This window comes from Kineococcus gypseus, assembly GCF_050871305.1.
Lineage (GTDB): Bacteria > Actinomycetota > Actinomycetes > Actinomycetales > Kineococcaceae > Kineococcus > Kineococcus gypseus.
The window spans coordinates 1-113,982 of record NZ_JBJLRD010000001.1 but is presented as its reverse complement, the minus strand read 5'-3'; the positions used below and the strand labels follow the sequence as shown (position 1 = coordinate 113,982).

Sequence of the window (113,982 nt, the reverse complement as noted above, 5' to 3'; positions counted from 1 at the left end):
GGTCGGCGGGGGCGAGGGCGGCGCTGGCGGCGGTCACCGCTGCACCGTACGTGGACGCCGCCGCGCGCGCACGGACGCGGGTGGGCGCGGCGCACGCCCACCCGCTCAGACCAGCGAGCCCGCCCGGCCGCCGGCCGCGGCGACGGCCTCGTCGAGCTCGGCGCCCAGCGACAGCTCCTCGCCGTCGGCCAGGCGCTGCTCCAGCTCGCGCACCCGCGGCACGACGAGCTCGCCGAAGGCCTCGACCTCCTCCTTCACGTGCAGGAAGCCCAGCAGCAGCAGGTCCACGCCCACCAGCGAGTACGCCAGCACCCGGCGGGCCACCTCGTCGGGGGTGCCCACCAGGCCGGTGCGGAACCCGTCGTTGTACTGCACGAGGTCGCGGAACTCGCTGTCCGCCCACATGCCCTTGCGGTCCTTCGTGGCGTTGCCCGCCTCCTGCACGGCGGCGCCGAAGCCCTCGACCTTGGCGACGTCGGCCTTGGCGACGATCTCCTCCAGGACCGCCTCGGCCTCCTCGCGGCTCTCGCGCACGACGGCGAAGCCGTTGAGCCCGAAGCGCACCGAGCGCCCGGCGGCGGCGGCGAGGGCGCTGACCTCGCGCACCTGCTCGGCGGCGCCGGCGATCGGCTTGCCGTTCATGAAGTACCAGTCGCTCACGCGGGCGGCCATCCCCTGCGCGGCGGTGGAGTTGCCGCCCTGGAACAGCTCCGGCTGCAGCGTCGGCTGCGGGCGGAAGGTGATGTCGCGGGCGGAGAAGAAGTCGCCGTCCTGGGAGTAGCCGTCCTGCGACCACACCCCGCGCAGGTAGCTGATGAACTCCTCGGACTGGCGGTAGCGCTCGTCGTGCTCGTGCCAGGTCACGCCGAGCTGGGTGGCCTCGTCCTTGAACCAGCCGGAGACGACGTTCAGCGCCAGGCGGTTGCCGGTCAGCTCCTGGGCGGTGGCGGCGAACTTCGCCAGCACGCCGGGGTGCCAGAAGAACGGGTGCACCGCGGCGATCACCTTCAGCCGCTCGGTGGCCAGCAGCAGCGCCAGCGAGAACGAGGTGGACTCGTGCTGGGCGTCGGCGCCGTAGGAGGCCAGGTAGCGCACCTGGGTGAGGGCGTAGTCGAAGCCGGCGCGCTCGGCCGCGCGCGCCACCTCGACGTTGTAGGCGGGGTCGTGGCTCGTGCGCTGCTCGATCGTGGAGACGACGAGGCCGCCGGAGACGTTGGGGACCCAGTAGGCGAACTTCACGGGCATGCGGTGGCTCTCCTCCATCGGTCCTGGCGGTAGCACCGGCGCGCGGGCGCGGTTGCTGCGGCGTCGTGGAGCCAGGTCTCTCGGCCGCTCTGGATGGTCGCCGCGAGCCTAACCCGCTGCCGGCGGCGGGCGCCACGAGGGCGGCGGGGGCAGCGGCGGCGTCCGGGCAGGGCCCCTCAGCCCCAGCCGGTCAGCGCCCGCACGCCCGCCGTCGAGGCCGCCGCCAGGAGCACCACCACCAGGAACGGCGCGCGCAGCGCCAGCGCGAGCGCGGCGACGCCCACGCCCACCAGGCGCGCGTCGGCCACGAGGCGGTCGCCGTCGGAGGCGGCCTGCACGACGACGAGGGCGGCCAGCAGCGCGGTGGGCAGCAGCGCCGATCCGCGGCGCACGCGGGGGTGCTCCAGCCACCGCGGCGGCACGAGGTGCCCGGCCAGCTTCAGGGCGTAGGCCAGCGCCGCGGCGGCCAGCACGGCCGTCCAGGTGCTCACCGCTGCCCCGCCGCCCGAGCCCCGCGCGAGCCGCGCCTCCCGCGCAGGCCGGCCAGCAGGGCGACCGCCGCCGCGGCGACCACGGGCAGGCCCACCGGCACCACGGGCACCAGGGCGGCGGCGACGAGCGCGGCCACCACCGCCACCGCGACCGGCTCGCGCCGGCGCAGGCGCGGCCACAGCAGCGCCAGGAACGCGGCCGCGGCCGCGGAGTCCAGGCCGTAGCGGCGCGGGTCGCCCAGCGCGTCGCCGAGCAGCGCGCCGGCCAGGGTGGTGAGGTTCCAGCCGGCGAACACCGTCGCGCCGGTGACCCAGAACCCCGCGCGGCGGGCGGCGTCGGTGCCCTGGGCGGCGCCCACGGCGGTGGACTCGTCGATCGTCCAGTGCGCCGCGAGCAGCCGCCGGGCGCCGCGCACGCGCAGGAAGGTGCCCACCTGCACCCCGTACAGGGCGTTGCGGACCCCCAGCAGGGTGCTGGCGGCCACCGCCGAGGCCGCGCTGCCGCCGCCGCCGAGGACGCCGACGAGCGCGAACTGCGAGCCGCCGCTGAACAGCAGCAGCGAGGTGGCGCAGGCCTGCAGCACGCTCAGGCCGTTGGCCACGGCCAGCGCGCCGAGGCTGACGCCGTACACGGCGGTGGCCGCGCCCACCGCCAGCCCTTGCCGCCGGGCGGTGCGCACCGCGGCGGCGGTGGGCGCGTCCGCGGGCCCGGGTCCGGGAGCGGGTCCGGGCTCGCGCTCGGGCTCGGGCGCGCTCACGACGGCGGCAGCGACCAGGCCAGCGCCGCGCAGGCGGCGGCGAGCACCAGCAGCACCGCGGTGTCCAGCGCGCGCGAGCGCACCGCCAGCGCCCCGGCCGCCCGCACCGGCAGCACCAGGCGCAGCACGGCGGCCACCGCCAGGTCGGCGCCGAGCACGAGCCCGCCGGTCACCGGACCGGCCAGCACCGTGAGCACCAGCGCCAGCAGCGCGCCGGCCGCGACGGCGCCCAGGACCGCCGCGCCCGCGGGCGGCACGCGCTCGGGGGTGCTGGGCGGTCGACGTGACACGCCCGGCACGGTACCGACGCGCACCGCCCGCTGGGCGGGCACGCGCCGGTGCGCGCCCCCGCGCGCTCCCCGCACCCGCTGCCCCGGCCGCGGCGTCAGTGCGCGAAGTGGCGCGCGCCGGTGAAGTACATCGTCACGCCGGCCTCGCGGACGGCGGCGACGACCTCCTCGTCGCGCACGGACCCGCCCGGCTGCACGATCGCGCGCACCCCGGCGTCCAGCAGGATCCGCGCGCCGTCGGCGAACGGGAAGAACGCGTCGGAGGCGGCCACGGCGCCGCGGGCGCGCTCGGCGCCGGCGCGCTCGACGGCCAGGCGGCAGGAGTCCACCCGGTTGACCTGGCCCATGCCCACGCCGACGGAGGCGCCGCCGCGGGCCAGCAGGATCGCGTTGGAGCGCACCGAGCGCACCGCGCGCCAGGCGAACTCCAGGTCGGCCAGGGTCTCGGCGTCGGCGGGCTCGCCGGCCGCCAGGGTCCAGCCGGCCGGGGAGTCGCCGTCGGCGTCGACGCGGTCGAGGTCCTGCACGAGCACCCCGCCGGAGACCGGGCGCCACTCGGCGCTGCCGCGCGCGTAGCCCTCGGGCAGCTGCAGCAGGCGCACGTTCTTCTTGCGCTGCAGCACCTCCAGGGCCTCCGGCTCGAAACCGGGGGCGACGACGACCTCGGTGAAGACGTCGGCGACCTGCGCGGCCATCGCGGCGGTGACGACGCGGTTGGCGGCGATGACGCCGCCGTAGGCGGAGACGGGGTCGCACGCGTGCGCCTTGGCGTGGGCGTCGGCGACGTCGGTGCCGGTGGCGATGCCGCAGGGGTTGGCGTGCTTGATGACGGCCACGGCCGGGGCGGTGAAGTCGTGCGCGGCGCGCAGGGCGGCGTCGGCGTCGACGTAGTTGTTGTACGACATGGCCTTGCCGTGCAGCTGCACCGCCTGCGCGATGCCCGGCGCGGAGGCCGGGTCGGCGTAGACGGCGGCGCGCTGGTGCGGGTTCTCGCCGTAGCGCAGCACCGCGGTGCGCTCCAGGGCGACCCCGGCCACGGCGGGCCAGCCCTCGTCGCCGGCGTCCAGGGCCTGCTCGGCGAACCAGCCGGCGACGGCGGTGTCGTAGGAGGCGGTGTGCGCGAACGCCTCGGCGGCCAGGCGCCGGCGCTGGGCCTGCGTGAAGCCGCCGGCGCGCAGCGCCTCGAGGACGTCGCCGTAGCGGGCGGGGTCGGTGACGACGGCGACGCTGGGGTGGTTCTTCGCCGCGGCGCGCACCATCGAGGGGCCGCCGATGTCGATCTGCTCGACCACCTCGTCGAAGCCGGCGCCGGAGGCGACGGTCTCGCGGAACGGGTAGAGGTTGACCACCACGAGGTCGAAGGGCTCCACGCCCAGCTCCTCGAGCTGGCGCACGTGCTCGGGCAGGCGGCGGTCGGCGAGGATGCCCGCGTGCACGCGCGGGTGCAGGGTCTTCACCCGCCCGTCGAGGCACTCGGGGAAGCCGGTGAGCTCCTCCACGGGCGTGACCGGCACGCCGGCCGCGGCGATGCGCGAGGCGGTGGAGCCGGTGGAGACCACGGCCACGCCGGCGGCGTGCAGGCCCGCGGCCAGCTCCTCCAGGCCGGACTTGTCGTAGACGCTCACCAGGGCGCGCCTGACGGGCTGGCGCGGCTCGGTCTGCTCGGCGGTCTGCTCGGCGGTGGGGTTCTCGGCCATCGGCTCGCGGGGTCCTCTCGGGGCGGGCGGGTCAGCGGGGGGCGGGCAGCTCGCCACGGGCGAGGCGGGCCACGACGTCGACGAGCAGGCGGCGCTCGACGTCCTTGATGCGCTCGTGCAGGGACTCCTCGTCGTCGCCGTCGAGGACGCGCACGGCCGCCTGGTCCAGGATCGGGCCGGTGTCCACGCCGGCGTCGACGAGGTGCACGGTGCAGCCGGTGACGCGCACGCCGTGGGCCAGGGCGTCGCGCACGCCGTGCGCGCCGGGGAACGAGGGCAGCAGCGCGGGGTGGGTGTTGACCAGGCGGCCGCCGAAGGCGTCCAGCAGCGGGGCGCCGACGATGCGCATGAACCCCGCCAGCACCACCAGGTCCGGCTCGTGGGCGGCCACGGCGGCGGCCAGGGCCGCGTCCCAGGCGGCGCGGTCGGGGTGCTCGGCGGGCGGGACGGCGAAGGTGGCCGCGCCGGCGGCGCGGGCGCGCTCCAGGGCGCGCGCGCCGGGCTTGTCGGAGCCGACGGCCACCACGGTGAACGCCTCCTCGCGCGCGTCGAGCAGCGCCTGCAGGGTGGAGCCGGACCCGGAGGCGAGGACGACGACGCGCGCTGGCACGTGCACCGACGATAGTGGCCGCGGCGCCCGCCCCGGACGCGCGGGCCAGGATGGCCCGGTGAGCACCGACCCCTTCGTGGCCGCCGCCGACCTCGCCGCCGAGCTGGACGCCGCGCGCGGCGCCATCGCCGCCGCGCCGGGCGCCGCGGGCCTCGTGCTGCTGGACGTGCGCTGGCGCCTGGGCGACGCGACCGGCCGCGAGCGGCACCGCGCCGGGCACCTGCCCGGCGCGGTGTTCGTGGACCTCGACGCGGAGCTGTCCGCGCCGCCCTCGCCCGCCGCCGGCCGGCACCCGCTGCCCGCGCCGGCGGACCTGCAGCGCGCCGCGCGCCGCTGGGGCGTGCGCGCGGGCTCCCGCGCCGTGGCGTACGACGACGCCGGCGGGGCGGCGGCCGCGCGCGCCTGGTGGGTGCTGCGCTGGGCGGGCTTCGAGGACGTGCGGCTGCTGGACGGCGGGCTGGCCGCCTGGCGGGCGGCGGGCCTGCCGCTGGAGGCCGGGGACGTGGTGCCCGCCCCGGGCGACGTGGTGCTGGGCCCGGGCGGCGCGCTGCCGGTGGTGGACGCCGAGGGGGCCGCGGCGCTGCCGGGGCGCGGGGTGCTGCTGGACGTGCGCGCCGCCGAGCGCTACCGCGGCGAGGTGGAGCCGGTGGACCCGCGCGCCGGGCACGTGCCGGGCGCGCGCAACCTGCCGCCGGGCTCGCTGGTGGACGCCGACGGCCTGCTGCTGGCGCCGGGCGAACTGCGGGCGCGGCTGGCGGCGGCGGGGGTGGCGCCGGGCGTGCCGGTGGCCGCCTCGTGCGGCTCGGGGGTCTTCGCGAGCCTGGCCGTGGCCCAGCTGGCGGCGGCGGGCGTGGACGCCGCGCTGTGGCCGGGCTCGTGGTCGCAGTGGTCGGCCGACCCCGACCGCCCGGTGGCCACGGGCCCGACCCCCTGAGGCGCCGGACCCGGCACCTACCTGCCGGGGCCCTGCGGTCCGCTCGGCCCCCCGGGCCCGTCCAGCTCGTGCGACCCCTCCGGCCCGTCCGGCCCGTCCCCCTCGCGCCCGCGGCGGGAGCGGCCGAGCAGGCCGCCGGCGGGCCGCCCCGGCGCGGACAGGTCCAGCACGACGCGGGTGCCGCGCCGGGCGCGCACCGCGCGGCGCAGCAGCACCGCCAGCACCCCGCCGGCGGCCACCTCCCCGGCCACGGCCAGGCCGGTCAGCAGCGGGTGGGGGCCCAGCTCCGCCATGCGCCCGGAGCCCAGGGGGCCGGAGGCCGCGGCGGCCAGCACCGCCACCGCGACGCCGGTGAGCGCGCCGGTGGCCCCGGCCACGGCCGCGCCGTGCGCGGGCCCGGCCGGCTCGCCGGCGCCGCGGCGCAGCAGCGCGGCCGCGGCGCCGACGAGCACCGGCAGCGCCACGACGGCCCAGGTGGCCACCGGCGTGGCGCCCTCGGGGGGCAGCGCCCCCAGCACCGGCAGCGCCGGCAGCGTCGCCAGGCTCGTGCCGCCCGGCGCCACGGAGGTGGCCGTGCCCACCGCGAAGCCGGGGCCGGCCACCCAGGCCAGCCCCCACACCGCCAGCGTCGGCAGCAGCAGCGCCTGCCCCAGCGTCAGCAGCGCCCCGCCCAGCCAGCCGGCGCGCAGCGAGCCGTGCAGCAGCAGGACGTCGGCGCGCCCGGCGACCAGCGCCACCGCCACCGCCAGCGCGCCCAGCGCCGCGAGCGCGGCCGTGCACGCCGCGGCCGGCCGCAGCGCCTCGGTGAGCACGGGCACGCGCCGCAGCGGCGGGCGGTGCGCGCGGGCGCCGAGCGCGAAGCCCGCGGCGGCCACGGCGGCGCCGCCGAGCAGGGCGTGCAGCGGCCCGGCCGCCGACACGCCGCTGCGGGTGACCAGCGCCAGCAGCATCGCCAGCACCCCGTACCCGGCGGCGAAGACGCCCGCGCCGGGCCAGAAGGGCACGTCGCGCCCGGCGTCGACCTGGTCGCGCACCCAGGTGCGCACCGCCCGCGCGGACGAGGCCACCGCCAGCAGCGTCACGCCCAGCGGGACGACGCCGAGCGTGCCGCCGACCACGGCCACCGGCGCGCCGTGGCCGAGCAGCCACGCGTCGGCGCCCACCCGCACCACCGCCGCCAGGGAGGAGGTCGAGCGCACGGCGCCCAGCCAGGCCAGCACGGTCAGGACGGCGACCGGCACGAGCAGGGTGAGCACCGCGCGCACCGCGGCCGTCAGCAGCGGCAGCAGGTCCGCGGGGGTCGGGCGGGGGGTCTTCGGGGCACCGGCGGGGCGGTCGACGAGCGTGGACATCGCCCCCATGCTCCCCCGCCGGGCGCGCCGCCGCGTCCGCGACGCGCCCGGCGGGGGTCGGGCGGGGGCCGGGCGAGGCCCCCGGCGGGGGTCAGCCCGCCAGGGATCGGAAGGCCTCCCGCGCCAGCTGCGCGGTCTCGCTGGGGGTCTTGCCGACCTTGACGCCGGCGGCCTCCAGGGCCTCCTTCTTCGCCTGGGCGGTGCCGGCGGAGCCGGAGACGATGGCGCCGGCGTGGCCCATCGTCTTGCCCTCGGGAGCGGTGAAGCCGGCGACGTAGCCGATGACGGGCTTGGTGACGTTGGCCTCGATGAACTTCGCCGCGCGCTCCTCGGCGTCGCCGCCGATCTCGCCGATCATGACGATGACGTCGGTGCCGGGGTCGTCCTGGAACGCCTGCAGGGCGTCGATGTGCGTGGTGCCGATGACGGGGTCGCCGCCGATGCCCACGGCGGAGGAGAACCCGATGTCGGCGAGCTCGTACATCATCTGGTACGTCAGCGTGCCGGACTTCGAGACCAGCCCGATGCGCCCGGGCGGGGTGATGTCGGCGGGGATGATGCCCGCGTTGGACTCGCCGGGGCTGATCAGGCCGGGGCAGTTCGGGCCGATGAGGCGCACGCCCTCCGTGGCGGCGGCGTGCGCGTAGAACTCGGCGGTGTCGTGCACCGGCACGCCCTCGGTGATGACCACGACGAGCGGGGTGCCGGCGTCGATGGCCTCCATCGCCGCCGCCTTGGTGAACTTCGCCGGGACGAAGACCACCGAGACGTCCGCGCCGGTGGCCTCGCGGGCCTCGGCGACGGTGCCGAAGACGGGCACCTGCACGGGCGAGCCGTCCGCGCCGGTGAAGTCCACGCTCTGCCCGGCCTTGCTGGGGTTCACGCCGCCGACCACCTTCGTGCCGGAGGCGAGCATCCGCTGGGTGTGCTTGCGGCCCTCGGAACCGGTCATCCCCTGCACGATGACCCTGCTGTCGGAGGTCAGGAAGATCGCCATCGCTCAGGCCTTTCCGCTCGCGGCGAGCCGGGCGGCCTCGTCGGCCGCCCCGTCCATGGTGTCGACGACGGTGACCAGCGGGTGGTCCGCCTCGGCGAGGATGCGCCGGCCCTCCTCGACGTTGTTGCCGTCCAGGCGCACCACGAGGGGCTTGGTGGCCTCGTCGCCGAGGATGCCCAGCGCGGAGACGATGCCCTTGGCGACCTCGTCGCAGGCGGTGATGCCGCCGAAGACGTTGACGAACACGCTCTTCACCTGCGGGTCGCCCAGGATGACGTCGAGGCCGTTGGCCATGACCTGCGCCGAGGCGCCGCCGCCGATGTCGAGGAAGTTGGCGGGCTTGACCCCGCCGTGCGCCTCGCCGGCGTACGCGACGACGTCCAGGGTGCTCATGACCAGCCCTGCGCCGTTGCCGATGATGCCGACCTCGCCGTCGAGCTTGACGTAGTTGAGGTTCAGCTCCTTCGCCTTCGCCTCCAGCGGGTCGGCCGCGGCGGCGTCGACCAGCGCGGCGTGCTCGGGGTGGCGGAAGTCGGCGTTCTCGTCGAGCGTCACCTTGCCGTCGAGGGCGACGACCGCGCCGTCCTCGGTGCGCACGAGCGGGTTGACCTCGACCAGCGTGGCGTCCTCGGCGGTGAACACGCCCCACAGCTTCTGCACGACGTCGGCGACCTGCTCGCGCAGCTCGGGCGCGAAACCGGCCTTCTCGACGATCTCGGCGGCCTTCGCGGCGTCGATGCCGGTCAGCGCGTCCACCGGCACGCGGGCCAGCGCCTCGGGGCGCTCGACGGCCAGCTGCTCGATCTCCATCCCCCCCTCGACGCTGGCCATGGCCAGGTAGGTGCGGTTGGAGCGGTCCAGCAGCACGGAGAAGTAGAACTCCTCGGCGATCCGCGCCCCCTGGGCGATCATCACCTGGTGGACCGTGTGGCCCTTGATGTCCATGCCGAGGATCTCGCGGGCCCGCTCGGCGGCCTCCTCGGGCGAGTGCGCGAGCTTCACGCCCCCGGCCTTGCCGCGCCCGCCGGTCTTCACCTGCGCCTTGACGACCACGGTGCCCCCGCCCATCGCCTCGGCGGCGGCCCGGGCCTCCTCGGGGGTGGTCGCGACCCTGCCGTCCAGGACGGGTACGCCGTGCGCCGCGAACAGGTCGCGCGCCTGGTACTCGAAGAGGTCCACCAGTCTTCCTCGTCTTCGTCGTCGGAGGGTGTCGTGCCGCTGCCGGGGCCGCCGGCACCGTCCCGCGGGGCGCCCGCGCCGGCGAGCACCGGGCTCCCAGCACCCTAGTGCTCCCGCGGCGACCCTTCCCGGTGGGCCCGCGGCGGGCGGGTCGCGGCGGGCGGGTCGCGGCCGCGCGCGGCGCGGGTGGCAGCATGCCCGGCGTGATCGACGGGCACCCCCTCGACGCCCCGGTGTGGACCTCCCTGACCGGCGCGCACCGCCACCTCGCCGAGGGCGGCGGGCTGGCCCGACGCTACCCGGTGGACGTCTCGCCGTTCTGCGCGCTGGCCGACGCCGCCGACCCGCGCGCCTGGGCGGACCTGCGCGCGCTGGCCGGGGCGGGCGCCACGGCGCTGGTGCCGGGGCTGGCGCTCGCGCCGCCGGCGGGCGCGCGGGTGGTGCGCGACCTCGCGGGGGTGCAGCTGGTGGCCACGCCGCGGCTGCGCGCGGAACCGGACCCGGAGGCGGTGGTGCTCGGCGAGGCGGACGTGCCCGAGGCGCTGGCGCTGGTCGAGCGCACCCGGCCGGGCCCGTTCGAGCGGCGCACCCGGCTGCTGGGCACCTACCTGGGCGTGCGCGACGGCGACGGGCGGCTGGTGGCGATGGCCGGCGAGCGCCTGCACCCGCCGGGGTTCACCGAGATCAGCGCGGTGTGCACCGACCCGGCCGCGCGCGGGCGGGGCCTGGCCAGCCGGCTGGTGCGGGCGGTGGCCGCCGGCGTCCTCGCCCGCGGGGAGACCCCGTTCCTGCACGCGGCCGCCGACAACCCGGCGGTGGGGCTGTACGAGGCGCTGGGCTTCGAGCTGCGCCGCCGCATCGGGTTCGTGCAGGTCGAGCTGCCCTAGCCCCGGCGCGGGCGTACGGTCCCGGCGTGGCCCGCTTCGTCGAGGTGCACCCGCGCGACCCGCAGCCGCGGGCCCTGGCCCAGCTCGTCGCGCTGCTGCGCGAGGACGCCCTGATCGCCTACCCCACCGACTCCTGCTACGCGCTGGGCTGCCGGCTGGACAGCCGCACCGGCGCCGAGCGCATCCGGCGCATCCGCCGCCTCGACGAGCGACACCACTTCACGCTCGTGTGCGCCGACTTCGCGCAGCTCGGGCAGTTCGTGCACCTGGACAACGCGGCGTTCCGGGCGGTGAAGGCCGCCACCCCGGCGCCGTACACGTTCATCCTCCCCGCCACCGGCGAGGTGCCCAAGCGGTTCGCGCACCCGCGCAAGCGCACGGTCGGCGTGCGCATCCCGGACCACCCGTTCGTGCGGGCGCTGCTGCGCGAGCTGGGCGAGCCGCTGCTGTCGAGCACGCTGCTGCTGCCCGGGCACGACGAGCCGCCCACGGACGCGTGGAGCGTCAAGGAGGAGCTGGACCACGTCGTCGAGGCCGTCGTCGACGCCGGGGAGGTCGGGACCACCCCCACCACGGTCGTGGACCTCACCGGCGGCGCGCCCGAGGTCGTGCGCGAGGGCGCCGGGGACCCGGACCGCTTCCGCTGACGGGCCCGCGCGCCGCCGCCCCGCTCCCGGCGGACCGGGGCGGGGCGGTGGGCTCGTGCGGTGGGCCGGTGGGGTGCGGTGGGGTGGGTTCAGCCGGTGAACAGGCGCGAGACGCGCACGAGCGTCTCGACGACCCCGTACACCAGGGGCACGCCCACCAGGGTCCAGCCGAACGCCACGCGCCCGGTGGACGAGCGCGCCGGTGCGCCCGCGGTGCCGCCGCCCGCGCCTCGGCTGCCGCCCGCCGCCGGGCCGTGCTGCGCCGCGGTGCTCACGAGGTGCTCCTCTCCTGGCGCGGGGCCCGGGGCTCCGCGGTGGGCTCGGCCGGCGCGCCGGCGGCCGGCTCGTGGAAGCGGTCGGCCACCGGCCGCACCAGCAGGTTGGCGACGAACCCGACGGCCAGCAGCGCCACCATCGTCAGCAGGGCCGGGCGGTACGCCGCCGCGGTCAGGGTGCCCGGGTCGCCCTGGGAGTCCAGGAACCCGTTGACGATGAGCGGGCCGACGACGCCGGCGGTGGACCACGCGGTCAGCAGGCGGCCGTGGATCGCGCCGACCTGGAAGGTGCCGAACAGGTCGCGCAGGTACGCCGGGACGGTGGCGAAACCGCCGCCGTAGAAGGACAGGATGACCGCGGCCAGCAGGATGAACAGCGCGGTGCTGGTCTGCCCGAACAGCGCCAGCAGCGCGTACGCCACCAGCCCCACGCCCAGGTAGAGCACGTAGATCGGCTTGCGGCCGATGACGTCGGAGGTCGAGGACCACACGAAGCGGCCGGCCATGTTCGCCATCGACAGCAGCCCGACGAACCCGCCGGCGGCGGCCACGGCCACCGCGGAGGTGCCGTCGGCGCCGCGGAAGAAGTCCTGGATCATCGGCGCGGCCTGCTCCAGGATGCCGATGCCGGCGGTGACGTTGCAGAAGAGCACCACCCACAGCAGCCAGAACTGCGGGGTGCGGATCGCGTTGCGCGCCGAGACGCTGGCGGTGGTCACCAGCGACTTCGAGCGCACCGAGGCCGGGTCGAAGCCGTCCGGGCGCCAGCCGTCCGCGGGCACCCGCACGGTCGCCGCGCCGAAGGACATGAACAGCGCGTAGACGATCGCGAAGGTGAGGAACAGCAGCGCCACGGCCGAGCCGCTGGGCACGCTGCCGGCCACCGCGGAGTCGTAGTCCGCGTCGTACAGGCCCAGCAGGCGGTTGGACAGCGGGCTGGCCACCAGGGCGCCGCCGCCGAAGCCCATGATGGCCATGCCGGTGGCCAGGCCCGGGCGGTCCGGGAACCACTTGATGAGCGTGGAGACCGGCGAGATGTAGCCGATGCCCAGGCCGATGCCGCCGATGACGCCGTAGCCCAGGTACAGCAGCCACAGCTGGGAGGTGGCGATGCCCAGGGCGCCGACGAGGAACCCGGTGACCCAGAAGACCGCCGAGGTGGCCATCGCCTTGCGCGGGCCGTTGCGGTCCACCCAGGTGCCCGCCACGGCGGCCGACAGCCCGAGCATGACGATGGCGATGGAGAACACCACGCCGATCTCGGTGTTGCCGACGCCGAAGTGCTGCACGAGGGCGTTCTTGTAGACGCTGGTGGCGTAGACCTGGCCGATGCACAGGTGCACCGCCAGGGCCGCCGGCGGCACGAGCCAGCGGTTGAAGCCGGGCGGCGCGATGCTGCGCCTCCGGTCGAGCAGAGGGACCACGGGTCGCTCCTTCGCGTGCGGTGGGTCGACCACCGTAGGGCGGGGTGGGGCACCCGGCCACCGCGACGCGCCCACCCGGGTGAGGGGTCGCGGTTCGCCGCGCGCCCGCGCGGGTACCTGCGCGGTGAGCCCGGTCCGCGGGCGCACGACACGAGGAGGTCCCGCCGTGCAGTGGTACCCGCTGCGCCTGAGCGCGCCAGTCCAGCAGCACTTGTTCGGTGGACGCGCCATCGCCGAGGTGCTCGGGCGCGAGGGGCTGCCCGACGGCCGCGTCGCCGAGACGTGGGAGGTCAGCGACGTGGACGGGCGGGTGGGCAGCGTGCTGGAGGGCCCGCTGGCCGGCACGCCGCTGCGCGACCTGGTGCGCGAGCACCCCGAGGAGCTGGTGGGCCCGGGCTTCTCCGGCCCGCGCTTCCCGGTGCTGACGAAGTTCATCGACGGGCACGGCGCCCTGCCGGTGCACGTGCACGCCGACGACGGTGCCACCGCGCTGGTGGGGGTGCGCGCCGGCGTCACCCTGGAGCGGCTGCGCGAGGCGCTGCTGGCGCAGGAGTGGGACGCCGTGCTGGAGCGGGTGCCCGTCGCGGCCGGCGACACCCTCTACGTGCCCGCCGGCACGATCCACTCCTTCGGCCCGGGCACCCTGGTCTACGAGGTGCAGCAGACCTCCGACGTGCTCCAGCACGCGATGGCGCGCGAGATGTCCGACGGCTCGCCGGTGCCGGAGGAGCGGCGGCGCGCCAACGTCGAGGCCCTGCTGCGCCAGACGCACCTGGACGCGCGCGTGGCCGTCACCGACTCCACGGTGCCCGCCGACGACGACGGCGTGCGCCGGGCGCTGTGCTGCGAGGGCCCCTACTTCGTCCTGCACCGCTGGCGCAGCGGGCACCCGGTGCGGGTGGAGCGGGCGTTCACCACCGCGCAGGTGCTCAGCAACGTCGGGCCGGCGCCGGTGCGGGTGCGCGCCGGCGGGTGGGACGGCGAGCTGGGGCGGGCGAGCTCGCTGCTGCTGCCGGCCGCGCTGGGCGGCGTGGAGGTGGAGGCCGGCGAGGGCGGCCTGGACGTGCTGTGGAGCCACCTGCCCGGCTGAGGCGAGCGGGTGGGGCGACGGGGCGGGGCGACGGGTGGGGCGGGCGGCGCGGCGGCCGCCCGCGCCTCAGACCCGCGAGACCCGCGGGGCCGCCAGGGCCAGCCGGTCGCGCCCGGAGCCCTTGGCGCGGTAGAGGGCGGCGTCGGCCTCGCGCAGCAGCTCCTCGAACGAGGCCGCCGGCGCCGGGCCGGCGCTGGTGGCCACGCCCACGCTGACCGAGACGGTGGCGCCCTCACCGCACCCCGGGTGGGGCAGCGCCGCGGCGCGCACCCGCGCCAGGACGCGCTCGGCCACGCGCACGGCGCCCTCCACGCCGGTGTCGGGCAGGACGACGGCGAACTCCTCCCCGCCGAAGCGGGCGACCACGTCGTCGTCGCGGCTGACGGCGGTGCTGATGCAGGCGGCCACCGCGCGCAGGCAGGCGTCCCCGGCCAGGTGCCCGGCGGAGTCGTTGTAGAGCTTGAAGCGGTCCACGTCGCACACGAGCACGCTCAGCGGCTCGCCGGTGCGCCGGTGCCGGCACCACGCCCGGCGCAGGGCGTCGTCGAAGGCGGGCCGGTTGCGCACGCCGGTCAGGCCGTCGACGAGCAGCGCCTCCTGCAGCCGCTGGTTGGCGCGGGTCAGCTCCTCCTGCGCCAGGCGGCGGGTGCGCACCTCCGCGCGCAGCTGGGCGGTGCGCTCGGCCACGAGGCGCTCGAGCTCGGCGGCGCGCGCGCGGGCGTCGCGGTGGCGCTGCAGCGCCTCCAGGGCGCTGGTGAGGTCGCGCTGCAGGGCCTGGCCGGTGTAGCGGTCCAGCTGCTCCTGCTCGTACACGAGCAGCCCCTGCTCGCGCCCGTCGAGCACGAGCAGCCGCACCACGAGGGTGACGCGCCCCAGCGCCTCGCGCCGGTGGCGCGGCAGCAGCTCCTGCGCGGGGTAGGGCTCGTCGCCGGGTCCCGGCGCCGGCGCGCCGGAGCAGAAGACGAGCCGGGCCAGGCCGTCCTCGACGAGGGCCAGGTGGGCGCGGCGCACCGCGACGCGCGGCAGGTAGGCGGCCAGCTCGCCGGCCAGCTCCTCCACGCCGGTCACCTGCGCCAGGCCGTGCTTGAGCTCGAGCAGGTGGTGGGTGGTCTGCAGGCCGGCCTTGGTGCCGCGCAGCAGGGCGGCGGAGACGCCGCGCTCGACCTCGTGCTCGACCTCGCGCACGGCGGCGGCCACCACCGGGTCGTCCGCGGGCACGCCCAGCCCGGCCACCGAGGCGGCGACCACGCGCCGCCACCACGCCTGCTCGGGGCGCTCGCGCACCAGCTCCTCCAGCGCGCTCGCGCCGGCCGTCGCGGCCGCCCCGGGGGCCGTGCGCGCGGCGGGCACCGCCCGGACGGCCGGGGCGGGCACGGCGCGCTGCAGGCGGGCCAGCACGGCGGCGCGGGCGCGGCGGGCCAGGTCGCCGTCGGGCAGCGCGGTGCTGGCGGGGACGGGCAGGGCGCCGGGCGCGCGGTCGGTGGAGCCGCGCACGACGAGCTCGCACGAGGTGCGCACCCGGTCGGGGACCTCCTCGCCCGCCAGCAGGGCCAGCACCAGCCGGCCGGCCTGCTCGCCCTGGCGCTGCAGCTGGGGGTCCACGGTGGTCAGCGGCACCTCGGCGGTGGCCGCGGCGGGGGTGTCGTCGAAGCCGACGACGGCCACGTCCTGCGGCACACGCCGCCCCAGCGTGGCCAGCGCGTCCAGGGCGCCCAGGGCCATCTCGTCGTTGGCGGCGAAGACGGCGTCGGCGTCGGGGGCGGCGCGCAGGGCGTCCAGGGCGCGCCGGTAGGCGGTGTCGCGGTGGTAGTCGGCCCGCACGAGCGGCGACGGGGGCAGACCGGCGGCGGCCACCACCCCGGCGAAGGCCTCCTCGCGCTCGGCGGAGTCGACGCTGTCGAGCGGGCCGGCCAGCACCAGCGGGCGGCGGCGGCCGCCGGCGAGCAGGTGCGCGGCCGCGGCGGAGGCGCCGTCGGCGTTGTCGCAGCTGACGTCGGGCACACCGGGCACGCGGCTGCCGAGGGTGACCACCGGCAGGCCGCCGGCCTGGCGCACCAGGTGGCGCACATCCGCCGAGCCGGTGGTGCGGTCCACGACGGCGGTGACGACGAGGGCGTCGACGGACCCGGCGCGCACGAGGCGCTCCAGCCAGGGGCGCGGGTGGTCGGAGGGCGCCGGGTGCACCAGCAGCAGCAGGGAGGCGCCGGCGGGGGCGAGGACGGACTCCAGGCCGCGCACGACGGGCAGCGCGAAGTCCTCGACCCGGTTGACCACCAGGCCCACCCGCGCACCGCGCACGCCCGTCACCCCGCCCACCCCCTCCACGACCCCCGGCGGCCGCGGCCCTGCGTCGCGGCGTCGACCCCCTGCATCGGCACGCCGGTGCGCGCACCTGAACAGGTTCGGGCGCGCTCACCCGGCCGCCGCGCGGCGACCGGCCCGGCGGCCCGGCTCAGGAGCCTGCCACGGGCCACCGACAACGGCGCGGGAGCACCGCGGCGCGCTCGGGGGGTGCGCTCAGGGGGTGTGCTCCGCCTCGAAGCCGTCCGCGCCGGCGCTGATGCGCCAGACCCGCACGTCCTTGCCGCCCGGGTCGCCGCGCTTCTCGTGGAAGCGCACCGCGCCGTCCACGACGCGCCCCACGCCGGCGACCTCGTGGACCTCCGCGCCGTGGGTCAGGCGCAGGGAGGTCTCCCCGGCGAAGTCCTCCAGCGCGCTCGGGGCGCGCCCGCCGACCCGCTCGACGGCGTACCTGCGCCCGGAGACGACGGTCCCCGCGCTCGACTCGCTCATGCCTGCTCCTGCCCGGGCCGGGGACCCCGCGCCGGTGCGCGGCGCGGTGCGCTGACGCCGCCGAGTCTGCGCGACGGCACCGCCGGTGGGCCAGGGGCGCGGCTGGCGGTCCCCTGCCGAGCGGCTAGAGCTTCTCCACCGGCGCGTAGCGCAGCAGCAGGCGCTTGGTGCCCTCGCCGCGGAAGTCCACGTGCGCGACGGTGCGGTCGCCCTCGCCCTCCAGGCGCACCACGGTGCCCAGGCCGAAGGAGTCGTGGGTGACGCGGTCGCCGGGGGCCAGGCTGACCACCGGGCGGCTGCCGGCGGAGCGGGCCACCGGCCGCGACGGAGCGCGCAGCGGCGAGGACGAGGAGGTGGCCGTCGCGAACGCGGCCTCCCCGCGCCGCCAGTGGAGCAGGTCGGCGGGCACGTCGTCGAGGAAGCGGCTGGCCGGGTACTGCTGCGGGGCGCCCCAGGCGCTGCGCACCGCCGAGCGCGACAGGTACAGCCGCTCGCGCGCGCGGGTCAGGCCCACGTACGCCAGGCGGCGCTCCTCGGCGAGCTGGTCGGGGTCGCCCAGGGAGCGCTGGTGCGGGAACGTGCCGTCCTCCATGCCGGTGAGGAAGACGACGGGGAACTCCAGGCCCTTGGCGGTGTGCAGCGTCATCAGGGTGACCACGCCGCTGCCGTCCTCCTCCTCGGGGATCTGGTCGGCGTCGGCGACGAGGGAGACGCGCTCGAGGAAGTCCGACAGGGTGCCGTCGGGGTCGGCGTCGGAGAACTCCTCGGCCACCGCGACGAGCTCGGCGAGGTTCTCCACGCGCGACTCGTCCTGCGGGTCGCCGCTGGCGCGCAGCTCGGCGAGGTAGCCGGTCTGCTCCAGGACCGCCTCGAGCACCACCGCCGGGGAGGCGCCGGACTCGGCCAGGGTGCGCAGGTCGGCGACGAGCTGGGCGAAGCCGCGCACGGCGTTCAGGGAGCGCGCCACCAGCCCGACGGCCTCTCCCGCGCGCTCCAGCGCCTGCCCGAAGGGGATGCGCTCGCGCTCGGCGAACACGGCCAGCGCGGCCTCGGCGCGCTCGCCGATGCCGCGCTTGGGCACGTTGAGAACGCGGCGCAGGTTCACGGTGTCGTCGGGGTTGTCCAGCACGCGCAGGTAGGCGATGGCGTCCTTGACCTCGCGGCGCTCGTAGAAGCGGGTGCCGCCGACCACCTTGTACGGCAGGCCGGTGCGGATGAAGACCTCCTCCAGCGCGCGGGACTGCGCGTTGGTGCGGTAGAAGACCGCGACGTCGCCGTAGCGCACGCCGGCCTCGTCGTGCAGGCGGTCGACCTCGTCGGCGACGAACTGCGCCTCGCCGTGCTCGTCGTCGGCGACGTAGCCGACGATCTTCTCGCCCTGCCCCGAGGAGGTCCACAGGTTCTTGGCGCGGCGGTCGGTGTTGACCGCGATGACCTGGTTGGCCGCGGACAGGATGGTCTGGGTGGAGCGGTAGTTCTGCTCCAGCAGCACCGTGCGCGCGTCCGGGTAGTCCTGCTCGAACTCGGTGATGTTGCGGATCGTGGCGCCGCGGAAGGCGTAGATCGACTGGTCGGCGTCGCCGACGACGGTCAGCTCGGCCGGCGGCACCGCCAGGCCGTGCTCGCCGCGGGCGGCGGCCTCGCTGACGGAGCCGCCCACCAGCTCGCGCACCAGCACGTACTGCGCGTGGTTGGTGTCCTGGTACTCGTCGACGAGGACGTGCCGGAAGCGGCGGCGGTAGTGCTCGGCGACGGCGGGGAACGCCTGCAGCAGGTGGACGGTGGACATGATGAGGTCGTCGAAGTCCACGGCGTGCGCCTGGCGCAGCCGCTGCTGGTAGGAGCGGTACACCTGCGCCACGACGCGCTCGGTGGCGTTGCCGTCCTCGGAGTGGGCCCGCTCCCAGTACGCCTCCTCGTCCACCAGCTCGTTCTTCAGGGTGGAGACCATCGAGGCGAGCGCGCGGGGCGCGTGCTTCTTGGGGTCCAGCTCCAGCTCGCGCGCCACCATCGTCATCAGGCGCAGGGAGTCGGCGGAGTCGTAGATGGAGAACGACGAGCGCATCCCCAGCGTGGCCGCCTCGCGGCGCAGGATGCGCACGCACGCGGAGTGGAAGGTGGACACCCACATGCTGCGCGCGCCCACGCCCACCACGTCCCCGGCCAGGGAGGCGACGCGCTCGCGCATCTCGGCGGCGGCCTTGTTGGTGAAGGTGATGGCCAGCACCTGCCCGGGGGTGGCGCCGCGCTCGGCCAGCAGGTAGGCGATGCGGTGGGCGAGCACGCGGGTCTTGCCCGAGCCGGCGCCGGCCACGATGAGCAGCGGCGAGCCGGCGTGCACGACGGCCTCGCGCTGCTGCGGGTTCAGCCCGGCCAGCAGCTCGGCGCCGCGGCCGGCGGGCGAGCCGGCGCCGGCCGCGGCGGGCGCGCCGGGGCGCGGGGCGGGCTCGCCCGGGCCGCCGAGGGGCAGGTCGTCGAACAGCGTGCTCATCGCGCCCCAGGGTAGGCCCGCGCACCGACGTCCCCGGCTCGCGCGGTGCGCCGCGGCGCGGTGCACTGGACCCGACGGCGCACGGGGCCGGACCACGGCGGTCCAGGACCGACCGTCCTGGTCCGCAGTGGTCTACGCTGGTCCGGTGCACCGCCCGACGCGCGAGCAGATCGACGAGGAGATCCTCGACACCGCCGCGGCCCTCTTCGCCCGCCACGGCGTCGAGCACACCTCCGTGCAGCGCGTCGCCGACGCCACCGGCTACTCCAAGACCGGCCTGCTGCACCGCTTCCCCACCAAGGAGGCGCTGGCCGAGGCGGCACTGGCGCGCACCCTGGCGCACGTGCGCCGCCTGGCCGGCGAGGCCACCGCCACCGCACCGGGACCGGCGCGCGACCGGGCCCTGGTGGCCTCGCTGGCCGACCTCGCCCTGGCCCGGCCGGGCTTCACCTCGCTGGCCCTCTCGAGCGTCAGCGGCGGCGCGCACGCGCACACCGCCCAGCTGCAGGAGCTCGCCGGCGTCCTCTTCGAGGCCTTCGCCGCCGGTCCCGGCGCCGGCGCCGAGCGCACCGTGCGGCTGACCGCGGCCCTCGGGGGTCTGGCCACCGCCGCGCTCGCCTGCCGCGGGGAGCTGCCCGCCGAGGTCGTGCACCCCCTGCTCGTCGCCACCGCCGTCGACGCCCTCGGCCACCGCGCCGACGCCCCGCCCCCCACCGGCGCCGGTCCCGGCGCCTGAAGAACCGAGGAGAGGAACCCCGTGGCCACCTTCCTGCACCGCCTGGGACTGGGGGCGGTGCGCCACCGCCTCGCCGTCCTGGGCGTCTGGGTGCTCGTCCTGCTCGGCGCCGGCGTCGGCGCCGCGACGCTGTCCGGCTCCACCGTCAACACGTTCGAGATCCCCGGGCAGGAGTCCACCACGGCGCTGCGCCTGATCGACGAGCGCTTCGGCGGGGGCGCCACCGGCTCCAGCGCGCAGGTCGTCCTGCAGGCCCCGGACGGCGAGCAGATCACCTCCCCGGACAACGCCGTGGCCCTGGCGCAGGTGGTCGCCGAGCTGCAGCAGCTCGACGGGGTCGCCGCCGCCACCGACCCGCTGGACCCGCAGGCGCCCACCGTCTCCCCCGACCAGCGCGCCGCCTACAGCACCGTCACCTACGCCGAGCGCGCCCCGGAGATCACCGACGCCCAGCGCGAGGAGCTGCTGGCCGTCCTGGACGACGCGCGCGCCGCCGGGCTGGAGGCGGAGGTCACCGGCGAGGCGTCCCAGGCCGTCTCGGAGGTCGGCGGCGCCGCCGAGGCGATCGGCGTGGTGGCCGCCCTGGTGGTGCTCGCCGTCACCTACGGCTCGCTCGTGGCCGCCGGGATGAACCTGCTCACCGCGCTGGTCGGGGTGGCCACCGGCGTGCTCGGCATCACCGTGCTCACCGGCTTCGTGGACCTGCAGTCCACCACCCCGATCCTGGCGGTGATGCTCGGCCTGGCCGTCGGCATCGACTACGCGCTGTTCATCGTCACCCGCTTCCGGCACGAGCTGCTCGACGGGCGCGACGTGCCCGCGGCGGTCGCGGTCGCGGTCGGCACGGCCGGCTCGGCGGTGCTCACCGCCGGCCTGACGGTCGTCATCGCCCTGGCGGGCCTGTCGGTGGCGGGCATCCCCTTCCTCACCGAGATGGGCCTGGCCGCCGCCGGCACCGTCGTCGTGGCCGTGCTCGTGGCCCTGACCCTGGTGCCGGCCGCGCTCGGCCTGATCGGCACCCGCGCGCTGCCGCGGCGGGCGCGCCGGGCGCCGGCGCAGCGCGGCGGGCAGCACGTGGCGGTGACCGGCCCCGACGGCGGCGGTCGCGGCTTCTTCGGCGGCTGGGCCCGCACCGTCACCCGGCACCGCTGGCCCAGCCTGCTGGCCGCCGCCGTCGCGCTGACCGTCGTCGCCCTGCCGGTGTTCTCCCTGCGCACCACGCTGAACCAGCTGCCCGCCGAGGACAGCACCCAGGCGCGCGCCGCCGAGCTGCTCTCCGAGCGCTTCGGCGCGGGCGTGACCGGCCCGCTGCTCGTCCTCGTCGACGGCACCGGCGCCTACGAGCGCGCCCAGGAGGTGCAGGCGGAGGTCGCCGAGCTGCCCGGCGTGGCGCTGGCCACGCCCGCGCAGCCCAACGCCGAGGGCACCGCCGCGCTGGTCACCGCGATCCCCACCACCGGCCCGGACGACGAGGCCACCCGCGAGCTCGTCGCCGACATCCGCTCCCGCCTGGCCGCCGACCCCGACGACGGCACCCGCGCCTACGTCACGGGGAGCACCGCGGTGAGCGTGGACGTCTCGCAGACCCTCGACGAGGCGCTGCCGGTGTACCTGGTGCTCGTGGTCGGCCTGGCCCTGGTGCTGCTCGTGCTGGTCTTCCGCTCGCTGCTGGTGCCGCTGGTCGGCGTGCTGGGCTTCCTGCTGACCATCGGCTCCGCGCTCGGCGCGACGGTCGCGGTCTTCCAGTGGGGGTGGCTGGCGGACCTGGTCAACTCCGAGGCCACCGGGCCGCTGCTGAGCCTGGCGCCGATCATCGTCGTGGGCATCCTGTTCGGCCTGGCGATGGACTACCAGGTCTTCCTCGTCTCGCGCATGCACGAGGCGCACGCGCACGGGGCCGACCCGGTGGCGGCGGTGCGCACCGGTTTCCGGCAGGCGGCGCCGGTGGTGGTGGCGGCCGCGGCGATCATGTTCGCGGTCTTCGCCGGCTTCGTGCCCGAGGGCGACGCGACCATCAAGCCCATCGCGTTCGCGCTGGCGATCGGCATCCTCGCCGACGCGGTGGTGGTGCGCATGGTGCTCGTGCCCGCCGCGCTGGCCCTGCTGGGCCGCTCGGCGTGGTGGCTGCCGCGCTGGCTGCGCTGGCTGCCCTCCCTGGACGTGGAGGGCACCGCCCTGGAGCGCCGCGTCGAGCGCGCGGAGGACGCCCGGGTGTGAGGCGGCTCACGCGGGGCGCCCGGAATCGCCGGGCGCCCCGCGCGCTTGGAACGGGAGGTCGCCCCGGTACGTGTCCCCGGGCCTCACCACCAGCCGCTGCGAGCGGCCCTTCGCCGCGAGGCGACCGTCGGGGCGACCACCTCCTCGACGCAGGGCCACCCGGGTCCCCGGGTGGCCCTGCGTCGTCCCCGGGCCCCCCGCGCCGGCGGGCGGCGCGCGAGCGCGTCCTCAGGAGGACCAGAGCGCGCTGAGCAGGTCGGGCGGTCCCGGCGCGCCGCAGTGGAAGCCCTGCAGGTGGTGGCAGCCGGCCGCGAGCGCCGCGGCCGCCTGCTCGGGCGTCTCGACGCCCACCGCGGTCACGCGCAGGCCCAGGCTCGCGGCGACGGCGACCACGGCGTCCACCAGGGCCCGGCGGCGCGCGTGCGGGCCGGGCCCGGCGGTCAGGCCCGCGGTGAGGCCGGCGTCGATCTTGGCCGTGCCCAGCGGCAGCTCGACCAGGCCCGCCAGGGAGGAGCGGCCGGCGCCGAAGCCGTCCACGGACAGCGGGTGCCCGCGCCGCTGCAGCTCGTGCAGGGCGGGCGGGACGCGCGGGTCGCCCAGGCACTCCTCGCGCAGCTCCAGGCCGAGCTGCTCCGCGTGCAGGCGGTTCCTGCGCAGCGCGCTCGCCAGCGCCGCCGCCAGGCCCGGGTCGGCCAGCTCGGCGGTGCTGAGGTTGACGTGGGCGCTGCCCGGGGCGCCCGCGCCCAGCTCGCGCTGCCAGCGCCCCAGCTGGGCGCTCGCCTGCTCGAGCACCCACCGGCCCGTGCCGACGATCGAGCCGCCGGCGGCGGCGAGGCCGACGAAGCGCGCGGCGGGCAGCAGCCCGTGCCGCGGGTGCTGCCAGCGCAGCAGCGCCTCGACCGCGTGCACGGCCCCCGACGGTTCCAGGACCGGCTGGTAGTGCACCCGCAGCTCCCCGCGGTCCAGGGCGCCGGCCAGCTCGCGCTGCAGCCGGCCCACCGCGCGGGGCGCCGGGTCCGGGCCGGCGGGCCCGCCCCGCCCGGCGTGCTTGACCCGGTACATCGCCGCGTCGGCGTCGGCCAGCAGCTCGTCGGCGTCGCGGTGCGCGCCGCTGAGCGCGACGCCGATGCTGGCGCGCACCACCAGGTCGGTGCCGCCCACCGGCACCGGCCGCGCCAGCTCGCGGCGCAGGCGGTCGGTCAGGGCGCGGACGTGCTCGTCCAGCTCGAACGGCCCGGCCCGCGGCAGGTCCTCGCACACCACGACGAACTCGTCGCCGGCCAGGCGCGCCAGGGTGTCTCGCCGGCGCAGCGCGCCGCTCATCCGGGCGGCCACGGTGGCCAGCACGGTGTCGCCGGCGGCGTGGCCGTGGATGTCGTTGACGGCCTTGAAGCCGTCCAGGTCGATGAAGAGGACCGCCACGACGCGCCGGTGGCGGCGGGCCGCGGACAGGGCGTGCTCGAGGCGGTCGAAGAGCAGCGCCCGGTTGGGCAGCCCGGTCAGGGCGTCGTGGGTGCTGCGGTGGGCCAGCTCCAGCTGGGCGCGGCGGGCCCGGTCGCGGTCGTCGGCCATGACGAGGTAGGAGACCGCCACGTGCGCCAGCAGGTGGGCGGTCTCCAGGTCGTGCGCCGACCACGGCCCCGGCCGCAGCCGGTACAGGTCCAGCACGCCCCAGGTGCGCCCGCGGGCGGTCAGCGGCACCGCCAGCACCGCCCCGAGCCCGACCTGGCGGGCTGTGACCGTGAACTCCGGCCACGCCGTCCGCTGCGGGTCGGCGAGGTCGTCGACCACGACGTCGGCGCAGCTGAGCACCGCGTCGCGGCAGGGCCCCTCCTGCACGAGCTGCTGCACGCGCTCGACGGCGTCGACCGCCTCCCGGTCGGCGTGCACGAAGCGCACCGAGCCGTCCTCGACGATCATCACGCCGGTGCCGTCGACCGCGAGGTGCTGCGCGGCGACACCGGCCAGGCGCCGCAGCAGGTCGTCGGCGCTGAACTGCTCGGTGGCCGCGGCCGCCAGCTCCGCCACGGCCTGCACCAGGCTGCGGTCGCGCGCGGCTGCGCCGCCGCTCGCGGGGGCGGCCCGCACGCGGGGCCGGGCACGCAGCGTCGGGTTCTCCACGGCAGGCTCCGCTCGCCGGGCGGGCCGGGCCGCTCCATGACCCGGGGCACCCACCCTAGCGGGGCGCCGGTGCCCGCGCTCCGGTTCCGGGGCGCGGCGGGACGGTGCGCGCGGGAACGGGTCCGGCGCCCGGACGGCGCCCGGACGGGGGGGGGGGGGGGGGGGGGGGGGGGGGGGGGGGGGGGGGGGGGGGGGGGGGGGGGGGGGGGGGGGGGGGGGGGGGGGGGGGGGGGGGGGGGGGGGGGGGGTGGGGTCGGTCGGGTCGGGGGGGTGGGGCGCGGTGGGGGGGGGCCCCGCGCCGCGGGCGGGCCCCCCCCCCCCCCCCCCCCCCACCTCGCCCGCGCGCGCGGACGGCGCCAGGACCAGGACGCTGGGGCCGGCGCCGGAGACGACGGCCGCCAGCCCCCGCTCGCGCAGCAGGTGCAGCAGGGCCGCGGTGCGCGGCATGGCCGGGCCGCGCTGGTCCTGGTGCAGGCGCTCGACGGTGGCGTCGAGCAGCAGGTCCGGTGCGCTGGTCACCGCGTGCACGAGCAGCCCGGCGCGCCCGGCGGTCAGGGCCGCGTCCGCGTGCGGCACCGCGGCCGGCAGCAGGGCCCGCGCGCGGGAGGTGGCCAGCTCCTCGTCCGGCACGCACACCACCGCCCGCACGTCCGGGTGCACCGGCAGGCGCACCGAGCGCACCGCCTCGGGGTGGGTGGGGTCGTCGCCGCGGGTCCAGGCGATGGTGAAGCCGCCGAAGACGGCGGGCGCGGCGTTGTCCGGGTGGCCCTCGCGCCGGCAGGCGCCCAGCAGCAGCCGCTCGCGCACCGCGGGCTCCGGCTCCGGCGCGCCGCCGGCGGCCTCGAGCAGCCCCTGCGCCGCGGCCAGCCCCGCCACGATGGCCGAGGCCGACGAGCCCAGGCCCCGCCCCTGCGGGATCTCGTTGCGGCAGAACACCTCCAGCCCCGGGGCGGTGCGCCCGGCGGCGGCCAGCGCCTCCTGCAGGACGCGCACGACGAGGTGGCGCGCGTCGGTGGGCAGGCGCCCGGCGCCCTCGCCCTCGACGTGCACGCGCACCCCGGCGGCCACCACGCGCGCGCGCACCTCGTCGTGCAGGTCCAGGGCCAGGCCGAAGGCGTCGAAGCCGGGGCCGAGGTTGGCGCTGGTGGCGGGCACGCGCACGGTCGCCGACGCGCCCGCGGGCAGGGCGGTCGGGGCGGTGGCGGTGCCGGGGCGGGTGGTGGCGGGGGTGCCGGGGGCGGCGCTCACGTCGGGCGGGCCCTCAGGCCTCGAGGTCGAGGGCGCGCGCGATGGTCACCGCGTCCGGCTGCACCCGCACGGGCTCCACGGCCCGGCGGCCGCCGTCGGCGGCGGTGCCGCCGGCCAGCTCCAGCGCCCACTGCGGGTCCTTCAGGCCGTGGCCGGTCACCGTGACGACGATGGTCTGCCCCTCCTCGACCTCACCGGCCTCGCGGGCGGCGAGCAGGCCGGCCACGCCGGCGGCGGAGGCGGGCTCGACGAAGACGCCCTCCTTCGCCGAGAGCCAGCGGTGGGCGGCGAGGATCTGCTCGTCGGTGACGGCGTCGATGCGCCCGCCGGAGTCGTCGCGCGCGGTGGTCGCCCCGGTCCAGGACGCGGGGTGGCCGATGCGGATGGCGGTGGCGACGGTCTCGGGGTCGTCGACCGGGTGCCCGAGCACCAGCGGCGCCGCGCCGGCGGCCTGGAAGCCCCACATGCGCGGGCGCTTGGCGGCCACGCCGTCGGCCGCGTACTCGCAGTAGCCCTTCCAGTACGCGGTGATGTTGCCGGCGTTGCCGACGGGCAGGGCGTGGATGTCCGGGGCGTCGCCCAGGACGTCGACGACCTCGAAGGCGCCGGTCTTCTGGCCCTCGATGCGGTACGGGTTCACGGAGTTGACCAGCTCGACGGGGTACGCCTCGGCGAGCTTGCGCGCCTGGGTGAGGCAGTCGTCGAAGTTGCCGTCGACCTGCAGCAGCGTGGCGCCGTGGGCCACGGCCTGCGACAGCTTGCCCAGGGCGATCTTGCCGTCCGGCACGAGCACGGCGCAGCGGATGCCCGCGGCGGTGGCGTAGGCGGCCGCCGAGGCGGAGGTGTTGCCGGTGGAGGCGCAGATCACGACCTCCGCGCCGGCCTCCTTGGCCTTGCTCATGGCCATCGTCATGCCGCGGTCCTTGAAGGACGCGGTGGGGTTGCAGCCCTCGACCTTGAGGTAGACGCGCCCGCGGAGGAGCTCGGACAGGTGCCGCGCGGGCACCAGCGGCGTGCCGCCCTCGCCCAGCGTCACCACCGGGGTGTCCTCGGTGACCGGCAGCCGGTCGCGGTACTCCTCGATCAGGCCACGCCACACGTGCGCCATCAGGCGACGCCCCCCTTCGCCTCGACGCCCTCCACGCGCAGCACGCCCGCCACCGAGTCCACGATCTCCAGGCCCTCCAGCTCGTCCACCGTCGCGGCCAGCGCCGCGTCGGGCGCGCTGTGCGTCACCACGACGAGCACCGCGCGCCCCCGCCCACCGGCACCGGCCGGCTCCTGCCGCTGCTGCACGGCCTCGATCGAGACGCCGTGGGCGGCGAAGACCCCCGCCACCTGCGCCAGCACGCCGGGGCGGTCGGCCACGTCCAGCCGCACGTGGTAGCGCGTGACGGTCTCGTCCATGGGCAGCACGGGCAGGTCCGCGTAGGCGGACTCCCCCGGCCCGCGCCCGCCGGCCACCCGGTGCCGGGCCACGGCCACGACGTCGCCGAGCACCGCGCTCGCGGTGGGCTGCCCGCCGGCGCCGGGGCCGTAGAACATCAGCTGCCCGGCGGCCTCGGCCTCGACGAAGACGGCGTTGAAGGCGCCGCGCACGCCCGCCAGCGGGTGCTCGCGCGGCAGCATCGCCGGGTGCACCCGCACCGAGACGGCCTCCTCGCCGCCGGGGCCGGTGCCGCGCTCGGCGATGGCCAGCAGCTTCACGACGCAGCCCTGCGCCTGCGCGGCGCGCACGTCGGCGGCGGTGACCTCGGTGATGCCCTCGCGGTGCACCTCGTCCAGGCCGACGCGGGTGTGGAAGGCCAGCGAGGCGAGGATGGCGGCCTTGGCCGCGGCGTCGAAGCCCTCGACGTCGGCGGTGGGGTCGGCCTCGGCGTAGCCGAGCGCCTGGGCCTGCTCGACGGCCTCGGCGAAGCCCACGCCCGCGCTGTCCATCTGGTCCAGGACGTAGTTGGTGGTGCCGTTGACGATGCCGAGCACGCGGGTGACGCGGTCGCCGGCCAGCGACTCGCGCAGCGGGCGCAGCAGCGGGATCGCCCCGGCCACGGAGGCCTCGTAGTAGAGGTCCACGCCGTGCTTGGCGGCCGCCTCGTACAGGGCCGGGCCGTCGGCGGCCAGCAGCGCCTTGTTGGCCGTGACGACGGAGGCGCCGTGCTCCAGGGCGCGCAGCATCAGGGTGCGCGCCGGCTCCAGGCCGCCGATGACCTCCACGACGACGTCGGCGCGCGCGACCAGCCCGGCGGCGTCGGTGGTGAACAGGGACGGGTCCACCGGCAGGCCGCGCTCGCGCCCGGCGCGCCGCACGGCGATGCCGGTCAGCTCCAGCGGGGCGCCCACCCGCGCGGCCAGCTCGTCGGCCTGCGTCGTCAGCAGCCGCGCCACCTCGGTGCCGACCACCCCGCACCCCAGCAACGCGACCTTCACCGGCTCCACCGCGACCGTCCCTCCACGAACCCGCTCCCCTGCTCGCCCCGGCGGGGCCCCCGACACCCTCTCACCTGCCCGCGCGCGCGTGCGCCACCCGCCCTCAGCCCGCGTCGAGCGCCAGCAGGTCCTCGGGCGTCTCGCGCCGCACGAGCACCGTGGAGGCGCCCTCGCGCACGGAGACCACGGCCGGGCGCGGCAGCTGGTTGTAGTTGCTGGCCATGCTGCGGCAGTAGGCGCCCGTGCCGGGCACGGCCAGCAGGTCGCCCGCGCCGGCGTCGGCCGGCAGGAACTCGTCCTTGACGACGACGTCGCCGCTCTCGCAGTGCTTGCCCACCACGCGCGAGAGCACGCCGGGGGCCGTGGAGGCGCGCGAGGCGAGCGTGGCGGAGTAGTCCGCGTCGTACAGGGCGGTGCGGACGTTGTCGCTCATGCCGCCGTCGACGGAGACGTAGCGCCGGCGCACGCCCGCGTCGAGCTGGACGTCCTTGGTGGTGCCGACCTCGTAGAGGGTGAAGGTGCTCGGCGCGGCGATCGCCCGGCCCGGCTCGACGGAGATGCGCGGCACCGCGATGCCCTGCGCCAGGCACTCGCGCGCGACGATCTCGGCCAGGCGCCCGGCGATCTCCTGCGGCGGCAGCGGGTCGTGCTCGGAGGTGTAGGCCACGCCGAAGCCGCCGCCGAGGTCCATCTCGGGCAGCGTCGCGCCGTGCTCGCGCTCGACGGTGCGCTGCAGGCCCAGCAGGCGCCGGGCGGAGACCTCGAAACCGCCCATGTCGAAGATCTGCGAGCCGATGTGGCTGTGCAGCCCCGTCAGGCGCAGCTCCGGGCGCGCCAGCACGCGCACGACGGCGGCCTCGGCGGCGCCCCCGGCCAGCGACAGGCCGAACTTCTGGTCCTCGTGGGCGGTGGCGATGTAGGAGTGCGTGTGCGCCTCCACGCCGACGGTCACGCGCAGCATCACCGGCGCCACGACGCCCAGGGAGCGCGCCACGTCGGCGACGGTGTCGATCTCCTGCAGGTTGTCGACGACCACGCGCCCCACGCCCGCGCGCAGCGCCTTCTCGATCTCCCCGCGCGACTTGTTGTTGCCGTGCACCACGATCCGCGCGCCCGGCACCCCGCCGCGCAGGCCCAGCTCCAGCTCGCCCGCGGAGGCGGCGTCCAGCCCGAGGCCGTCCTCGGCCAGCCAGCGGGCCACGCCGGTGGCGATGAAGGACTTCGCCGCGTAGTAGACGTCGGCGCCCCCGCACAGCTCGGCGAACGCGTCGGCGAAGGCGTCGCGGAACGCGGTGGCGCGCGCGCGGAAGTCGACCTCGTCGAGGACGAACAGCGGGGTCCCGTGCTCGGCGGCGAGGTCGGCGACGCTGACGCCGCCCACGCGCAGCGCGCCGTCGGCCCCGCGCTCGACGGTGCGCGCCCAGAGCTGCGGCAGCAGCTCGTTGACGTCGGCGGGGGCGTTGAGCCAGCCGGGCACGATCGCGATGGACGAGGAACCCGGGGCGTGCAGCTGCCCGGCCTCGTGGGTGCGCGCCACTACATGCGCTCCGGGGCGGAGACGCCCAGCAGCGCCAGGCCGTTGGCCAGCACCTGCCGGGTGGCGTCGTTGACCCACAGGCGGGTGCGGTGCACGTCGGTGACCTCCTCGCCGGCGCGCGGGGTGACCCGGCAGGCGTCGTAGAACTTGTGGAACCGGCCCGCCAGCTCCTCGAGGTAGCGCGCCACGCGGTGCGGCTCGCGCAGCTCGCCGGCGCGAGCGACGACGGAGGGGAACTCCGCCAGCGCCGCCAGCAGCAGCGACTCCGTCTCGTCGGTCAGCAGCACGGGGTCGAAGGCGTCCTCGCGGCGCACCCCGGCGGCGGCGGCGTTGACCGCGACGTTCGCGGTGCGCGCGTGCGCGTACTGCACGTAGTAGACGGGGTTGTCGTTGCTGCGCTTGAGGAGCAGGTCCAGGTCGATGTCGATGGAGGTGTCCACCGAGGAGCGCACCAGCGAGTACCGGGCGGCGTCGACGCCGACCTGCTCGACGAGGTCCTCCAGCGTCACCACGGTGCCCGCGCGCTTGCTCATGCGCACCGGCACGCCGTTCCTGAGCAGCCTGACCAGCTGCCCGATGAGGATCTCCAGGTTCACGCCCGGGGTGTCCCCGAACGCCGCGCACATCGCCATCATCCGGCCGACGTAGCCGTGGTGGTCCGCGCCGAGCATGAGCACGCAGCGCTCGAAGCCGCGCTCGCGCTTGTCGAGGTAGTACGCCAGGTCGCCGGAGATGTACGCCGGCTGCCCGTCGGACTTGACGACGACGCGGTCCTTGTCGTCGCCGAAGTCGCTGGTGCGCAGCCACGTCGCGCCGTCGGCCTCGTAGACGCGCCCCAGCTCGCGCAGGCGCGCCACGGCCCGCTCGACCGCGCCGGAGGTGTGCAGGGAGTCCTCGTGGAAGTAGACGTCGAACTCGACGCCGAAGTCCGCCAGGCTCTTCCTGATCTCCGTGAACATCAGCTCGACGCCCTCGCGGCGGAACGCCTCCTGCTGCTCCTCGCGCGGCAGCTCGAGCAGGCCGGGCACCCGGGCCAGGACCTGCTGCGCGATGTCGCCGATGTACGCGCCGCCGTAGCCGTCCTCGGGGGTCGGCTCGCCGTGCGCGGCGGCCAGCAGCGAGCGGGCGAAGCGGTCGATCTGCGCGCCGTGGTCGTTGAAGTAGTACTCGCGCGTCACCTCGGCGCCCGCGGCGGTGAGGATGCGCGCCAGGGAGTCGCCCACGGCGGCCCAGCGGGTGCCGCCCAGGTGGATGGGGCCGGTGGGGTTGGCGGAGACGAACTCCAGGTTGACCTTCTCGCCGGTGGGCTCGGCCGCGGTGCCGTACGCGGCGCCGGCCTCCACGACCGCGCGCGCCAGCTCACCGGCGGCGGCGGCGTCGAGGGTGACGTTGAGGAACCCGGGACCGGCGATGTCCACGGCCCGCACCCCGGGCACGGCCAGCAGGCGCTGCTGCAGCACCGTGGCCACCTCCCGCGGCGGGCGGGCGGCCCTCTTGGCCAGCTGCAGGGCGACGCTGGTCGCCCAGTCGCCGTGGTCGCGGTTCTTGGGGCGCTCCACGCGGACCTCGGCCGGCACGTCGGCGGGGTCGAGGGACAGCTCACCGGCCTGCACGGCCGAGGTCAGAGCGTCCCGCAGGGCGGTGGAGAGCTCGGCGGGGGTCACGGGGGTCGATCCTACCGGCGCGCACCACCCGCCCCGCCTGCGCGGGCGGCCGCCGCGGGGGCGGGGACGCGGTCGGGAGGGGCCGGGGACGCTGGTACGGTGTTCCTGCTTGAGCCCCCGTAGCTCAGCGGATAGAGCATCGGCCTCCGGAGCCGTGTGCGCAGGTTCGAGTCCTGCCGGGGGCACCTCCCCCTCCAGCGCCCCCGCCGCTCAGCCCGGCGGGGTCAGCGCGTCCAGCTCCGCCAGCACGCCCGCGTCCAGCTCGACGTCGGCGGCGGCGAGGTTCTCCTCCAGGTGCGCCACGCTGCTCGTGCCGGGGATGGGCAGCAGGACCGGCGAGCGGTGCAGCAGCCACGCCAGCGCGAGCTGCGTGCGGCTGACGCCCGCGCGCGCGGCGAGCTCGCTGACGCGCTCGTCGGCGTCCACGCCGCTGCCGCTGCGCACCGGCGAGGCGCCCAGCGGGAAGAAGGGCAGGAACGGGATCCCCTCGCGCTCGCAGCGGGCCAGCAGGTCCTCGTGGGTGCGGTCCAGCACGCTGTAGGCGTTGGACACGCTGGCCACGGGGGTGCGCTCCAGCGCCGCGTCGAGCTGGGCGGCGTCGACGTTGGACAGGCCCACGCGCTGCACCAGGCCGTCGCGCACCAGCTCCAGCAGCGCGTCCAGCGCCTCGGTGAAGCCCACCCCGGAGCCCTCCAGCCAGCGCAGGTGCGCCACGGGCACGGTGTCCAGGCGCAGCAGGCGCAGGTCGCGCTCGGCGCCGGCGCGCAGCTCCTCCGGGCGCAGGGCCGGCACCCAGGAGGCGTCCGGCCCGCGCGCGCCGCCGAGCTTGGTGATCACCACCAGGTCCTCGGGGTAGGGGTGCAGCGCCTCGGCGAGCAGCTCGTCGGCCACGTCGGGGCCGTAGTACCAGGCGGTGTCGATGACCCGCACGCCCAGCTCGACGGCCCGGCGCAGCACCCGCTTGGCCTCCTCGGGGTCGGCGGGCGGCCCGAAGATGCGCGGCCCGGTCAGGCGCATGGTGCCGTAGCCCAGCCGCGGCACGCGGCGGTCGGCGACGACGAGGGACCCTGCTGCGGCGATCGGCACGCGGCCATGCTGCCCCGCGCCGGCGCGCCCCGCCCGGCGAGCGGGCCGCCGGGGCGGGCGCGCGCCGGGGCGGGTCCTCAGCGGGGGCCGGTGAGCGGCTGGGCGGGCTCGCGCCGCGCCTGGGCCGGCACCGCGGCGGCCAGGAAGCCGCACGTCGACTCGAAGTGCTCCGTGATCAGCAGCACGGGCAGCCCGCCGGCGGTGACGGTGTAGGTGCGCCGGCACGTGCCGTCGGCGGCGCTGACGCGGGTGTCGACGACCTCGCGGTAGGTCTCCAGGCGGTGCGCGCGCAGCAGGCGCCCGATCGTCTCCTCGCCGCGGGCGAGGTCCTCGCGGAAGCCGGGCGGCAGGGCGTCGGTGGAGACCAGCGTCTCGGCGCGCACGTAGCGGGTGCCGGTGCGCTCGCCGACGAGGTGGACGGTGCGCAGCTCCACCGCGGCTCCCGGCGGCAGCCGCAGGTGCGCGGCCTCGGCCGCCGGGACGGCGTGCCAGCGCTGCGCGGTGCGCCCCAGCACGATGCGCTCGCCCACGGCGTGGGCCAGGATCGCCGTGACGGTGCCGTCCGTGGTCATCACCATGCGGCCGACCGGGGTGAGCGGGGCGAGGGGGTCGTCCGGCGCGCCGGGGCGCTGCTGCTCGAGGTCCCGGGCGTCCACGAGGTCCTGCGGGGCGTGATCCATCCGGGGCCGTCCTCTCCGCGGTCCGCCGCGGGTGGCGGCGGGGGCGTCGCGGTCCAGTCTGGGCGGCCGGGGGCCGGCGCGGGCCCGGCGCCGGCCCCCGCGGCAGGGTGCCGCCAGGACCCGTCCCGTTCCCGTCAGCGCCGGCGGGCGCCCACCGGCAGGGGCGGGTCGAAGGTCTCCGGCAGCGCGCGCAGCGCCCGGTCCATGGCCGCCTCGCCGTCGAACTGGAAGCCCAGCTGGGTGGCGTAGGCGGCGCAGGCGGCGACCTTGGCGTCCAGCTCGGCCTCCTGCGGCCACCACGGCGACCCGGCGGGGGCCGCCGCGCCCGGGCGCAGCACGTACGGGGTGTCCGCCCACAGCGAGCACGGCAGGGCGCGCTCGCGCGCCAGGTCGAGCACGGCGTCGCGCACGTGCCGGTGGTCGACGTGGTCGCCGAGGGCCTGCGGGCCCAGCAGCAGGTCCACCGCGCCGCCGGGCGCCTCGTCCAGGACGGGGGCGAGCGCCTCGCGCACCCGCCGCGGCTGGTCCTCGTCGCCGGCGACGACGGGGCCGAAGAGGGCCGCGGCGCTGCCGTAGCCGCGGTGCGGGGCCTCGCGCAGCGGCAGGTGCCGCCCGCGCACGCCGAGGGCGGCCAGCGCGGCGTCGTCCTCGGCGCGGCGCAGCGCCATGTAGTCCACCTCCGGCGCCAGGCCCTTGTCGGTCTGGCAGGCCAGCGCGAACCCGCCGGGGTGCGGCACGCTCGCGGTGTAGACGGTGACCACCCGCACGTCCGCGCCGGCCGCGGCCAGCCCGGCCAGCAGCGCCCCGGCGGAGAAGGCGGCGTCGTCCAGGTGCGGGGAGACCGCCAGGACGCGCGCTCCGGCGCCCGCGGCGGGTGCGGCGCTCACAGCAGGTGCGGGGCGCGCAGGAAGCGGCACCCCCCGGCCGGCTCGGCCGGCTCCAGACCGCGCCCGGCGCTGGTGTGCCGGGCCCCGGCGGGCAGCGCCGTCCACGAGGTGTCCGGGGCGGTGCCGGCCAGGCGCTCGTACACGGCCTCCACGCGCGCGGTCAGCGCCGGCCAGGACCACACCGCGCGCACCTCGCCCAGCGCCTGCTGCGCCAGCTTCGGGCCCAGGCCGGGGTCCTCCAGCAGGCGGCGCAGCGCGGCGGTCAGGCCCGCGACGTCGCCGACGTCGTGCAGCAGGCCGTTCTCGCCGTCGCGCACGCAGTCCACGACGCCGACGGTGCGGGTGGTCACCACCGGCAGCCCGGCGGCCATCGCCTCCAGGATGGTGTTGGAGAAGCCCTCCGACTGCGTCGGGGAGACGAAGACGTCGCCCTCGCGGTACACCGAGGGCGCCTGCTCGTGGGGCACGTGGCCGCGCTGCTCCACGGCCCCGCCCAGGCCCAGCTCGGCGACCAGCTCGGCCACCGCGGTGACGTCCGGGCCGATGCCGGAGACGAGCAGGCGCACGTCGCGGCCCTCCGCGCGCAGCGCGGCCAGGGCGTGCAGCAGGTCCAGCACGCCCTTGCGCCGGTCCACCCTGCCGTGGAAGAGCAGCGTGACCGGGCGCTCGAGCGGCAGGGCGCCGACGGCGGTCTCGTCGGCGGGGGCGAAGGCCGCGGTGTCGGTGGCGCCGCCGACCAGGGTGAAGCGCGCCGGGTCGGTGCCGTGGTGCTCGACCACCTCGTCGGCGAAGGAGCGCGAGCCGATGAGCACGGCGCCGGCGCGGTCCAGCACGGTGCGGATGGCCGCGGAGTGCTCCGGGCAGCACAGGCCCACCCAGTGCCCGTCGCCGCCCTGCACGCTGACCACCGACGGCAGGCCCAGCAGCGCGGACGCCTGCAGCACCGCCTCGCCGGTGGGCCAGGCGTACTGGGCGTGCAGCAGGTCGAAGGGCTGCTCGGCGTGCAGGCGCAGCACCGCCTCGCGCATCGCGGCGACGTCGGCGGCGAAGTCGGCGGGCAGGCCCTCGGCGACGCGCTGCTCGCCCAGCGCCTCCAGCCCGACCGCGCGCACCCCGGCGGGCACGCGGTCGGCCGGCGGCGGGCCGCCGCCGTAGACGGCGCTGCCGGCGGGGTCGCCGCGGAACTGCGAGACGAGGACCACCTCGTGCCCGCGCGCGGTCAGCTCCGCCAGGAGCTTCTCGGCGTACACGCTCATGCCCGAGACCGCCGGCCAGTAGCGGCGGCTGACGAAGCAGACCCTCACGCCCCCCACCCCCGCGCACGGGCGACGGCGGCGGCGTGCAGGGCCGGCTCGCGGTACAGCGGGTACAGCTCGCCGAGCACGCGGTCGACCGCGGCGCGGTCCAGCCAGGCCGGCCCGCCCAGGCGCTCGCGGGCGGCGTCGCTCAGGTGCACGGGCGCGGCGGTCGCCGGCACGCCGGGCTCGCCCGGCGCGCCCAGGCCGACGAGGCCGTGCAGGCCGGTGCGCCCGTCGCCGCGGGCCAGCAGGTCGGCCACCCCGCGCTCGCCGACGCGGCCGTAGCTCATGGTCTCCACCTCCAGGCCGGGCACGACGACGCGTGCGACGGACACCCCCGAGCCGGGCCGGGAGCAGTCGAGCAGCAGCACGTCGAAGCCCTGCTCGCGCAGCAGGGCCACCAGGTGCTCGGCCAGCGCCTCCTGCTCGTCGGCACCGGCGGGCGCGGACCAGGTGGGCAGGGAGTCGAAGCGCACGCGGGAGCGCTCGGCGAGCACGACGGGCTCGAGCAGGGCGCGCAGCTGCCCGGCTTCCATGGCCAGCCAGCGCAGCATCCCGCGCAGCGCCCGCTCCTCCTGCCCGGCCGGGTCGGCGGCGTAGCGCTCCAGGTAGCCGGGCGGGCTGATGGCCGCCACGGCCTCCAGCGAGCCGTGGGTGAACGCCTTGCGCGAGCGGGCGGCGGCGAACTCCAGCACCGCCTTGCGCAGCGCGACCTCGCGGTCGGGGTGCGCGGCCTCGCCGGCGGCGGTGACCACCACCGGCTGCAGGGGGTCGTCGTCGGCGCCGACGACGGTGACGTTGACGATCCCCCACCGGTCGTTGGCGAGCTTGGGCACCACGCGCACGCCCTGCCCGCGCAACCTCGCCAGCGCCTCGCGGGTGGCGCCGTCGCGCACCTGCTCGTCGCCGGGGCCGAGGCCGATCACGACGCCGGTGTCCATCGCCCGGAAGCGGGTGCCGTTGCCGTCGCGCTGGAGCAGCTCGCCGATACCGTGGGCGAGGGCGCGGTGCAGGGTGTCGCCGGCGCCCAGGCCGTTGCCGTGGCGCGTCACCAGGTGCGGCAGGTCGTCGACCATCCCGGGCGGCAGCTCGTCGGCGTCGCGCAGCACCACGTCGGCCGGTGCCCACACGCGCTCGCCGGTGCCCCAGCGCTGCAGGGGCAGCCAGTTCAGCACCGCTCCCGGCGACCAGGGCGCACCGGCGTCCAGGCACAGCACCGGCGGGTCCAGCACGGCGTCGGCGCCGAACTCGTCGACCAGCTCGGCGCGCGTGCCGCGGCGGTGCTCCAGGGCGGCGACCGCCTCGCGCAGCAGGCCCAGCTCGGCGGACTCGCCCCAGCTGGAGCGGCGCGCGTCGGCGTCGGTGGCGCCGTAGCCGTGCCCGGCGGCCGGAGAACCCCCGCTCCCCACGGCGGCGATCGTCCACCACGACGGCACGCCGACGGTGTCGAGCAGGTACGTGGGGAACTCGTAGCGGTCCCGCCGCCCCAGCACGTCGCGGAACCTGGCGGTGGCGGGGTGCTCGGCCGCGGCGTCGACGGGGTGCTCGACGACGAGCGGGTGGGAGGTGGCGGCGCTCACGCGAGCACCGCCGCGGCCGGGGCGAGCACGTCCATCGGCACCGGCGCCGCCGACGGCGGGTTCGCGAGCATGTGGTCCACCAGGGCCACCACGTGCCGGGTCGTGACGCCGGTGGCGAACTCGAACGGGCTGAAGACCGTCTCGAACTCCAGGGAACCCAGGACCTCGCGCGTGCGCCGCAGCTCCGCGCGCGAGAGCGGGATCTGCGCGTGGAACGCCTTGTGGGCGCTGAGGGCGGCGGCGCTGCCGTCGGGGTTCAGGTCGATCTTCAGCGAGTCGCCGCAGAAGAGCAGCCCGCGGCCGGCGTCGTGCAGCACGCCGTGCCCGGGGAAGTGCCCGCCGGTGCGGTGCATCGCGATGCCGGGGGCCAGCTCCAGGTGCTCGTCGGCCGGGTACGTGACGCGGAACGCCTTGGTCCACACCAGGTCCTCGACGCCGACGGCCACGACGGGCGGGTCCAGCTCGTCCTGCAGCTGCCACAGCCCGCCGAAGCCGTGCACGTGGCTGGAGGCCAGCACGGCCAGGCCCCCGCGGCGGCGCAGCTCGGCCAGCGCGTCGGCGGAGTACCAGGGCGCGGCCTCGAAACCCAACAGCCCGCCGGGGGTCTGCAGCACCCACCCGTGCGAGCCCAGCCCCACGACGGGGTCGCACCAGAACTCGGTGACGCCGGGCACCGCCTCGCGCCAGGAGGTGCGCACCAGGGCGTCGACCTCCGGCGCGGTGCGGAAGGAGAAACCCTCCTCGGGCAGCTCGTTGCGCACGTCCGCGCACACCGGGCACAGCGGCGGCGGGGTGCGCGCGAACCAGCGCTGCCAGTGCCCGCAGTTCGTGCAGGAGTACGCCTGGTGGCTGCGGTGCGCGCGGGTGGGCAGCGGGGCGAGCTCGCCGGCGCGCACGCCGCGCAGCTCGTGGGAGTCGTCGGGGCCGGTCATCTCTCAGGCCTCCTGCGCGGTGAGGGCGGGGTCGGGGCGGGAGCCGGGGACCCCGGCACCGAGGGCGTCGTGCAGCAGGTGCAGCAGGCGCAGGTCGCGCGCGAGCGGGTACGGCCAGCCGGCCGGGTCGGCCAGGGCCTCCTCGACGGCGCGCACCTGCGCGGCGAACGGCGAGGTGGCCGTGTCGAACGCCACGGGCGAGGACTCCCCCGTGGTGGCGTCGATCAGCTCCAGCGCACCGCCGGCGGTCTGGCCCATGGTGTCCGTGGCCACGAGCTGGGCGCGGGTGCCCACCAGTTCCAGGCGCCGCCGCGGCAGGGTCTCCACGGTGTTGAAGGAGTTCGCGATGCTGACGAGCACGCCGGAGCCGGTGCTGCCGACGAGGACGGAACCGTCGTCGACGGCGTAGTCGTGCACCCGGTGCTGCAGGAGGGTGGTGGCGCGCTCGACGTCCTCGCCGAGCAGCGCGCCGACCAGGTCCAGGCCGTGCGGGGCGAGGTCGACGTACGCGCCGCCGCCGGCGCGCACCGGGTCCACCCGCCAGTTGTCGCCGGTGGTGCTGCCCGGCGGCGCCCACCCCGGCGGCAGCCAGCAGCCGTAGACGATGCGCACGTTCGTCACGGTGCCCAGCGCGCCGTCCGCGACGAGCTCGGCGGCGCGCCGGTGCGCGGGGTGGAAGCGCTGGTCGAACGCGGTGGCGGCCAGCACCCCGGCGCGCTCGCAGGCGGCCACGAGCGCGGCGGCGTCGTCCAGCGAGGCCGCCAGGGGCTTCTCGCACAGCACGGCCAGGCCCGCGCCGGCCGCCGCGGCGGCCACCTCGCGGTGGGCGTGGTTGGGGGTGGCGACGTAGGCCACCTGCGCGCCGGGGGTGCGGAACGCGGCGTCGAGGTCGTCGTGGGCCACCGCGCCGGGGAAGCGCTGCGCCAGGGCGCGCGCGGCGGCGAGGTCGCGGTCCACCACGGCGACCACGCGGCTGGTCCGCGAGGCGGCCAGCGCGGGCGCCATGTGGTCGCGCGCCACCCAGCCGGCACCGGCGACCACCCACCCGGTGGTGCCGCTCGCGCCGGTGGCGTCGTCGCCGTCGTCTCGTGCGTCGTTCGTCACGGTTCTCCGTCGTCTCGGGGAGGGGCCCGCGGCGTGCGGGCCGGGGCGGTTCAGCGCACGGGGATGCCGGCGGCGGCGAGGACGCCGAGCTGGAACTCCTGCACGGGTCCGGGGTGGACGATGTCGAGGTCGTCCAGCGCCTGCGCGGCGGTGAAGCCGGCGGCGCGGGCGTGGTGGTGCACCTGCAGGACGCGGTCGAGCACGTCGGCGGTGTTGAACACCCGGCCGATCGGCGTGCCGGTGCCCTCGCGCTGCGGCAGCAGCTCGCGCAGGCGCTGCGCGAGCGCGCCGGGCAGCTGCGCCAGGGAGCGCTCCTCCAGCGCCGCCAGGACCGTCAGGTAGTGCTCGCCCAGCAGCACCTCCCCGCCGAAGCCCGCGTCGGGCAGGTCGCCGTTGGGCAGGTGGTGCGCCAGCGCGACGAGGAACGCCTCGCCGCGGCCGACGCCGTGGCGCGGGGCCACCAGGGCCGAGTAGGCGGCGGTGACGAAGCAGTGGTCGCCGTGGCTCTCGGGCGGCTCGACCACCACGCGCGGGCGCACCGGGTGCGTCGCGCCGGCGCGCGGCTGGGCCACCAGGGCGTGCACGAACGGCGGCGCCGGCGGCAGCGCGTCCTCGTCGGGCGCCTCCACCTCCAGCGCGTCGCGCAGGTCGGCGAGCTCGCCCAGGCCGCCCCCGGCGGTGGAGGTCACGGCGTCGAAGGCGCGCCGCAGCACCTCCAGGCGCTGCGCGCGGGTCAGGCCCGCCAGGGCCAGGACGCCGGCGTCCACGCCGGCCAGGCGCGCGGCCGCCAGCGCGTGCGCGGTCTCGCGCCGGGCCAGGCGCTCCACGGCGGCCGGGGAGGGGTCGGCCAGCACGGCGCGCCAGGAGCGCACGAACGCGCGGTCGGCCAGGGAGCCGGGCCCGCGCGCGTCCCGCAGGCGCTTGAGGTCGCCCAGCTCGCGGTACGCCTGCAGCGAGGACGGGGGCACGACGGGGGTGTCGGGCGCTTCCGCGGCGGCGCTCGGCATCGGGTGCGGCACGGCGCCACCCTGCCCGCGCGCGCCGCGCCGCGCACGCCGAAGGCCCGTGAGCACGATCACGCCCGCGGGCGCCGGCGCCCGGGGCGCGCGCACCGGGCGTTCCTGCGACGCTGCGGGACAGCCACCCCCACAGGACGAGGAGCCCCGGGTGCCCCCCACCACCACCGGCGCGTCGAGGACGCGCCTGGCCTACAACGCCAACGGCATGCGCTCCGTCGCGCTGGACGAGGCCGTGCGCGTGCTGGCCGACGCCGGCTACGACGGCGTGGAGCTGTCCCTGAACGCCCAGCACGTGGACCCGTGGGCGTTCTCGCCCGCGGACGCCGAGCGCCTGCAGCGCGCGCTGGACGCCACCGGGCTGCTCGCGTGCAGCCTGGCCACCGGCGACCCGCACCTGCTGGGCGAGCGGGCCTTCGAGCCGGCGATGGTCGACCCCGACCCCGCCGCGCGCGAGCGGCGCCTGGACCTGCTGCGCCGCGGGGTGCGCCTGGGCGTGCGCCTGGGCGTGCCGCTGGTGGTCTTCTCCACCGGCACCCGCAGCCCCGGCACGCCGGCGGCCGAGGCGGACCGCTGGGTCGACGAGGGCGTCGCGGACCTGCTGGACGCCCTGCACGCGGAGCTGGACGCGCAGGGCCTGCCGCGCGGCAGCACCGTGCTGGCCGTCGAGCCCGAGCCGGGGTTCCACTGCGCCACCAACGCCGACGTGGCGCGGCTGCTGGAGCGCACCGGCAGCGGGGACCTGTGGCTGAGCCAGGACCTCGGGCACACCGTCGTGGTCGAGGACGACCCGATCGCCTCGCTGGCCCGGCACCTGCCGGTGACCCGCCACCTGCAGGTGGAGGACATCGCGGACCGGGTGCACGCGCACCTGGTGCCCGGCGACGGCGACGTCGACTTCGCCGCGGTCGGCCACGCCCTGGGCACCGGCGGCCTGGACGGCTGGATCAGCGTGGAGCTGTACGACCACGACCCGGTGCACCGCGAGGCCGCCCGGCGCAGCCGCGAGCACCTGCTGCGGTTCCTGCCCGCGCTGTCGGGCACCGGCCAGTCCACCGGCAGGACCACCGGCGAGGGGGCCGGCGCGCGGCGCTGAGCGGAGCCCGTCAGCGCGCCGGCGCGGACAGCCCGTCCGCGCCGACGCGCACCCCGAAGACGTGCCGCAGCGCGCGGCGCGCCGCGTGCACCCCGGCCATGCCGTGCACCCCGGCCGACGGCGCCGCGGCCGCCGAGCACAGGTACGTGGGCACCGGCAGCGGCACCCGGTACGGGTCCCAGCGCGGCACCGGCCGGAAGAGCAGCTGCCACGGGGTGACGGCGCCGCCGGAGACGTCCCCGCGCACGAGGTTGGGGTTCTGCTCCTCCAGCTGCGCCGCCGTGACCGTGCGCCGGGCGAGCACGCGGTCGCCGAAGCCGGGGGCGAAGCGCTCCACCTGCGCCTGCACCGCGTCGCCGACGTCGACGGTGGAGCCCAGCGGCACGTGCGCGTACGTCCACAGCACCTGGGCGCCGTCCGGGGCGCGCCCGGGGTCCAGCACGGAGGGCTGCGAGAGCAGCACGTAGGGGCGCTCGGCGTGCCGGCCGGCGGCGACCTCGCGCTCGGCGGCGACGACCTGCGCGCGCGTGCCGCCCACGTGCACGGTGCCGGCGCGCTCCAGGCCGGGCGCCGCCCAGGGCACCGGCCCGTCCAGGGCGAAGTGCACCGGGGCCGCCGCGGCGCGGTGGCGCCAGCGGCGCAGCCACGCCGCGTACCCGGCGGGCAGGCGGTCCCCGGCCAGGCGCAGCAGCCCGCGCGGCACCACGTCCAGCAGCACCGCGCGCGCCGGGGGCAGCTCGCGCAGGTCGGTGACCTCCACGCCGGTGCGCACGGCCCCGCCCAGGCGGCGCACCTCGGCGACCAGGGCGTCGGAGATCGCCTGCGAGCCGCCGCGCGGCACCGGCCAGCCCACCGCGTGCGCCAGGGTGGCCAGCAGCAGCCCCGCCCCGGCCGGGCCGGGCGCGCGCGGCGGGGCGAGGGCGTGCGCGGCCACCCCGGTCAGCAGCGCGGGCGCTTCCTCGGTGCGGAAGCGCACCCCCCACGCCGGCCCGCCCTGCTCGAGCACCGCCGCGCCCAGCCGCGCGGCCGCCGCCGGTGCACCGGGGGTGGCCGGCGCGCTGCGCAGGTCGCCCAGGGCCAGGGCCACGACGTCGCGCCAGCGCTGCACCAGCGGGCCCAGCAGGGCGCGCCAGGCGCGCCCGTCGGCGCCCAGGCCGGCGGCGGTGGCGTCGAGGTCGCGCAGCGCCAGCGCGGCGCGGCCGCCGTCGAGGGGCTGGGCGTAGGCGACCTGCGGCTGCAGCAGCTCCACGCCGTGCGCGGGCAGGTCGAAGGCGCGGAAGAACGGCGAGGCCAGCGCCATCGGGTGCACCGCCGAGCCCAGGTCGTGCAGGAAGCCGGGCAGCGTCAGCTCCGCGGTGCGCGCGCCGCCGCCCGCGGTGGGGTTGCGCTCGAGCACCTCCACGCGCAGGCCCGCGCGCGCGAGCACGACGGCGGCGGCCAGCCCGTTGGGGCCGGCGCCGACCACCACGGCGTCCAGGACGGGGTTCACGGCTCGACCCTGGCACCTGCGCGCCCGCGGGGCGCGGGCGGCCCGCGGGGCGCGGGCGGGCAGGATGGCGCCGTGGAGGTGCGCGACGCGGTGGCGATGGCCGAGCGGCTGCTGGCCGAGCACGGCCTGACGGGGTGGACGGTGGTGCTGGACCGGGCGCGCACGCGCGCCGGGGTGTGCCGCGAGGACCGCCGCCAGATCGGGCTGAGCGCGCCGCTGACGCGGCTGCACCCGCCGGCGGAGGTGCGCGACACCGTCCTGCACGAGATCGCCCACGCCCTGGTGGGCACCCGCCACGGCCACGACGCGGTCTGGCGGGCGACCGCGCGGTGCATCGGCTGCTCGGCCACGCGCACCACGTCGGCGCCGCGGCCGCCGGGGCGCTGGCGCGGGGTGTGCCCGGCCGGGCACGCCGTCACGCGCCACCGGCGCCCGGCGCGGGTGGTCACGTGCGGGGCGTGCGCGCGCGGCTTCTCCCCCGAGCACGTGCTGACCTGGCACCTGGACGGGCGCGAGGTCCCCGCCGAGGGGATGGGCGAGCGCTACCGCGCCGAGCACCGCGCGCTGCGCGAGGGGCGGCTGGGCGCGCCCGCGCCCGGCGGGGTCGCGGGCGGGGGCGCGAGCGGCGGGGCGGGGCCGGCACCGGTGCTGCCGGTGGGCGCGGCGGTGCGCCTGCGCGGCTCGGGCCGGTACGCGGGGCTGACCGGCCGGGTGCTGCGCCGGGCCCGCACCCGCTACCACGTGCAGACCGCGGTGGGCGTGCTGACCGCCCCGTTCGCGGCGGTCGAGCCGCTGCGCGGGCCGGGCGCCTGACGGGCGGCCGGGACCGCGGCGGGCGCGGAGGGGTCTCGGCGCCCGCGGTTAGCGCGGCAGGTGCGCCTCGACGGCCGCCACGAGCGCGGGGTCGTCGGGGGTGGTGCGCGGGCGGAACCGGGCGACGACCTCGCCGCCGGGGGCGAGCAGGAACTTCTCGAAGTTCCACTCCACGTCCCCGGCGCGGCCGTCGGCGTCGGCCGCGGCGGTCAGCCGCTCGTACAGCGGCAGCCGGCCGGGGCCGTTGACCTCGGCCTTGGCGGTCATCGGGAACGTCGTGCCCCAGGTGGCCGAGCAGTACTCGGCGATCTCCTGCTCGGTGCCCGGTTCCTGGCCGGCGAACTGGTTGCAGGGCACGCCGAGCACCGAGAAGCCGCGCGCGGAGTACCGCCGGTGCAGCGCCTCCAGCGCCTCGTACTGCGGGGTCATCCCGCAGCGGGAGGCGACGTTGACGACGAGGACGGCGCGCCCGTCCAGGAGGGCGGGGTCCAGCGGCCCGCCGTCCAGGGCGGTCAGGGGCGGCACGGGGGCGGGGGAGGCGGGCTCGCTCACCCGCGGACCGTACCCGCCGCGCGGGCGGGCGGCACCCGGCGGGCGGTGCCCGTCACGGCCGGCACAGCAGCTCGCCGTGCGTCATGGACGTCCAGCCGTCCTCCTCCGCCGCCCAGGAGCGCCACGCCCGCGCGGCCCGCGCCACGTCGTCCGCGCTGAACCCGTTGCGGCGCAGGCGGTCGGACAGCGGTGGGTTCTCGGTGCGCTCGGCCCAGGTGCCGCCCCACCAGGCGCGGTCGGCGGGGGTGGCGAACACCCACGCCGACGCGGAGGGCACGACCTCGGAGAACCCCGCCGCGCGCGCCCACGCGAGCAGGCGCGAGCCGGCGTCGGGTTCGCCGCCGCCGGCGGCGCGCGCGGCGGCGCGGTAGCCGTCCAGCCACTCGCGCAGCCCCGGGGGGCGGGGTGGGAGCTCACGGTGGAGAAGTCGGCCTCGCGCACGGCGACGGTCCCGCCCGGGCGGCACACCCGGCGCATCTCGCGCAGGGCGGCGACGGGGTCGGGCAGGTGCTGCAGCACCTGGTGGGCGTGCACGACGTCGAACCCGCCGTCGGCGAAGGGCAGCGCGCACGCGTCGGCGACGGCCAGCTCGACGTGCACGCCGCGCTCGGCGGCCGCGGCGCGCGCGGCGTCGAGGACCTCGGCGGAGGCGTCGACGCCGACGACGCGGCCGGGGGCCACGTGCGCGGCCAGGTCGGCGGTCAGGGTGCCGACGCCGCAGCCGACGTCGAGCAGGGAGGTCCCGGGCGCCAGCCGGGGCAGCAGGTGGGTGGCGGAGTTGGCGACGGTGCGCCGGCCGTGCGAGCGGCGCACGGCGGCGCCGTACCCGTGCACGTACCCGGGGTCGGGGTGCGGTCCCGCGGAGGTGGTCACGCGGGCGAGCCTCGTGGCCGCACCGGCGGATCGTCCAGAGGTTGAGACGGCCGTCTCGGGGTGTGGGACGGACCTCAGCGGCCGGCGAGGACCTCGCGCACGGCCTCGCGGGCGGCGCGGGAGGCGCCGACGGTGGAGGCGGAGGGCCCGTAGCCCACCAGGTGCAGGCGCGGCTCGCGCACCGCGCGGGTGCCCTCGACGAGGATCCCGCCGCCGGGCTCGCGCAGGTGCAGCGGGCGCAGGTGGTCCAGCACGGGCCGGAAGCCGGTGGCCCACAGGATCGCGTCGGCGCGCTGCTCGGAGCCGTCGGCCCAGCGCACCCGGTGCGCCAGGACCTGCGCGAACGGCGGGCGGCGGTTCAGCACCCCCGCCGCGCGCAGCGCCGCCACCTCCGGGGTGAGCACCAGCCCGGTGGCCGAGACGACGCTGCCGGGCGGGCGGCCGGCCGCGACCCGCTCGGCCACCCGCGCCACCGCCTCCCGCCGGGCCCGCAGGTCCAGGCCGCCGTCGGCGTCGGGTTCGCGGAACACCGGCTCCCGGCGCGTCACCCAGGTCGTGGTGGCGACGCCGCTGAGCTCCTCCAGGTGCTGCACGGCGGAGATGCCGCCGCCGACGACCACGACGTGCTGCCCGGTGAACTCCTGCGGGCCCCGGTAGCCGGCGGTGTGCAGCTGGCGCCCGCGGAACGAGGCCGCGCCCGGGTAGTGCGGCACGAACGGCCGGCGCCAGGTGCCGGTGGCGCTGACGACGGAGCGCGCGGCCCAGCTGGCCGCGTCGGTGACCACCAGCAGCCGGGGCCCGGCCGCGCGCACCTCGCGCACCCGCACCGGGCGCCGCACGGGCCGGCCCAGCAGCTCCTCGTAGGCGGCGAAGTACGCCGGGACCACCTCGGCGGCCGGCGCCGAGGGGGGCACCGGCCCCAGCGCCTCGCGCATCGACAGCCCCGGCAGGTCGTGCACGCCGTTGACGCGCTGCATCGTCAGCGTCGGCCAGCGGTGCCGCCACGCGCCGCCGGGGGCGTCCTCGGCGTCCAGGACGACGTAGCCGCGCCCGGGCCGCAGGCCGCCGCGGGCCAGGTGGTGGGCGGTGGCCAGCCCGCCCTGCCCGGCGCCGACCACGACGACGTCCACCGCCGTCAGGGCGGGGCTCACCACGCGCCCACCGCGACCACCGCCGCCCTCCGCGCCACAGCCCGTGATCGTAGGCGGGCGCGGCGCCGCCGCGCGCGGCGGCGGGCGAGCCTCAGCGCGGGCGCTCGCGCCGCGCGGCCGCGCTCGTGCGCGCCGTCGGCTCGGCGGCCAGCGGGTCCTGCGGCCACGGGTGCTTGGGGTAGCGGCCGCGGTTCTCCGCCCGCACGGCCGCATACGCGCCGCGCCAGAAGGACTCCAGGTCGGCGGTGACGGCCAGCGGGCGCCCGGCCGGGGAGAGCAGGTGCACCACGACGGGCACGCGGCCGCCGGCCACCCGCGGGGAGGTGCGCCAGCCGAAGGCCTCCTGCAGCTTCAGCGAGAGCACCGGTGCGGCCGGGTCGGCGTAGTCCAGCGCCACCCGCCGGCCGCTGGGCACCTCCACGGACTCCGGGGCCAGCTCGTCCAGGCGGGCGGCCACCGGCCACGGCAGGGCCCGGCGCAGCGCCGCGGCGACGTCCACGCGCTGCAGGTCCGCGCGCGAGCGCACCCGCGCCAGCTCCGGTCCCAGCCACTCGCCCAGCGCGCCGGTCAGCGCCTCGTCGCCCCAGTCCGGCCACGGCTCCCCCAGCGCCGCGCGGCAGCAGGCCACCCGCCGGCGCAGCGAGCGCGCCGCCGCGCTCCAGCGCAGCACCTGCAGGCCCTCGCGGCGCAGCCCCTCGGCCACCGCGGCGGCCACCGCGGCGCCGGGCGGGTCGCTCAGCGCCCGCGCGGACAGCTCCAGCTCCCCCAGCCGCTCCACGCGCCGGGCCACGACGTCGCCGTCGCGCCAGACGACCTCGTCGACCACCTCGGCGGCGACGACGACGCGGGCCAGGTCCGCGTCCAGCGGCGCGGCGGCGCGCACCCGCGCCGAGGCCCGCCCGGGGGCGCGGTCGGCGACGGCGACCGCCAGCCACGGCCGGGCGGCCAGCGCCGAGCCCGGCGCCGCCTCGTAGCGGGTGCCGCCCACCGACGCCCAGCTCGCGCCGCGGCGGTGGGCCACGCGCTCGGGGAAGGCCAGGGCGGCCACCAGCCCGGCGGCCAGGTCGTCGGGCAGATCCCCGGGTGGGGCGGTCTCGCCCGCGGGCAGGGCCGCGCGCAGGCGGCGCACCTCCCGCCGCCACTGCGGCGCGGCCGGCAGCCGGCCGGCGCGCGCGTCGCGCCAGGTGGCGACGAGGTCGTCGTCGCGCCCGCGCACGTCCTCCGAGAGCAGGGCCACCACCTCGGCGGCGCGCTCGGCGCCCACCCGCGGCGCGCCGTCGAGCAGGGCGCGGGCCAGGCGCGGGTGCGCGCCGACGGCGGCGGCGGCGCGCCCGGCGGCGGTGACCCTGCCGTCGGCGCCCAGGGCGCCCAGCCGCCGCAGCAGCGCGCGGGCGGCGGCCAGCGGACCGGCCGGCGGGGCGTCCAGCAGCGGCAGGTCCGCCACGTCGCCCCAGCACGCGGCCACCAGCGCGAAGGGGGCCAGGTCGCCGGTGGCGATCTCCGGGGGCGCCTCGGGGACCAGCAGGGCGTGCTCGGCGGCGGACCAGGCCCGCAGCACCGTGCCGGGGCCCTCACGCCCGGCGCGCCCGGCGCGCTGCTCGGCACCGGCGCGCGAGACCCGCACGGTGTCCAGCCCGGAGAGCCCGCGGGCGTGGTCCACGCGCGGCACCCGGGCCAGGCCCGCGTCGACGACGACGCGCACCCCGGGCACCGTCAGGCTGGACTCGGCCACGGCGGTGGCCAGCACCACCCGCCGGCGCGGGCCCGGGCGCAGCGCCTCGTCCTGCTCGCGGGCGGTGCGCGAGCCGGTGAGCACGGCCACGTCCAGCCCCGGCAGGTCCAGCCGCCGCTGCACGGCGGCGACCTCCCCGGCGCCGGGCAGGAAGACGAGCACGTCGCCGTCGAGTCCGTCGACGGCGGTGCGCACCAGGGAGGCGACGTGGTCCAGCAGCGCCGGGTCCACCCGCAGGCCCTCCGGGGGGCGCACCGGGCGCGGCGGCGGGCACCAGCGCAGCTCGACGGGGTGCACCGGCGCGGTCGCGCTCACCACCGGGGCCGGGGCGCCCGGCCCGTCGCCGAGCAGGGCGGCCAGCCGCGGCGCCGACAGCGTGGCCGAGGCGGCCACCAGCCGCAGGTCCTCGCGCAGCAGGCGGCGCGCCTGCACGCACATCGCCAGCGCCAGGTCCAGCTCCAGCTGGCGCTCGTGGACCTCGTCGAGCAGGACGGCCGAGACCCCCGGCAGGTCCTCCGCGGCCAGCAGCCGGCGCAGCAGCAGACCGGTGGTCAGGACCTCCACGCGCGTGCCCGGGCCGGTGCGGCGCTCCCCGCGCACCGCGTAGCCGACGGTGGCGCCGACCTCCTCGCCCAGCAGCGCGGCCATCCGGGCGGCGGCGGCGCGGGCGGCCACCCGGCGCGGCTCGGCCACCAGCACCCGCCCGGGAAGGGCGCCGGCCAGCGCCAGCGGGACCAGCGTCGTCTTGCCGGTGCCCGGCGGCGCCTGCAGGACCGCGGCGCCGGCCCCGTCGAGGGCGTCGAGCAGCTCGGGCACGACCGCGCCGACGGGCAGGGCGTCGAGCAGTCCGGGCGGCAGCACGGGGGACGTCCTGCGCCGCCGCCCGGGGAGCCGGCTCAGGCGGCGGGCGCCCCGCCGCGGCCGCGGCCACCGCGGCGACGGCGGCGCGGGGCACCCGCACCGGCACCCGCACCGGCGGCGGGCGCGGCCGCGGCGGCCGCGCGCGGCTGCTGGCGCGGCTGGCGCGGCGCGCGCTGCGGCTGGGCGGGGGCGGTGGGCACCGGGGAGCTCTCCGGGTCCACCCACGCCGCGCGCTCGCCGACGAGGCGGTCGAGCAGGGCGGTGCCCGCGGGGGCGCTGGTCCAGGTCGGGGAGATGCCCGCCTGGCGGGCCAGCGTGCGCACGTCGCCGCGCTGGTCGGGGGTGGCGACGGTGACGACGACGCCCTCGGCGCCGGCGCGGGCGGTGCGCCCGGAGCGGTGCAGGTAGGCCTTGTGCTCCGTGGGCGGGTCCACGTGCACCACCAGGGAGACGTCGTCGACGTGGATGCCGCGCGCGGCGATGTCGGTGGCCACCAGCACGCGCACCGAGCCGTCGGAGAACGCGCCGAGGTTGCGCTCGCGGGCGTTCTGGCTGAGGTTGCCGTGCAGGTCCACGGCCGGGGTGCCGCCCGCGGTCAGCTGCTTGGCCAGCTTCTTGGCCGCGTGCTTGGTGCGGGTGAACAGCACGGTGCGCCCGCGGCCGGAGGCCAGCTCGCGCACCAGCGCGGCCTTGCCGTCGGCGGGGACCTCCAGCACGTGGTGCTCCATCGTGGAGACCGGCGCCACGGCCGGGTCCACCGAGTGCGTCACCGGCTGCGAGAGGTAGCGCTTGACGAGCACGTCCACGCCGTTGTCGAGCGTGGCGGAGAAGAGCAGGCGCTGCCCGCCGGCGGGGGTGGCGTCCAGCAGGCGCTTGACGCCGGGCAGGAAGCCGAGGTCGGCCATGTGGTCGGCCTCGTCCAGGACGGTGACCTCCACCGCGTCCAGGCGGCAGTGGCCCTGGCGGATGAGGTCCTCCAGCCGGCCCGGGCAGGCGATGAGCACGTCGACGCCCTCGCGCAGGGCGGCCACCTGCGGGTTCTGCCCCACGCCGCCGAAGACGACGGCGGTGCGCAGGCCCGCGGCGCGGGCCAGCGGGGTGACGGTGGCGGAGACCTGGTTGGCCAGCTCGCGCGTGGGCACCAGGACCAGCCCGCGCGGGCGGGTGCTGCGCCGGGCGGTGCCCGAGGCGGCCAGGCGCGCCACCAGGGGCAGCGCGAAGGCGATGGTCTTGCCGCTGCCGGTGCGGCCGCGGCCGAGCACGTCGCGCCCGGCCAGGGAGTCGGGCAGCGTGGCCGACTGGATGGGGAACGGCGCGCTGACGCCGTCGGCGGCCAGGACCCGCACGAGCTCGGCGGGCACGCCGAGCTCGGCGAAGGAGCGGGTGTCGGCGGCGCGCTCGGGCGCGGGGGCCGCCGGCACGGCCGGGGCCGGGGCCTGCGCGGCGCGCTGCGGCGCGGCGGCGTCGGTGCGCGGGGCGGGCACGCCGCCGCCGCGGGCGCGGCGGCGCGGGGCGCGCTGGCCGGTGGTCTCGGGCGTGCGGGAGCCGCTAGGCGCGGAGGGGTTCACAGGTGCCTCTCGGACGACGGGGGTGGCCGTGGTGCCCGACCGCTCCCGCTGCGGTGCCCGGGGCGCCGCGCGAGGGACCTGCGCGCCACGGGCGGACCTGGGGCCCGCCGGTGCGCTGAACACTCGACCGCGGGCGCGCCGACGGCGCCCCCGCTGCATCCAGCGTAACCGGCCGCGGGGGCCGGCTGTTCCCCACCCGCCCGGCGCGCCGCCGCGCACCGCCCGGGAGTGGCCCACGTCACGTGCCCGCCGGCCGCCGGGGAGGTGCGCACCCGTTCGCCCCGACGTGAAGACAGGCTAACCTCACTTCTCGTGGCACCCGCGACGACCCCGCCCGCGGCCGCGGTCGCCGGTGGCGCCGCGGCCCGGCCCCGCGCCGGCCGCGGTCCGCGCGCCACCGCCCTCGTGCTGGCCCTGGCGCTGCTGGCCGCCGCGGTGGTCGCCAGCCTGGCCGTCGGCACCCGGGCGGTCCCCCTGGGCACGGTGGTGCAGGCCCTGGCCGGCGCCGACGGCTCCCAGGACGCGCTGGTGGTGCGCGAGCTGCGCGTGCCGCGCACCCTGCTGGGCCTGGCCGTCGGCTCCGCCCTCGGCCTGTCCGGCGCCCTCATGCAGGCGCTGACGCGCAACCCGCTGGCCGACCCCGGCCTGCTGGGCGTGACCTCCGGCGCGGCGGCCGCGATGGTCACCGGCGTGGGCGTGCTGGGCCTGACCTCGCGCCTGGGCCTGGTGTGGGCCTCGATGGCCGGGGCGGCGGCGGCCTCCGCGGTGGTCTACGTCCTGGGCTCCGCCGGTCGCGGCGGCGCCACCCCGGTGCGCCTGGCGCTGGCCGGCACCGCCGTCAGCGTCGCCCTGACCTCCACGACCACCGCGCAGGTGCTGCTGGACCAGCGCACCTTCGACCGCTTCCGCTTCTGGCAGGTCGGCTCCCTGGCCGGGCAGGACCTCGACGCCCTGGTGCAGGTGCTGCCCTTCTTCGCCGTCGGCACCGTCCTGGGGCTGGCGCAGGCGCGCCCGCTGAACGCGCTGGCCCTGGGCGTGGACCCCGGGCGGGCGCTGGGCGTGCGCGTGGGGCGCACCCGGCTGCTGACCGCCCTGGCGGTGACCCTGCTGTGCGGGGCGGCCACCGCCACCGCCGGGCCGATCTGGTTCGTGGGGCTGGCCGTGCCGCACGCCGTGCGCGCCCTGACCGGCCCGGACCAGCGCTGGGTGCTGTCCCTGTCCGTCGTCCTGTCGCCGGCGCTGCTGCTGCTGAGCGACGTCCTCGGCCGGGTCGTCGCGCGCCCCGGGGAGCTGGAGGTCAGCATCGTGACCGCGCTGCTGGGAGCACCCGTGCTCATCGCCCTGGTCCGCCGGCGCCGGGTGGCGCAGCTGTGAGCGCGCACGCCCCCTCGCGCCCCGCCGCGCCGCCGCTGCCCGCCCCGGCGCGCCCCGTCGCCGCCCGCGCGCGCCGCGGGCGCACCGTGCGCCTGGGGCGCGGCGGGGCGCTGAGCGCGCGCGTGGACGGGCGCAGCGCCGCGGTGTGCGCGGTGCTCGCCGCGCTCGTGGTGCTGGTGGGCGCCGTGAGCCTGGGCACCGGCGACTACCCGCTGAGCGTGCCGGAGGTGCTGCGCACGCTGGCCGGGCGCGGCGAGCGCGGCGCCGAGTTCATCGTGCTGGGCCTGCGGCTGCCGCGCCTGGTCACCGGCCTGCTCGTGGGCGTCGCGCTGGGCGTGGCCGGCGCCGTCTTCCAGCTCGTCACGCGCAACCCGCTGGGCAGCCCGGACGTCATCGGCTTCACCCAGGGCGCCGTCACCGGCGCGCTGGTCGTCCTGCTCGTGCTCGGCGGCGCGGGGGCGGCGGTGCCCGCCGGCGCGGTGCTCGGCGGGTGCGCCACCGCCCTGGCGGTGCACCTGCTCGCCCGCGGCGGCGGGGCGGCCGGCCACCGGCTCGTCCTCGTCGGCATCGGCCTGACGGCGGTGCTGCAGGCGGCCAACAACTACCTGCTCACCCGCGCCGACGTGGACCGGGCGCAGGCGGCGCAGGTGTGGATCACCGGCAGCCTCAACGGCCGCGGCTGGGAGCAGGCCCTGCCCCTGGGCGCCGGCCTGGCGCTGCTGCTGCCGGTGGCGCTGGTGCTCAGCCGCCCGCTGGGGCTGCTGGAGCTGGGCGACGACACCGCCCGCGCGCTGGGCGTGCGGGTGGGGCCGGTGCGCACGGGGGTGCTCGCGGTCGGCGTGGTCGTCACCGCGCTGGCGGCGATGGCCGCCGGCCCGGTCGCCTTCGTCGCCCTGGCGGCCCCCCAGGTGGCCCGCCGGCTGACCCGCGCCGCCGGCCCGGGCCTGGTGGCCGCCGGGCTGACCGGGGCGCTGGTCGTCGCGGTCAGCGACCTCGTCGCCCAGCGCGCCTTCGCCCCCACCCAGCTGCCCGTGGGCGTCGTCACCGGCGCCGTCGGCGGCCTGTACCTGGCCCACCTGCTGGCGTCGCAGTGGCGCCGCGGGCGCGGCTGAGCACCCCCGCGCCCCCCGCGCCCCCGACACCCGACCCCGGAGAGGACGGCCGAGCAGTGGCCCTCAAGCGCGCCCGCACCCGCACCGCGGCCCCCGGCGCCGGCGGCAACCGGCTGCGCGGCGAGGACCTGACCCTCGCCTACGGCGAGCGCACCATCGCCTCGGGCCTGGACGTGGAGGTGCCCGACGGCTCCTTCACGGTCGTCATCGGGCCCAACGCCTGCGGCAAGTCCACCCTGCTGCGCGCGCTGGCGCGGATGCTGGCGCCCGAGCGCGGCCACGTCTACCTGGACGGCTCGGTCATCCAGACGCTGCCGTCCAAGGAGGTCGCCCGCCGCCTGGGCCTGCTGCCGCAGTCGGCCACGGCGCCCGACGGCATCAGCGTCGCCGACCTCGTCGCGCGCGGGCGCTTCCCGCACCAGGGGCTGCTGCGGCAGTGGACGCTCGAGGACGAGCGCGCCGTGGACGCCGCCATGGCCGCCACCGGGGTGCTGGAGCTGGCCGAGCGCGGCGTGGACGAGCTGTCCGGCGGGCAGCGCCAGCGCGTGTGGATCGCCATGGCGCTGGCGCAGGAGACGCCGCTGCTGCTGCTGGACGAGCCGACGACCTACCTCGACATCGCCCACCAGGTCGAGGTGCTGGACCTGTGCGCGCAGCTGCACGAGGAGCGGGGCCGCACCCTCGTGGCGGTGCTGCACGACCTCAACCACGCCTGCCGCTACGCCACGCACCTCATCGCCCTGCGCGAGGGCCGGGTGGTCGCCGAGGGCGAGCCGGCCTCGATCGTCACCGCCGACCTCGTCGAGGAGGTCTTCGGGCTGCCGTGCGTGGTGGTGCCCGACCCCGAGACGGGCACGCCGCTGGTGGTGCCGCGGGCGCGGCGGCGCGGGGCCGCGCCCGCCCGGCCCGCCGCGCTGCCGTGAGCCCCGCCCCGAGCCCCGCCCCGGGCGCTGCCGCCCCGCGACGCCGGGGCGGGCGCCGCGACGGGCAGTAGCGTGGGGCACGTGCCCGCCGCCCCACCCCCTCCCGGTCCGCGCCGCGGCAAGCGCCTGGGGCTCGTGGTGCACCCCACGCGCGACGTGCTGGCGCAGGCGTCCCTGGTGCTGGACTGGGCCCGCGCGCACGGCGGCGAGGTCGCGGTCCTGCGCGCGGACGCGGCCCGGTTCGGCGAGCGCGGCGGGGACGTGGTGCTGGACGAGGAGGAGTTCGCCGCCACGGTCGACGCCGTCGTCAGCCTCGGCGGCGACGGCACGATGCTCGGGGCGCTGCGCCTGCTCGTCGGGCGCGGCGTGCCGGTGCTGGGCGTCAACCTCGGCCACCTGGGCTTCCTGGTGGAGCTGGAGCCGCGCGAGCTGCCCGGGGCGCTGGAGCGCATCACGGCCGGCGACTTCACCGTCGAGCCGCACCTGTGCCTGCGGCTGAGCGCCCCGGGCCGCGAGGCGGTCGCCTTCAACGACGTGGCGCTGGCGCGCACGCCGGGGCGCGGGGCGGTCGTCGCCGCCCTGTCCGTCGCCGGGCAGCGCATCGGCTACCTGCGCTGCGACGCGGTGGTGCTGGCCACCCCCACCGGCTCGACCGCCTACAGCTACGCCGCCGGCGGCCCGGTGGTCTCCCCCGGCGCCGACGCCCTCGTCGTCACGCCCGTGGCGCCGATGTCCGGCATCGCGCGGCCCATCGTGCTGGGCGTGGACGAGCCGGTGCGCCTGGAGCTGCTGGAGTCCTCCGGCGCGCCGGTGCTGGAGCTGGACGGCGTGGCCTCCGGCGAGCTGCCCGTCGGCTCCGCCGTGGAGGTCAGCGTCCAGCGCGACGCCGGGCACGTCATCCGGCTGGACCCCAGCGGCCACGGCCGCCGCTCGCGGGTGAAGCTGAGCCTGCTGGACCTGCCGCTGCTGCCCGACGAGATGCTGGAGCTGGTGCCGCACGGGGTGCGCCGCCCGGAGCAGCCGCGCCAGGAGGACCCGCACCCGCCGCGGCGCGGCTGAGCGCCCCGCCGCGTCCTCAGGAGCCGGTGGCGCCCGAGGACCCCGAGCCGCCGCCCGCCGTGCTCGTGCCGACCGCGGCGCCGACCGCGTCCACCGCGGCGTCCTGCGGGGCGGCGAGCGGGTCCGCGGCCGCGGCACCCGTCCCGTCGGCCGCGGCCGCCGTGTCCGCGCCGGTGGCCGCGTCCGCGTCGCCGGACGGGCTCGCGGGCGCGTCGCTCCCCGAGCCGCTGCCCGAGCCGTCCCCGCTCGGCGTGGCGGTGGCCGTGGCGGTGCCGCGGGCCGTGGGCGCCTGCGCCGGCTCGCTCGCCGGGGGGCCCGAGCGCGTCGGGCCGGCCGTGGGAGCGCCGCCGGGCGCGGCGTCGCCGCTCGCCGTGGGGGTGGAGGTAGGGGTGGCCGTGGCGCCGGGCGCGTCCGTGGGCTGCGCGGAGGGGGACCGCTCCGACGCCGGGGTGCTGGGCGCCTCGGTCAGCGTGCCGCCGAGGATGCCGGTGCTCACCGGGTCGTCGCGGTCCACGCCCTGCCGCTCGGCGGCCACGCTGCGCCCGCCCAGGGACTCGTAGGCGGCGATGCCGCCGACGGAGAGCACGAACGCGGACACCCCCAGCAGCACGGCGTGCAGCAGGCGCCCGCGCCGGGCGCGCTGCGGCGCCGGCGGGAGCGGCGCCGGCTCACCGCCCCGCTGCCCGGCGGGCACCGGCGGGTCCGCGCGCTCGGGGTGCTCGTCCTGCTCGGCGGGCACCGGGGAGGGCTCGTGGCGGCGCCCGCGCGCGCGGCGGGCGGCCTCGGCCAGCCGCTCGCGGCTGGTGTCCAGGTAGTGGTTGTAGACCGCCGCGGCCGTGGAGGCGACCACGCTGCCGACCGCGGCGCCCACGAGGGTGCTCACCGGGCCCAGGCTCCGCAGCCCGGCGATCAGGACCGCCGACGTGACGGCCGCCAGGGCGCCGCCGGCGATCTGGACCCAGTTGATGGTCAGGGTGCTGCGCTCGGACGTCTGCTCGCTCATGCCGCCGCCCATCGTCCCACCCGCGCGGCGGCGCCCGCGCCGCCGGGGCGCCGGGGCGCGGGGAGGGCTCGTGGAGCTCCCGTGCGCACCGCCGCGCGCCGCGGTGGCCGCCCGCGGCGGCCTCGGCCACAGTGGCGCCATGGCGATCCTCGTTCAGGACCTCAACCAGTGGAAGGGCGCGGCCGTCGTCGACGCGACCGACCAGAAGATCGGCACGCTGGCGTCGGTGTACGTCGACGCGGCCACCGACGAGTGGCTCTTCGCCGCCGTGGAGACCGGGCTGCCCGGCTTCAAGAAGGTGGTCGTGGTGCCGCTGGACCAGGCGGCCGTGGGCCGGCACGACGTGCGGGTGGCCGTCACGAAGGAGGTCGTCAAGGCCGCGCCGGAGTTCGGCACGGACGAGGAGCTGGGCCCGGACGACGAGCCGCGCATCTACGCGCACTACGGCCTGGCGTACACCCCCGCGGACACGCCCAGCGGGCGCCGGCTGGCGCGCCGCTGAGGACCCCGCCGCCCCGGCGGTGCACCCCCCGCGCCCCCCGCGCGCTCGGCGCGGGGGGCGCGCGCGTCAGGCGCGGGCGCGCTGGGTCGCGTCGCTGACCTCGCCGACGAGCTCCTCGATGACGTCCTCGAGGAAGACCACGCCGGTGACCCGCCCGCCCGCGTCGACGACGCGGGCCAGGTGCGCGCCGGTGCGGCGCATGGACGCCAGGGCGTCCTCGACCTCCTCGGCGTCGCCCAGGGTGCCGAGCTGGCGGATGCGCTTCTCCGGCACCGGCTCGGTGTAGCGCTCGTCGTCGGCGTAGAGCAGGTCCTTCAGGTGCAGGTACCCGTGCAGGTCGCCGGAGGCGTCCAGGACGGGGAAGCGGCTGAAGCCGGTGCGCGCCACCAGCGCCTCGACGTCGGCGGGCGTGGCGCCCACGGTGACGGTGCGCAGGTCCGCCAGCGGCACGGCGATCTCCCCGACGCTGCGGTCGGAGAACTCCAGCGCCCCGGAGACGAGCCCGTGCTCGTCCTCCAGGGTGCCCTCGCGCCGGCTCTCGGCGACGATCGACTGCACCTCCTCGACCGTAAAGGCGCTGGCGACCTCGTCCTTGGGCTCGACCCCGGCCAGGCGCAGCAGCGCGTTGGTCACGGCGTTGAGCGCGTGGATGAGCGGGCCGGTGGCCCGCCCGATCGCCACCAGCGGCGGCGCGAGCAGCAGCACCGCGCGGTCGGGGCCGGCGATGCTGAGGTTCTTCGGGATCATCTCGCCGACCACGACGTGCAGGTACACCACGACGGTCAGGGCGATGACGACCGCGACCGGGTGCACCAGGCCGTGCGGCAGGTGCACCGCCTCGAAGAGCGGTTCGAGCAGGTGCGCCAGCGCCGGCTCGGCGACCGCGCCCAGGCCCAGCGAGCACAGCGTGACCCCGAGCTGGCAGGCCGCCAGCATCGCGGAGACGTGCTCCATGGCGTGCAGCGCCGAGCGGGCGCGCGCGCTGGTGGCCGCGAGCGGCTCGATCTGGCTGCGCCGCGCGGACAGGACGGCGAACTCGGCGCCGACGAAGAAGGCGTTGCCGACCAGCAGCAGCACGCCGACCAGCAGGGAGGCCCCGGTGCTCACCGGACCTCCCCGCTGCCCGCGGACGCGGCGTGGGCACCGGCGCGGGCACCGGCGCGCGCTCCGGGACCCGCCGGGGCGCCCCCGGGCACCGGCGCGCCCACCGCGGCGGGCGGGCGCAGCCGCAGCCGCAGCCGGTCCACCCGGCGGCCCTCCATGCGCGCCACGCGCAGGACGGCGCCGTCCACGGCGACCTCGTCGCCGACGACGGGGATGCGGGTCAGCCGGGCCATCACGAAGCCCCCCAGGGTCTCGTACTCGGGCGCCTCGGGGACCTCCACGCCGGTGCGGTCCTGCACCTCGTCGGGGCGGGCCAGGCCCGGCACCGTCCACGAGCCGTCGCGGTGCTGGCGCAGGCCCGCGCGGTCGCGGTCGCGGTCGTGCTCGTCGGAGACGTCGCCGACGATCTCCTCGACGAGGTCCTCGAGGGTGACCACCCCGGCGGTGCCGCCGTACTCGTCGACGACGAGGGCGAACTGCAGGCCCTTCTGCCGCAGCTGCAGCAGCAGCGGTTCCAGCCGCAGGGAGTCCGGCACGCGGCGCACGTCCTGCATGAGGGCCGCGGCCGGCACCTCGTGGCGGCGCTCGACGGGCACGGCCACCGCGGCCTTGACGTGCACGACGCCGCGCACGTCGTCGTCGTCGTCGCCGGTGACGGGGAAGCGCGAGTGCCCGGTGGAGCGGGCCAGCGCCACCACGTCGGCGGCGCTCTCCTCCAGGCGCACGGCCTCCATGCGCACGCGCGGGGTCATCACGTCGGCGGCGGTCTGGTCGCCGAAGACGAGGGTGCGGCTGAGCAGGTTCGCGGTGCCCGGGTCGAGGGTGCCCATGTCGGCGGAGCGGCGCACCAGCGAGGCCAGCTCGCGCGCCGAGCGGGCGCCGGAGAGCTCCTCCTGCGGCTCCACGCCCACGGCCCGCAGCACGCGGTTCGCGCTGCCGTTGAGGACGGCGATGAGCGGGCCGGCCAGCCAGGTGAAGCCGCGCTGCAGCGGGGCGGCGACGCCGGCGGTGCGCAGCGGCAGGCTCAGGGCCAGGTTCTTGGGCACCAGCTCGCCCAGGACCATCGAGAAGACGGTGGCGACGACGACGCTGGCGACGGTGGAGACCGTGGAGGCCACCGGCTCGGACAGGCCCGCACCGCTCAGCGGCACGTCCAGCAGCGCCGCCAGCGAGGGCTCCATGAGGTAGCCGAGCAGCAGGGTGGTCAGCGTGATGCCGACCTGCGCGCCGGAGAGCTGGGTGGACAGGGTCGTCAGCGCCGGCAGGACCCCGGCGGCGCGGCGGTCGCCCTCCTCGGCGGCCTTCTCGACCGCGAAGCGGTCCAGCGTGACGAAGGAGAACTCGGCGGCGACGAAGACGGCGGTGCCCAGGGTGAGCAGGACCCCGACGAGCAGCAGGAGCCACTCCGTCAGCACGAGGGCCCCTCGGGGGAGGCCGGGACGCGGTGGTGGGGTGGGCCGCTGCGCGGCCCGGCGGGTGAGTCCATGACCCCTGGATCCTACGAGCAGCGGGCCCCCGCCGCGCCCCGCGCGGGCGGGCGCGGCGGGGGTCCGCCCGCTCAGCGCCGGCCGAGGTCCGACTTGCGCAGCGTGGCGTGCACGCCGACGGTGCGGTCCACGACCTGCGAGACGTGGAAGTCGCCGGCGGCGCTGAGGTAGGCGTAGGCGACCGGGCCCGGCAGGCCGAGGTCCTCGGTGAGGAAGGACATGGCGTTGCGCACCGCCGTGCGCATCGCCTCGTCGAGGTCGGTGCCGTTGCCGCCGCCCTCGGGCCCGTCCGGGTCCGACAGGCCCACCGGGATCCAGTGCTCGGGCGTCTCGGCGAAGGGGTAGTCGGCCGTCAGGCGCGGCGCGCCCTCGCCGGGGCGCACCACCGACAGGCGCACCGTGGCGCGCAGCGAGCCCTCCATGGCCGTCAGCGCCACCTCGCCGTGGCCCTGCGCCATGTGCGGGTCGCCGACGAAGAACATCGCCCCGGGCACCTGCACCGGCAGGTACAGGGTGGAGCCGACGACGAGGTCCTTGACGTCCATGTTGCCGCCGGCGACGGTCGGCGGGACGGAGTCCACCAGGGCGGAGGTATCGCGCGCGACGCCCATGAGGCCCAGGAACGGCGCCAGCGGGAAGCGCGGGGCGCGCTCGCCGGGCATGACGCCGACCAGGCCGGCGCGCGAGGGCGCCACGGAGGTGAAGACGCTGACGTTGCCGCCGGGGTTGAAGTACTGCGCCAGCGCCGGGTCGCCGCGCCAGGCCTCGGGCAGCTCCCCGGGCAGCGCGCCCCTGCCGTGCCGGTTGGAGATCACCCCGTAGGGCACGCGCAGCTCCAGGTCGAGCACCTCCACCTTCAGCACGTCGCCCGGCTCGGCGCCGGCGACGGCCACGGGGCGGCTGACCACGTGCGGGCCGGGACCGTCGTGGGGCACCCCGGCGGCGATCTCCACCGCGTCGCGCAGCACGTCGCGCTCGGGCACGCCGAAGGAGGTGAAGTAGCCCAGCGGGTCCTTGCCCTGGTCCTCCAGGATCCCCTCGTGCGAGACGGTGTCGAGGACGACGACGTCGCCGGGGTGCACCACCGCCACCGGCTCGGTGTCGCGGTTGGGCAGGCGGCCCCACAGGACGTCCCCCGGCCCGGCGGGCACGTAGGTGCCGCGGCGGCGCCGGCCGGTGCCGCGCTGCAGGGTGCGCACCGGCGCGGCGGGGGCGGCCGCGGCGGCGGGGGTCAGGGCGGTGGTGGCGGCGGCGCCGGCGGACAGGCCGGCCGCCGCGCGCAGGACGGAGCGGCGGGGGTGGGGGGTGCTCATGGGCGGCACTGCACCAGCCCGGCGTTTCGGCTGCGTCACCGCCGCGTTGCGCCGTGGTGACGGGGCGGCGGCGGGGGTCGGATCGGGTGGAGGGCTCGTGCACGCGCGCGCCGACCGGTCCGGCGCCCGCCGCGGCGGCCTACCCTCGCTGCCATGAGCACGGGCACCTCCCCCGGCGGCGCCGGCGCCGCCCCCACCCGCACGGCGGTCGTCGTCGAGGACGAGCCGACCATCGCCGACGCCGTCGCCCGGCGCCTGCGCGCGGAGGGGTACGCGGTGCAGACGGCCGGCGACGGCCCCGGCGGGGTGGAGCTGTGCGAGCGCGTGGACCCCGACGTGGTCGTGCTCGACGTGATGCTGCCCGGCTTCGACGGGCTGGAGGTGTGCCGGCGGGTGCAGGCCTCTCGGCCGGTGCCGGTCCTCATGCTCACCGCCCGCGACGACGAGACCGACAAGCTGGTCGGCCTGGGCGTGGGCGCGGACGACTACATGACCAAGCCGTTCTCCATGCGCGAGCTCGTCGCGCGGGTCAACGCGCTGGTGCGCCGCGTGGAGCGGGCCCGGCAGCTGGTGGGCACCCCCGCGGCCGCCGGCACCCTCACCTTCGCCGTCGCCGGCGGCGAGCTCGTCGTCGACCGCGACCAGCGGCGCGTGCGCCGCTCGGGCACCGAGGTGCACCTGACGCCCACCGAGTTCGACCTGCTCGTGTGCCTGGCCGGCTCCCCGCGCACGGTGCTCACCCGCGAGAAGCTGCTCGAGGAGGTGTGGGACTGGGCCGACGCCTCGGGCACCCGCACGGTCGACAGCCACGTCAAGGCCCTGCGCCGCAAGCTGGGCGCGGACCTCGTGCGCACCGTGCACGGCGTCGGCTACGCGTTCGAGCCCGGCGAGCCGGGAGGCGCGGAGGAGCGGGCGTGAGCGGCGAGCGCGGCGCCGGGCCCGCCCCCGCCGGGCCGGGCGGGGCGGGCGGGGCGGCGGGGCCGGCCTCCACGGGCCTGACCGGCCCGATCCCGCTGACCGGCGCGGCCCGCGACGCGCGGGCGCGCGCCCGCGCCAGCGTGCGCCCGGACGGCGGGCTGCCCGCCACGCGCCGCCCCTGGCCGGACGTGCGCCCGCTGGACCCGGTGCACTCGCTGAAGACGAAGCTGGCGCTGCTGGTGGCCGCGTCCGTGACGGTGGCCTCGCTGCTGGTGTGGGCCGGGCTGCGGCTGGACGCGCTGCGCATCGGCCCGCGCTACACGCTGCCGCTGGCCATCGTCGTCACGCTGGTGTTCACCCAGCTCCTGGCGCGCGGGATGACCTCGCCGCTGCGGGAGATGACGGCCGCGGCGCGCGCGATGGCCACCGGCGACTACTCGCGGCGGGTCCGCTCGACGAGCAGCGACGAGGTGGGCGAGCTGGCCGACGCCTTCAACAGGATGGCGCAGGACCTCGAGGCGGTGGACCGCGAGCGCCGCGAGCTGGTGGCCAACGTCAGCCACGAGCTGCGCACGCCCGTCTCGGCGCTGCACGCGGTGATGGAGAACCTCGTCGACGGGGTCACCGAGCCCGACCGCGAGACGCTGGGCACGGCGCTGGCGCAGACCGAGCGGCTGGGCCGGCTGGTCGAGCAGCTGCTGGACCTCTCCCGCCTGGACGCCGGGGCGGTCTCGCTGGACCGCGAGGAGCTGGCGCTGGAGCCGTTCCTGGAGCAGGCGGCGCGCGCGATGTCGATGACGGGGCGCGACGTGCGCTACGCGGTGGCGGTGGACCCGCCGGGGCTGAGCGTGGAGGTGGACTCCGCGCGCCTGCACCAGGTGGTGGCCAACCTGCTGGACAACGCCTCGCGGCACTCCCCGCCGGGCGGGACGGTGCGCGTCTCGGCGCACGCGGCCGGGCCGGTGGTGCGCATCAGCGTGCAGGACGAGGGGCCGGGCATCGCCGACGCCGACCGCGAGCGGGTCTTCGAGCGCTTCCAGCGCGGCAGCGCGCGCACCGACGGCGGCACCGGCCTGGGCCTGGCCATCGCCCGCTGGGCGGTGCAGCTGCACGGCGGCACGATCCGGGTGGGCCCGACGCCGCCGGGCGGCGGCTGCCGCATCGACGTGCACCTGCCGCGCGAGGCGCCGGCGGCCCGTTGAGGCCCGGCCCCGCCGGCGCCCAGGCCGGGTGTCGCGCACGTCACGCACGTGACGCACGGTGAGGCTGCGGCGGCACCCGGTGGTGCCTCGGGGCGTTGGTGCGAGGGATAGGCTGGAGGGGCGCCCGCGTAGCCCGACCCGAGGAAGAAGGCGACAACGCCGTGCCTCAGCAGCCCTCGCCCCACGAGGACAAGCTCTCCACGTTCGGCCCGAACGAGTGGCTCGTCGACGAGCTGTACGAGCAGTACTTGAAGGACAAGCACTCGGTCGACGAGGCCTGGTGGGACTTCTTCGCCGACTACACCCCCGCGGAGAACCCCGCGGGCTCGACCACCAGCACCGCCACCGCCGGCGGCGCGAGCACCACGAGCACCACGAGCGGCACGAGCAGCACCGCGGGCGCCGGCACCGCCGCCGGGTCCGCCAACGGCACCACCCACCACGCCGCGCCGGCCGCGCGGCCCGCGCCGCAGGTCGCCCCGCGCGGCGCCGCCGGCGCGAACGGCACCCACCGCGCGGACGCCGGCGCGGCGGCGCCCGCCCGCCCGGCCGCGCCCGCCCGCCCGGCGGCCCCGGCGCCGGTGAGCACCGCCGGCGGCCCGGCGCAGGCGCCCGCGGGCAGCCCGGCGCAGGCACCCGGGGCCGGCACCGCGGCGGCGTCGACCACCTCGGCGGCCACCGCCGTCACGGCCACCACCGCCCCGCCCGCGCCGACGGCGGCGCGCCCGGCCGGCGTCGCGCCCGCCCCCGAGCGCGCGCCGTTCCCCGAGCGCGACACCGTCGAGAAGCTGCGCGGCCCGGCCGCGCGCGTCGTGGTGAACATGGAGGAGTCGCTCGAGGTCCCCACGGCCACGAGCGTGCGGGCGGTGCCGGCGAAGCTGCTGGTGGACAACCGCATCGTCATCAACAACCACCTCAAGCGCGCCCGCGGCGGCAAGGTCTCCTTCACGCACCTCATCGGCTACGCCGTCGTCGAGGCGCTGGGCCTGATGCCGTCGATGAACGCGGCGTACGCGCTGGACGACGCCGGCAAGCCCGCCGTCCTGCACCCGGCGCACGTCAACCTCGGCATCGCCATCGACCTGCCCAAGCCGGACGGCACCCGCCAGCTGATGGTGCCGGCCGTCAAGGAGTGCGAGACCAAGGACTTCGCGGAGTTCTGGGCCGCCTACGAGGACGTGGTGCGCCGCGCGCGCGGCGGCAAGCTCACCGCCGCCGACTTCGCCGGCACGACGATCAGCCTGACCAACCCCGGCACGATCGGCACCGTGCACTCGGTGCCGCGGCTGGTCAAGGGCCAGGGCGCGATCATCGGCGTGGGCGCCATGGAGTACCCGGCGGAGTACCAGGGCGCCAGCGAGGAGACGCTGACCCGCCTGGCCGTCAGCAAGGTCATCACGCTGACCTCCACCTACGACCACCGCATCATCCAGGGCGCCGGCTCGGGCGAGTTCCTGCGGGTCGTGCACGGCAAGCTGCTGGGCGAGGACGGGTTCTACGACCGCGTCTTCCAGGCGCTGCACATCCCCTACCAGCCGATCCGCTGGACCGCGGACATCTCCGTCTCGCACGACGACCAGATCAACAAGACCGCGCGCGTGGTCGAGCTGGTCCACGCCTACCGCGTGCGCGGGCACCTCATGGCCGACACCGACCCGCTGGAGTACCGCCAGCGCGTCCACCCGGACCTGGAGATCGAGTCGCACGGCCTGACGCTGTGGGACCTCGACCGCGAGTTCCCCACCGGCGGCTTCGGCGGCAAGGCGCACATGAAGCTGCGCGACGTCCTCGGCGTGCTGCGCGACTCGTACTGCCGCACCGTGGGCATCGAGTACATGCACATCCAGGACCCCGAGCAGCGCCGCTGGATCCAGGACCGCGTCGAGCGGCCCTACGCCAAGCCCAGCGCCGCCGAGCAGCTGCGGGTCCTGCGCCGGCTGAACGCCGCCGAGGCGTTCGAGACGTTCCTGCAGACGAAGTACGTCGGGCAGAAGCGCTTCTCGCTGGAGGGCGGGGAGTCCGTCATCGCGCTGCTGGACGCGCTGCTCTCGCGCGCGGCCACCGAGGGCCTGGACGAGGTGTGCCTGGGCATGGCGCACCGCGGGCGCCTGAACGTGCTGACCAACATCGCCGGCAAGAGCTACAGCCAGGTCTTCCGCGAGTTCGAGGGCGTGCAGGACCCGCGCACCGTGCAGGGCTCGGGCGACGTGAAGTACCACCTGGGCACCGAGGGCACCTTCACCGGCGAGGACGGTGAGTGCACGAAGGTGTACGTGGCCGCCAACCCCTCGCACCTGGAGGCCGTGGACCCGGTGCTCGAGGGCGTGGCGCGCGCCAAGCAGGACCGCCTGAACAAGGCCGGCGCCTCGTTCCCGGTGCTGCCGGTGCTGCTGCACGGCGACGCCGCCTTCGCCGGGCAGGGCGTGGTCGCCGAGACGCTGAACCTGTCGCAGCTGCGCGGCTACCGCACCGGCGGCACCGTGCACGTGGTCATCAACAACCAGGTCGGCTTCACCACCGCGCCGGCCTCGGCGCGCTCGTCGGTGTACGCCACCGACGTCGGCCGCATGATCCAGGCGCCGATCTTCCACGTGAACGGCGACGACCCCGAGGCGTGCGTGCGCGTGGCGCAGCTGGCGTTCGAGTTCCGCCAGGCGTTCGACAAGGACGTCATCATCGACATGGTCTGCTACCGCCGCCGCGGCCACAACGAGGGCGACGACCCGTCGATGACGCAGCCGCTGATGTACAACCTCATCGAGAAGAAGCGCAGCGTGCGCAAGCAGTACACCGAGCAGCTCATCGGCCGCGGCGACATCACCGTCGAGGACGCCGAGGAGGCGCTGCGCGACTACTCCGCCCAGCTGGAGCGGGCCTTCGCCGAGACGCGCGAGTCCTCCGAGGGCGACGGCGGCGACGGGCGCGGCGGCCTGGAGCGCCCCCGCGCCCAGGAGGCCGACGACCGCGCGCCGGTGACCACGCGGGCCACCGCGGTGGACGCGCAGGTGCTGCGGCACATCGGCACGGTGCAGGCGAACCCGCCGGAGGGCTTCACCGTGCACCCCAAGCTGCGCCAGCTGCTGGACAAGCGCGAGCAGATGTCGCGCGAGGGCGGCGTGGACTGGGGCTGGGGCGAGCTGCTGGCCTTCGGCTCGCTGCTGCTGGAGGGCACACCGGTGCGCCTGGCCGGGCAGGACTCGCGCCGCGGCACGTTCGTCTCGCGCCACGCGGTGCTCACCGACCGCGTCACCGGCGAGGAGTGGACGCCGCTGCTGTACCTGGGCCAGGACCAGGCGAAGTTCTGGATCTACGACTCGCTGCTGAGCGAGTACGCGGCCATGGGCTTCGAGTACGGCTACTCGGTGGAGCGCCCCGACGCCCTGGTGCTGTGGGAGGCGCAGTTCGGCGACTTCTTCAACGGCGCGCAGACCGTCATCGACGAGTTCATCGCCGCCGGCGAGCAGAAGTGGGGCCAGCGCTCCTCGGTGGTGCTGCTGCTGCCGCACGGCTACGAGGGCCAGGGCCCGGACCACTCCTCCGGGCGCATCGAGCGCTTCCTGCAGATGTGCGCCGAGGACAACATGACGGTCGCGGTGCCCTCCACGCCGGCGAGCTACTTCCACCTGCTGCGGCGCCAGGCGTACGCGCGCCCGCGCCGCCCGCTGATCGTCTTCACCCCCAAGTCGATGCTGCGCCTGAAGGCGGCGCAGTCGGCGCTGGAGGACTTCACCTCCGGCACGTTCCGGGAGGTCGTCGGCGACGAGGGCGGCCTGGACCCGCAGCAGGTCGACCGCGTCCTGCTGTGCAGCGGCAAGGTCTACTGGGACCTCGTCGCCGAGCGGGCCAGGCGCGGCGACCGCCGCACCGCCGTCGTGCGCGTCGAGCAGCTGGCTTCGCTGCCGGTGGACGCGCTGATGGAGGTCGCCGACGCCCACCCCGACGCCGAGCTGGTGTGGGTGCAGGAGGAGCCGGCCAACCAGGGCGGCTGGCAGCACGTGGCGATGAACCTCTTCACCCGCGTGGGCACCCGCCTGCGCCGCGTCTCGCGCCCCGCCTCGGCCTCCCCGGCGGCCGGCTCGGTCAAGCGCCACCAGGCCGAGCAGCAGCAGCTGGTCGCGGAGGCCTTCGACCGCTGAGGCGCACCCCCACCGGCACCGCGCGGCCCCCGCAGCCCTCCCGGGCGGCGGGGGCCGCGCCGTACGCTGCCGGGGAGCGGAGGAGGTACCACGTGGCGGTGACGACACCCGGGAGCGGGCACCCGGTCTCCTGGGACGAGCACGACGCGATGCCGGAGGACACCCGTGTGGAGCACGTCGACGGGCACCTGCTCGTGGGCCCGAGCCCGACGCGGACGCACCAGCGCATCGCGGCCGGCCTGCCCCGGTACTGGGTCGTCGACCCGCGCGAGCGCACGCCGACCACGCACGTCCTCGACGACGGCGCGTTCCGCGCCACGCACGTGCTGCGCCCCGGCGACGGCACGGTCGAGCTGGACCTCGGCGTGGCGCTGGCGCCGCTGGACGTCGCGGCGCTGCTGGGCCCGTAGGCGCACTACCCTGGCTCGCGCACTCCCCCGACCGACGACAGGAGCACCACCCCCGTGCGCGAGGACCAGCTGTGAACGGCCGCTACGACGTGCGGGTGTGCCTGGTGGGCGACGAGTTCGTGACCGGCGTGGGCGACCCGCGCGCCCTGGGCTGGGTCGGGCGCGTCTCGGCGCGCACCCCCCGCGACGACCGCGACATCACGCTGTACCCGCTGGGCGTCCCCGACGAGACGACCACCGACCTCAACGCCCGCTGGCGCGACGAGACCGCCCGCCGCTTCGCCGGCGGCGACGAGCACCGCCTCGTGGTGGGCCTGGGCCACGCCGACCTCGACGCCGGCACCACGCTGGCGCGCAGCCGGCTGAACCTGGCCAACGTCCTCGACGAGTGCGAGGCGCGCGGCCTGCCCGCCCTGGTGGTCGGCCCCACCCCGGTGGCCGACGAGGAGCGCAACGAGCGCATCGGCGACCTCGCCGACGCCTTCGCCGACGTGTGCACCCGGCGCCGGGTGTTCTACGTGGACACCTTCACCCCGCTGGCCGACCACGAGGACTGGTACGCCGACCTCGCCGCCGGCGACGGCGTGCACCCGGGCCAGGCCGGCTACGGGCTGCTGGCGTGGCTGGTGCTGCACAGCGGCTGGTACGACTGGCTGGGCGTGCAGCAGCCCTGAGCGGCGGCGCGCGGCGCCGCGCGGCGCGTCACGTCGCCCGGCGCCAGTAGCGCTCGGGGGCGTCGAGGAAGAAGCGCCAGTGGTGCACCAGCTCCAGTTCCTCCCAGGCCACCGGGGCGATGCCGGAGCCGTCGAGCTGGAGCAGGTGCGCGCCGGGCAGCGAGGTGAGCACCGGCGAGTGCGTCGCGCACAGCACCTGCCGGCCCTCGCCGGCCAGCCGGGCCAGCTCCGCGCCCAGCAGCAGCTGGTTCTCGAGCGACAGCGCCGACTCCGGCTCGTCGAGCAGCAGCACCCGGGCCTCGCGCACCCACCTGCTGCCCAGCAGCACCTCCACGAACCCCTCGCCGTGGCTGAGGCGGTGCAGGGCGTGCGGGCGCGGCGGCCCGGCGCCCTCGTGCGCCGCCTCCTCCAGGTAGGTGTAGAAGCGGTGCGCGGTCTCGGCGCGCAGGAAGAACACCGGCCCGCGGCGCCCGGGCGAGCGCACCGCGCGCAGCCGCTCGGCCAGGCCGGAGCGGTCGCCCCCGCGGCCGCGGTCGGCGCCGGCCAGGTGCGCGCTGGAGCCGCCCTCGGCGTGCACGCCCAGCACCTCGACGACGGCCTCGACGATCGTGGACTTGCCGGAGCCGTTGGCGCCGACGAGGAAGGTCACCCCCGCGGGCAGGTCCAGGCCCTCGGTGAGCAGGTGCGTCACCGCCGGTACCGAGTCCGGCCACGCGGAGGGGTCGAACGCGGCGTCCGGGTGACGCTCCACGCGGCGGACGGTTCGCGGATCGGCCGGCACGGTCCAAGATTGCCGGATGCCGCCGAACGACGAGGTCCAGGACCGGGCCCACCAGGACGAACCCCCCGCGCTGCTGCTGGGCCCGCTGCTGCGCTACGTGGACGCCGGCAGCGCCACCGTGTGGGTGGAGGCGCGCCGGCCCGCGACGGTGCGCGTGGAGGTGGACCTGCCCGGCGGGGGCACCGCGAGCGGCAGCACCCCGACGCTGACCCTGCACGGGCACCACTACGCCCTCGCGGTCGTGGAGGGGCTGCCCGCCGGGCAGCGCCTGCCCTACCGGGTGCTGCTCGACGAGGAGGTGGCCTGGCCGCCGCCGGCGGCGTCGTGGCGCTGGCCGGCCAGCGAGGTGCGCACCCCCGCCCCCGGCGCCGACCTGCGCCTGGCGTTCGGCTCGTGCCGGCGCGCCGGCGACGACGGGCCGGAGTCGGTGCGGCTGGTGGGCGTGGACGCCCTCAGCGCCCTGGCGCACCGCATGCTCGCCGAGCACGCCGTGGAGGAGCGCTGGCCGGACCTGCTGCTCTTCGTCGGCGACCAGGTCTACGCCGACGACCCCACCCCGGCCCTGAAGGAGCGGCTGCGCGAGCGGCACCGCACCGGCCGGGACGCCGAGCAGGAGGTGCGCGAGGAGATCGGCGACTTCGAGGAGTACACCTGGCTCTACCACGAGACGTGGGGGCCGGAGGCGGTGCGCTGGCTGCTCTCGACCGTGCCGACCTGCATGCTGCTGGACGACCACGACCTGCGCGACGACTGGAACACCTCGCAGGCCTGGCGCGAGGAGGTCTCCCGCCGGCCCTGGTGGCGCGAGCGCGTCGCCGGCGCCTTCGCCAGCTACTGGGTCCACCAGCACCTGGGCAACCTCTCCCCCGCCGAGCTGGCCGGGGACGAGCTGCTGGCCCGGCTGCGCGCCGAGCCCGACGACGCCGAGCGCGACCGCCTGCTGGACGCCTTCGCGCTGCGCGCCGACGGGGACCCCTCCACCGCCCGCTGGAGCTTCGCGCGCGACGTGGGCCCGGCGCGGCTGGTGGCGGTGGACTCGCGCTGCGCGCGGCGCCTGCAGCCGGGCCGGCGGCGCATCGCCGACGAGGCGGAGTGGCGCTGGGTGCGCGAGCAGGTGCTCGGCGCCGGCGACGGCCTGGACGGGCCGGCCCGGCACGTGCTGCTGGCCACGACGCTGCCGGCGTTCCTGCTGCACGGCATCCACCACGCCGAGGGCTTCGACGAGGCCGTCGCCGACGGGGTCTGGGGCCCGCGGGCGGCGCGGTGGGCCGAGGCGCTGCGCCAGGCGGCCGACCTGGAGCACTGGGCGGCCTTCCGCGCCTCCTTCGACGCCCTGGTGCGCCTGCTGGCCGACGCCGTCACCGGGCCGCGCCCGCCGGCGAGCGTGCTGCTGCTCTCCGGCGACGTGCACTGCAGCTACACCGCGCGGGTGCGCCTGCCCGGCGCCGGGGCGGGCGCGCCGGCGGTGCACCAGCTGGTGATGTCGCCCTTCCGCAACCCGCTCTCGCGCGGGGTGCGCGTGGCCAACCGGCTGCTGGACGCGCGCCCGGTGCGGGCCCTGGCGGGGGCCCTGGCGCGCGCGGCGGGGGTGCGCGACCCGGAGGTGAGCTGGGAGGTGGAGAACGGGCCGTGGTTCGCCAACGGGGTGATGACGGTGGTGCTCGGCGGCGACGGCGGCGCGGCCGTCGAGGTGGACCACGCGGTGCTCGACGGCGGCCGCCAGCGCCTGCGGCGCACGCTCAGCGACCGGCTGAGCGCGCCGCGGCGCGAGCGTGTGACATCTGCGTAACGACACCCGGGGCGGGCGGCCACCCCGCACGGGCGGTGCCCGGCGTGGTCCACACTGTCCAGGCCCACCCCGACCCCGGAGGTACGTCCCGTGCTCGCTCGCACCCCCCGCACGTCGCTGCTCGGCGCCCTGGCGCTCGGCGCCCTGGCCCTGACCGGCTGCGGCTCCGACTCGCTGTCCGGCGGCTCCGAGGGGGGCGCGGCCCCCAGCTCGGCGCCGGCCGCCGCGCCCTCGGTGAGCGCGGACCCGGCGCTGGCGGAGCTGCTGCCGCAGCAGGTGCGCGACTCCGGCGTGCTGCGCGTGGGCACCAACGCCGAGTACGCGCCCAACGAGTTCCTGCGCGGCACCGAGGTCGTCGGCATGGACATCGACCTCATGGACGCCGTGGCCGCCAAGCTGGGCCTGGAGGCGCAGTACCAGAACGCCGGGTTCGACACCCTCATCACGGGCGTGCAGGGCAACCGCTACGACGCGGCGATCTCCTCGTTCACCATCAACGCCGAGCGGCTGCAGCAGGTGAACATGGTCCAGTACTTCAACGCCGGCACCCAGTGGGCGGTGCGCGAGGGCAACCCCGACGGCGTCGACCCGGACGACGCCTGCGGCGTGACGGTCTCGGTGCAGAACGGCACCGTGCAGTCCGACGAGGACCTGCCCGCGCGCCAGCAGGCGTGCACCGACGCCGGCCGCCCGGCCATCGAGGTGGTCCCCTTCGACTCCCAGCAGGACGCCACCGCGGCGCTGGTGCAGGGGCGCGTGCAGGCGATGCTGGCCGACTCCCCCGTGACCGCGTACGCGGTGCAGCAGAGCGAGGGCATCGAGCTCGCCGGGGACATCTACGACGCCGCCCCCTACGGCATCGTGGTGCCGCTGGAGCAGACCGGCACCGCCGAGGCGGTCTCCCGCGCGCTGAGCGCCCTGGCCGAGGAGGGCGCGTACTCGGCCGCGATCGAGGCGTGGGGCGCGCAGGACGGCGCCGTGGACGAGTTCCCGGTGAACCCGGCGCCGTGAGCCCGCAGGAGCCCGGCACGGGCGCGGTCGGCGCGGTCGGCGCGGTCGGCGGCGAGCGCCCCGGGCGCGTCGACGCCGTGGAGGTGCGCCACCCGTGGCGGTGGGTGGCGCTGGCGGTCATCGCGGTGCTCGTCGCGATGCTGGCGCACCTGCTGCTGACCAGCCCCGCGTTCGACTGGGCGTTCACGTTCGAGGTGATGAACCAGAACGCCGTCATCCGCGGCCTGCTGCTGGGCACGCTGCTCATGACGGTGCTGGCCATGGCGATCGGCGTGGCCGTCGGCGTGCTCCTGGCGGTGCTGCGCCTGTCGGACAACCCGCTGCTCTCCGGCGCGGCGTGGGTGTACACGTGGTTCTTCCGCTCGGTGCCGCGCTACGTGCTGCTCTTCCTCACCGGCAGCCTGGGCGCGCTCTTCGGCAGCGGCCTGTCGCTGGGCGTGCCGTTCGACTTCCTGCTCACCGACGCCCTGGGCACTCCGGAGCTGCGCCTGCTGACCGTGGAGCAGTCGACGGTGTACGCCTGGCTGGGCGGCTACGCCGGCGGCGTGCTGGCCCTGGGGCTGTCCGAGGCCGCCTACATGGCCGAGATCGCGCGCGCCGGCCTGCTCAGCGTCGACCGCGGCCAGCACGAGGCCGCCGAGGCGCTGGGGATGACGGGGCGGCAGGTGATGCGCCGCGTGGTGCTGCCGCAGGCGATGCGCGTCATCGTCCCGCCCACCGGCAACGAGCTGATCGCCATGGTCAAGGACACCTCGCTGCTGAGCGCGCTGCCGGTGACCGTCGAGCTCTTCTACCAGGTGACGCAGATCAGCGGGCGCACCTACCAGGTGCTGCCGGCGCTGGCGGCCGCGGTGCTGTACTACCTGGTCCTCACCAGCGTCCTCATGGTCGGGCAGCACTTCCTGGAGCGGCGCTTCGGGCGCGGCTTCGGCGCCGCGGCGCCGGCGCGCACCGCCGCGGCCGGCGTGGCGATAGGCCCGGGGGCGCAGAAGTGAGCGCGGTCCCCGGCGCGCTGCCGGGTGCGGACGCGGCGCGCCCGCTGGTGCGCGCGGTCAACGTGCACAAGTCCTTCGGGCACGTGGAGGTCCTCAAGGGCGTGGACCTGGAGGTGCGCGCCGGGGAGGTCGTGTGCCTGCTGGGGCCCTCCGGCTCGGGCAAGACGACGTTCCTGCGCTGCATCAACGCGCTGGAGCGCATCGACGGCGGGCGCCTGTGGGTCGACGGCGAGCTCGTCGGGCTGCGCGAGCGCGGCGGGCGCCTGCACCGGCTCACCGCCGCCGAGATCGCCCGGCAGCGCCGCGACATCGGCATGGTCTTCCAGCGCTTCAACCTCTTCCCGCACATGACGGCGCTGGAGAACGTCGTGGAGGCGCCGGTGCTGGTGCGCGGGCAGGCCCGGGCCGCGGCGCGCGAGCGCGCCCTGGCGCTGCTGGAGCGCGTGGGGCTGGCCGACCGGGTGCACAACTACCCCGCGCAGCTCTCCGGCGGTCAGCAGCAGCGCGTGGCCATCGCCCGCGCGCTGGCCATGGAGCCCAAGCTCATGCTGTTCGACGAGCCCACTTCGGCGCTGGACCCCGAGCTGGTCGGGGAGGTGCTCTCGGTCATGCGCGAGCTGGCCGCGGAGGGCACCACGATGGTGGTGGTCACGCACGAGGTGGCGTTCGCGCGCGACGTGGCCGACCAGGTGGTGTTCATGGACGGTGGCGTCGTCGTCGAGCACGGCCCGCCGGGGCAGGTCATCGGCGCGCCCCGCCACGAGCGCACCCGCGCGTTCCTGACCCGGGTGCACGAGGGCGGCTGAGCCGCCCGGCCCGGCACCGCTCGCCGGGCCGGCGCCGAGGCGGGCGGGTCAGCGCTGCCCCGCCCGCCCCGGCGCCGGCTCGGCGAGCTGACCGGTCTCGAGCACCTCGGCGGCCACGTCGCGCAGCTTGCGGTTGGCGTGCTGGGAGACGCGCCGCAGCTCGGCCACGGCCTGCTCCTTGGTGATCTTGCGCAGGGCCATGAGGACGCCGACGGCCGCCCCGATCTCCCGGTTGGTGGCCACGGCCTCCTCCAGGTTCAGCGCGCGCTGGCGGTGCGCGAAGGCCGAGGCCGCACCGGCGGCCACGGCCGCGACGACCTCGGTGCGCGCACGCCGCTGCGGGTCGAGGCCCTCGGGGTCCGGGGCGTACACGTTCAGCCCCGCCGACCACTCCAGGTCGTCGGCGGGCACCAGCGGCGAGGACAGCACGCTGCCCACGCCCAGGGCGGCGAAGCGCGGCGTCACCGCCGGCCAGCGCCGCTCGGTCACCACGTCCTCGAGGTGCACCGGCGCGCCGGTGGCGATCGCCTGCAGGCACGGCCCCTCGCCGGCGGCGTACTGGACCTCGTCGGCGCGCCGGGGCAGCTCGCCCGAGCCGGCCGCGGTGGTGGCGCGCCGGCCGCGGCGCACGGTCACGCTGGCGCCGAGCAGACCGGGCACGGCCTCCAGGACCGCCGCGACCACGGCGTCGGCGACCTCCGCGGTGCGGGTGGCCGCGCCGACGGCGACGTGCAGGCGCCGGGTCACCGCCGCGAGGGCCACGACCGGTTCCTGCGGGACCGTCGCACCGCTGACGGACGTCACTGCGAGCCTCCTGCCACGACTCAGGGGGAGGCTCGTGCTTGAACCGTGTGGACCGGAACTCTAGTGGACCCCCGCCGCGGGCCCACCCCCCGGTCCCCCCGGCCGATCCGGCGGCGCGAGCACCAGCTCGGGCGAGAGGGCCCGGGACACGCACGGCATGAACCAGCCCGCGCGCTCGTCGGCGGTGAGCACCATGTCGCGGTGCTCGGCCTCGCCGGCCAGCAGCCGCAGCCGGCACGTGCCGCACGTGCCCGAGCCGCAGGAGGCCTCCAGCACGACGCCGGCGCGCTCCAGCGCCGCCAGCGCCGTCGTCCCGGCGTCGACCTCGACGCGCGCGCCGGTGGGCTCCCACACCGCCGTGAACGGCGCGCGCCGCCCGCCCAGGGCGTCCACGCCGGCGAAGTCCTCCACGTGCACCCGGCTGGGCCGCCAGTGCGCGGTCAGCGCCTGCACCTCGCGCACCAGCTCGGTGGGCCCGCAGCAGTACACGCGCGCGTCGTCGTCGGGCTCGGCCAGGTGCGGCCACAGGTCCAGCCGGCCGTGCAGCGCGCTGTGGTGCACCAGGGAGCCGTCGGCGGAGAACTCGTCGAGGAAGGCGGTCTCCTCGGGGCTGCGCGTCAGGTACAGCACCCGCACCTCGGCCCCGCCGCGCGCCCGCAGCTCGCCGACCATCGCCCGCACCGGCGTGATGCCGATGCCGCCGGCGATGAACAGGTAGCGCCGCGCGCGCAGCAGCGGGAAGGCGTTGGCGGGCGCGGAGACGTCCAGCTCGTCGCCGACGGCGACGTCGTCGTGCATGCTCACCGACCCCCCGCGCCCGTCGGCGTCGCGGCGCACGCACAGCACGTAGCGCAGCGGGGCGCGCGCGCCGGGCTCGACGAGGCTGTAGCTGCGCCGGTGCCCGGCGGGGGTGGTCACGGCCACGTGCGCGCCGGCGCGGTAGCCCGGCAGCGCCGCGCCGGCGGGGTCCTCCAGGACGAAGCGGCGCACCGAGGGGGTCAGGTCGTCCGCCCGCGCCACCCGCAGGCGCAGGTCGTCACGCACGCAGCTCACCGCCGACGGCCAGCGTGCCGCCGGTGAGGACCTGCACGTACAGGCCCATCCGGTCGTGCCCGAACGCGCGCACCAGCAGCTGCGGCACCGGCAGGTCGCGCCGGCCGGTGGCGGGGTCGACCTCCGTGGCCGCGCAGCGCACCGTGGGGAACGCCCCGCGCACGCGCACCCCGCCCAGGTCGAACTCGGCGCCCACCAGGTCCAGCTCGGACCAGGCGGGCAGGCCGTCGACGTGCACGTTGGCGCGGAAGCGCAGCGGGTCCACCGGCACGCCGGCGCGGCGCTCCAGGTCGCGCACGGAGGCGAGGTTGAGGACGGAGACCAGCTCCATGGCCTCCTCGCCGCCGGGGGCGGTGTCGGTGAAGCGCCGGCCCTCCTCGTGCGCCCACACCGGCAGCACCCCGGCGGGCAGGTCGAGCACGCGGGCGAACAGCTCCAGCACCGCGCGCACCCCCTGCTCGGTGCGCAGGTCCGCGCGCAGCACCTCGTGCTCGCGCACCGCCACGGCCAGCACGCCGGTGGCGGTGTCCAGCCGGGTGCGCAGCCCCGCCAGGCGCGCCTCGTCGACCAGCGCGAAGAACTGCCGCTTGGACAGGCCCCGGCGCACGCCGGGGGCGTACTCCCCGCCGGGGCGCGCCATCGCGAAGACCCGGTCGAAGGGCACCCCGCGCCCGGCGGTCAACCGCACCTGACGCAGCGGCTGGGCGCTCAGGCCCTTGACCGGGTGCACGTGCAGCGCCTCGACCCGCCCGCGCACCGGGCTCGACGTCGTCACCGGCCCACGGTAGCGAGGGCGCCCGCGGCGCGGGCCCGCGCCTCAGGCGCGGGTGAACAGGCAGAAGGGGTGGCCGTCGGGGTCGCGCAGGACCCGCACGTCCTGCTGGGGCTGGTGCTCCTGCAGCCGCGCACCCAGCGCCACGGCGCGCTCGGCGGCGGCGGCCAGGTCGTCGACCTCGACGTCCAGGTGCGCCTGCTGGGTCTGCTCGCCGGCGCGCGCCGGCCACGCCGGGGGCCGGTGCAGCCGCTCGCGTTGGAAGGCCAAACCCGCGCCGGCGCCGTCGCCGTGCGGGCGCAGCAGCACCCAGCCCTCGGAGTCCTCCACCACCCGCCAGCCCAGCAGCTCGCGCCAGAAGCCGGCCAGGCGCTGCGGGTCGGGGCTGTCCAGGGTCGTCGCGGACAGCACCGCGCGCGGGACCGGGCTCACCGCGCCAGGGTGGCGCAGCGCGCGGGCGGGCACCACCCCTGCGCACCGGTCCCCGGCCGCCCGCCGGGCGGTGACGCCCGCGCGCACTACCCTTGCCCACCGTGACGAGCGTCGTGGCCACGGCCGGTGAGAAGCGGATCCTCGTGGCCGCCCTGGAGGAGCAGCGCCGGGCGGTCCTGTGGAAGCTGCAGGACCTCGACGACGAGCGGCTGCGCCGGCCGCTGGTGCCCTCGGGCACCTCGCTGCTGGGCCTGGCCAAGCACCTGGCGTCGGTGGAGTACGGCTGGCTGTGCCGCGCGTTCGGCCGCGAGCACGACGCGGTGCCCGCCGCGGCGTTCGAGGACGACCCGCGCGCGGACTGGACCGTGCACCCGTGGGAGACCACCGAGGGGGTGCTGGCCTACTACGAGCGCGCCCGCGCGGCCGCCGACGCCTCGGTGGCGGCCCTGAAGCTCACCGATCGCGGCACCACCGCCGACGGCACGCCCGTCTCGCTGCGCTGGGTGCTGGTGCACCTGGTGGGCGAGACCGCCCGCCACGCCGGGCACGCGGACGTGCTGCGCGAGCAGCTCGACGGCCGCACCGGGGAGCGCCCCTCCCCCTGACGGGCGCCCCGGGCGGCCTCGCGCGGCCCCGCCGGGCACGACGGCTGCGCACCGGGGGTGAAGGTCGCGCCCGCGGCTGCCGATGGGGTGGCGTGGCCTCCTCCCGTCCGCGCTCCCTGCGCTCGCAGCTCCTGGTCCCCGGCGTCGGGGCCGTCGTCGTCACCGCCGGCCTGCTCAGCGGCCTGACCGCCTGGCAGGTCGGCGACCTGGCCGAGGACACCTCCCGCGACGTGCGCGCGCTGTCCGAGCAGTCCCTGCGCGACGCCGGCGGGCAGGTGATGACCACCGTGGCCACGCAGTCCGCCTCCGTGCAGGCGCAACTGGACGGCGACCTGCGCGTGGTCGACCAGCGGCTGCTGTCCCTGGGCGCGCCGCGCCTGGAGGGCTCGGCGACCTGGACGGCGACGAACCAGGTCACCAAGGAGGCCGGCCAGGTCGTGCTGCCGCAGCTGCGCTTCGGCGAGACCTGGCTGGGCCAGCAGAGCGACCCGGCCACCGCCGTGCCCGGCGTGGACGAGGTCGCCCGCCTGACCGGCGCGGCCGTCACCGTCTTCCAGCGCCTGAACGAGTCCGGGGACATGCTGCGCGTGGCGACCACCGTGGTGGGCACCAGCGGGAAGCGGGCCATCGGCACCTACATCCCCGCCGCCAAGGACGACGGCAGCCCCAACCCGGTGGTGGCCTCGCTGCTGGCCGGCGAGACCTACCACGGCACCGCCACGGTGGTGGACCAGCAGTACGTCACCGTCTACGAGCCGCTGCTCGTCGACGGCCGCGTGGCCGGGGCGGTGTTCGTCGGGCTGCCGCAGGCGGACGTCACCGCCGACCTGCGCGCGCGCCTGGCCGAGGCCACCGTGGGCCGCACCGGGCAGTACGCCGTCTTCTCCAGCGCCGCCGCCTCCCGCGGGCGCGCCGTGGTCGCCCCCGACGGGGCCGCCGACGGCGACGACATGCTCGCCGCGCGCGACGCCGACGGCGAGCCCTACGTCGAGCGCCTGCTCGCGCTGGCCGCCGAGCTGCCCGACGGCGGGTTCACCACCACGACCGTCGAGCTGCCCTCCGGGCCGCAGACCGTGGGCGTCTCGCGCTACGGCGCCTACGACTGGGTCGTCACCAGCTGGCTGCCCGAGGCGGACACCTCCGCGGTCACCGACCGCATCGCGGCCGGGCGCACCGACCTGGTGCGCGACACCGCCCTGGCCGGGCTGGGCGTGGCCGTCGTGCTGGGCCTGCTCATCGCCGCGCTGGCGCGCACCCTCGTGGGGCGCATCACCCGCCTGACCGGCGTCCTGCGCCGGCTGGCCGACCGCGACCTGTCGGTGGCCGTCGACGCCGACGAGCGCGCCGACGAGCTCGGCGAGGCGAACCGGGCGCTGCGCGACGCGGTGACCGGCGTGCGCGAGGCGGTGACCGCGATGAGCCGCGGCGCGCAGCGCCTGACGGGCACCGCGAGCGTGCTGGAGGGCGCCAGCGCCCAGCTGGCCGGCACCGCCGGCAGCACCGCCGCGCAGATCGAGCAGGTCGCCGGCGACGCCGGCGGCGTCTCCGAGGGCGTGCGCGACGTGGCCGACGCCGTCGAGCAGCTGCGCGCGGCCGCCGACGAGGTCTCGTCGACCACCAGCACGGTCACCGTGGTGGCCGGCGAGGCGGTGCAGCTGGCGCACGCCGCCACCGGCACCGTCGAGCGCCTGGGCGGCTCCTCGCAGCAGATCGCCGACGTGCTGCGCACCATCACCGCCATCGCCGGGCAGACGAACCTGCTGGCGCTGAACGCCACCATCGAGGCCGCGCGCGCCGGCGAGGCCGGCGCCGGCTTCGCCGTGGTGGCCGAGGAGGTCAAGGAGCTGGCCCGCCAGACCGCGCAGGCCACCGAGGAGATCGCCCCCACGCTCACGGCCGTGCAGGCCGAGGCGGCCGCGGTGCGCTCGGACATCGACTCCATCTCGCGCACCATCGCCCACATCGACGCCCAGCAGGCCACGATCGCCTCGGCGGTGGCGCAGCAGCTGGCCACGACCACCTCGATCGGCGCGACGCTGCACAGCGCCGCGGCCAGCTCCGGCGGCATCGCCGGGGCGCTGTCGGAGGCGGCCGGCTCGGTCTCGGGCACGGCCGCGCAGGTCGGCTCGGTGCGCTCGGCGGTCTCCGAGCTCGGCCAGGTCGCCGCGGACCTGGAGGCGGCGACGCGCCAGTTCAGGCTCTGAGCCGCCGGCTGGGCGCCGCCCCGGGCACGGCCCGGGGCGGCGCTCAGCCGCGCACCGGGCCGTGCACGGCGCGCACCGCCCCCCGCCCGCCCGGCACCGGCGGGTGGAAGCGGCTCTGCAGCTCCAGGGTGAAGGCGTAGCCGTACACGGTCAGCGCTGTGAGCACCCACAGCCACAGGCACACCGCGACCGCCCCGCCGACCTGCGTGTAGCCGCCGAACGGCGAGCCGAGGTCGACGGGGATGGCCAGGAAGAGCACGAAGCCCTGCAGGAAGCCGGAGATGAACGCCCCGGTGCAGTAGGCGCCCCACAGGCTCGCCCGCCAGCCGGTGCGCACCGGCCCGAGCACCCGGTAGACGTAGACCAGCACCGGGGAGATGACGAGCCAGTCCAGGGTCAGGGCCACGTAGACGGCCAGCGCGGCGCCGGGCAGGCCGGCGCCGAACCAGCGCACCAGGAACGGGGCCACCTCCAGCACCGCCAGGAAGCCCACCGGCGCCAGCAGCAGCAGCGGCGCCGCGCGCAGCCGCACCCCCCAGGCGCCGACGCGCCCGCGCACCGGCGGCGGCGGCGGGTCGGGGTAGCGGGCGCTGACGCGGCTGAAGCCGCGGCGCAGGCCCTCGCCGTAGACGGTGGCCGGCACCAGCGCGAAGAGCACCGCGCTCCAGCCGACCTGCACGGCGGTGCGCACCAGGTCGCCGACGACCTGCCCGGCGCGCTGGGCGGTGGGCAGCGCCTCCGCCACCGCGTCGCCCAGCTCGACCACGCGCTCGGGGCCCAGCAGCAGCGCCAGCAGGCGCACGGAGACCACCAGCGAGGGCACCAGGGCGATCGCCGCGTAGAACGTCACGCCCGCGGAGACGAGGAAGAGGTCGTGCCCGTGTAGGCGGGTGCGCACGTCGCCCAGCAGCGCGTTCAGCCGCGCCAGGCGGCCGTGCGGGCGGTTCACGCGCCCGCCGCGACGGGGGTGCGGGCGGCGGGCAGGGTCAGCGGGGTGCCCACGGGGGTGCGCGCGCCGCGGTAGGCGCGGCGGTAGGCGGTGGGGGTGGTGCCCACCAGGCGCAGGAAGTGCTGGCGCAGCATCGCCGCGGAGGAGAAGCCGCAGCGGCGGGCGACCTCGTCGACGCCCTCGTCGCCCTCCTCCAGCAGCAGCCGGGCGGCGCCGACGCGCTGCTCGAGCAGCCAGCGGTGCGGGGTCACGCCGGTCTCGGCGCGGAAGCGGCGCGCGAAGGTGCGCGGGGACATCGCCGCCGCGCGGGCCCAGCGGGCCACGTCGAGCTCCTCGTCCAGGTGGGCGGCGGCCCACACCAGGGCCCGCTGCAGGGACTCGTCGGCGCACGGGCGCACCGGCGCCTCGACGTACTGCGCCTGCCCCCCGTCGCGGTGCGGGGGCACGACCATGCGCCGGGCGATCGCGGCGGCCACGGCGCTGCCGTGGTGCTCGCGCACCAGGTGCAGGCACAGGTCGATGCCGGCGGCGGTGCCGGCGCTGGTGGCGATCGGCCCGTCCTGCACGTAGAGGACGTCGGGGACGACCTGCACGGCGGGGAACGCGCGCGCCAGCTCGGCCGCGTAGCGGTGGTGCGTGGTGGCGCGGCGGCCGTCGAGGTAGCCGCCGGCGGCGAGGGTGAACGCGCCGCTGCACAGGCTGGCCACGGTGGCGCCGCGCGCCAGCGCGGCGTCCAGGTGCGGCACCAGGACCTGCGCGCCCGGCCCGCGCAGCCCGGGCGCGGGCCCCACCACGACCAGGTCGGCCTCGTCGAGGCGCTCGAGGCCGTGGTCGGGGGTCAGGGTGAAGCCCTGCGCGGAGCGCACCGGCCGCCCGCCGGGCGAGCAGACGGCGAAGTCGAAGGCGGGCACGCCGTCGTCGGTGCGGTCGATGCCGAAGACCTCGCAGGGGATGGCGGACTCGAAGGCCGCGAAGCCCTCGCCGACGACCACGGCGACCGAGCGCAGGGGGGTCACACGGGCAGTGTGCCAGCGTCCGGCCGGGTTGGCAGGATGGCGGCGAACATCGGCAGGACTGCCACTGGGCGGCCGGGGCGGGCGCGAGCACCCTCGAGGACGTGACCACTCCCGACTGGTTCTGGATCGCCGTCCTCCTCGTGCCGCCGCTGCTGGGCCCGCTGGCCTGGTTCTTCGGGGCGGACTCCCGCGCCGCCGGCGGCTGGACCGCCGGCTCCTTCGACGCCTCCCCCCGCCCGGACCGCCCGTCGCGCCGCCGCGCCCGGGAACCCCAGCGCGCCCGGGAACCCCGCCGCGCCCGGCAGCCCCGCCACGCCCGGCAGCTCCACCGCGGGGGCGCGCACCCGGCCGGGGCGGCCGGCGCGGCCCCGCGGTGCTGAACGGGCCGGAGGGGCACCGCCGCGCGCTGGCCCGGGAGCAGGAGCGGTTCGCGCGGCTGCTCACCGCCGCCGGCGAGCGCGGCGCCCTCGGCGCGCGCGTGCCCGGCTGCCCCGCCTGGTCGGTGGGGGATCTGGCCGCGCACCTGACCGCGGTGCACCGGTGGGCCGCGGCGAGCACCCGCCGCTCCCCCGCCGGCCCGCTGCCGCCCGAGCGCGGTGGGCCGGGCGCCACCGACGCGGGCGCCGCCGACCCGGGCGCCGCCGACCCGGCGGCCGCCTACGCCGCGGCCGCCGCCGAGCTCCGGCGGGCGCTGGCGGTGCCGCCGGCGACGCCCTGCCGCACCCTGCACGGCCGCGGCGTCGTCGCGGACTGGTCGCGCCGGCAGCTGCACGAGACCCTCGTGCACCGCTGGGACCTGCAGGACGCCCTGGGCCCGCCGGGCACCGCCGACCCGGCGGACACCGACCCCGTGGACGTCGAGGCGGTGGACGTCGAGGCGGGGGACGCCGAGGCGGTGGCCGCCGACTGCGTGGCCGAGGTCGTCGAGGCCCTGCTGCCGCGGCAGGTGCGCCTGGGCCGGGTGCCCGCACCGGCCGCCGGGGTGCTGCTGCTGGCGCCGCGGCGGCGCTGGGTGCTGGGCGAGCCGCGGCGCGTGGTGGCGGAGGTCGCCGGCCCCGCGCAGGTGCTGGCCCGCCTGCTGTGGCGGCGCACCGGACCGGACGACCCGCGCCTGCGGGTGACGGGCGACCGGGCGGCGGCCGCGGCGCTGCTGGGCGCTGCGCTGACGCCCTGAGCCGCTCACCGGCCGCCGCGGCGCCCGTGGGAGCGGCGCCCGCGCGGGCGGCTCAGGCCAGCAGGCCCAGGCGGCGCAGCTCCACGCCGAGGTCGTGCGGGCTCGTCGCCGCCTGCTGGGCGTCCTCCAGCGCGACGACGCCGTCGCGCACCAGCGCCACGAGGTGCTGGTCGAAGGTCTGCATCTGGTAGAAGCCGCCCTCGCGGATCAGGTCGGTGATGTGGTGCGTCTTGTCCGGGTCGGCGATGGCGTCGGCGATGCGCCCGGTGTTCACGCACACCTCCATCACGACGCAGCGGCCGCGCCCGTCCGCGCGCGGCACCAGGCGCTGGCACACGATGCCGCGCAGCGAGCCGGCCAGCGCCAGGCGCACCTGCTTCTGCTCGTGCGGGGGGAAGAAGTCGATGATGCGCGAGACGGTCTCGGCCGCGTCGATGGTGTGCAGGGTGGACATCACGAAGTGGCCGGTCTCGGCCGCCGACAGGGCCGCCTTGACGGTCTCGGTGTCGCGCATCTCCCCCACGAGGATGACGTCGGGGTCCTGGCGCATGGCCGCGCGCAGCGCGGTGGTGAAGTCCGCGGTGTCCAGGCGCACCTCGCGCTGGCTGACGATCGAGCGGTTGTCCTCGTGCAGGATCTCGATGGGGTCCTCAATGGTGACCACGTGGCTCTCGCGCACGGAGTTGATGTGGTCGATCATCCCGGCCAGGGTCGTGGTCTTGCCCGAGCCGGTCGGGCCGGTCACCAGCAGCAGGCCGCGGTGCTCCAGGGCCAGCTGCTCCAGCACCGGCGGCACGCCCAGCCCCGCCAGCGGCACCGCCTTGGCCGCCACGCGGCGCAGCACCAGGCCCACCGCGCCGCGCTGGCGGAAGGCGTTGACGCGGAAGCGCCCCCCGCCGCCGGGCAGGCTGTGCGCGAAGTCCGCCTCGTGCGTGCGGGCGAACTCCTCCACGAGGTCCGGGCGCAGGATCTGCCGCAGCATCTCCTCGGTGTCGTCCGCCGTCAGGGCCGGCGCCTGCAGCTGGCGCAGCCGGCCGTCGATGCGCACGCGCGGCGGGGAGCCGGCCTTGCAGTGCAGGTCGGAGCCGCGCAGCTCCACCAGCGCCCGCAGGTAGGGCGTGATGAGGTCCTCGGCACCGTCCCGCCCGTGGCGCTGCCCGGGCGCCGGCGAGGTCTGCGCGATCGTCACCCGGCAGGCATCGGGCGCGCGGGGTGCGAGCTTGAGCACCCCTCACCCCGTGGGACGATGGTCGCCGGAGATCTCGACAGGGAGGAGCAGCTCGTGAGCAAGCGAGGCCGCAAGCGCCGCTCGCGCAAGGGCAACGCCGCGAACCACGGCAAGCGCCCCAACGCCTGAGCGGGTGCGCAGCACGAGGGGCCCCGGACCGCGCGGACCGGGGCCCCTCGTCGTCCGGGCCCGAGGGCGGGCACCGGCTCAGCGCACCGTGGCGCCGACCTCCGTGATCTGCACGAGGATGCGCGCGCGCAGCTGGGTGGGCGCGGTCTCGCAGGGGCAGCCGTCGCGGATCGCCCGCTTGAGCTGCTCGTCCTCGGCGAGCTGCTGCACGCAGCCGGCGCACTCGACGAGGTGCGCCTTCAGCCGCTCGCAGTCCAGCTCGGCCATCTCGCCGTCGAGGTACTCGAAGGCCCGCTCGAGCACCTCGCGGCACTCCTGCTTCAGCTGCCCGGAGCCCGTGCGCTCCTGCTCCTGCTGCCCGCTCACGACGCCTCCTTCTCGCGCGCGGCGGCACCGGACACGCCGCGGTCGACCGCGTAGTCGCGCAGCAGCTCGCGCAGCAGCCGCCGGCCGCGGTGCAGCCGCGACATCACGGTCCCGATGGGCGTGCCCATGATCTCCGCGATCTCCTTGTAGGCGAAGCCCTCCACGTCGGCGAGGTAGACCGCCATGCGGAAGTCCTCGGGCACCTGCTGCAGGGCGCGCTTGACGTCGGAGTCGGCCATGTGGTCCAGGGCCTCGGTCTCCGCCGAGCGCAGGCCCGAGGAGGTGTGCGACTCCGCGCGCGCCAGCTGCCAGTCCTCGATCTCGTCGGCGTGCGACTGCTGGGGCTCGCGCTGCTTCTTGCGGTAGGTGTTGATGTACGTGTTGGTGAGGATCCGGTACAGCCAGGCCTTGAGGTTCGTGCCCGGCTGGTACTGGTGGAAGGCCCCGTACGCCTTGGCGAAGGCGTCCTGGACGAGGTCCTCGGCGTCGGCCGGGTTGCGCGTCATGCGCAGCGCCGCGGAGTAGAGCTGGTCGAGGAAGGGCAGCGCGTCGCGCTCGAAGCGCGCCGCGCGCTCGTCGGCGCTCTCCTCCGAGGGTGCCCTCGAGGTCTGTTCGGTCATCGGTCCCGAGCCTAGGCCCTCGCCGCGCCGGGCGCTCAGGGCGCCCGCCGCGCGCGCGGGGCGCCGCTCGTCGCGCCGGCCCGGGGGCCCCGCGGCGGGGCGGGACGCGGTGCGGGCACCGGTCTTGTCAGCCACCAGCATGACCGTTCCAACGCCCCCGCCGGCGGCCCCATTCCGACGCGCCCGAGGGCGCCCCCCGGGGGTGCCGGCGCGCCCCGGCGCGTCCCGGCGCGTCCCGGCGTGTCCCGGCGCGCCGCGCCGCTAGCGCCCGCCGGGGCCGGTGCTCAGCGCGGGCCCGGAGCGGTCCAGCGGCACGGCCTGGAGCAGCGCGGCGACGTCCTCGGCCTCGTCCAGGGTGGGGTCGAGCCACGCGTCGCGCAGGTCGCGCGGCACCGCCAGCGGCAGCGGGCCCGGGGCCGCGCCGCGGCCGGGCGCGGCGGTGACCACCGCGAAGCTGGCCAGCCAGCGGGCCGGGCCGCCGGGCGGCGAGGCGGGGTCGCGCCAGAGGTCGTAGACGCCGGCCAGCGCCAGCACCGAGCCGTCCTCAGCCGCCAGCCGCCCGTCCGCGCCGCCCGGCGGCGCGGACCAGGCGTCGGCCGGCACCAGGCAGCGGCGGGCCAGCGCCGAGGGCGCCAGGGCCGCGTCGCGCAGCAGCGCCGCGGCCGGCGCGCACGCCGCGCCGCCGGAGGCGTCCGGCGCCCCGGCGGGCACCAGGCCCCAGCGCAGCGTGCGCAGCGAGCGGCTGGGCGGCGCGTCCGGCTCACCGGGGCGGAAGCGCTCGAGCACCACCGGTGCCGCCGCGCCGGGCTCGGCCGCCAGGGCGAGGGCGGCCGCCGCGGCGCCGCCCGGCGCACCGCCGGCGCCGCCCGCACCGCCGCCGCCGTCCAGGGCGACCTCCTCGACCTCGAGGAGCGCCACCAGCTCGTCCACGTCCCGCCGCAGGGCGTACCGACCGCACACGCCGCACACCCTGGCACGCGGTCCCGACGCACCCCGGTGCACGGGGCCGGGCCAGGGCCCGGCGGGTCCCCGGCGGGTCCCGGCGGGTCCCGGCGGGTGCGCACGGGCCGCCGGTGCGGTAGGCAACTCCCATGACTCTGGTGCGACGTGTGGCCCGACCGATGCTCGCCGCGGTCTTCGTCAAGACCGGCATCGACCAGGTGCGCGGCGCCGCCGACCTGGCGCCGGCCGCCGAGCCGCTGACCGAGCGGATCGCCGGTCCGCTGCGCCTGCCGCAGGACCCGGTGCTGCTGGTGCGCCTGAACGGCGCCGCGATGGCCGCCGCGGGCGTCCTGTTCGGCCTGGGCCGCGCGCCGCGGCTGTCCGCCGCGGTCCTGGCGACCACGGCGGCCCCCACCGCGTACGTGGCGCACCCGTTCTGGACGGAGAAGGACCGCAGCGTGCGCTCGGAGGTCCTCGGGGACTTCCTCAAGGACGTGGCGCTGCTGGGCGCGGCGCTGCTCGCGGCCGTGGACACCGCCGGCAAGCCGGGCGTGGTCTGGCGCGCCGGGCGGGCCGGGCGCGACGCCAAGCGCCTGGCGGCGCTGGCCGCCCGCGAGGCCGCGCACGCGGCGGAGTCGGGCCGCAAGGACATCAAGCTCGCGGCCGCCCGGGCCGCCTGAGCCGCGCGCGGGCCGCTGCTGAGCACGAGCGCCGCGCCCGGGCCCTGGGCGGCCCCGGCCCCGCGGGCCGGGGCGTGCCGGGGGTCGAGGCGCGCGCGGGTTGCTGCGAGGATGCGCGGGTGAGCCCGAGCACCGCCGACGCCGTCCCCCCCTCACGACCGGACGGGCCCGCGCCCGAGCTGTGGCCGGCGCCGCGCGCGAGCGGCCCGCTGGACGCCGTGGTCCACGTGCCGGGGTCGAAGTCGCTGACCAACCGCTACCTCGTGGTCGCCGCGCTGGCCGAGCGCCCCTCGCTGCTGCGCGCCCCGCTGCTCTCGCGCGACACCGCCCTCATGGCCGACGGCCTGCGGGCCCTGGGCGCCGAGGTGCTCGAGGGCTCCGGGGTGGAGGGCCTGGAGCCCGGCGACCGCCTGGTGCGCCCCGGGCGGATCACCGGCGGCACGCGCGTGGAGTGCGGCCTGGCCGGCACCGTCATGCGCTTCCTGCCGCCGGTGGCGGCGCTGGCGGCCGAGCCGGTGGAGTTCGACGGCGACCCGCGCGCCCGCGAGCGGCCCATGGGCGCCGTGCTCGACGGGCTGCGCCAGCTCGGGGCCGTCGTCGAGGACGGCGGGCGCGGCCTGCTGCCGTTCAGCGTGCGCGGCCCCGCCGGCGGCCTGCGCGGCGGGCGGGTGCGCATCGACGCCTCCGGCTCCAGCCAGTTCGTCTCCGCGCTGCTGCTGGTGGGCGCGCGCTGCCGCGAGGGGCTGGAGGTCGTGCACGAGGGCCCGGAGCTGCCCAGCGCCCCGCACGTGCGCATGACCGTGGAGGTGCTGCGCGACGCCGGCGTGGTCGTCGACGACTCGGTGCCGGGCCGCTGGGCGGTCGAGCCGGGCGAGGTCAACGCCCTGGACGTGCAGGTCGAGCCGGACCTGTCCAACGCCGGGCCGTTCCTGGCGGCGGCGGCCGTGGCCGGCGGGCGGGTGCGCGTGCCGGGCTGGCCGCAGGCCACCACCCAGGCCGGCGACCTGCTGCGTGACGTGCTGGACCAGATGGGCGCGGAGGTCTCCCTGGAGCGCGAGGGCCTGGTGGTGCGCGGCAGCGGCGAGCTGTACGGGCTGGACCTGGACCTGCACGAGGCCGGCGAGCTGGCCCCCGTGATCGCCGCCCTGGCGGCGCTGGCGAGCACCCCGACGCGGCTGCGCGGCATCGCGCACCTGCGCGGTCACGAGACCGACCGCCTCGCGGCGCTGGCCAGCGAGCTCAACGCCCTGGGCGGGGACGCGGAGGAGACGCGGGACGGGCTGCTCGTGCGCCCGCGCCCCCTGCACGGCGGGGTCTTCCGCACCTACGCCGACCACCGCATGGCCACCGCCGGCGCGCTGATCGGCCTGGCGGTCGACGGCGTGCTCGTCGAGGACGTCGCCACCACGGGCAAGACGCTGCCGGACTTCCCCGGCATGTGGGCGGCCATGCTGCGGGGCGAGTGAGCCGTGGGGCTGCCGTGAGCGAGCGCCGTCGCCGCTACGACGAGGACGACGTGCGGGTGCGCCCCAACCCGCGCGGCTCGCGCCCGCGCACCAAGGAGCGCCCCGCGCACGCCGACGCGGTGCCCGCGCTCGTGGTGGTCGTCGACCGCGGCCGCTCCACGTGCCTGGTCGAGCCCGGCACCGACCGCGAGCGCACGGTCACCGCGATGCGCGCGCGCGAGCTGGGCCGCACCGGCGTGGTGGTGGGCGACCGGGTGGGCCTGGTGGGCGACACCTCCGGGCGCACCGACACCCTGGCGCGCATCGTGCGCATCGACGAGCGCCGCACGGTGCTGCGGCGCACCGCCGACGACACCGACCCGGTCGAGCGGGTGGTCGTCGCCAACGCCGACCAGCTCGTCGTGGTCACCGCCGTGGCCGACCCCGAGCCGCGCGCGCGCATGGTCGACCGCTGCCTGGTGGCGGCGTACGTGGCCGGCATGCGCCCGCTGCTGTGCCTGACCAAGGGCGACCTGCGCCCGGCCGAGGAGGTGCTGCGCACCTGGGCGCCGCTGGGCCTGGACGCGGTGGTCACCTCCCGCGGCCCGGACGGGGAGCTGCTGGGCCTGGACGACGTGCGCGAGCGGCTGCGCGGGCGCACCAGCGTGCTCGTGGGGCACTCCGGGGTGGGCAAGTCCACGCTGGTCAACGCGCTGGTGCCCGACGCTGGGCGCGCCACCGGCCACGTCAACGCCGTCACCGGCCGCGGCCGGCACACCTCCACCTCCATGGCGGCCCTGGCGCTGCCGGACGGGCAGGGCTGGGTGGTCGACACCCCCGGCGTGCGCTCCTTCGGGCTGGCGCACGTGGACCCCGAGGCGGTGCTCAGCGCCTTCCCGGACCTGCTGCCGGGCGAGGAGGGCTGCCCGCGCGGGTGCACCCACGACGAGCCGGACTGCGCCCTGGACGCCTGGGTCGCCGAGGGGCGCGCGGGCGCGGCCGGGCCCGCGCGCCTGGAGTCCTTCCGCCGCCTGCTGGCCGCGCGCCGCGGCGAGGAGCGCGACGACGAGCGCGAGCGGCACCGGGGCCGCGAGCGCGAGCAGTAGCCGCTCCTACAGCAGCGTCACCCAGTAGCTCCAGAACCGCACCGCGACCAGGGCCGCGACCGCGGCCAGGGTCAGCACCACGAGCAGCGCCCGGTAGTCCACGACCGCGCGCGCCGCGCCCCGCAGCGCGCGCGGCACCGGCACCAGGCCGCGGTCCAGGCCGTCGGCCAGGCACACCCAGAACAGGGCGACCACCACCACCCACACCACCGCGCAGTACGGGCACAGCGCGCCGATGGAGTACAGCGCCGAGGCGATCAGCCAGCCGACGAAGACCGCGGCCAGCGCCGTGCCGGCGAGGAAGCCGCGCTCGACCCAGCGCGGCAGCGCCGTGCCGGACAGCAGCAGCACCCCCAGCGTCGTGCAGACGCTGAAGGCGCCGATGCCGATGATCGGGTTGGGGAAGCCGAACAGGGAGGCCTGCCAGCTCTCCATGACGCTCTGGCAGGAGACGAGCGGGCTGATGCTGCAGCTGGGCCGGTAGCCGGGTTCGGTGGCCAGGCGGAAGCGCTCGACGGTCAGGACGACGGCGGCCAGCAGCCCGAGCGCGCCGCCCAGGGCCAGCAGCAGCCCGCGGGCGCGCGGGCGCACCGGCAGCTCCGACAGGTGCTCCTGGCGCGGCCGCCCGCCCGGCCGCCCGCCCGGCTCGCCGTCGTGCGCGCGGTCGTCGCCGTGCGGCCGTGCCGCGGTGGTCCCCGCCATCGCCCCTCCTCCGCTCGCGCCGCCGCTGCGCGGCGCCCGACAGCATCCTCGGCGCACCTGGGAGCCGGCTGGACGCCCGGGGCGGGGAGGTAGGTTCGCGCCGTGCCCGCCGCCCAGCCCTCCCCCGCCGCCCCGCCGGCCCGCCGGCGCTACGACGACGACCTGCGCCTGGCGCACGTGATCGCCGACCAGGTCGACGGCGTGACGATGGACCGCTTCCGGGCGCTGGACCTGGCCGTGGAGACCAAGCCGGACCTCACGCCGGTCACCGACGCCGACCGCACCGCCGAGGAGCTCGTCCGCGCCCAGCTCAAGCGCACCCGCCCGCGCGACGCGGTGCTCGGCGAGGAGTTCGGCCTGGTCGGGCACGGGCAGCGGCAGTGGGTGGTCGACCCCATCGACGGCACGAAGAACTTCGTGCGCGGGGTGCCGGTGTGGGCCACGCTCATCGCGCTGCTCGACGACGGCGAGCCGGTGGTCGGGCTGGTCTCCGCCCCGGCGCTGCAGCGGCGCTGGTGGGCGGCGACCGGCTCGGGCGCCTGGACCGGGCGCAGCCTGGCGACGGCCACCCGCATCTCGGTCAGCGGCGTCAGCGACCTGGCCGACGCCTCCTTCGCGTACTCCTCGCTGGGCGGCTGGGAGGAGCGCGGCGCGCTGGACGGCTTCCTGGCGCTGACGCGCGCGGTGTGGCGCACCCGCGGCTACGGCGACTTCTGGTCCTACATGCTGCTGGCCGAGGGCGCGGTGGACGTCGCCGCCGAGCCGGAGCTGGCGCTGCACGACATGGCCGCGCTGGTGCCGGTGGTCACCGAGGCCGGCGGGCGCTTCACCTCCCGCGCCGGGGTCGACGGCCCGCACGGCGGCGACGCGGTGGCCACCAACGGGCACCTGCACGCCGCCGCCCTGGCGCACCTGGGCACCGGGGCGACCGCGAGCAGCCCGGCCACCCCGGTCACCCCGGTCACCCCGAGCGCGGCGGGCGCGCCGGCCGCCGAGCAGCCGCCGGCGCCGTGAGGGCGCCCGCGCCGGCGGTGGTGAGCGACCCGCGCGAGCGCCGGCTGCTCGTCTGGGAGCTCGTCGCGGTCTTCGCCGTCTCCCTGGGGATGAGCGGGGTGCGCGCCCTGGTGCGCTTCGTCGGGCTGCTCACCGCGCCGCAGGCGCTAAACGCGCAGACGTCCACGGTGCTGGGCAGCTTCGCCCCGCAGCGGCCGTGGCTGGACCTGGCGCTGCAGCTGGTCTCGATCGCCTCGGGGCTGGCGCCGGTGCTGCTGGTGGCGTACCTGCTGGCGCGCGGCGGGGAGTCGCTGCGCACGCTGGGCGTGGACGGGCGCCGGCCGGGCCGGGACCTGCTGGGCGGGCTGGGCCTGGCCGCGCTGATCGGCGGGTGCGGGCTGGCGCTGTACCTGGGCTCGCGCGCGGCGGGCTTCAACACGAACGTGGCCGCCTCGACGCTGCCCGACACGTGGTGGGCGGTGCCGGTCTCGGTGCTGGCGGCGGCGCAGAACGGGCTGCTGGAGGAGGTGCTGGTGGCCGGGTACCTGCTGCACCGCCTGGCGCAGCTGGGGGTGCGGCCGGTGCCCTCGCTGGCGGTCAGCGCGCTGCTGCGCGGCTCGTACCACCTGTACCAGGGCCTGGGCGGGTTCGTGGGCAACGTGGCGATGGGCCTCGTGCTGGGCTGGGTGTACCGGCGCTGGGGCCGGGCGATGCCCCTCGTCGTCGCGCACACGGCCATCGACGTGGTGGCCTTCGTCGGCTACGCGGCGCTGGTGGGGCGGGTGGGCTGGCTGCCCGCCTGAGCACCCCGACCGCCGCGCCCGGCGCCGTCGCCTACCGTGGAGCGGTCCGACGGACGCCGACGTCCACCGTCCCCGCACCCCGGGAGCCGCCTGCCGTGCCCTCCGAGCTCAGCACCGCCCTGCCGTTCGTCAGCCGCTCCGTGTGGCTCACGCTCGCCGTCGCCGCCGCCTCCGCCGTCGTGGCCGTCCTGCTCAGCGAGCTGGTGGCCCTGGGGGTGCGCCGGCTGGCGCGCCGCCACGACATCCCCGTCTCGCTGGCCCGGCGCGCGCGCCGGCCCTTCGCCGGGCTGCTGGCCATCGTCGCCGTGCAGGTCTCCCTGGACATCTACACCGGCCCGGCGGACTGGCGGGCGCCGACGTTCTTCGCGCTGAAGACGGCCACGGTGGCGTTCGTGGCCTGGCTGGCGGTGGTGGCCGCCAACGTCGTGCAGGACGTGGTGCTCAGCCGCTACCCCATCGACGTGGAGGACAACCGGCGCGCGCGCCAGCGGCGCACGCAGGTCGCGCTGCTGAAGCGGCTGTTCGTCGCGGCCGTCGTCGTGGTGGCCGCCGCCTCGATGCTGCTGACCATCCCGGGCGCGCGGGCGGTGGGCACGAGCGTGCTGGCCTCGGCGGGCCTGCTGTCGGTGGTGGCGGGCCTGGCCGCGCAGACCTCGCTGGCGAACGTCTTCGCGGGCCTGCAGATCGCCTTCACCGACGGCCTGCGCGTGGACGACGCCGTGGTGGTGCAGGGCGAGTTCGGCAACGTCGAGGACATCACGCTGACGTACGTCGTGGTGCGCCTGTGGGACCGCCGCCGGCTGATCCTGCCCTCGACGTACTTCACGAGCACGCCGTTCGAGAACTGGACGCGCAACTCCGCCGACATCACCGGCACCGTCGAGCTGGACGTGGACTGGCGGGTGCCGGTGCAGCGCGTGCGCGAGCACGCCGAGCGCTTCACCGCCGAGCACCCCCTGTGGAACGGGCAGGTCTTCGCCCTGCAGGTGACCGAGGCGCGCGGCTCGTTCGTGACGTTCCGCGTGCTGGTGAGCGCGGACTCCAGCGGGTCGCTGTACGACCTGCGCTGCGCGGTGCGCGAGGAGCTCGTGGGCTGGCTGCAGCGCGAGCACCCCGAGGCGCTGCCGCGGGTGCGGGTGGGCCAGGCGGTCGAGGACGCCGAGCACGCCGCCGCCGACGCGGCCCAGGACGCCGAGGCGGCGCGCCGGGCCGAGCGCGAGCGCGCCGAGCGCGCCGAGCAGGAGGCGGCGATCGAGCCGCCGCCCTCCGAGCGGGTCGGCGCCCGCGCCGCCGGACGGCTGGGCGCGCACCCCTTCCGGCACGGCCTCGACGGCGTGCGCCGGGGCCGCAGCAGCGCGCGCCGCTGAGTCCACCGCCCGGTCCCGGGCGGCGGGTCCGCGCGGGAGCCGGAGCGCGTGACGCGGGTCACGTCGTGGAGGACCTGTGTGCGCGGTCAAGGGGAGGTGGTTCGCCCGACGAAGAACAGGCACGTGCCTCTCGACGTCCTGATCCCCTCCCTCGGCCTGGCGGCCGCCGCCGTCGGCATCGCCACCGGCGTGCCGCAGATCGTCCGGCTGCTGCGCAGCGGCGACGCCAGCGGCCTGTCGTTCTCCTCCTCGGTGCTGGGGGCGCTGGCGTCGGGCACGTGGCTGGCGTACGGGCTGCTGCTGCTGGACCCCGCGCAGGTGCTGGCCAACGCCCCCGGCCTGGCGTGCGCGGTGGTCACCGTCGTGCTGGCCGGGCGCCGCCTGGGCGTGCCGCTGCGGCGCGCGGGCGCGGCCGCGGCGGCCTGGGTGCCCCTGGGGGTGGGCGCCCACCTGGCCGGCGGCGCCGCCCTGGTGGGCGTCCTGGCCACCGTCGTCTCGCTGGTGCGCATGCTGCCGCAGGTGCGCACCGCCCTGGGCCGCGGCTCGCTGGCGGGCCTGGCGCCGGGCACCTTCGTGCTCACCCAGCTCTCGGCGGTGCTGTGGACCGCCTACGGCGCGCTGACCGCGCAGCCCTCGGTCGTGGTGTGCTCGGCCGCCTCCGCCGTGCTCGCCGGCGTGGTCCTGGCCCGGCGCTGCCCGCCGCGCCACGTGGTGCGCTCGCTGCACGCCGGGCGCCTCGGCGGGCCCGGCCGGCTGCTCGTGCGGCCCGTGGTGGCGCTGGCCGCCTGAGCCGGCGCGGGTGCGCAGCGGTCCCGGGCCGGGGGCGGCGCGCCGCCCGGCAGGGCCCTGACACGACGTCGGGCGTGCACCTGACACGCCGTTCGGCGTGCACGCGGAGCGCGCGTGCACTGGTATGGACCTCGTGCAACGAGGGGCCACCGCCGCCGAGTCCGTGACCGTCAGGGGCAGGGACGTCGTCCTGCGCGCCGAGGGGCGCACCGAGACGTACGACATCGACTACGTGCGGCTGCTGGTGCCCTACCTGACCGGCGAGCGCAGCCTGCCGGCGATGCGCCTGGCGCACTTCCGCCCCGGCGTGAAGCCGTGGCTGTGCCTGAGCGTCATCGAGGACGACGGCTCCGAGCCGGACCTGTCCGGCGTGGTGATCTACTCCGGGCTGGGCACGCACCGCGAGATGGGCCTGCACCTGAGCCGGTCCGAGGCGTGGCGGGTGGCCGAGGTGCTCCTGCCCGCGCACGAGCCCCTGACCGCGCAGGAGCCGACCGCGCACGAGCCCTCGACCGCGCACGAGCCCCCCGTGCACGAGCCACCCGCGCACGAGCCGCCGGCCCAGGAGCCCCTGCCCACCCAGGACCGGGGGGCCCGGGAGCTCGGCGAGCAGGACCGGACCGTCTGAGGCGCGCGCGCGGGAGCCGGCCGGTGGCCGAGCACGAGCCCGCCGGCCGGCAGCTCGCGCGCACCGACCGCCTGGAGCTGGCGGTGGCGCGCGACGGCCCGCGGTGCGTGTGGTGCGGGCGCGAGCTGGACCGCCTCGTGCACCCGACCACCGACCACCTGGTGCCGCGCGTCAAGGGCGGCCCGTCGTGGCTGGAGAACGAGGCGGCCGCCTGCCGGCGCTGCAACGGCCAGCGCGGGCACGCCTCGCCGGTGGACTGGCTGCTGGAGTGCCGCCGGCGCGGCTGGCCGGCCGACCCGGCGTGGCTGCGCCGGCGCCTGGAGGAGCTGGACGCGGCCATCGCCGAGCGCGGCGGGCAGCGGCGGGCGCGCCCGTACGTGCAGGCGCAGCTGCGCCGGGCGCGCCGGCTCTCCGACGCCGCCTGACCGGGCCCCGCGACCCCGCCCGCGCCCGCTCCGGCGCCCCCGGCTCAGCCGCGCGGCTTGACCAGGTGCACCAGCTCGACGCCGCGGTCGTCCACGCCGGTGCTCGCGCGCACGTACCCGGCGCGCTCGTAGCGCGCGAGGGTGGCCGCCGAGCCCCCGCCGGTGAACAGCGCGAACTCGCGCACCGCCGCCGGGGCGGCGGCCTCGACGGCCGCGAGCAGCGCCGTGCCGGTGCCGCGGCCCTGCTGGTCCGGGGCCACGCACAGGCGCCCGACGTGCCCGCGCGCGCCGTCCACGCGCAGGCGCACCGCGCCGACGAGGCGCTCCCCGCCCCCGGGGCGCGCCAGCACGGCCACCAGCACCACCGTGGCCGGGTCCTCGACCGCGGCGGCGACGGAGGCGAGGTCCTCGCGCAGCGGCGGCAGCAGCGGGTCGCCGTAGCGCTGCGCCTCGGCGACGAACGCGGCGCGCTGGACGGTGAGCAGCTCGCCGGCGTCCTGCGGACGGGCCGGGCGCAGCACCACCGGTGGCGCCGCGCCCGGCCCGGTGGTGCTCAGCGCAGGAACCACCGGCCCGGCTCGGCGAGGCGGTCCACCTCGGCCGGGCCCCAGGTGCCCTCGGCGTACGGCAGCACGGCCGGGCGGTCCTGCGAGAACGGCTCGATCGTGCGCCAGGCGGCGCGCAGGCCCTCGACGCCGGTGAACAGCGAGCGGTCGCCGGTGAGGACGTGGTGGATCAGGTGGGCGTACGGCAGCGCGGGCTCGGTGCCCTCGAAGCGGTCCAGCGCCAGGCTCGCGGTGCCCTGCACGGCCCCGCCCTCCACGCCCGGGCGGCGCACCGTGGCGCGCACGTCCAGCGAGCCGCCCTCGAGCAGGGAGAAGCTCACCACGGCCGGCTCCCCGGCGGCGTCGCCGGCGTAGGGCCCGGTGGCCGGGGGCTTGAGCACCAGGGTGATGCGCTGCTCGTCGGCGGCCATCTTCTTGCCGCTGCGCAGCAGGAACGGCACGCCCTCCCAGCGCTCGGTGTCCACCCACAGCCGCGCCGCGGCCAGCGTGTCGGTGCTCGAGCCCTCGGGCACGCCGTCGATGTCGAGGTAGCCCTCGAACTGGCCGAGCACGACGTCCTGCGGGCCCATCGCGCGGAAGCGCTGCACCGCGGCGTCGCGGGCCGCCTGCACCGTCTCCGGGCGCAGGTCCGCCGGCGGCTCCATGGCCACGGTGGCGGCCAGCTGGAACAGGTGGGTGACGATCATGTCCAGGAAGGCGCCGGTGGCGTCGTAGAAGCTCGCGCGCTGGGCGACGTCGAGGGTCTCGGCGATGTCGACCTGCACCTGCGCGACGTGCTCGCGGCTCCACAGCGCCGCCAGCCAGGGGTTCGCCAGGCGGGCGTGGATGAGGTCTTGCGCCGCCTCGAAGGCGAGGAAGTGGTCGATGCGGTAGACCTGCTCCTCGTCGAAGACGCGCTGCACCTCCGCGTCGAGCTCCTCGAAGGTGTCCAGCGAGGTGCCGTAGGGCTTCTCGTAGACGACGCGGGAGCCGGCCGCCAGGCCGTGCGCGTCGAACGCCTTCGTGGTGGCCAGGAACGCGCCCGGCGGGATCGCCAGGTAGTGCACGAGCTGCACGTCCCCGGTGCCCAGCTGCTCGTGGGCCTCGGCCAGGACGGCGGGCAGGGCGCCGGGGTCCTCGGCGCTGAAGCCGCCGCTGGCGAAGAGCAGGTGCTCGGCGAAGTCGTCCCACGGGCCCTCGGAGGGCTGCGGGCCGAACTCCTCCAGCGCCTCGCGGATGAAGCCGCGGAAGTCCTCGTGCGACATCTCGCCGCGGCTGCTGCCCACCAGGCGCCACTGCGGCGGCAGCAGGCCGAGCTTGGCGAGCTGGAAGAACGCCGGCATCACCAGCCGGCGCGAGAGGTCGCCCGTCGCGCCGAACATGACGAACACCGTGGGCTTGTCGTCCCGGGGGGACTGGGCTGCATCGGTCACGGTGCTAGACGGTATTGCCTCGCGATCGCCCGGCGCGCGCCGGTGCGGAGTAGGGTGCGGCCCGTGACCACCACGACGACCGCCGTGCGCCCGGGCCCGCGCGCGCCGCGCGGCGCGTGGTGGTGGGTGTCGGCGGTCGCCTGACGCTCCCACGTCCCGGTGGCCGCCTCGTCGAGGGGGCCCGCCAGCCGGGGCGCTCCCCTCGACGGCCGGCCGCGCCAGCCCCACCGAGGAGGAACCCCCGTGCCGCACCCCGACCCCGCCGCGCTCGTCGCCGAGCTCGTGCGCGGCGACGCGCCGTTCGCGCTGCTGCGCCGCCTGGACCCGCGCACCGGCGAGCCCGGCCCCGTGGAGGTCCTGCGCGGGCCCGTGAGCACCGTCGAGCGCCTCGCCGACGTGCCGCTGCCCACCGGGGCGCCGGGCGCCGCCGTGGCCGACGCGCTGGCCCTGGTGCCCTTCCGGCAGCTGCGCGAGCGCGGCTTCGAGGTCCACGACGACGGCACGCCGCTGCAGGTGCTGCGCGTGGAGCGCGCCGAGGAGGTGGCGCTGGAGGAGGCGCTGCGGGTGCTGCCCGACGCGGACGTGCCGCTGCGCGACGTGGCCCCGGACCTGTCCGACGAGGACTACGCCGACGTGGTGCGCCGCATCGTGCAGGAGGAGATCGCGCAGGGCTCGGGCGCCAACTTCGTGGTGCGCCGCGACGTGGACGGCGCGATCGACGGCTTCAGCGCCACCACCGCGCTGAGCCTGTTCCGCCGCCTGCTGGTGGCCGAGCAGGGCGCCTACTGGACCTTCGTGGTGCACGTGCCCGGCGAGGCGGGCGCCTCGCGCACCCTCGTGGGCGCCAGCCCGGAGGTGCACGTGCGCATGGCGCGCGGCGAGGTCGTCATGAACCCCATCTCGGGCACCTACCGCTACCCGGCCGCCGGCCCGGACGCCGACGGGCTCGTGGAGTTCCTCACCGACCCCAAGGAGGTCGAGGAGCTGTTCATGGTGGTGGACGAGGAGCTGAAGATGATGTGCTCCGTCGGCGACCTCGGCGGCACCGTGCACGGCCCGTACCTGCGGGAGATGGCCAACCTGGCGCACACCGAGTTCGAGCTGCGCGGTCGCTCCACGCTGGACGCGCGCGAGGTGCTGCGCCAGACCATGTTCGCCGCCACCGTCACCGGCAGCCCGCTGCAGAGCGCGTGCCGGGTCATCAAGCGCTTCGAGCCGTCCGGGCGCGCCTACTACGCCGGCGCGCTGGCGCTGCTGGGACGCGACGGCGACGGCGCGCAGACGCTGGACTCCCCCATCCTCATCCGCACCGCCGACGTGCGCACCGGCGCCGACGGCACCGGCCGGGTGCGGGTGTCGGTGGGCGCGACGCTGGTGCGCGGCTCGACCGCCGAGGGCGAGGTCGCCGAGACGCACGCGAAGTCCGCCGGCGTGCTGCGCGCCCTGGGGGCGCTGCCGCCGCTGGCGCGCAGCGGCACCGACGCCTCCGGCGCGCCGGTGCGGCGGGTGCCGCTGTCGGCGGACCCGCGGGTCTCCTCGCTGCTGGCCGCCCGGCGCGAGCGGCTGGCGAGGTTCTGGCTGGAGCCGCAGCGCCTGGCGGAGGGCGCCCCGCTGGGCGAGGCGCTCGTGGTGGACGCCGAGGACACCTTCACCGCGATGCTGGTGCACCTGCTGGCCTCGGCGGGGCTGCGCGCGCGGGTGCTGCGGTACGACGACCCCGGCCTGGACGCGGCGCTGGCCGCGCACCGCGGCCTGGTGGTGGTCGGCCCCGGCCCCGGCGACCCCGAGGACGCCTCCGACCCGCGCATCGCGCGCCTGCAGGAGCTGGCGCGCCGGCTCAGCGCCGACGCGCGCGCGGGCGGCAACCCGCTGCTGGGCGTGTGCCTGGGCCACCAGCTCCTGGCGGGCACCCTGGGCCTGCCGCTGCGCCGCAAGGACTCGCCGCACCAGGGCACCCAGCTGGAGGTGGACCTCTTCGGCCGGCGCGCCACCGTGGGGTTCTACAACTCCTTCACCGCGCGGGTGGACGAGGACGCCGTGTCGCGGCTCGCCGAGCAGGGCACCGAGGTGAGCACCGGCCCGGCCGACGAGGTGGTGGCCCTGCGCGGCGCGGGGTTCGCGGGCATCCAGTTCCACCCGGAGTCGGTGCTCACGCTGGAGGGCCCGGACCTGCTGCGCTCGCTGGTGGGACCGCTCACCGCGCGCTGAGCACCCCGGCCGGGACCGGCCCGCGCGCGCCGCGGGCCGGTCTCAGCCGCGCACGCGCTCGAGCAGGGCGCGCATCCGCTCGACCTCGACCTCCTGCGTGACGGCCACGTCGGCGGCCATCTCCTGCACGCGCACGTCCGTGCCGGCGGCCAGGGCCTCCTCGGCCATGCCCAGCGCCCCCCGGTGGTGCGGGATCATCAGCTCCAGGAAGAGCTCGTCGAAGTCGGCGCCGCGCGCGCCGGCCAGCTCCTCCAGCTGCGCGGGCGTGACCGCGCCGGGCATGTCGTGCGCCTCCCCGCCGTCGCCGCCGTGGCCGCCGTGGTGGTCCTGCAGGGCGACGGCGCCCTCGACGCCGCCGCGCTCGGCCAGCCAGCTCTCCAGCACGTCGACCTCGGCGCCCTGCCCGGCGGCGATGCGGGCGGCGAGGGTGCGCACGTCCTCGTCCTGCGCGCGCTCGGGCGCCAGCTCGGCCATCCGCAGCGCCTGGCGGTGGTGCGGGACCATCGCGACGGCGAAGGCCACGTCCGCCGGCGCGGGCGGCTCCTGCTCGACCTGCGGGACCGCCGTCGCCGTGGCCGCCGGCTCGCCGGGACCCCGCGGCAGCAGCACGGGGGCGGTGGGGGCGGGCGGTTCGGCGTCGGCCGCGGAGCAGCCGGTCAGCACGAGGGCGCACAGCAGCACAGCGCCGGGGGAACGCTTCACCGGCTGGTGTCTATAGGTGACTGACTGTTCAAGTCAAGGCTGTACGGCGGCTGTGGGACGGACCAGACTGCGTCCACCCGCCACCGCACCCGTGAGGAAGCCCGTGACACCCGTGCACCCCGCCCCCCGGTCCACCCCCCGACCCACCGCGCGCCCCACCACCCGCGCCCCGCGCCGCCTGGCGGCCGCCGGCCTGTCCCTGGGCCTGCTGGCCGTCGGCGTGCCCGCCGCGGCCGCCGCCGAGCTGCCCGGGGTGGACGAGGTGGTCTCCAGCGCGAACCTGCGCCAGATCGCCAACGTGCCCAAGCAGGGGCCCTTCGCCACGCAGACGGCGTTCGGCACCGACATGGCCTTCCAGGGCGACCTGGCCTACGTGGGCAACTACGAGGGCTTCACCGTCTACGACATCGCCGAGCCCGAGCAGCCGCGCATCGTCAGCCAGGTGGTCTGCCCCGGCTCGCAGAACGACATCAGCGTCTACGGCGACCTGCTGTTCCTGTCCACGGACTCCAGCCGCAGCGACTCCTCCTGCTCCAGCGTGCCCCAGGCAGCCACCGTGGAGTCCTCCTGGGAGGGCGTGAAGGTCTTCGACGTCAGCGACCCGGCCTCCCCGCGGTACGTCTCAGCGGTGGAGACGAAGTGCGGCTCGCACACCCACACGCTGCTGCCCGACGAGGACTCGCGCACGGCCTACCTGTACGTCTCCTCGTACAGCCCCGCACCGACCCTGCCCGACTGCGCCCCGCCGCACGACCTCATCTCCATCGTCGAGGTGCCGCTGGACGCCCCCGAGCAGGCGTCGCTGGCCGCCGAGCCCGTCCTCTTCCCCGACGGCGGCTTCGCCGGCGGCCCGCACCCGGACGGCACCAGCACCCGCAGGGCCACCGAGGGCTGCCACGACATCACCGTCTACCCCGCCAAGGACCTCGCCGCCGGCGCCTGCATGGGCGACGGCGTCATCATGGACATCTCCGACCCGCTCGCCCCGCGCGTCATCGACCGGGTGCAGGACCCGAACTTCGCGTTCTGGCACTCGGCGACGTTCAACGACGCCGGCACCAAGGTCGTCTTCACCGACGAGCTCGGCGGCGGCGGCGCGGCCACCTGCCTGCCCACCGTCAGCGACGAGTTCGGCGCGGACGCGATCTACGACATCACCGGTGCCGGCGACGACCGCGCGCTGGAGCGGCGCAGCTACTTCAAGATCCCGCGCGACAACGGCACCACCGAGAACTGCGTGGCGCACAACGGCTCGCTCGTCCCGGTCCAGGGCAAGGACATCATGGTCCAGGCCTGGTACCAGGGCGGGATCTCGGTGTGGGACTTCACCGACTCCTCGGAGCCGGAGGAGATCGCCTTCTGGGAGCGCGGTCCCCTCTCGCAGACGGAGCTCGTGCTGGGCGGCTCGTGGTCGGCGTACTACTACAACGGCCACGTCTACTCCAGCGACATCCAGAAGGGCCTGGACGTCCTGACCCTGAAGGACCCGGCCACCGCGTCGGCGCGCTCGGTGCACCTGGACCGCCTCAACGTCCAGACGCAGCCGGAGACCGGTGAGCGCGGCGGCGGCCACGGCTGGGGCCGTGACGGCGACCGCGGGCACGGCGGGCACGGCGGCCGGGGCGACGGCGGCCGCGGCTGGCCGCGGGGCTGACCCCGCCACCGGCGCGACGGGCCGCCACCGGCGGGGACCTCCCCCGCCGGTGGCGGCCCTCGTGCGTCCGGGTGGTCCCCGGCGCGCCTGCTCGACCGCGCACCGGCCCGCGGGCACCGTGGGGAGGACGCCGGGACCGGCCCGGGCGCGCGGCACGACGGGAGCGACGTGGACGACTGCTGGCACACCTTCAGCCCGCACGACCGGCGGCGCGCCGCCACGGCCGTGCCCGGCCCGCACGCGCAGGTGCTCTCCTCCTGCACCGAGTGCGGACGGGTGGTGGACCTGCTGCGGCCGGCGCCGAGCCCGCAGGGCAGCGCCCTGTTCGACCTCGACGCGCTCGGCTGACCGGGCGCACCCCGGGGACGACGAAGGCCCGGACCTGTTCGGTCCGGGCCTTCGCCTGCGAGTAGCGGGGACAGGATTTGAACCTGCGACCTCTGGGTTATGAGCCCAGCGAGCTACCGAGCTGCTCCACCCCGCGTCGGTAGGACCAGGTTACGCCCCGGCGCACGCAGGACCAAATCGGGGCCGCGGGTGCGGGGTCAGGGCGCCGGGGCCGCGCTCGGCGTGGCCGCCGGCGCAGCGCCACCCGTCGCACCGCCGAGCGCGGCCTGCGCCGCGCTGGCCGCCTCGACCGCGGCCCTCAGCCGCTCCTGCGCCTGCCCGTAGGCGGTGAAGTCCTGGCGGGCCAGGGCGTCGGCGGAGTCCTGGATGGCCTCGCGCGCCTCGGTCAGCGCCGTCTGCAGCTGCGCCTGCGGGTCGCCGCCGGCCGCCGGCGGGACCGGCGCGGGCGGCGTGGCGCCCGGGGTGGGCTCGGTGGTCGGCGAGGGCGTCGGGCCGCTGCCGGTGGGCGGGGCGCCCTGGTCGCCGGCGTCGGCGCCGGAGTCGCCCTCGAAGAGGTTGTCCAGGGCGCGGTCCAGGGTGTCGTCGATGGCGATCCGGTCGCCGAAGACGGCGACCACCTTGCGCAGCTGCGGGAAGGAGTTCTCCCCCGTGCTGCGCGCGTAGATCGGCTCCACGTACAGCAGGCCGCCGCCGACCGGCAGCGTCAGCAGGTTGCCGTAGATGACCTCCGAGCCCTGGCCCAGGCTCAGCAGGCGCACCTGCTCGGCGACCGCGGCGTTGGACTGGATGTCGTTCTGGACCTGCACGGGGCCCGCGATCACCGAGGACTGCGGCAGCTCCAGCAGGCGGATCGTGCCGTAGCCCTCGTCCTTGCGACCCGCCGTCGTGCCCGCGTCGGAGTCCACCGCGGCGAAGCCGGTGATGATCTGGCTGCTGGCGCCGCGGTTGTTGGAGGTGGGCACGTACGTCGTCGTCAGGCTGAACGCGGGCTCCTCCTGGCCGGGCATCTGCAGGGTCAGGTAGTACGGCGGCTGCGCCGGGCGCCGCTGGCCCTGCGTCACCTCCGACGTCGGGTCCGCCGGCACCTGCCAGAAGTCCTGCCCCGTCAGGAAGGAGCGCGGGTCGGTGACGTGGTAGCGCGCCAGCACCTCGCGCTGCACCTTGAACATGTCCTGCGGGTAGCGCAGGTGGCTCATCAGCTCGCCGTCGACCTCCGACAGCGGCTCCACGGCGCCGGGGAAGGCCTTCATCCACGCCATGAGCACCGGGTCGGTGTCGTCCCAGGCGTAGAGCACGACCTGGCCCGAGTAGGCGTCGACGGTGGCCTTGACCGAGTTGCGCACGTAGTTGACCGTGCGGTCCTGCAGCGCCTGCACGCTCTGCGTCTGCGTCAGCGAGTCCAGGGTCACCTCGCCCAGGCGCGTGGTGGAGGAGTACGGGAACGAGGCCGAGGTGGTGTAGCCGTCGAGGATCCACAGCACCCGCCCGTCCACCACGGCCGGGTAGGCGTCGCCGTCCAGCGTCAGCCACGGGGCGACCTTCTCCACCCGCTCGCGCGGGGTGCGGTCGTACAGGATGCGCGAGTCGGCGTTGACCTGGTTGGACAGCAGGATGTTCTGGTCGCCGAACTTCAGCGCGTACACCAGCTCGCGCGCCAGGCCGCCGACCGGCACCCCGCCCTCGCCGCTGTAGCTGGTGCGCGCGTAGCCCTCCGGGGAGTTGTCCGGGTAGTCGATCTCCACCGGGTCGCCGCCGCCGACGATGGAGTAGTCGTCGGTGTTCTCGCCGAAGTAGATGCGCGGCTCGTAGTCGCCCAGCTCGCCCTGCGAGGGGATGTTCGACTCGAAGTACGAGGGGCGCCCGTCCGGGGCGCGCTCGTTGCCGCGCGCGGCGACCACGCCGTAGCCGTGGGTGTAGACGGTGTGCACGTTGACCCAGGTGCGCTGCGAGTCGCTGAGGCCGTCGAGGTTCAGCTCGCGCGCGGCGATGACGGTGTCCTGCGTCTCGCCGTCCCCGAGGCGGTAGCGGTCCACGTCCAGCGGGTCGGGGAAGGCGTAGTAGTTGCGCTGCCCCTGCGTCTGGCGGAACGCGGTGGAGACGACGTTGGGGTCCAGCAGCCGGATGCCGGGGATGGTCTCGGCGTCGCGCTGCAGCTGGCCGGGGGTCACCTCGCTCTGCGGCTGGTAGTCGTCCGTCACCGTGTCGGCGAGGTCGTAGGCGGTGCGGGTGGCCTCGATGTTGCGCCCGACGTACTGCGCCTCCAGCGCCTGCCGGTTCGGGTTGACCTGGAAGCGCTGCACCGCCCACGGGTACACCCCGCCCACGGCGATGGCGCTGACCACCAGCAGGCCGGTGCCGATCGCCGGCAGGCGCCAGGAGGCGCCGGCCGCGGCGGCGACGAACAGCAGCGCGACGACCACCGCGACGATCGCCAGGATCGCCCGGGCCGGCAGCACCGCGTGCACGTCCGTGTAGGACGGGCCCACCACGTCGGCGATGTCGATGTTGCCCGACTCGCTGACCATGATCTCGTAGCGGTCCAGCCAGTAGCCCACGCCGCGCAGCACCAGGAAGGCCGCGGCCAGCACGGCCAGGTGCACGCGCGCCTCGCGCGTGGTGCGCGGCCCGGCCCCGGACAGGCGCAGCCCGCCGTAGAGGTAGTGGGTGGCCAGCGCCGCCAGGCCGGCGAGCACCACGGCCGCGGACAGGAAGCTGACCACGAACGTCAGCCACGGCAGCGTGAAGACGTAGAAGCCCTGGTCCATGCCGAACTGCGGGTCGCGCGCGCCGAACCCGGTGCGGTTCCACCACAGCAGCAGCGTCTCCCAGCGGCTCATCGCCACCGACCCGCCGAAGAGGGCCGCGGCCACCGAGAGCACCACGACCACCAGGCGGCGCAGCGGCTCCAGCGACTCGCGGTAGCGGTCCAGGCCGGCCTGCTCGGTGGAGATCGGCGCGTACACCGGGCGCGTGCGGTAGCCCAGCGTCAGCGACAGGGCGACCGCGCCGCCGAGCAGCAGCGCGCCGGCGGCGAAGAGGGCCACCTGCAGCCACAGCCGGGTGGTGAAGGTCTGCAGGAAGCCGAGCTGCTCGAACCACCACACGTCGGTGAGCACGCGGGCACCGACGACGACGGCCACGACGGCCCCGAGCAGCACGAGGACCGTGGGCAGGGCGGCCCCGCGGCGCCGGCGCGGCAGCACCGGCCTGGCGGGGCGGCTGGGAGGGAAGCTCACGAGCAGCGCAACGCGCGAGCGCCCGCACGGGTGCCCGCGTGCGCGGATCGTGACCTCGTCGTTGCCCCGGGTACCCCCGGAGCGGCCGGGCGCGGTGCGCGGGAGCGCCGCGGGGACGCCCTGCGGGGTCGCGGGAGCGCGCCCGCTCCCCCCGACGGGGGTCGGCGGGCGCGCGCGGCGGCGTGCCACCATCGGGTGCGTGAGCGAGCCCGACACGACCACCGCACCCGCGCGCCCCTCAAGCTCCCTGTGGCGCACCGTCGCGGAGGTGGAGCGGTACGTGGCCGCCGACGGCTGGGGGGCGCCGGTGCGCCTGTTCGCGCTCGTGCGCACCGCCGACGCGCTGCGCCGCGACCCCGCCCTGGCCGACCGCCTGCCCGAGCACGTCGTCGCCGAGGCGCGCGCCGACGCCGGGCACCTGACGTCCGTGGAGCAGGACGGCCTGCCCGACGTGGCCGACCTCGACGAGCTGCTGGGCCAGCTGGCCTGGCCGCCGGGCGTGGACGGCGCCGCCCTCGTCGTCGAGCGCGTGCTCGTGCCGCCGGACGCGGAGGCGGAGGTGCGCGCGGTCACCGCCCCCGACGACGAGGAGGCCCGGGCGGCCGCGCTGGCCGCCCACCCGCTCGCCGAGGACGTGCGCATCGCCGTGGGCGTGCTGCGCGACGGCAGCCACGAGTGCGCGGTGCGCTCGCGCTCGAAGGACTCCGACGGCGAGGTGGCCACCGGCGCGGACCTCGTGCCCGGCCTGGTCGGCGCGCTGCAGGCGACCCTGCAGGACTAGCGCCCCCGCCCCCGCCTCCGCCTCCGCCCCCGCCGCGGGCGCGGCGCCTCAGCCGGCCGCGCGCGCGCCGGAGCCGGTGGCCGCGTCCCCGGGCGCGTCCGCGCACGTGCTCAGCTCCTCGCCGCGGCCGGCGCCGATGGCCTCCACGGCCGTGCGGGCCTCGTGCAGGGTGCGCACCGGCACCACGGTGATGCCCGCGGGGGTGCCGCCGGCCACCTCCGGGCACTCCGCGGCCGGGGCCAGGAACCAGCGCGCGCCCTCGCGCCGCGCGCCGGCCACCTTCTGGCGCAGGCCGCCGATCGTGCCCACGGTGCCGTCGGCGGAGATCGAGCCGGTGCCGGCCACGTGCTCGCCACCGGTCATGGCGCCGGGGGTGAGCAGGTCCACCAGCGCCAGGGCGAAGACGGTGCCCGCGCTGGGCCCGCCGACGTCGTCGATGGCGATGTCCACGTCGTAGGGGATGTCGTGCTCCACGTCCGGCACCACGCCCAGCAGCGTCTCGCCGGCCGGCGCGTAGGTGCGGGTGGCGACCTCCACGTCCTCCTCGCCGCGGCGCACGCCCAGCCGCACCGGCGCGCCGGGCTCCAGCGCGCCCACGGCCGCCCGCAGCGCGGCGAAGTCGCCGACGTCCCGGCCGTCCACCGCGGTGATGACGTCGCCCGGGCGCAGCACCGCGGCCGCCGGGGCGTCGGGGTCCACCTCCTGCACGCGCCGGGTCGTCGTGGACGGCACCGGCACCCCCAGCTCCCTCAGGGCGGCCACCGTGGCGGCCTCCTGCGAGCCGGTCATCTCCGCGGCGCTGAGCGCGTCCGCCTCCTCGCGCGTGGTCGTCGGCGCGAAGTACAGCGAGCGCGGCACCACCGACACGCGCGGGTCGCGCCAGGCCAGCAGCACCTCGCCCAGCGAGACCTCCAGGCCCGGGCCGCCGCGCAGCGACACCGTCGTCAGGTCCAGCCGGCCCCGCGTGGGGTAGGTCGGTGCGCCGGAGACCTGCACCAGGGCGCCGTCCCCACCCCCTCCGGCGTCCCCGGCGCCCCCGGTGTCGTCGGCGTCGTCGGCGTCCCCGGTGTCGTCGGCGTCCCCGGGCGGCGAGAGCACGTCGATGCTCGGCCCCGGGCTGAGCAGCACGTACGGCGCGTCCAGCACGCCCACCAGCGCCAGCAGCGCCACGGCGCAGAAGGAGGAGGCGGCCAGCAGGGCCCCGCGCGCGGACAGGCCCGCGGGCCGCGCGGGCGTGCCCGGGCCGGCCGCCGGACCGGGCTCGTCGGCGGGCAGCGGCGTCGCGGGCGGCACGCGAGCACCCTACGACCCGTCCCGGGCGCGCCCGCCGGGGGCGATCGCGGCGCCCGGGGGGAACCGCGCCGGGCGGCCGCTCGTCGCTCCCGCACGGGGAGGACCAGAATGGGTCCGCACCCCGGCGGACGACTGGAGGATCACCGTGGACCAGCGAGGCGACGAGGAGCCGGAGGGCTCCGAGGACGGCCAGGACGGCGGGACGGGTGGTCCCGGGCGCGAGGAGCGCGGCGGTGAGCGCGGTGCCGAGCGCGGCGGCCAGCCCGGCTTCCGGCCCTCCGGCACGCCCGGCGGGCGACCGGGCCAGGGCGGGCAGGGCAGCGGCAACCCCCTGGAGGACCTGCTCGGCCCGCTGCTGGGCGGGCTCGGCGGTCTGGGCGCCGGCGGTGGCGGGGGTGCCGCTGGTGCCGGTGGTGCGGGCGGGTTCCCCGGCCTGCCGGGCGGCTTCCCCGGCGGCATCCCCGGCTTCCCCGGCGGTGAGGGGGTGGACCCGGCCCTGCTGGGGCAGGTGCTCAACCAGCTGCAGCGCTTCCTGTCCAACCCCTCCGACGCGCCGGTGAACTGGGACGTCGCGCACGACCTGGCCCGGCAGGCGGCCGCGCAGGGCGGCGACCCCACCCCCGGGGCCGCCGAGCGGCGCGCCGTGGAGGACGCGCTGCGCGTGGCGGACCTGTGGCTGGACGGCGTCACCGACGTCGAGCAGGCGCCGACCACCGCCGAGGCGTGGAGCCGCGCCGAGTGGGTCGAGCGCACGATGCCGGTGTGGCGCCAGCTCGTCGAGCCGGTGGCGACGAACGTGGCGAACGCCATGGGCGAGGCGATGGCCTCGCAGGCGCCGCCGGAGATGGCCGCGCTGCTCGGCTCGGCGGGGTCGATGCTGCGCCAGGTCGGCGGCGGCGTCTTCGGCATGCAGGTCGGCCAGGCCATCGGCACCCTGGCCGCCGAGGTCCTCAGCACCACCGACGTGGGCCTGCCCCTGGCGCCCGACGGGCGCGCGGCCCTGCTGCCGGCGGGCGTGAGCGCCTTCGCCGAGGGCCTGGAGGTGCCGCTGGACGAGGTGCGCCGCTACCTGGCGCTGCGCGAGGCGGCCCACCAGCGGCTCTTCGCCCACGTGCCGTGGCTGCGCGGGCACCTGCTGGGCAGCGTGGAGTCCTTCGCGCGCGGCATCTCGGTGGACACCGAGCGCATCGCCGAGGCCGCCCGCTCGGTGGACCCCACCAACCCGGAGTCGCTGCAGGAGGCGCTGGGCTCGGGGATCTTCGAGCCGGAGAGCACGCCGCAGCAGAAGGCGGCGCTGGCGCGGCTGGAGACCACGCTGGCCCTCGTCGAGGGCTGGGTGGACCACGTCAGCGACGAGGCCGCCGGGCGGGTCCTGCCCCACGCGGCGGCGCTGCGCGAGACGGTGCGCCGGCGCCGGGCCACCGGCGGGCCGGCCGAGCACGCCTTCGCGGTGCTCGTCGGCCTGGAGCTGCGCCCGCGCCGCGCCCGCGAGGCGACGGCCCTGTGGGAGCGGCTGCTCGAGCGCGGCGGCGCGCAGGCGCGCGACGCCGTGTGGGACCACCCCGACCTGCTGCCCGGCGCCGAGGACCTCGACGACGCCGAGGCGTTCGTCGCGCGCCGCCTGGACGGCGGGGAGCACCGCGAGGACGACGCGATGGACGCCGCCCTGCGCGACCTGCTCGACGGCGGGCGCGGCGAGCAGCCGGGCGGCGAGCAGCCGGGCGGTGACGGCCCGGCGCGCTGACGGGCGCCGGTCCCGCCCTCAGCCGGTGCTGCGGGCGGGTCCGGCCTCGCGGGCGGCGCCACCGGTGCGGGCCCGCTGCCCGGGCCGCTGCGCCGCGGGCTCGTCGGTCGTGGCCGTCACGCCCGTCACCTCCAGGACGTCGGCGAGGTCGGTGACGTGCGCGACCGCGGCACCGGCGGCGCCGACCGCCTCGTCCGGGGCGTCGGCGGGCGCGTCGTCGGCCTCGGCCTCCGGGTCGCGGCCGGCCGCGTGGTCCAAGCCGGCCAGGAAGCCGCGGGCGCGCTCAGTGCGCGGGTAGGACTCCAGCAGCTCCCAGAAGCCGCGCGAGTGGTCGGGCACCAGCAGGTGCGCCAGCTCGTGCAGCAGCACGTAGTCGAGCACCCAGCCCGGCACGCCCTGCAGCCGCGTGGACAGCCGGACGCTGGCGTCGGCGGGCGTGCACGAGCCCCAGCGGTGCTGCTGGTTGTCCACCCACGTCACCGACGCCGGCCGGGCCAGGTCGTCCAGGTGGCGCCGGGACAGCTCGCGCGCCCGCTCCAGCAGGTCCTCCTCGCCGGGGTTGCGCCGGCGGTCCGCCGCGTCCAGGCGCGAGAGCATGCGCTGCACCCACTCGCGCTCCTCGGCGCGCGAGAAGCGGGCGGGGATGAGCACGACCGTGCGCTCGCCGTCGCGGTAGGCGGAGACGGTGCGCGAGCGGCGCCTGCTGCGGCGCACGTCCACGGTGCCGACGGCACCGGGGGCGGGTGCGGGGGCAGCACCGGGTGCGCCGGTCACGGTGACCACGGCACCGCCGGCCGGCCCCGACTGGTCAGCCCCCACCCGGGCACGGTACCGTGCGCGCCCCTCGCTGGGGAGGGGTTCGACGGCGCCCGTGCGGGCCGCGCCCGCCGGGCGCGCGGTGCCGGCCGGGGGCACGATCGGGGGCAGCGGTGCGCGGCAGCCGCCGCCGGGCAGCCCGGCGGCCCGCGCGGCGGCGAGGAGGCCTCCCGTGGCGGACACCTACCGGGGCGAGTTCTACTGCGTGAAGTGCAAGGAGAAGCGCGAGGCCGAGGGCGAGGTCGTGGAGACCAACGGCCGGCGCATGGCCAAGGGCCAGTGCCCGGTGTGCGGCACCAACCTCAACCGCATCCTCGGCAAGGCCTCCTGACCGCGGCCCCCTGACCGCGGCCCGCCGACCCGGCGGGCTGTGGACGACGGCGGGCGCCGCGGCGCGGCTGGGGCAGGGTGGCCCCGTGCCCGCCGCGCCCCTCACCAGCAGCCCCGCCGGACTCCCCCTCGCCCGCCGTCCCGGCGGCCGGCTGCAGGTGGGCTCCTCCCCGCGCAGCGGCAGCGTCGCCGGCCCCTTCGCCGAGGCCGACCTGGCGGCGCTGCTGACTCCCGGCGCGGCCGGCGGCGCGGCGCAGCGGCGCGCTCAGCGCGCCCTCGACGACCTCGTGGCCGTCGGCGCCGTGCCGGCCGGGCGGGTGCGCTCGGGCGCGGAGGGGCTGGCCGCCACCCCGGCGACGGCGGCGTGGGGACCGGACGCGCTGGCGTGGGCCGCCTACGACCCGCACGGGCCGGCCGCCGCGCGGCGCCTGGCGCTGCGGCGCGCCGCGGCGGTGGCCGTCGTCGGCTGCGGGCGCACCGGGGCGGCGCTGCTGTCGGCGCTGGCGGCCGCGGGCGTGGGTGGGCTGCTCGGGCAGGACCGGGCTCCGCTGACGGCGGCGGACGCGCCGGCGGCCGGGGCGGCGGCGGTGGGCGCGGCGGCGGTGGGCGCGGCGGTGGACGGCGCAGGGCCGCCCGGGGTCGGCGCCGAGGAGCCGTCCGGTGGATCGTCCGGTGCGGGCGGGCGCGGTGGCCCGACGCGCGGCGCCGCGGCGCAGGAGCGCGCCCGCCGCGTCGCGGCGCTGCACCACCCGCGCCCGGCGGGCACCCCCGCGCCCGAGCCGGCGCGCGCCGACCTCGTGGTGCTCGTCGACCACCACGCCGCCGACGCGGTGGCCGCCGACGGGCTGGTGGCCGAGGGGGTGCCGCACCTGTCGGTGGTGCTGCGCGACACCGACGCGCTCGTCGGGCCGCTGGTGCTGCCGGGCACCACCCCCTGCCTGCGCTGCTTGGACCTGCACCGCACGGACGCCGACCCTGGCTGGCCCGCCGTGCGCGACCGGTTCGCGCGCGCCGACGGGGCCGAGGAGAGCGCGACCGCCTCGGCGCTGGCGGGCCTGGCGGCGCTGCAGGTGCTCGCGCACCTGGACGGCGGCCGGCCCGCCGCCCTGGGCGCCACCCTGGAGCTGCTGCTGCCCGAGGGCCTGGTGCAGCAGCGACGCTGGGCGCCGCACCCGCAGTGCGGGTGCCTGGACCTGCCGGTGGGGCCGGCGCCCGCGCCCCGCTGAGGGGGCGCGGGCGCCGGGTGGTGCTGGGGTCGTGCTCAGGCGGGCGCGACGGGCGTGGCGGTGACCGCCAGCGCCGCGGCGCGCTCGGCCAGCCGCTCGGCGCGGCGCGCGGCCACCTCCGCGCGCCGACGGGCGCGCAGGGCGCGGACCACGCGGGCGCGCTCGGCGCCGCGCCGGGCCTCGGCCAGGCGTTCCCTGAACAGGACTTCCTCGACGTACGACATCTGCGGTCTCCTCCGGTGCGGAACCTGCACGGGTGCTCTGGGTGCTGCTGCTGGTGCTGCTGCTCCTGGTGCTGCTGCGGGAGCCGGCGGTGCCGCCGGCGCCGTCGCGGTGGCCGCGCTCACGCGGCGACGGGGTGCTTGCGCGGACGGCCGCGGGGCCGCTTGCGCGGCACGACCACGCCCGCGAGGACGAGCTGGCCGCCCCACACGCCCCACGGCTCGGCGCGCTCGAGCGCCCCGGTCAGGCAGGCGCTGCGCAGCGGGCACTCGCCGCACAGGGACTTGGCCAGCTCCACGTCGTCCGGGGACTCCGCGAACCACAGCTCGGAGTCGTAGCGGCGGCAGGGCAGCGGGTCGGGCGCGTGGCGGCGCTGCACGGCGCGCACCTCCTTCGGGCGGGTGGGCTCCCCCGCGGTCGGCGGGCGGGTGGGGTCGGTCCGGGTGGTCTCGGTGCGGTGCGGGCTCGGGTGGTGCGGAGTGGTGCGCACGGTCATCTCTCTGGGTTCTCTGCGGGCGGTGGACTGCCGGTGAGGAGAGCCCGCAGACGCACGAAGGCCGCGGACCCGAGGTGTCGGGATCCGCGGCCTGGAGAGCGCCGGTCTGCTGCTAGACCGGTGGACTCGTGGTCGTGGTCCCCGAGGACGGGACGGTGGAGCGGTTGCCGGTGAAGGCGTAGGCGCGGGCGTCGACGCGGCGCTTCAGCGCGGCGGCGGGACGCACGGCGAGGGCGTCCGGGCGCACTCCACCCGTGGAACCGGCCACGACGGACGCGTGGCTGCGCTCCCAGGCGATCGGGCAGCGCTCGGCGACGGTCGCGGCGGCGGTGCGCAGGACGGCGCCGGTGGTCGTGGTGGTGTCCATCGTGCTGCCCTCCCCTGCGCTGCTCGCGGCTCGTGCGCGGTGTCCCGCGCTGTCGTGATCCGACTGTAGGGGCACCCACCCGGGCGCCACAACGGTTTTTCCCGCGCCGGCCGGCGCGGGACGTCCACGCCGGCCCGTCGATGCGCGGAAGCGTTGCGGTGCAACGGTTCCGCGCCGCGGGCCGGTGTCAGCCCGCGGTCAGGACCGCCAGGACGTCCTCGCCGTACTTCTCCAGCTTGGAGGGGCCCACGCCCGGGATGCGCGCGAGCTCACCGGTGTCGGCGGGCATCGCCTCGGCGATGGCGGTGAGGGTGGCGTCGGTGAAGACGACATACGCCGGCACCGAGGCAGCGCGGCTGGTGCCGGCGCGCCACTCGCGCAGGCGCTCGAAGACCGCCTCGTCGTAGCTGGAGGGGCAGTCCGCGCAGCGGCCCAGCTTGCGCTCGACCGCGGCCGTCAGCGAGGCGCCGCACACCCGGCACAGCACCGGCCCGGAGCGCTTGGCCGAGCGGGAGGCCGACGCGCGCGCCCGTGAGGCGGCCACCCCGGCCGCCTCGGGCCGCAGGTTGTCCAGGAACCGCGAGGGCTTGCGGGTGGCGCGCCCGCCGGGGGTGCGCGAGTTCGCCCAGGAGACGTGCACGGCCTCGCGGGCGCGGGTGACGCCCACGTACAGCAGGCGGCGCTCCTCCTCGACCTCGTCGGGGGTCTCGGCGAACGAGATGGGCAGCAGGCCCTCGCTGACGCCCACGAGGTGCACCACGTCCCACTCCAGGCCCTTGGCGGCGTGGAAGGACGCCAGCGTGACCCCGTCGACCGTGGGGGCGTGCTGGGCCGAGGCGCGCTCGGTGAGCTCCTCGACGAGGTCGGCGAGCTGCGCGCCGGGACGGGTGGCGGCCAGCTCGTCGGCCAGCACCACCAGCGCCTGCAGCGACTCCCAGCGCTCGCGCACCGAGCCGGCCGCGCTGGGCGCGCGCTCGGCCCAGCCCGCGGAGGTCAGCACCGCGCGCACCTCGGCGCCGAGGTCGTGCCCGGGCAGCGCCGCGCGGGTGGCCCCGCGCAGCAGCACGACCGCGTCGCGCACCTCCTTGCGGGAGAAGAAGCGCTCGCCGCCGCGCACGACGTAGCCCACGCCGGCGTCGGCCAGCGCCGACTCCAGCGCCTGCGACTGCCCGTTGGTGCGGAAGAGGACGGCGATGTCCTTCGCGCTGCGCCCGGCGCGCACCTCGGCGGCGATGCGCACGGCCACGCCGGCGGCCTCGGCGACGTCGTCGTCGTAGGCGGTGAAGGTGGGCGGCGGCCCGGAGGGGCGCTGGGCGATCAGCTCCAGGCGGGCGCGGGCGTGCCGGCCGGTGGCCGTGGAGAGCACCGAGTTCGCCAGCCCCACGACCTCCGGGGTGGAGCGGTAGTCGCGCACCAGGCGCACGACCTTCGCGCCCGGGTGGCGGCGCGGGAAGTCCAGCAGGTGGTCGGGGGTGGCGCCGGCGAAGGAGTAGATGGTCTGGCTGGCGTCGCCCACGACGCACAGGTCGTCGCGCTCGCCGGTCCACAGGTCCAGCAGCCGCTGCTGCAGCGGCGAGACGTCCTGGTACTCGTCGACGACGAAGTGGCGGTACTGCTGGCGCACCGTGGCGGCGACGTCGGGGCGCTCGTCGAGGATGCCGGCCGTCAGCAGCAGGACGTCCTCGAAGTCGATGACGGCGCGGTCGGTCTTGACCTCCTCGTAGGTGCGCACCAGCCGCGCCACCGTCGGCAGGTCCAGGCCGCCGGGCTCGCCGCGGCCGGCGCGGGTGGCCGCGGCCACGTAGTCGTCCGGGTCGACGAGCATGACCTTGGTCCACTCGACCTCGGCGGCCAGGTCGCGCACCCGCGCGCGGTCGGACTGCAGCCGCAGCCGGTTGCAGGCGTCGGCCACCAGCGGGGCCTTGTGCTCGACGAGGTTCGGCAGGGTGCCGCCGATCGCCTGCGGCCAGAAGAACTGCAGCTGGCGCAGCGCCGCGGCGTGGAAGGTGCGCGCCTGCACGCCGGCCACGCCGAGGTCGCGCAGGCGGGTGCGCATCTCCCCGGCCGCGCGCGCGGTGAAGGTGACCGCGAGCACCCGGTTGGGCACGTAGGCGCCGGAGTGCACGCCGTAGGCGATGCGGTGCGTGATGGCCCGCGTCTTGCCGGTGCCGGCACCGGCGAGCACGCACACGGGACCGTCGAGCGTCGTGGCCACCTCGCGCTGCTCGGGGTCCAGGCCCTGCAGCACGGAGTCGGCCGACGGGGCGGCGGGGCGGAGGTCGGACGCGGTCGTCATGGCGGGGCCCATCATCCCAGGCCCGGGCGGGCGCCGCGGGCGGGCGCGCGCGGCGGCTGTGGACGCGCGCCCGGGAAGAGGCGCGGTGGCTCCGCGGTTGCAGCCGCAGGAGCGGGAAGCGCCCGCCGGAGGAGGAAGCGGTGTCGACGATGGAGGCCCCGGCCGCGGGCAGCGTGACCATGTTCACCACGACGTGGTGCGGGTACTGCCGCCGCCTGAAGAGCCAGATGGACCGCGAGGGCATCAGCTACTCGGAGGTCAACATCGAGGAGGTCCCGGACGCGGCCGACTACGTCATGAGCGTCAACGGCGGCAACCAGACCGTGCCGACGCTGCTGTTCCCCGACGGCTCCGCGGCCACGAACCCCTCCCTCGCCGAGGTCAAGGCGCGCCTCGGCGCCTGAGCGTGGCCCGGCCCGCCCCCCGCGGGGGCACGTCCCCCGCCTACCGGCCCACCGGCCCCGCGCAGTTCGCGGGCCGGTGGGCCGCCTCGCTGCCCCCGGGCGCGCGCGTGGGGGGGGGGGGGGGGGGGGGGGGGGGCGCGGCCGGGCGGGCCGCGGCCCCCGCGGGCGCCGCCGCCCCCCCCGCGCGCCCCGCGCCCGGGGCGCCCAGGAGCACACCCCCGA

At 77.7% G+C, this 113,982-nt stretch carries 102 protein-coding genes, 2 tRNA genes, 2 pseudogenes and 1 riboswitch (1 of these 107 only partly in view); of the genes and pseudogenes, 45 read left to right on the top strand and 61 right to left on the bottom strand.

The window, feature by feature from the left end:
- The 7 genes from idi to purN all read right to left on the bottom strand — a co-directional run.
- Positions 1–37 carry the beginning of an isopentenyl-diphosphate Delta-isomerase gene (gene idi, locus ACRYMN_RS00530; RefSeq protein ID WP_432490881.1) on the bottom strand. Its footprint begins 527 nt before the window's first position, so 37 of the gene's 564 nt are visible here — the first part of the coding sequence; its start codon is at positions 35–37; its stop codon lies beyond the left edge, outside the window.
- Positions 38–105: 68 nt separating this feature from the next.
- The gene (gene sfnG, locus ACRYMN_RS00525; protein WP_432490880.1) at positions 106–1,263 is read right to left on the bottom strand and encodes a dimethylsulfone monooxygenase SfnG; all 1,158 of its coding nucleotides are present in this window, start codon (positions 1,261–1,263) and stop codon (positions 106–108) included.
- Positions 1,257–1,345, bottom strand: a riboswitch (SAM riboswitch). Its footprint overlaps the gene before it by 7 nt.
- Positions 1,346–1,421: 76 nt before the next feature.
- The gene (locus ACRYMN_RS00520; RefSeq protein WP_432490879.1) at positions 1,422–1,736 is read right to left on the bottom strand and encodes an AzlD domain-containing protein; all 315 of its coding nucleotides are present in this window, start codon (positions 1,734–1,736) and stop codon (positions 1,422–1,424) included.
- Entirely contained in the window at positions 1,733–2,494 is a 762-nt protein-coding gene (locus tag ACRYMN_RS00515; RefSeq protein WP_432490878.1) for an AzlC family ABC transporter permease, read from the bottom strand. Before ACRYMN_RS00515 ends, ACRYMN_RS00520 begins: the two co-directional genes overlap by 4 nt.
- Positions 2,491–2,784, bottom strand: coding sequence for a DUF3017 domain-containing protein (locus ACRYMN_RS00510; RefSeq protein WP_432490877.1), 294 nt, complete (start codon positions 2,782–2,784; stop codon positions 2,491–2,493). Before ACRYMN_RS00510 ends, ACRYMN_RS00515 begins: the two co-directional genes overlap by 4 nt.
- A 95-nt stretch (positions 2,785–2,879) precedes the next feature.
- The gene (purH, locus tag ACRYMN_RS00505) at positions 2,880–4,481 is read right to left on the bottom strand and encodes a bifunctional phosphoribosylaminoimidazolecarboxamide formyltransferase/IMP cyclohydrolase (RefSeq protein ID WP_432490876.1); all 1,602 of its coding nucleotides are present in this window, start codon (positions 4,479–4,481) and stop codon (positions 2,880–2,882) included.
- A gap of 31 nt (positions 4,482–4,512) precedes the next feature.
- The gene (purN, locus tag ACRYMN_RS00500; RefSeq protein WP_432490875.1) at positions 4,513–5,091 is read right to left on the bottom strand and encodes a phosphoribosylglycinamide formyltransferase; all 579 of its coding nucleotides are present in this window, start codon (positions 5,089–5,091) and stop codon (positions 4,513–4,515) included.
- A gap of 58 nt (positions 5,092–5,149) precedes the next feature.
- Between purN and ACRYMN_RS00495 the strand changes: the two genes are divergently transcribed.
- A complete protein-coding gene (locus tag ACRYMN_RS00495) occupies positions 5,150–6,025 on the top strand; it encodes a sulfurtransferase (protein WP_432490874.1) in 876 nt (291 codons plus the stop codon).
- A 17-nt stretch (positions 6,026–6,042) separates the two neighbouring features.
- On the opposite strand, the gene ACRYMN_RS00490 is transcribed toward ACRYMN_RS00495, so the two are convergent.
- From ACRYMN_RS00490 to sucC, 3 genes are all read right to left on the bottom strand, one after another.
- Positions 6,043–7,377: a cell division protein PerM gene (locus ACRYMN_RS00490; protein ID WP_432490873.1), complete on the bottom strand. Its 1,335-nt coding sequence runs from the start codon at positions 7,375–7,377 to the stop codon at positions 6,043–6,045.
- Between the two features lie 91 nt (positions 7,378–7,468).
- Entirely contained in the window at positions 7,469–8,374 is a 906-nt protein-coding gene (sucD, locus tag ACRYMN_RS00485) for a succinate--CoA ligase subunit alpha (RefSeq protein ID WP_432490872.1), read from the bottom strand.
- 3 nt (positions 8,375–8,377) lie between these two features.
- The gene (gene sucC / locus ACRYMN_RS00480; protein ID WP_432490871.1) at positions 8,378–9,553 is read right to left on the bottom strand and encodes an ADP-forming succinate--CoA ligase subunit beta; all 1,176 of its coding nucleotides are present in this window, start codon (positions 9,551–9,553) and stop codon (positions 8,378–8,380) included.
- A 194-nt stretch (positions 9,554–9,747) separates the two neighbouring features.
- Here sucC and ACRYMN_RS00475 point away from each other — a divergent pair, with 194 nt between their 5' ends.
- Entirely contained in the window at positions 9,748–10,440 is a 693-nt protein-coding gene (locus ACRYMN_RS00475; RefSeq protein WP_432490870.1) for a GNAT family N-acetyltransferase, read from the top strand.
- Between the two features lie 26 nt (positions 10,441–10,466).
- Positions 10,467–11,087 (top strand): L-threonylcarbamoyladenylate synthase, encoded by a 621-nt coding sequence (locus tag ACRYMN_RS00470; protein ID WP_432490869.1) that lies wholly within the window; start codon positions 10,467–10,469, stop codon positions 11,085–11,087.
- An 89-nt stretch (positions 11,088–11,176) separates the two neighbouring features.
- Here ACRYMN_RS00470 and ACRYMN_RS00465 read toward each other — a convergent pair whose 3' ends face one another.
- Both ACRYMN_RS00465 and ACRYMN_RS00460 read right to left on the bottom strand, forming a co-directional pair.
- A complete protein-coding gene (locus ACRYMN_RS00465; protein ID WP_432490868.1) occupies positions 11,177–11,362 on the bottom strand; it encodes an MFS transporter small subunit in 186 nt (61 codons plus the stop codon).
- Positions 11,359–12,786, bottom strand: coding sequence for an OFA family MFS transporter (locus ACRYMN_RS00460; RefSeq protein WP_432490867.1), 1,428 nt, complete (start codon positions 12,784–12,786; stop codon positions 11,359–11,361). Before ACRYMN_RS00460 ends, ACRYMN_RS00465 begins: the two co-directional genes overlap by 4 nt.
- Before the next feature lie 166 nt (positions 12,787–12,952).
- Between ACRYMN_RS00460 and ACRYMN_RS00455 the strand changes: the two genes are divergently transcribed.
- Positions 12,953–13,876, top strand: coding sequence for a class I mannose-6-phosphate isomerase (locus ACRYMN_RS00455; RefSeq protein ID WP_432490866.1), 924 nt, complete (start codon positions 12,953–12,955; stop codon positions 13,874–13,876).
- Positions 13,877–13,942: 66 nt separating this feature from the next.
- Here the strand turns inward: ACRYMN_RS00455 and ACRYMN_RS00450 are convergent, their stop codons facing one another.
- The 3 genes from ACRYMN_RS00450 to pcrA form a co-directional block, all read right to left on the bottom strand.
- Complete coding sequence (locus ACRYMN_RS00450; protein WP_432490865.1) at positions 13,943–16,183, bottom strand: diguanylate cyclase; 2,241 nt, start codon at positions 16,181–16,183, stop codon at positions 13,943–13,945.
- A gap of 210 nt (positions 16,184–16,393) precedes the next feature.
- Positions 16,394–16,669 (bottom strand): hypothetical protein, encoded by a 276-nt coding sequence (locus ACRYMN_RS00445; RefSeq protein WP_432490864.1) that lies wholly within the window; start codon positions 16,667–16,669, stop codon positions 16,394–16,396.
- 124 nt (positions 16,670–16,793) lie between these two features.
- Complete coding sequence (gene pcrA, locus ACRYMN_RS00440; RefSeq protein WP_432490863.1) at positions 16,794–19,160, bottom strand: DNA helicase PcrA; 2,367 nt, start codon at positions 19,158–19,160, stop codon at positions 16,794–16,796.
- 145 nt (positions 19,161–19,305) lie between these two features.
- On the opposite strand from pcrA, the gene ACRYMN_RS00435 reads away from it, so the two are divergent.
- Together ACRYMN_RS00435 and ACRYMN_RS00430 are read left to right on the top strand one after the other, a co-directional pair.
- Positions 19,306–19,896: a TetR/AcrR family transcriptional regulator gene (locus ACRYMN_RS00435; protein ID WP_432490862.1), complete on the top strand. Its 591-nt coding sequence runs from the start codon at positions 19,306–19,308 to the stop codon at positions 19,894–19,896.
- Between the two features lie 21 nt (positions 19,897–19,917).
- A complete protein-coding gene (locus ACRYMN_RS00430) occupies positions 19,918–22,113 on the top strand; it encodes an MMPL family transporter (protein WP_432490861.1) in 2,196 nt (731 codons plus the stop codon).
- 228 nt (positions 22,114–22,341) lie between these two features.
- Here the strand turns inward: ACRYMN_RS00430 and thrB are convergent, their stop codons facing one another.
- The 5 genes from thrB to argS form a co-directional block, all read right to left on the bottom strand.
- Positions 22,342–25,482 (bottom strand): homoserine kinase, encoded by a 3,141-nt coding sequence (gene thrB / locus ACRYMN_RS00425; protein WP_432490860.1) that lies wholly within the window; start codon positions 25,480–25,482, stop codon positions 22,342–22,344.
- A gap of 13 nt (positions 25,483–25,495) precedes the next feature.
- The gene (gene thrC / locus ACRYMN_RS00420) at positions 25,496–26,590 is read right to left on the bottom strand and encodes a threonine synthase (protein ID WP_432490859.1); all 1,095 of its coding nucleotides are present in this window, start codon (positions 26,588–26,590) and stop codon (positions 25,496–25,498) included.
- Positions 26,590–27,909 (bottom strand): homoserine dehydrogenase, encoded by a 1,320-nt coding sequence (locus tag ACRYMN_RS00415; protein WP_432490858.1) that lies wholly within the window; start codon positions 27,907–27,909, stop codon positions 26,590–26,592. The genes thrC and ACRYMN_RS00415 overlap by 1 nt, the downstream gene beginning before the upstream one ends.
- 103 nt (positions 27,910–28,012) lie before the next feature.
- Complete coding sequence (lysA, locus tag ACRYMN_RS00410; RefSeq protein WP_432490857.1) at positions 28,013–29,446, bottom strand: diaminopimelate decarboxylase; 1,434 nt, start codon at positions 29,444–29,446, stop codon at positions 28,013–28,015.
- Positions 29,446–31,110, bottom strand: a complete 1,665-nt coding sequence (gene argS / locus ACRYMN_RS00405) for an arginine--tRNA ligase (protein WP_432490856.1) — start codon at positions 31,108–31,110, stop codon at positions 29,446–29,448. Before argS ends, lysA begins: the two co-directional genes overlap by 1 nt.
- Positions 31,111–31,223: 113 nt before the next feature.
- Between argS and ACRYMN_RS00400 the strand changes: the two genes are divergently transcribed.
- Positions 31,224–31,295 (top strand) — tRNA-Arg (locus ACRYMN_RS00400).
- 25 nt (positions 31,296–31,320) lie between these two features.
- Here the strand turns inward: ACRYMN_RS00400 and ACRYMN_RS00395 are convergent.
- The 8 genes from ACRYMN_RS00395 to ACRYMN_RS00360 all read right to left on the bottom strand — a co-directional run bounded on the left by ACRYMN_RS00395 (position 31,321) and on the right by ACRYMN_RS00360 (position 39,696).
- Complete coding sequence (locus tag ACRYMN_RS00395; protein ID WP_432490855.1) at positions 31,321–32,196, bottom strand: aldo/keto reductase; 876 nt, start codon at positions 32,194–32,196, stop codon at positions 31,321–31,323.
- Positions 32,197–32,273: 77 nt separating this feature from the next.
- On the bottom strand, positions 32,274–32,876 hold the full coding sequence (locus ACRYMN_RS00390) for a chorismate--pyruvate lyase family protein (RefSeq protein WP_432490854.1): 603 nt from the start codon (positions 32,874–32,876) through the stop codon (positions 32,274–32,276).
- 134 nt (positions 32,877–33,010) lie between these two features.
- Positions 33,011–33,763, bottom strand: coding sequence for a PIG-L family deacetylase (locus ACRYMN_RS00385; protein ID WP_432490853.1), 753 nt, complete (start codon positions 33,761–33,763; stop codon positions 33,011–33,013).
- Positions 33,760–35,067: a glycosyltransferase family 4 protein gene (locus tag ACRYMN_RS00380; RefSeq protein WP_432490852.1), complete on the bottom strand. Its 1,308-nt coding sequence runs from the start codon at positions 35,065–35,067 to the stop codon at positions 33,760–33,762. The genes ACRYMN_RS00385 and ACRYMN_RS00380 overlap by 4 nt, the downstream gene beginning before the upstream one ends.
- On the bottom strand, positions 35,064–36,641 hold the full coding sequence (locus ACRYMN_RS00375; RefSeq protein ID WP_432490851.1) for a YcaO-like family protein: 1,578 nt from the start codon (positions 36,639–36,641) through the stop codon (positions 35,064–35,066). Before ACRYMN_RS00375 ends, ACRYMN_RS00380 begins: the two co-directional genes overlap by 4 nt.
- The gene (locus ACRYMN_RS00370; protein WP_432490850.1) at positions 36,638–37,573 is read right to left on the bottom strand and encodes an MBL fold metallo-hydrolase; all 936 of its coding nucleotides are present in this window, start codon (positions 37,571–37,573) and stop codon (positions 36,638–36,640) included. Before ACRYMN_RS00370 ends, ACRYMN_RS00375 begins: the two co-directional genes overlap by 4 nt.
- Before the next feature lie 3 nt (positions 37,574–37,576).
- On the bottom strand, positions 37,577–38,677 hold the full coding sequence (locus tag ACRYMN_RS00365) for a Gfo/Idh/MocA family protein (protein ID WP_432490849.1): 1,101 nt from the start codon (positions 38,675–38,677) through the stop codon (positions 37,577–37,579).
- 50 nt (positions 38,678–38,727) lie between these two features.
- Positions 38,728–39,696 carry an HD domain-containing protein gene (locus ACRYMN_RS00360; protein ID WP_432490848.1) on the bottom strand — a complete coding sequence of 323 codons (969 nt, stop codon included), beginning with the start codon at positions 39,694–39,696 and terminating at the stop codon, positions 38,728–38,730.
- Between the two features lie 148 nt (positions 39,697–39,844).
- Between ACRYMN_RS00360 and ACRYMN_RS00355 the strand changes: the two genes are divergently transcribed.
- Entirely contained in the window at positions 39,845–40,789 is a 945-nt protein-coding gene (locus ACRYMN_RS00355; RefSeq protein WP_432490847.1) for a sugar phosphate isomerase/epimerase family protein, read from the top strand.
- A gap of 10 nt (positions 40,790–40,799) precedes the next feature.
- Here the strand turns inward: ACRYMN_RS00355 and ACRYMN_RS00350 are convergent, their stop codons facing one another.
- A complete protein-coding gene (locus ACRYMN_RS00350) occupies positions 40,800–42,278 on the bottom strand; it encodes a phytoene desaturase family protein (protein ID WP_432490846.1) in 1,479 nt (492 codons plus the stop codon).
- Positions 42,279–42,350: 72 nt separating this feature from the next.
- Here ACRYMN_RS00350 and ACRYMN_RS00345 point away from each other — a divergent pair, with 72 nt between their 5' ends.
- Positions 42,351–43,091: a SprT-like domain-containing protein gene (locus ACRYMN_RS00345; protein ID WP_432490845.1), complete on the top strand. Its 741-nt coding sequence runs from the start codon at positions 42,351–42,353 to the stop codon at positions 43,089–43,091.
- 48 nt (positions 43,092–43,139) lie between these two features.
- Here ACRYMN_RS00345 and ACRYMN_RS00340 read toward each other — a convergent pair whose 3' ends face one another.
- The 5 genes and pseudogenes from ACRYMN_RS00340 to ACRYMN_RS00320 form a co-directional block, all read right to left on the bottom strand.
- The gene (locus tag ACRYMN_RS00340) at positions 43,140–43,643 is read right to left on the bottom strand and encodes a glutathione peroxidase (RefSeq protein WP_432490844.1); all 504 of its coding nucleotides are present in this window, start codon (positions 43,641–43,643) and stop codon (positions 43,140–43,142) included.
- Positions 43,644–43,695: 52 nt separating this feature from the next.
- Positions 43,696–44,516 (bottom strand): annotated as a pseudogene (locus ACRYMN_RS00335) (class I SAM-dependent methyltransferase).
- Positions 44,517–44,590: 74 nt separating this feature from the next.
- Positions 44,591–45,670 carry an NAD(P)-binding domain-containing protein gene (locus ACRYMN_RS00330; protein ID WP_432490843.1) on the bottom strand — a complete coding sequence of 360 codons (1,080 nt, stop codon included), beginning with the start codon at positions 45,668–45,670 and terminating at the stop codon, positions 44,591–44,593.
- Between the two features lie 88 nt (positions 45,671–45,758).
- Positions 45,759–48,260 (bottom strand): ATP-dependent helicase HrpB, encoded by a 2,502-nt coding sequence (gene hrpB, locus ACRYMN_RS00325; protein WP_432490842.1) that lies wholly within the window; start codon positions 48,258–48,260, stop codon positions 45,759–45,761.
- 35 nt (positions 48,261–48,295) lie between these two features.
- Complete coding sequence (locus ACRYMN_RS00320; protein WP_432490841.1) at positions 48,296–49,828, bottom strand: DEAD/DEAH box helicase; 1,533 nt, start codon at positions 49,826–49,828, stop codon at positions 48,296–48,298.
- Positions 49,829–50,140: 312 nt separating this feature from the next.
- Between ACRYMN_RS00320 and ACRYMN_RS00315 the strand changes: the two genes are divergently transcribed.
- The 4 genes from ACRYMN_RS00315 (at position 50,141) to ACRYMN_RS00300 (ending at position 54,296) form a co-directional block, all read left to right on the top strand.
- Positions 50,141–51,202, top strand: coding sequence for a FecCD family ABC transporter permease (locus ACRYMN_RS00315; RefSeq protein ID WP_432490840.1), 1,062 nt, complete (start codon positions 50,141–50,143; stop codon positions 51,200–51,202).
- Entirely contained in the window at positions 51,199–52,314 is a 1,116-nt protein-coding gene (locus ACRYMN_RS00310; RefSeq protein ID WP_432490839.1) for a FecCD family ABC transporter permease, read from the top strand. Before ACRYMN_RS00315 ends, ACRYMN_RS00310 begins: the two co-directional genes overlap by 4 nt.
- Positions 52,315–52,370: 56 nt before the next feature.
- Entirely contained in the window at positions 52,371–53,237 is an 867-nt protein-coding gene (locus tag ACRYMN_RS00305; protein ID WP_432490838.1) for an ABC transporter ATP-binding protein, read from the top strand.
- A gap of 81 nt (positions 53,238–53,318) precedes the next feature.
- A complete protein-coding gene (locus ACRYMN_RS00300; RefSeq protein WP_432490837.1) occupies positions 53,319–54,296 on the top strand; it encodes an NAD(+)/NADH kinase in 978 nt (325 codons plus the stop codon).
- A 16-nt stretch (positions 54,297–54,312) separates the two neighbouring features.
- On the opposite strand, the gene ACRYMN_RS00295 is transcribed toward ACRYMN_RS00300, so the two are convergent.
- A complete protein-coding gene (locus ACRYMN_RS00295; protein WP_432490836.1) occupies positions 54,313–55,299 on the bottom strand; it encodes a hypothetical protein in 987 nt (328 codons plus the stop codon).
- A gap of 139 nt (positions 55,300–55,438) precedes the next feature.
- Here ACRYMN_RS00295 and ACRYMN_RS00290 point away from each other — a divergent pair, with 139 nt between their 5' ends.
- Positions 55,439–55,801, top strand: coding sequence for a PRC-barrel domain-containing protein (locus ACRYMN_RS00290; protein WP_432490835.1), 363 nt, complete (start codon positions 55,439–55,441; stop codon positions 55,799–55,801).
- Between the two features lie 66 nt (positions 55,802–55,867).
- Here ACRYMN_RS00290 and ACRYMN_RS00285 read toward each other — a convergent pair whose 3' ends face one another.
- The 3 genes from ACRYMN_RS00285 to ACRYMN_RS00275 form a co-directional block, all read right to left on the bottom strand.
- Positions 55,868–56,908, bottom strand: a complete 1,041-nt coding sequence (locus tag ACRYMN_RS00285; protein WP_432490834.1) for a hemolysin family protein — start codon at positions 56,906–56,908, stop codon at positions 55,868–55,870.
- On the bottom strand, positions 56,905–58,317 hold the full coding sequence (locus tag ACRYMN_RS00280; RefSeq protein ID WP_432490914.1) for a hemolysin family protein: 1,413 nt from the start codon (positions 58,315–58,317) through the stop codon (positions 56,905–56,907). Before ACRYMN_RS00280 ends, ACRYMN_RS00285 begins: the two co-directional genes overlap by 4 nt.
- A 146-nt stretch (positions 58,318–58,463) precedes the next feature.
- Positions 58,464–59,705, bottom strand: coding sequence for an acetamidase/formamidase family protein (locus tag ACRYMN_RS00275; RefSeq protein WP_432490833.1), 1,242 nt, complete (start codon positions 59,703–59,705; stop codon positions 58,464–58,466).
- 153 nt (positions 59,706–59,858) lie between these two features.
- Between ACRYMN_RS00275 and ACRYMN_RS00270 the strand changes: the two genes are divergently transcribed.
- From ACRYMN_RS00270 to ACRYMN_RS00250, 5 genes are all read left to right on the top strand, one after another.
- Positions 59,859–60,623: a response regulator transcription factor gene (locus ACRYMN_RS00270; RefSeq protein WP_432490832.1), complete on the top strand. Its 765-nt coding sequence runs from the start codon at positions 59,859–59,861 to the stop codon at positions 60,621–60,623.
- A gap of 95 nt (positions 60,624–60,718) precedes the next feature.
- Positions 60,719–61,825: a sensor histidine kinase gene (locus ACRYMN_RS00265; protein WP_432490912.1), complete on the top strand. Its 1,107-nt coding sequence runs from the start codon at positions 60,719–60,721 to the stop codon at positions 61,823–61,825.
- A gap of 161 nt (positions 61,826–61,986) precedes the next feature.
- A complete protein-coding gene (locus tag ACRYMN_RS00260; RefSeq protein ID WP_432490831.1) occupies positions 61,987–65,961 on the top strand; it encodes a multifunctional oxoglutarate decarboxylase/oxoglutarate dehydrogenase thiamine pyrophosphate-binding subunit/dihydrolipoyllysine-residue succinyltransferase subunit in 3,975 nt (1,324 codons plus the stop codon).
- 98 nt (positions 65,962–66,059) lie between these two features.
- The gene (locus ACRYMN_RS00255; protein WP_432490830.1) at positions 66,060–66,371 is read left to right on the top strand and encodes a hypothetical protein; all 312 of its coding nucleotides are present in this window, start codon (positions 66,060–66,062) and stop codon (positions 66,369–66,371) included.
- Positions 66,372–66,442: 71 nt separating this feature from the next.
- Positions 66,443–67,045 carry a GDSL-type esterase/lipase family protein gene (locus ACRYMN_RS00250; protein ID WP_432490829.1) on the top strand — a complete coding sequence of 201 codons (603 nt, stop codon included), beginning with the start codon at positions 66,443–66,445 and terminating at the stop codon, positions 67,043–67,045.
- Between the two features lie 28 nt (positions 67,046–67,073).
- On the opposite strand, the gene ACRYMN_RS00245 is transcribed toward ACRYMN_RS00250, so the two are convergent.
- The gene (locus ACRYMN_RS00245) at positions 67,074–67,796 is read right to left on the bottom strand and encodes an AAA family ATPase (RefSeq protein ID WP_432490828.1); all 723 of its coding nucleotides are present in this window, start codon (positions 67,794–67,796) and stop codon (positions 67,074–67,076) included.
- A 46-nt stretch (positions 67,797–67,842) separates the two neighbouring features.
- Here ACRYMN_RS00245 and ACRYMN_RS00240 point away from each other — a divergent pair, with 46 nt between their 5' ends.
- From ACRYMN_RS00240 to ACRYMN_RS00225, 4 genes are all read left to right on the top strand, one after another.
- Positions 67,843–69,615: a DUF7800 domain-containing protein gene (locus ACRYMN_RS00240; protein ID WP_432490827.1), complete on the top strand. Its 1,773-nt coding sequence runs from the start codon at positions 67,843–67,845 to the stop codon at positions 69,613–69,615.
- Positions 69,616–69,705: 90 nt separating this feature from the next.
- Positions 69,706–70,626 (top strand): ABC transporter substrate-binding protein, encoded by a 921-nt coding sequence (locus tag ACRYMN_RS00235; RefSeq protein ID WP_432490826.1) that lies wholly within the window; start codon positions 69,706–69,708, stop codon positions 70,624–70,626.
- Positions 70,623–71,621 carry an amino acid ABC transporter permease gene (locus ACRYMN_RS00230; RefSeq protein WP_432490825.1) on the top strand — a complete coding sequence of 333 codons (999 nt, stop codon included), beginning with the start codon at positions 70,623–70,625 and terminating at the stop codon, positions 71,619–71,621. The genes ACRYMN_RS00235 and ACRYMN_RS00230 overlap by 4 nt, the downstream gene beginning before the upstream one ends.
- Complete coding sequence (locus tag ACRYMN_RS00225; protein WP_432490824.1) at positions 71,618–72,427, top strand: amino acid ABC transporter ATP-binding protein; 810 nt, start codon at positions 71,618–71,620, stop codon at positions 72,425–72,427. Before ACRYMN_RS00230 ends, ACRYMN_RS00225 begins: the two co-directional genes overlap by 4 nt.
- A gap of 48 nt (positions 72,428–72,475) precedes the next feature.
- Here the strand turns inward: ACRYMN_RS00225 and ACRYMN_RS00220 are convergent, their stop codons facing one another.
- The 4 genes from ACRYMN_RS00220 to ACRYMN_RS00205 are packed head-to-tail and all read right to left on the bottom strand — an operon-like array spanning position 72,476 to position 75,488.
- A complete protein-coding gene (locus ACRYMN_RS00220) occupies positions 72,476–73,231 on the bottom strand; it encodes a GAF and ANTAR domain-containing protein (RefSeq protein ID WP_432490823.1) in 756 nt (251 codons plus the stop codon).
- 60 nt (positions 73,232–73,291) lie between these two features.
- Positions 73,292–74,275 (bottom strand): PDR/VanB family oxidoreductase, encoded by a 984-nt coding sequence (locus ACRYMN_RS00215; protein ID WP_432490822.1) that lies wholly within the window; start codon positions 74,273–74,275, stop codon positions 73,292–73,294.
- Positions 74,268–75,059 carry an MOSC domain-containing protein gene (locus ACRYMN_RS00210; protein WP_432490821.1) on the bottom strand — a complete coding sequence of 264 codons (792 nt, stop codon included), beginning with the start codon at positions 75,057–75,059 and terminating at the stop codon, positions 74,268–74,270. The genes ACRYMN_RS00215 and ACRYMN_RS00210 overlap by 8 nt, the downstream gene beginning before the upstream one ends.
- Before the next feature lie 42 nt (positions 75,060–75,101).
- Positions 75,102–75,488: a VOC family protein gene (locus ACRYMN_RS00205; RefSeq protein ID WP_432490820.1), complete on the bottom strand. Its 387-nt coding sequence runs from the start codon at positions 75,486–75,488 to the stop codon at positions 75,102–75,104.
- 101 nt (positions 75,489–75,589) lie between these two features.
- On the opposite strand from ACRYMN_RS00205, the gene ACRYMN_RS00200 reads away from it, so the two are divergent.
- Positions 75,590–76,093 carry a DinB family protein gene (locus tag ACRYMN_RS00200; protein WP_432490819.1) on the top strand — a complete coding sequence of 168 codons (504 nt, stop codon included), beginning with the start codon at positions 75,590–75,592 and terminating at the stop codon, positions 76,091–76,093.
- Between the two features lie 92 nt (positions 76,094–76,185).
- Complete coding sequence (locus ACRYMN_RS00195) at positions 76,186–78,297, top strand: methyl-accepting chemotaxis protein (RefSeq protein ID WP_432490818.1); 2,112 nt, start codon at positions 76,186–76,188, stop codon at positions 78,295–78,297.
- Between the two features lie 43 nt (positions 78,298–78,340).
- Here the strand turns inward: ACRYMN_RS00195 and ACRYMN_RS00190 are convergent, their stop codons facing one another.
- Entirely contained in the window at positions 78,341–79,246 is a 906-nt protein-coding gene (locus tag ACRYMN_RS00190) for a YihY/virulence factor BrkB family protein (protein WP_432490817.1), read from the bottom strand.
- Complete coding sequence (locus ACRYMN_RS00185) at positions 79,243–80,262, bottom strand: GlxA family transcriptional regulator (RefSeq protein WP_432490816.1); 1,020 nt, start codon at positions 80,260–80,262, stop codon at positions 79,243–79,245. The genes ACRYMN_RS00190 and ACRYMN_RS00185 overlap by 4 nt, the downstream gene beginning before the upstream one ends.
- A gap of 101 nt (positions 80,263–80,363) precedes the next feature.
- On the opposite strand from ACRYMN_RS00185, the gene ACRYMN_RS00180 reads away from it, so the two are divergent.
- Both ACRYMN_RS00180 and ACRYMN_RS00175 read left to right on the top strand, forming a co-directional pair.
- Positions 80,364–80,642 (top strand): hypothetical protein, encoded by a 279-nt coding sequence (locus ACRYMN_RS00180; RefSeq protein ID WP_432490815.1) that lies wholly within the window; start codon positions 80,364–80,366, stop codon positions 80,640–80,642.
- Positions 80,636–81,436, top strand: a complete 801-nt coding sequence (locus tag ACRYMN_RS00175; protein WP_432490814.1) for a maleylpyruvate isomerase family mycothiol-dependent enzyme — start codon at positions 80,636–80,638, stop codon at positions 81,434–81,436. The genes ACRYMN_RS00180 and ACRYMN_RS00175 overlap by 7 nt, the downstream gene beginning before the upstream one ends.
- A 52-nt stretch (positions 81,437–81,488) precedes the next feature.
- On the opposite strand, the gene ACRYMN_RS00170 is transcribed toward ACRYMN_RS00175, so the two are convergent.
- Positions 81,489–82,619 (bottom strand): type IV pilus twitching motility protein PilT, encoded by a 1,131-nt coding sequence (locus tag ACRYMN_RS00170; RefSeq protein ID WP_432490910.1) that lies wholly within the window; start codon positions 82,617–82,619, stop codon positions 81,489–81,491.
- Between the two features lie 99 nt (positions 82,620–82,718).
- On the opposite strand from ACRYMN_RS00170, the gene ACRYMN_RS00165 reads away from it, so the two are divergent.
- Entirely contained in the window at positions 82,719–82,793 is a 75-nt protein-coding gene (locus tag ACRYMN_RS00165; RefSeq protein ID WP_099052597.1) for a 50S ribosomal protein bL37, read from the top strand.
- A 78-nt stretch (positions 82,794–82,871) separates the two neighbouring features.
- On the opposite strand, the gene rsrA is transcribed toward ACRYMN_RS00165, so the two are convergent.
- The 3 genes from rsrA to ACRYMN_RS00150 all read right to left on the bottom strand — a co-directional run bounded on the left by rsrA (position 82,872) and on the right by ACRYMN_RS00150 (position 84,739).
- The gene (gene rsrA / locus ACRYMN_RS00160) at positions 82,872–83,159 is read right to left on the bottom strand and encodes a mycothiol system anti-sigma-R factor (protein ID WP_432490813.1); all 288 of its coding nucleotides are present in this window, start codon (positions 83,157–83,159) and stop codon (positions 82,872–82,874) included.
- Positions 83,156–83,920, bottom strand: coding sequence for a sigma-70 family RNA polymerase sigma factor (locus ACRYMN_RS00155; RefSeq protein WP_432490812.1), 765 nt, complete (start codon positions 83,918–83,920; stop codon positions 83,156–83,158). Before ACRYMN_RS00155 ends, rsrA begins: the two co-directional genes overlap by 4 nt.
- Before the next feature lie 120 nt (positions 83,921–84,040).
- A complete protein-coding gene (locus tag ACRYMN_RS00150; RefSeq protein ID WP_432490811.1) occupies positions 84,041–84,739 on the bottom strand; it encodes an SOS response-associated peptidase family protein in 699 nt (232 codons plus the stop codon).
- 131 nt (positions 84,740–84,870) lie between these two features.
- Here ACRYMN_RS00150 and ACRYMN_RS00145 point away from each other — a divergent pair, with 131 nt between their 5' ends.
- The 3 genes from ACRYMN_RS00145 to rsgA all read left to right on the top strand — a co-directional run bounded on the left by ACRYMN_RS00145 (position 84,871) and on the right by rsgA (position 87,952).
- On the top strand, positions 84,871–85,401 hold the full coding sequence (locus tag ACRYMN_RS00145; protein WP_432490810.1) for a DoxX family protein: 531 nt from the start codon (positions 84,871–84,873) through the stop codon (positions 85,399–85,401).
- Positions 85,402–85,520: 119 nt separating this feature from the next.
- On the top strand, positions 85,521–86,867 hold the full coding sequence (gene aroA, locus ACRYMN_RS00140) for a 3-phosphoshikimate 1-carboxyvinyltransferase (RefSeq protein WP_432490809.1): 1,347 nt from the start codon (positions 85,521–85,523) through the stop codon (positions 86,865–86,867).
- 14 nt (positions 86,868–86,881) lie between these two features.
- Positions 86,882–87,952, top strand: a complete 1,071-nt coding sequence (gene rsgA, locus ACRYMN_RS00135; protein WP_432490808.1) for a ribosome small subunit-dependent GTPase A — start codon at positions 86,882–86,884, stop codon at positions 87,950–87,952.
- Positions 87,953–87,958: 6 nt separating this feature from the next.
- On the opposite strand, the gene ACRYMN_RS00130 is transcribed toward rsgA, so the two are convergent.
- On the bottom strand, positions 87,959–88,654 hold the full coding sequence (locus ACRYMN_RS00130; RefSeq protein ID WP_432490807.1) for a vitamin K epoxide reductase family protein: 696 nt from the start codon (positions 88,652–88,654) through the stop codon (positions 87,959–87,961).
- 102 nt (positions 88,655–88,756) lie between these two features.
- On the opposite strand from ACRYMN_RS00130, the gene hisN reads away from it, so the two are divergent.
- The 6 genes from hisN (at position 88,757) to ACRYMN_RS00100 (ending at position 93,659) form a co-directional block, all read left to right on the top strand.
- Positions 88,757–89,668, top strand: coding sequence for a histidinol-phosphatase (hisN, locus tag ACRYMN_RS00125; protein WP_432490806.1), 912 nt, complete (start codon positions 88,757–88,759; stop codon positions 89,666–89,668).
- Positions 89,665–90,450 (top strand): CPBP family intramembrane glutamic endopeptidase, encoded by a 786-nt coding sequence (locus ACRYMN_RS00120; protein WP_432490805.1) that lies wholly within the window; start codon positions 89,665–89,667, stop codon positions 90,448–90,450. The genes hisN and ACRYMN_RS00120 overlap by 4 nt, the downstream gene beginning before the upstream one ends.
- Positions 90,451–90,545: 95 nt before the next feature.
- Complete coding sequence (locus ACRYMN_RS00115) at positions 90,546–91,817, top strand: mechanosensitive ion channel family protein (RefSeq protein ID WP_432490804.1); 1,272 nt, start codon at positions 90,546–90,548, stop codon at positions 91,815–91,817.
- A gap of 123 nt (positions 91,818–91,940) precedes the next feature.
- Entirely contained in the window at positions 91,941–92,606 is a 666-nt protein-coding gene (locus tag ACRYMN_RS00110; protein WP_432490803.1) for a SemiSWEET family transporter, read from the top strand.
- A 97-nt stretch (positions 92,607–92,703) separates the two neighbouring features.
- The gene (locus ACRYMN_RS00105; RefSeq protein ID WP_432490802.1) at positions 92,704–93,234 is read left to right on the top strand and encodes a hypothetical protein; all 531 of its coding nucleotides are present in this window, start codon (positions 92,704–92,706) and stop codon (positions 93,232–93,234) included.
- 23 nt (positions 93,235–93,257) lie between these two features.
- Positions 93,258–93,659 (top strand): HNH endonuclease, encoded by a 402-nt coding sequence (locus ACRYMN_RS00100; protein ID WP_432490801.1) that lies wholly within the window; start codon positions 93,258–93,260, stop codon positions 93,657–93,659.
- 44 nt (positions 93,660–93,703) lie between these two features.
- On the opposite strand, the gene ACRYMN_RS00095 is transcribed toward ACRYMN_RS00100, so the two are convergent.
- The gene (locus ACRYMN_RS00095; RefSeq protein ID WP_432490800.1) at positions 93,704–94,228 is read right to left on the bottom strand and encodes a GNAT family N-acetyltransferase; all 525 of its coding nucleotides are present in this window, start codon (positions 94,226–94,228) and stop codon (positions 93,704–93,706) included.
- Positions 94,213–95,637 carry a glucose-6-phosphate dehydrogenase gene (locus ACRYMN_RS00090; protein WP_432490799.1) on the bottom strand — a complete coding sequence of 475 codons (1,425 nt, stop codon included), beginning with the start codon at positions 95,635–95,637 and terminating at the stop codon, positions 94,213–94,215. The genes ACRYMN_RS00095 and ACRYMN_RS00090 overlap by 16 nt, the downstream gene beginning before the upstream one ends.
- A gap of 243 nt (positions 95,638–95,880) precedes the next feature.
- Between ACRYMN_RS00090 and ACRYMN_RS00085 the strand changes: the two genes are divergently transcribed.
- Complete coding sequence (locus tag ACRYMN_RS00085) at positions 95,881–97,845, top strand: anthranilate synthase family protein (protein ID WP_432490798.1); 1,965 nt, start codon at positions 95,881–95,883, stop codon at positions 97,843–97,845.
- A gap of 42 nt (positions 97,846–97,887) precedes the next feature.
- Here the strand turns inward: ACRYMN_RS00085 and ACRYMN_RS00080 are convergent, their stop codons facing one another.
- Positions 97,888–98,547 carry a DUF305 domain-containing protein gene (locus ACRYMN_RS00080; protein WP_432490797.1) on the bottom strand — a complete coding sequence of 220 codons (660 nt, stop codon included), beginning with the start codon at positions 98,545–98,547 and terminating at the stop codon, positions 97,888–97,890.
- Between the two features lie 103 nt (positions 98,548–98,650).
- Between ACRYMN_RS00080 and ACRYMN_RS00075 the strand changes: the two genes are divergently transcribed.
- A complete protein-coding gene (locus tag ACRYMN_RS00075; RefSeq protein ID WP_432490796.1) occupies positions 98,651–100,201 on the top strand; it encodes an LVIVD repeat-containing protein in 1,551 nt (516 codons plus the stop codon).
- A gap of 168 nt (positions 100,202–100,369) precedes the next feature.
- Positions 100,370–100,549, top strand: a complete 180-nt coding sequence (locus ACRYMN_RS00070) for a hypothetical protein (protein ID WP_432490795.1) — start codon at positions 100,370–100,372, stop codon at positions 100,547–100,549.
- 62 nt (positions 100,550–100,611) lie between these two features.
- On the opposite strand, the gene ACRYMN_RS00065 is transcribed toward ACRYMN_RS00070, so the two are convergent.
- Positions 100,612–100,685: transfer RNA gene (locus tag ACRYMN_RS00065), tRNA-Met, on the bottom strand.
- Positions 100,686–100,746: 61 nt separating this feature from the next.
- Positions 100,747–103,785, bottom strand: a complete 3,039-nt coding sequence (locus ACRYMN_RS00060) for a UPF0182 family membrane protein (RefSeq protein WP_432490794.1) — start codon at positions 103,783–103,785, stop codon at positions 100,747–100,749.
- A 199-nt stretch (positions 103,786–103,984) separates the two neighbouring features.
- Between ACRYMN_RS00060 and ACRYMN_RS00055 the strand changes: the two genes are divergently transcribed.
- Entirely contained in the window at positions 103,985–104,566 is a 582-nt protein-coding gene (locus ACRYMN_RS00055) for a PPA1309 family protein (protein WP_432490793.1), read from the top strand.
- A gap of 48 nt (positions 104,567–104,614) precedes the next feature.
- Here ACRYMN_RS00055 and ACRYMN_RS00050 read toward each other — a convergent pair whose 3' ends face one another.
- Complete coding sequence (locus tag ACRYMN_RS00050; protein ID WP_432490792.1) at positions 104,615–105,859, bottom strand: YlbL family protein; 1,245 nt, start codon at positions 105,857–105,859, stop codon at positions 104,615–104,617.
- A gap of 145 nt (positions 105,860–106,004) precedes the next feature.
- On the opposite strand from ACRYMN_RS00050, the gene ACRYMN_RS00045 reads away from it, so the two are divergent.
- The gene (locus tag ACRYMN_RS00045; RefSeq protein ID WP_432490791.1) at positions 106,005–107,603 is read left to right on the top strand and encodes a zinc-dependent metalloprotease; all 1,599 of its coding nucleotides are present in this window, start codon (positions 106,005–106,007) and stop codon (positions 107,601–107,603) included.
- A gap of 216 nt (positions 107,604–107,819) precedes the next feature.
- Here ACRYMN_RS00045 and ACRYMN_RS00040 read toward each other — a convergent pair.
- Positions 107,820–108,377: pseudogene (locus ACRYMN_RS00040) on the bottom strand (M48 metallopeptidase family protein); the annotation flags it as partial.
- Positions 108,378–108,591: 214 nt separating this feature from the next.
- On the opposite strand from ACRYMN_RS00040, the gene ACRYMN_RS00035 reads away from it, so the two are divergent.
- Positions 108,592–108,750: a DUF5679 domain-containing protein gene (locus ACRYMN_RS00035; protein WP_432490790.1), complete on the top strand. Its 159-nt coding sequence runs from the start codon at positions 108,592–108,594 to the stop codon at positions 108,748–108,750.
- A gap of 85 nt (positions 108,751–108,835) precedes the next feature.
- Positions 108,836–109,975, top strand: coding sequence for a hypothetical protein (locus ACRYMN_RS00030; protein ID WP_432490789.1), 1,140 nt, complete (start codon positions 108,836–108,838; stop codon positions 109,973–109,975).
- A gap of 35 nt (positions 109,976–110,010) precedes the next feature.
- On the opposite strand, the gene ACRYMN_RS00025 is transcribed toward ACRYMN_RS00030, so the two are convergent.
- The 4 genes from ACRYMN_RS00025 to ACRYMN_RS00010 all read right to left on the bottom strand — a co-directional run bounded on the left by ACRYMN_RS00025 (position 110,011) and on the right by ACRYMN_RS00010 (position 113,356).
- A complete protein-coding gene (locus tag ACRYMN_RS00025; RefSeq protein ID WP_432490788.1) occupies positions 110,011–110,199 on the bottom strand; it encodes a hypothetical protein in 189 nt (62 codons plus the stop codon).
- Between the two features lie 119 nt (positions 110,200–110,318).
- The gene (locus ACRYMN_RS00020; protein WP_432490909.1) at positions 110,319–110,585 is read right to left on the bottom strand and encodes a WhiB family transcriptional regulator; all 267 of its coding nucleotides are present in this window, start codon (positions 110,583–110,585) and stop codon (positions 110,319–110,321) included.
- Positions 110,586–110,805: 220 nt separating this feature from the next.
- Positions 110,806–111,060, bottom strand: coding sequence for a hypothetical protein (locus ACRYMN_RS00015; RefSeq protein ID WP_432490787.1), 255 nt, complete (start codon positions 111,058–111,060; stop codon positions 110,806–110,808).
- Between the two features lie 187 nt (positions 111,061–111,247).
- Positions 111,248–113,356: an ATP-dependent DNA helicase UvrD2 gene (locus ACRYMN_RS00010; protein WP_432490786.1), complete on the bottom strand. Its 2,109-nt coding sequence runs from the start codon at positions 113,354–113,356 to the stop codon at positions 111,248–111,250.
- A 149-nt stretch (positions 113,357–113,505) separates the two neighbouring features.
- On the opposite strand from ACRYMN_RS00010, the gene ACRYMN_RS00005 reads away from it, so the two are divergent.
- Positions 113,506–113,760 carry a mycoredoxin gene (locus ACRYMN_RS00005; RefSeq protein ID WP_432490908.1) on the top strand — a complete coding sequence of 85 codons (255 nt, stop codon included), beginning with the start codon at positions 113,506–113,508 and terminating at the stop codon, positions 113,758–113,760.
- The last annotated feature ends 222 nt before the right edge of the window (positions 113,761–113,982 follow it).

Coding starts and splice junctions, on each gene's coding strand:
- ACRYMN_RS00015 (WP_432490787.1), bottom strand. CDS start 111,060: ATGGACACCACCACGACCACCGGCGCCGTCCTGCGCACCGCCGCCGCG.
- thrC (WP_432490859.1), bottom strand. CDS start 26,590: ATGGCGCACGTGTGGCGTGGCCTGATCGAGGAGTACCGCGACCGGCTG.
- ACRYMN_RS00240 (WP_432490827.1), top strand. CDS start 67,843: ATGCCGCCGAACGACGAGGTCCAGGACCGGGCCCACCAGGACGAACCC.
- ACRYMN_RS00145 (WP_432490810.1), top strand. CDS start 84,871: ATGACTCTGGTGCGACGTGTGGCCCGACCGATGCTCGCCGCGGTCTTC.
- sfnG (WP_432490880.1), bottom strand. CDS start 1,263: ATGGAGGAGAGCCACCGCATGCCCGTGAAGTTCGCCTACTGGGTCCCC.
- ACRYMN_RS00475 (WP_432490870.1), top strand. CDS start 9,748: ATGCCCGGCGTGATCGACGGGCACCCCCTCGACGCCCCGGTGTGGACC.
- sucD (WP_432490872.1), bottom strand. CDS start 8,374: ATGGCGATCTTCCTGACCTCCGACAGCAGGGTCATCGTGCAGGGGATG.
- pcrA (WP_432490863.1), bottom strand. CDS start 19,160: ATGAGCACGCTGTTCGACGACCTGCCCCTCGGCGGCCCGGGCGAGCCC.
- ACRYMN_RS00295 (WP_432490836.1), bottom strand. CDS start 55,299: ATGAGCGAGCAGACGTCCGAGCGCAGCACCCTGACCATCAACTGGGTC.
- ACRYMN_RS00005 (WP_432490908.1), top strand. CDS start 113,506: ATGGAGGCCCCGGCCGCGGGCAGCGTGACCATGTTCACCACGACGTGG.
- ACRYMN_RS00010 (WP_432490786.1), bottom strand. CDS start 113,356: ATGACGACCGCGTCCGACCTCCGCCCCGCCGCCCCGTCGGCCGACTCC.
- ACRYMN_RS00445 (WP_432490864.1), bottom strand. CDS start 16,669: ATGAGCGAGTCGAGCGCGGGGACCGTCGTCTCCGGGCGCAGGTACGCC.
- purH (WP_432490876.1), bottom strand. CDS start 4,481: ATGGCCGAGAACCCCACCGCCGAGCAGACCGCCGAGCAGACCGAGCCG.
- ACRYMN_RS00290 (WP_432490835.1), top strand. CDS start 55,439: ATGGCGATCCTCGTTCAGGACCTCAACCAGTGGAAGGGCGCGGCCGTC.
- ACRYMN_RS00275 (WP_432490833.1), bottom strand. CDS start 59,705: ATGAGCACCCCCCACCCCCGCCGCTCCGTCCTGCGCGCGGCGGCCGGC.
- ACRYMN_RS00370 (WP_432490850.1), bottom strand. CDS start 37,573: ATGACCGGCCCCGACGACTCCCACGAGCTGCGCGGCGTGCGCGCCGGC.
- ACRYMN_RS00490 (WP_432490873.1), bottom strand. CDS start 7,377: ATGTCCACGCTCGTCGACCGCCCCGCCGGTGCCCCGAAGACCCCCCGC.
- ACRYMN_RS00390 (WP_432490854.1), bottom strand. CDS start 32,876: ATGGATCACGCCCCGCAGGACCTCGTGGACGCCCGGGACCTCGAGCAG.
- ACRYMN_RS00155 (WP_432490812.1), bottom strand. CDS start 83,920: ATGCTGGTGGCTGACAAGACCGGTGCCCGCACCGCGTCCCGCCCCGCC.
- ACRYMN_RS00130 (WP_432490807.1), bottom strand. CDS start 88,654: ATGGCGGGGACCACCGCGGCACGGCCGCACGGCGACGACCGCGCGCAC.
- ACRYMN_RS00270 (WP_432490832.1), top strand. CDS start 59,859: ATGAGCACGGGCACCTCCCCCGGCGGCGCCGGCGCCGCCCCCACCCGC.
- ACRYMN_RS00025 (WP_432490788.1), bottom strand. CDS start 110,199: ATGTCGTACGTCGAGGAAGTCCTGTTCAGGGAACGCCTGGCCGAGGCC.